Source organism: Oceanobacillus damuensis, from assembly GCF_001618145.1.
Classification (GTDB): domain Bacteria; phylum Bacillota; class Bacilli; order Bacillales; family Amphibacillaceae; genus Oceanobacillus; species Oceanobacillus damuensis.
Window position 1 is genome coordinate 115,344 of sequence record NZ_LQNF01000005.1, and the last position, 114,270, is coordinate 229,613.

Below are 114,270 nucleotides of genomic sequence, written 5' to 3' on the forward strand. Positions count from 1 at the left end.
TAATAAAAATCAACACCAAAATATAGGAGATGATGCCAGACTTTTGACTGGAATAGGTCGGAGGTTTCACTGTTTTCTTCGGTTCTTTTCGGATTGAAGCCAGCTCTTCAGCTGTGACAGGCAGCACAATATCCTGCCTCATCTTGATCAAAGCTTGAATAAAGCGATAAACATAATAGAGCAAAATTGCAACAAATATCCAAACGATGAAATCCACTATATCACCACACTAGATTAGTTTTGCTTACCTTTCATACGGAAAACAGGCAGGAAAAGTTTCATTGAATGAAGACTATTAGTAAAGAGCTTCGTAATCATTCGAGTGAAGTAAACAAAGGCATCTGAATTCTTTTCATCCAGTACTCAAAACAGGCAAATACATTTTACATTTCAGATATGACGTTTTTTCGTCTATTTGTTCTCCCCTTCTATTAACTCCCATTTTTTTGAATAAGGACAAATCCCAAAAAATAAGTTAAAATGAATATGGAAGGAGCTTCATATGAAAAAAATAATGACACTTTTAATAATCTCGATAGCACTTACCGGATGTTCTATTATAGAGGAAACGAATAATTCACTAAATTACGCAACAGAGGCAACGGAATACTTTAATGATTTAAGCAAGTTCGCGGAAGAAACTTCTGGACTTGTTAATCAATCAGCTGCTGACCCAGCAGTAAAAGAAGAGTTAGAAACGCAATTATTAGCTTTAGAAGAATCGATTAAAAATTTTAATGCAATCAAGGCTCCGGGGATTGCAGCTGATTTCCATCAAAATCTTAAAGAAAAAAATCAGCAGCTTCTCGAGATTACACAAAGTACGATTGAAAATGGTGAAGTAGCGGTAGACCAACTTCAGAAATCAGGTTTATACCAAACAATTGAGAATATAACTGAATTGAAAAATCAAATTGAAGAACTCGGATTTTAATGAAAACCACTTTTTTTGAAGTGGTTTTCTTCATTCCAGTGAGCTACTCTAAAGTAACACTTCAGGAAGAAAACAGTTTCCTAATTGAATTTCAAATAACTTCATCTTTCAACAGCATATTTTATCCTTAACTTTTAGAGGAATGACACTGCCTTTCTACCCTTTCTTTATGTTTTAAGATAAAATAGAAGAAAGGGGCTTCGTATTTTTATAGATTAATAAAAAATATATAGTCAGGTGATCTGCCATTACACATATAAAAAAGGTTTTATTTATGCTTTTAGGATTTATATTCCTCGGAATCGGCATTGCAGGAACTGTCTTGCCGGTTCTTCCGGGAGGGCCTTTTTATCTGTTGGCCTCCTATTGCTTTGCGAAAAGCTCTGAACGGATTGAAAATTGGTTTAAGCGCACAACATTCTATGAAAAATACGTGGTAGGATTCTGGCAGACAAAAGCTATGACACGCAAAGAGAAAATCCGCATCAATCTAATTGCAGATTTCTTCATCCTGTTTTCTGTATTTTACGTTGACATATTGTTTGTTCGAGTCATTTTGCTGGCACTTGGAATCTATAAACATTATTATTTTGTCAAAAAAATCAAGACGGTTAAAGCCGGGAAGAAGATTGTGAATGGAGATTCTGATTAGACAGGAGAATCACCGAGGAGTTTGCGGGTCACGTACTGCGGTATAAAATATAATTCGTGTAAAACGGAGGATATCAAATAGAATATATATCCCCTTGAAATTGAATCAACGATTTCAAGGGGATTTTTTAAGCTTCGATATCAATCAGTGAAAAGGAAGAAAATTGAAATAGTCCCTGATCTGTCAGCTTTAGTTCTGGTATAACTGGCAATGTTAAGAAAGAAAGTGTTAAAAACAGATTAAACGATTCCCGTGCACCTAATTGGCTTGTCGCTTCATTGATTTTCAGCGATTCTTTATAAACATTTTCATATTTGGAATCAGACATTAATCCACCAACCGGCAATGGCAAGGAAGCTAAGACATCCTCCCCTTCAACGACGACCAACCCGCCATTCGTCCTGATAATTTCCTCTACCGCCCGACGCATCTCTTGATCGGATACTCCGACTACAACAATATTATGGGAATCATGTGCAACCGAAGTAGCAATCGCTCCTTTTTGCAATTGAAACCCTTTAACAATTCCAACGCCGACATTTCCAGTCCCCTTATGCCTTTCAATCACAGCCATTTTCAGCTGATCCGTCTCGGTTGAGGCAGCAAATAATCCATCTTTCACTTGCACACGCTCTTTTACATGCTTCGTCACAATACTGTTCGGGATAATTTCGATAATGTTACACAAGTCCGAAGCTACTGGAAGTTCAAAAGAATTTAGGTTTAACTTTTTTGTGTGGAATGCCGGCAGTGAAGCAATCCGGTCTTGCATCGTGTGGGCTGGTGGATAAAGTGCTTCTATTATATCACCGTTATCCACGACACATTTCCCCTTCTTATATACTTGATGGATCGATACCGAATGCAAGTCATCGAGCAACAGGAAATCTGCCTGATAGCCTGGTGCCACAGCTCCCATATGACGAAGTCCGAAACATTCAGCAGCATTTAACGTAGCCATTTGAATGGCTATGGCAGGGTCTAATCCTTTCTCTATCGCAAGTCGAACAATATGATCAATACTTCCTTGTTCAATCAGATCATCTATTAAAATATCGTCCGTTACAAATAGGCATCTGCGTGAATTTTGGGTGGTTATAACTGGTAATAGTGCATCTAAATCTTTTGCAACGGTACCTTCGCGAACCATGAGATGCATTCCTAAGTCTAGCCGATCTTTTGCCTCTTTACTGCTTATGCTTTCATGATCCGTTCGAATTCCCGCAGCCATATAGACGTTCAAATCCTCTCTTTCCAGCCCTGCTGCGTGACCATCGATAACACCACCATTTGCTTGAACCATTGCGATTTTATCGATCATCCGCTCATCTCCATTTGCCACAGAGGAGAAATCCATCACCTCAGCAAGCCCGAGCACATTCGGGTTAGACAAAAACGGCCGCAACGCTTCCGCATCCAGTGTCGCACCATTATTTTCAAATGCCGTTGCAGGTACACTCGATGGAAGATTGATGAAAATATCCATCGGCACGCCTTTAGCGTCATCCAATAGAAATTGAATTCCTTCAGCCCCCGCTACATTGGCGATTTCATGTGGATCTGTAATTACAGTTGTAACACCATGCTGAAGGGAGATTTTTGAAAATTCCCGAGGGGTAAGCATCGTACTCTCAATGTGAACGTGTCCGTCAATAAATCCAGGTACGACAAACTTCCCTTTCGCATGAACGGTTTCTTTCCCTTCATAAGAGCCGATTCCGGCAATGAAACCATCAACGATTGCGATATCGCCTTCCATGAGCTCACTAGTAAATACATTGAGGATTTTCGCATGCTTGATTACGGTATCTGCTGGGATTTTTTTGCTTGCGACTGCTATTCTTTTATGTATTGTTTTCGAATTTGTCATCTAGTTCAACTCCTTTTACATAGAATACACTTCACAAACCAATGCTGTAAATACTATATTTTCCAGGGACACTTCAACTTGCAGGAGGGTTTTCCCCTGCTGCAACGCCATTGGATTAAATACACCGTACTACAGATAGTGTAATAACTTCTTGTTAATTTATGTATAGTGGTAAAATGTAGGTTACTTTGCTTAATCAAAACGATTTATAATGTTTTAATCCTTTCCAATCGGGAATTGAACAGTGAACCTGGTTAAACAGTTTAACCTGGTTTTACTACAGCATGTCACTATTTCAAACAAGGAGGGGTTCTTATGACAACACTTCAGGAAGTAATGACAGAAGATGTCGTAACAGCTAAGCCACATGATAATCTGTTGACATTGGCAAAGGAAATGGAAAAAAACGACGTAGGTTTTTTGCCGGTTTTGGATGAAAAATTTCTTGGTGTAGTTACTGACAGGGATATTGTAGTCAAAGGTTTAGCGAAAGATGAAGGTTACAGTAACGTGGAAGCGAAACAAATTATGACAGAAAAAGTTATTACAGGTTATCCGAATATGGATGTGGAAGAAGCATCCCGCCTTATGCAGGATCATCAGATTTCCCGTCTGATGGTAGTGGAAAAAGATAAATTAAAAGGTGTCGTCTCATTAGGGGACATGGCCGTAACCGAAAATGACCGAGCTGACCAGGCTGCGGAAGATGCATTGAGTGAAATTAAGAAACATTAATGAGATGGTAAAATAGTAGGGTTGAGTTAGAGAATGAGAAAAATCCGAACGTCGATTTAGAATTCTTTAGTTAGGATTCGAATTCGTTCGGGTTTTTCTTTTTGGTCCCCGGGGATGGTCCGCGGGGACAGGTTCCTCGGTCCATTGAGGAAATGGCAATTAAATCTAATATAGTAAATAGATTTACGGCATTGTAACAGCTTATATACACTGAGTAAGTACAAGACGTTAAACTAAATTTCTCTTTTTCACATTAATGTGGAGTCAAAATTCACAAACGTCATTATACACTTCCCATTTCTTGTTCCATGTTATAATTTAAACATCAAAAATCGTACCAGCCAGATTTGTAGAAAGGACCATTATGAATATTCTAGTCACATTAAATTCGAATTACATAAATCCGCTGAAAGTAATGCTGAAATCACTATTTATGAATCATGCAGACGAGGAGTTTTCCATATATCTCCTCCATTCAAGCCTAAAAGAGGAAGAGCTTTCTGCTTTAAAGGAGTACGTTGAAGAAAATGGCCATCAACTTAACGCAATCACCATAAAAAGTGACTATTTTGCTGATGCTCCCGTCGTAAAGCATTACTCTAAAGAAATGTATTACCGACTGTTGGCATTCAAGTTCTTACCTTCTGATTTAGATAGGATTTTATATCTTGATCCAGATATTATGATCATTAATGACATTCGGAAATTATATGATTTGGAATTAGGAAATAATCTTTTTGCTGCAGCCTATCATGATCGAGGGTCTGTGAAAGAGATAAATAAACTACGATTGAAGGCATATGAAATAGAAGCATATTACAATTCAGGGGTGCTTTTAATGAATTTAAAGCTTCAACGAGAGAAAATTGGCGCAAAGGAAATATTTGATTTCGTGGAGGTTAATAAGAAAAAGCTTATTTTACCTGATCAGGATATTTTGAATGGATTGTATTCGAAACATATCCTAAACATTGATGAACGTTTGTATAATTACGATGCCCGGTTTTACCACTACTATAAATTAACCAGCAAAAACAAAGTGGACATGAACTATGTCATTAAAAATACATCAATCATCCATTTTTGCGGTAAAAAGAAACCTTGGCATAAGAATTATTCCGGGAATTTTCATTCGTTGTATAAGCATTATGAGAAAGCAGCAATCGGATTGGATTGATTGGTGGTCCACGGGGGTCCGGGGAGGTCCGCGGGGACAGGTTCCTTGGTCCAATGAGGAAATGATCAATAAACTTAATGCAGTAAATAAATATTTAAGGCGTAAATAACTCTAACTTCTCCCAAATTTTAGATACTGTGTGAGCACAAGACGTTAAACTGTCTCTTTTAGACCGAGTGCAACCAACATACTCAGCCTATCATGCAAAAAATGGCCCAGGGTTCCTGTCCCCCTGGTCCCCCATTTGGATAATACATATGCACATGGTAAAATTAAACCCGCTTAAAATTTTCGAAAAGATAGGTGACAGGATGAGACAAGGGTATAAAAATCACTGGTTTCTCAGATTATTAGCATCCGATCCAGGGCAAATACGCCTCTACCAAGCTGGAAAGGCAACCATTAGTTTAATATTGTCTCTCTTTACTACGCTGCTAATTATCGGTTCTACTGGAAATGAGGCCCTCATGCCAGGGGTTGTTTCTGCTGTGGTCGGCATGATGGGTATTATGACTGTAATGGATGAAACAAAGCAAAAGAAAAAAATAACTACCATACTGCTCGGTATTGCAGCTATGTTCGGGATTACGCTTGGTTCCTTACTGCCGGAGAGTTTTTATTTAATAGATGCGCTTATGCTGCTCCTCATCTTTAGCAGTTTTTATCTTACTCGGTTTGGTGTAAGGTATTTTTCACTTTCGATGATGGGCTTCATGACGGTTTACATTTCCTCTGTATTTACCTTATCAAGCGGTCAGCTGCCTTGGTTTTACCTGGGAATTTCAATCGGTGCAGCCTATGCCTATCTGTTAAATTTCATCCTGTTTCAAAGTACAGCGAAACGTTTAAAAAGAAGTATTCATTCCTTCCATATTCAGAGCAATCTTACGTTCGAACTATTAATCGAGGGAATTCGGTATAAGGAGTTAACACCGAGTCAGCAGAGACAGCTTCAAAAACATGTTCTCAAACTAAGACAATATGCGATAATTGTTTCTGATTACATTAATAAACCTGATGTAAAGAAGCTATGGCCTGGTTTATCACCCGCCCAGCTGCGTTTGTACGTTTTTGACACTGGGATGCTGGTCGAAACGCTGACCAATTCGATTCGAAGCTTAAAAGAAGCGGAAGCACTGGAAATGGACGAACTAAGGCGCATCTTGCTATGGACGGTAGAGGCTCTTAAGGATACGAAGGTCCTTGCACGGGATTATGAAAAACAAAATTTAGAGGAAGCAGAGCTTGCCATACAGGCTCTTCGACTACTTATTGAAGATTTGTTTAACCGTGATCAGCAACCTGAAGAATGGCTATTTTTAATTCGCCGTATTGAATCCATTATGAATCATGTGATTAAGGGGGCAATTACCATTCAGCAATCCCTCTATACGGAAAGCCAGGTGGAGGATGCACCGGAAGAAGCAGCAGAGAAACCGGACAGTGAAGAAAAGGGATTGAAACCTTCCACTAAAAAAGCCTATCAGTCCTTAATTGCAGGAGCTCTGGCAATCATCGTCGGTCAAATAATTTCCCCTGCCCAGCCATATTGGGTTCTCTTAACAACGTTTATCGTCTTACTCGGAACCCAATCCATTGGACGGATTTACGCAAAAGGATACCAGCGCTCCCTTGGAACCATCATCGGAGCTGTCCTTGGTTTTACGACGGCGAAGCTGCTTTCAGGCCATTCCGCTATCGAAGTGATATTGATATTTATCGTTATCTTTTTAGCATTTTATTTGCTCAGTGTTTCCTATACGTTAATGAGTGTGTTCATCACGATGCTGATTGCATTTTTGTATGACATCTTAATGGGTGGAATCACTTTCTCACTAATTGGAGCCCGCGTCACTGATACGATTGTCGGTGCTGCTATTGCCTTTGGTGTATCATCCTTTATCTTTCCAACAAAAACCAAGGATAAAGTAGCTGAATCGATCAATGATTATTTGATCGAGCTTAAACCTTATATCACGGAGTATGTAAAAAGCTTTAAAGAGGATGTAAACGTGAAGGGGCTATCGGAAACCGCCTTTAAACTGGATCAAAAGCTTCAGACAATCAAGGATGAAGCAGAGCCCATCACGCAGCGTACGGAATCGCCTGCTAGTAACACTACGAACCGCTGGATTACAGTCATTGCAGCAATCAACTACTATGCAAGGCAGTTGGTTGCTTCAAGCTATCGCAAGGGATTTGATTATCCCGAGGAACTCACAGATGTCTTTTCACAAATAGAAGAAAAACTTGAGCACAATATTGATACACTAACCAGCATTCTTGAAGGAAAAAGCGAACCCCATAATGTTATTTTCCGGCTCGACGATGAACGGGAACAAATCGAGCGCCATTCTCCACAAAGACACGAGTCCAAACGCGACCTGATCCATCATCTATATTATATATGGAGGATTAATCAAGCAATTGTGGAATTGGGTATTGAAACAGGTGCAAAAGAAGATAGAGACAGTTGAAGAATGGTCCGGATGGTCGGTGATCCGCGGGGACAGGTTCCTTGGTCCATTAATAATATGACAACTAAACCTAATGTAGTAAGGGAAAATTAATTATAGTTTCAGCCAAATTCTGCTTGCAACATCTTATATACACTGAGTGAGCACAAGCCGTTAAACTAAATGTCTCTTTAAAATCAATTATAAGCAAAAAAATAGACCAAGTGGTGCCAACACACTTAGTCTATCATGCAAAATTGGCCCAGGGTTCCTGTCCCCCTGGTCCGCTCTATTCCAGATAGTTGGTATGAAACGGGCTTTCTCTTTCCTCGGTCTGAACTGAAATCCATTGTACGGTTGTAAACTCTTCAAGCGACCATTGGCCACCAAAACGTCCGAGACCTGAATCTTTTTCACCACCGAATGCAATCAATGGCTCATCATTCACGCTTTGGTCATTGACATGAACCATACCGGATGTAATCTGTTTAGCGACTTCCACACCTCTTTCCGGTGACCCTGCATGAACAGCTCCACTTAGACCAAATGGTGTGTCATTGGCAATTTTTATGGCATCCTCATCACTTTCAGCAGAAATAATCGTTGCTACCGGACCAAACATTTCATTCTGCGCAGTAGCGACATCATTCGTACCTGTCAGTACATACGGATGCATGACATTTCCCTCCACTTTTCCTTCAAGCACAACTTCTGCCCCTTGCTTCTGGGCTTCTTCGATTTGCCCAAGAATCCTGTCAATAGCCTTCCGATTGATTAGCGGACCAATAAGCGTATCCTCTTCGCGTGGATCTCCGACTTTTATCTTTTTCGCCTTCTCAACAAATTTGTCGACAAACGCATTATATTTATCTTTATGAACGATGATCCTGTTTAGCGCCATACAAATTTGTCCATTATGCATAAACTTGCCAAATAGTGCTGAATTTACAGCCTTATCCAAATCAGCATCTTCAAGAACAACCAATGGATTATTCCCGCCGAGTTCAAGAGCCACTTTTTTAATATTCCTTCCGCAGATTTCACCGATATGACGTCCTACCGGGGTTGAACCAGTAAAGGATATTAGCCTTGGAATAGGGTGTTCGACAAATGCATCTCCAATATCCTCTATATTTGGAATAACAACGTTAAAGACCCCTTTTGGCAAGCCTGCCTCTTCAAACACTTTAGCAAGCAACAGTCCCCCGGTAACAGCTGTCTGCTCATCCGGCTTCAGTACGACACCGTTTCCTACTGCCAGCGCTGGAGCCACGGAACGCATGGCAAGATACATCGGAAAATTAAACGGTCCGATTACTCCTACTACCCCCAAAGGACTGCGATAAATTCTATTTTCCTTGCCTGGAACGAGAGAAGGAACAATTTCCCCGGTCATTCTTAACGGAAAGGAGGCTGCTTCTCTGGTAATTGCAATTACAAAGTCAATTTCCACATTTGCCTTAAGGTGGGAAGAACCACCTTCCCGGATCAAATGTTCCACAAATTCCTCTCTTCTTCCTTCCATAATTTCTACTGCCTTTTCCATAATGGAGGAGCGTTCGAAAGGATTGTAGTTTTCCCATTCCTTTTGAGCCTGCTGTGCGGAATTGTAAGCTTCATCAATATCTTCTTTATTGGCCATTTTAATTTTTTGCAGAACCTCGTCATTATAAGGGTTTGTCACCTCATAAGTGGTTGTCCCATTGCCATTTCTCCATTCACCGGAAATGTAATTCTTCTCAAGATTTTCATAGGCCTTCACACAACTCATCTCCCTTTTTCAGATTTACCTAGGTTTACCTTTAGCGAATACGAGTCTAATTATTCCATCCATACTATTTATTTCCACTGAGTATTGTTAGTTAAACCATGGTCCGGAGATGGTCCAGGGGGACGGGTTTCTCGGTCCTGGTCCATGGGGACAGGTTTCTCGGTCCAGTGATGAAATGAACAATAACTAATGTAGTAAATAGTTTTATAAGGCGTAAATACTCTAACTTCACCCATATATTACTTGTACCAAATTATATATACTGAGTGAGTACAAGACATTAAACTAAACGTTTCTTTGAGCTTATTTTTATTATAAAAAAATCTTCCAATTAGCTACCAACATACTCAGTCTATCATGCAAAATTGGCCCGGGGTTCCTGTCCCCCTGGTCCGCTGTTTAGATACTGATTATCAAGCTAAATTAATCCTCCTGAGAAACCTAGGAGTTATACAACAAAAAAATGCTTGCAATAATTCGACTGCAAGCATTTTTTGTATCCTTCTAGTGGTTCGCACCACTACTCTTATATCCCGTATTTGCTTTCACCTTAACTTCTGCATAACGTTTCATATTCGATTCCTTCGATAAAATCGTACCTACATATCCCCCAAGGAAACCAAGTGGTACCGAAACGAGAGCTGGATTCGCAAGTGGGAAAATCGGTTCTCCTACGAATAATGCGGCCCCTTCAATCGGCGAGAAAACACTTGGACTAAGCGATACGAGGATTAATGCTGAAAACAACCCAGTTAGCATTGCTGTAACTGCTCCCGCTGTATTGAATCTTTTCCAATATACGGTGTAAAGAATAACCGGTAAGTTGGCACTTGCAGCTATGCAAAAGGCAAGTGAGACAAGGAACGCCACGTTTAAATATTGAGCAAATAACGCTAAAACAATCGACAGAACAGATACTGCTAGGGATGCGTAACGAGCCGCTTTTACCTGCTCCGATTCCGAAACCTTCCCTTTTTTTATAATTTGGCCGTATAAATCATGGGCAAATGCCGATGCACCCGCTAGTACAAGCCCCGCTACGACCGCTAATATCGTAGCGAAGGCAACAGCAGAGATAAAGGCAAACAGTAAATCGCCACCGATTGCCTGTGCAAGAAGTGGTGCTGCCATATTCCCACCTGGATTTGCAGCAATTATAGTCTCATACCCAACAAATGCCGCAGCGCCAAAGCCCAGAAATAATGTAAGAATATAGAATAAACCGATTACCCATGTTGCGGTAATAACAGAACTTCTTGCCGTTTTGGCATCTTTCACAGTAAAAAAACGCATGAGAATGTGTGGTAACCCGGCAGTTCCAAGTACTAAAGCCAACATGAGTGACAGTGTACCCAGTGGTTCTGTATATTGTAAGCCAGGCATTAAATAAGCTGCTCCATGAGTTGTAACTGACTTCACTTCTGTAAACATCTGTCCAATGTTAAAATTGAACTTTAACATTACGAGAAAAGCCATAATGACCATCCCAGCCATAAGAAGGACAGCTTTCACGATTTGCACCCAACTTGTTGCGATCATACCTCCAAATAATACGTAAGTTGTCATCATCACACCAACAATAAGCACAGCCAGCCAATATTCAATACCAAACAATAGTTGGATAAGTGCGCCAGCGCCAACAAGCTGTGCAATCATGTAGAAGGTACTAATCGTAATTGTGTTCAGAGCTGCTGCTCCCCTAACCTTTCTAGCATCAAAACGGGATTTGATCATGTCAGCAAGTGTATATTTACCAAGATTGCGTAATGGTTCAGCGACAAGAAATAGTACGACTAAGTAAGCAATCAAAAATCCGATACTATAGAAAAAACCATCAAATCCAAAAATTGCGATTGCTCCAGCAATTCCAAGGAAGGAAGCTGCTGACAAATAGTCTCCTGCTATTGCAAGACCATTTTGCGTTCCAGTAAGCCCTCCACCAGCAGTATAAAAGTCCCCTGCTGTTTGGGTCTTCCTAGCGGCAAAAAAAGTGATCACAAGGGTTAATGCAACAATGGCAAGAAAGAGTATAATGACAGTAGGACTCATCGACCGTCTCCCCCTTGCTCCATCTCTTTTATAATTTGATCCGCTTGCTTATCAAAGCTAGCTGCTTTCTTCACGTAAATCGTACATAAAACCCATGTCATCACAAATTGAGCTAAAGCGAATAGCCATACCCATGAAATATCTCCAATCGCCGGCGTGTTCAGAAAGGTCGTATAAGAAGTTAATATTGGTAGCATGAAGTAAAATACTAGGAAAAAAATCGTTAATGGTATAATGAATTTTTTTCGATCATGCATGAGCTTTTTAAAGGATTTACTCTCGATTACTTGCTCAAAGTCGATCTCTTCTGTAACATACTGCCCCTGCTTATAATTTTTTTCAGCACCCATATACATCCTCCTCGGATTGTTGAATGAAGGTTTTCTAGGCTTTTAACCCAAGAAAACCTATCATTTCAATTGAAATCGTTTAATAGATTCTATTCTTCCATTGTCGAAAGGTCACCCGTTGGCAAACCGAGATCCCATGCCTTTAATACACGGCGCATGATTTTTCCACTTCTTGTTTTTGGCAAAAATTCACGAATTTCAATTTCCCTTGGCGCAGCGTGTGCGGCAAGTCCTTGCTTAACAAATAAACGAAGCTCCTCTTGTAATTCATCTGTTTTCGTGTAGCCATCCCTTAAGGCAACAAATGCTTTAATGATTTCACCACGTTCAGGATCTGGCTTCCCGATTACTGCTGCTTCTGCAACGGCAGGATGCTCAACAAGCTTACTTTCTACTTCAAACGGACCTACCCGCTCACCCGAGGTTTGGATAACATCGTCATCCCTGCCCTCAAACCAGAAATAGCCATCTTTATCTTTTAACGCCAAGTCCCCTGATTCAAACCAGCCATCGACTGGAAAGTATTGATTGAAACGCGCTTCATTTTTCCAAACGGCTCGGAGCACCGATGGCCACCCAGCCTTCACGCATAGTTTGCCCATTTTCCCCGGTGGAAGCTCGTTGCCCTGCTCATCTAAAATCGCTGCTTCAATACCTGGAAATGGCTTCCCCATTGAACCAGGCTTCATTTCCATGGAACGATAATTGGCAATAATAATTCCACCTGTTTCTGTCATCCACCAATGATCATGAATCCGCAATTGGTAAACTTTCATACCCCAGTGAACGACCTCGGCATTTAACGGCTCTCCAACACTTAAAATATGTCTTAATGAACGTAAATCATATTCTTTCGTAACATTATCTCCTACAGCCATCAGTCTTCGAAATGCTGTTGGTGCACTTAACCACACGTTCACACCGTATTTTTCAATCGTTTTATACCAATCTTCCGGACTAAAACGACCACCCCGAATCAGATTTGATGCACCATTTAACCAGGGTCCAAAAATTCCATACGATGTACCTGTTACCCACCCGGGATCAGCTGTGCACCAATAGATATCTTCTTCCTGCAAATCCAAAACCCATTTAGCCGTTTGATAATGTTGGATCATCGCATTATGAACATGCAGTATTCCTTTTGGCTTTCCAGTTGAACCAGATGTATAATGTAAAATCATCCCATCCTCACGATCTACCCATTCAATCTCAAAATCACGAGATGCTTTTTTCATTTCTGTTTCGTAACTGTAAAACGTTACATCTTCTGTATTATCTGGTAGTTCCTCTTCACCGACCAAAATGATCTGATTTAAATGCGGAAGCTCTTTATATGGCACACGTGGCAAGAGTTCTTTAGTTGTAATTAGCGTAGTCGCATCACTATTTTCTAATCGATCACGAACGGCCTGTTCCATAAATGCTTCAAATAAAGGACCTACAATGGATCCATTTTTTAAAATCCCAAGCAAACTAATATAAAGCTCGGGTGATCGTGGCATGAATAAAAAGACTCGTTCTCCTTTTTCAATACCGATTGTTCGTAATACATTCCCAAATTGATTTGATAGTAACTTCAAATCCCGAAATGTATATTTTTCATCACGTTGTTGATCACTGTAATAAAGTGCAACTTTATTCTTTCTCCAACTATTCGCATGACGGTCAATTGCCTCATGGGCCATATTTACTTTCCCAGTTTCATGCCAGGAAAAGCTCTTCTCCACATCTTTCCAATTAAACTCCTTATATGCCTGCTCATAATCAGGCATATTTGCTTTCTCCTTTACCGCTGCAATTGTATCAGTCACTCCACATGTCCTCCCCTTATAATTTTTCCAGACCTTTTTGTAAGCGCTTACTTTGATTATAAAGGAAGACAGCATTGCAGGTAAGAGAATTTGCTTCAACCGTTTAAATTCGCGATTGAACTGCCAAAATCTTATCATTAATGGTTAATTTCCGAATAAATCAAAAAGATGCTTCCTTGCAGCCCGACTAACTGGAATTGTCGTCTGTTTTTTATCTTTTAACGTTACGTTGCTCGTCCCATTGAACCACGGGGTAATCTCCTGAACATGATTCAAATTGACAAGGTAACTACGATGCGTTCTGAAAAAAGCATGTCCCTGCAGCTTCTTTTCCAGCTCTTGTAATGTCAGTTTACTGTGAAACACCTTATCCTCCGTATGTATTTCTAACATCCGCTTAAATGGAACGGCATAATAAATTGCATCCGGAGATAAGACAACCGTCCGATCATTATCATCGATCAGTAATTTTGTCGTTTGCGGCATGCTTTGACTTGTTACCTGTTGCGAGGATTCTCTTTCCAATTGCTGCATTCGCTTACGAACACGATTCATTGCTGTTTGGAATCGTTCCGTCTCATAAGGCTTAAGCATATAATCGATGGCTTCCATTTCAAACGCTTCTACTGCATAGTCATCATACGCAGTTGTAAAAACAAATAATGGGGCTTTTATATATGCAAGCTCCGTTATTTTCTTCGCTGCATCTACTCCATGCATGCCTGGCATATGAACATCAAGAAAGATAACATCCGGCTCATGCTCTATATAGAGATCAACGAGTTGCTCCCCTGTCTGTGCACTTGGCAACAGTTTCACATCTTGTTCCTTTTCCAATAAATAGATTAATTCTTCACGTACCAATTGTTCATCTTCTGCAATCATTGTATGGATTTTCATAAAACCCCACCTTTCTATTGCTCCTTATAGGGAATGAAAAAATATACTTCACTTCCACTAGGTAAATTACGTACATGTAAGCGTGCTTCCTCACCAAGCAGATTAATTAAACGTTGATTCACATTATATAAGCCAGTCCCACCATGCGGGCTTTCCGTCAACACAACATTTCCGACCTGTGATAACCCCCCCTCAGAGAATCCTCGCCCGTTATCCCGAACGCTGATTTTCACTCGATGACCGATTCGCTCCATGTTTACATCAATTCTTCCCCCTTCTGTAACATGTTCCAGCCCATGACCGATACTATTTTCTACAATCGGCTGAATCGATGACGGTGGTATAAGCAGATGGGAAATTCCTTCTGGTTGTGAAAAATTAATTTGTAATCGGCTCGTAAATCGTGTCTGAATAATCGCAATATACGCTTTTACATGTTCCGATTCCTTTTCAAGTGACACGAGATGTGTGGAGACAAGCTTTAGATTAAATCGCATAAAGTGGGCTAATTGAACGGTTATATGTCTTGCTTTTTCAGGGTCTTTGCGAAATAATGCTGCAATCATATGAAGTGTATTAAAAAGAAAATGCGGGTTTATTTGTGCTTGTAAATTACTTAGCTCTGCGTCACGTGTATGTAGTTCAAGCCTTTCCGCTTTAATCGTTTTTAATTGATTTCCAATTAATTGCCCAAGCCCCTCTGCTAACATCAGCTCAACCGGACGGATATGCTGCGCTTTGCGAAAATATAATTTAATCAATCCAATTGTTTTACTTGCTTCCAAAATCGGGATAATAATAACAGCTTCTAATGGACAATTTTTCGTTGTACATTGAATTTCTTCTTGTGAATAAGCGACAAGCATTTGCTTCGTATCCATTGCTCTGTGCGATAGTTGTGTCGTCAGCTGGTTCCCAATTTGATGATGGTCACTTCCTAATCCTTTATGTGCCATCACTTCCTTTTCATTTGTCACAGTGACAGCCGCTAACTTCAATCGCGCATATAGAAGGCCCGCAATCCCCTCTGCCTTTTTCTGAAAAGAATCCTCCTTTAAAAAAGGCAGCGCTTCTTCAGCAATCGTCAATGCTTGTTTTGTTGCAAATGCTGCTTCATTTTCCTGCTCCCGTAACACAATGGCGATCATTGCTGTAAAAATAGCAATGGCAATACTGTTCGATAATACAACCGGTAATCCAATCATGTTAATCATTGCAATCATTTCCCTGTCCTGTGAATCAAAAATAAGCAATAAATGCATGAGTAAAATAGGAGGAAAAATCCCGATAAATAGTGCTTTTAATGGTGATATAACCCGCTCCTGCGAAAAAAACCGTGCCGTTAACCCCGCTAATAATCCCGTTAACGGATTCACGAGGCTATTAGCAAGAAAACCAACTCCACCGAGGAAAAATAAATGTGTACCAGTAATAATCCCCGCTCCAAGACCTACGATTGGTCCTCCCAATAACCCTGCTATGACAATTGCAACTAAACTTGAGCTTACAACCATTTGATCGTCTTGGACATTCCAGACAAACGCTTGAATCACAGTAAAGTCACTTCCGATAACTACCCCAGTTAATGTTCCTGCAATCCCGAACAGACCAAACACACACGCATGAATACCTGCCATTTTGAAATTAAATTCACGATATAGCAGCGATCTGAATCCCGGGCTTCGTGTAAGAACAAATGCGATAACTAGCAATAGGCCTAAACGTTCAAATAAAACGATTGTCAAATACATCACGGGCGATCTCTCCTTGCATCAATCCCTGTTTGTGCCTTTAAGTGAAACAAATGAAATGGAACCGCATTTTCTTGACCTTCCCGTGAAAGAATCGCCCCAAGATATGCCCCTAAAAAACCAATCGGTATGGCAATAATCCCTGGATTATAAAGCTGTATAAGCGGTTCTCTTGCAATCCACCCTCCATCTGGATTCATCACATGTGGTCCGACTAACAGTAACAGTAACGATGCTGTTAAACCACAGACCATTCCAGCAATTGCTCCCGTTTGGTTAAATCGACGCCAATAGATTGTTAATAATAGAACTGGTAGATTACTAGATGCTGCAACAATAAATGTTAGAGAAACAAGAAACGTTACATTCATATTTCTTAACCCAAGTGCAAATAATGTTGATAAAAGACCTATAAAAAATGCTGTCCAACGTGCAGCAAGTAAACGCTTCTTTTCCGTTGTATTTCCTTTTTTAATGATATGGTAATAAATATCGTGAGAGAAAGCAGTCGTAGCCGAGATGACTAAACCAGCTACAACTGCAACAATGGTTGTAAATGCAATCGCAGCAATAAATGCCATTAGAAAGTCGCCACCTAGGTTCTCCGCTAATAATGGTGCAGCTAAATTTCCAGATGGATCAAGCAAAACCAATTCCTCAAATCCAACTAATGCAACAGCCCCTAGGCCTAAAACAAGTGCAATCAAATAAAACACACCAATAATCCAGCTTGCAGTTAAGAGGGATTTGCGTACTTCTACCGTATTTCGAACGGTAAATAATCGAATTAAAATATGTGGTAAACCAGCTGTACCAAGGATTAATGCAAGATGGAGGGAAACCGTTTCCAAAGGATTGCTAAATAAATGACCCGGCAACGAAAAATGATCACCTAAAGGGGAGCCTAGTGTAACCTGTTCAAGGAGGTTTGAAATGCTCCAATTAAACCGGGAAAATACAATAAGTGCAAGTAGAAATGTGCCAGATAAAAGTAGTACCGTTTTGACGATTTGTACCCATGATGTTGCAAACATCCCACCAAATACAACATAAATTGTCATGAGTAACCCTATGATTAACACGGAAGTTGAATAATTAATATTTAACAATAATCTAATTAACAAACCTGCAGCCACTAATTGCGGAATCATATAGAAAACCGAGATAATGAGAGCTCCAGTTGCCATCATTCCTCGCATTTTATAGCTTGGGAAACGCGCGCAAATAACATCACCTAATGAATACTTGCCTAAACGATGCACTGGCTCAGCGATAAAGAACAAGACAATTAAATAGGAAACTAAAAATCCAATCGCATATAAAAAACCATCAAAGCCATTGATTGCAATCATACCAACGATTCCCAGAAAGGAAGCCGCACTAATATAATCCCCAGCAATGGCCATCCCATTTTGTGTACCTGTTAAACTGCCAGCAGCAATATAGAACTGATTGGTCGTTTTACTTTGCCTTGCCGCCCAATAAGTAATAATTAATGTACAAACGACAATACAGAGAAAAAATAGTAGATAGGTAATGTTCATGGACTCACCTTCATATTAGATTGTATATGGAATTTCCGTTAGTGATAAATCTGCATGTTGGAATTACTGGAGTATATTATAAATTATGTAATAATTCACTAAATTCTTCACTTTGCTTTTATTATAAATTGTATATGATGCGGAATGAGAAGTAAAGATTTCTGTGATTCTGGAAAGCTTCCTTTAACAAAGGATTGAAGCAATTAATACGTATGTGAAATTAACGGAAAAACTCTCCAACAATCATAAAGGGGGTCGATCCTGCTTCCAATTAAAGGAAGTGATCGACCCCGCTCTTTCATTTAAGCCATCCTAACCCTCTTTCCAACCTTTTCCATAAAATAATCAAGCTGCTTCTTCGTACGAGTCAGAATCTCTGTATCAATAATCGGATTATCTCACGTTTTATCTATTTGACTATCCAAAAAGTAAAGCCCTTTTAAATTTTGTCCCTTCAAAGTTGCCAATAACGGCTTTAATGCATATTCCAGGGCCAACAAATGTGACAGGCTTCCTCCTGTCATCAAAGGAAGTACCGGTGTATCTTTTAGAATATCCGGCGGGAGGATGTCAAATAATGCTTTTAACACTCCCGAATATGATGCTTTATAAACCGGCGTTCCAACAATAACACCTTTTGCATCTTCTATTTGGTTAGCAATCTGTTTAACTTCAGGACTATCAAAATTGCCAAACAGCAAATCCTCTGCGGGAACATCTTTCACAGAAATATGGGTCACAGTTAAATGTTCTTTTTCAAGGAAAGATCCTAAATATTGAAGGATTCGTTCGGATCTGGATGATTCAGAAGGACTGCCGGAAACAATCACAATATCACTCATAGGAATGATCCTCTCTATTATTTACTTTCATACATGGATTGCTGCCTGACTTAACAGGCAGCAAGAACAAGTTTTTTAGTACTTTTTCAGTGCTGCTTCCAGATGTTCAATTCCTACTTCTGTCACTGCTTCATAGGCATTTCCCTGACCGATTTCCACAACAGGAACATGACGGATTCCATATTTCTGATCCAAAATATCTCTTCTGTCATCGTGTTCAGTTACATCGATCGTTTGATACGAGATGTTTTTCTCGTCCAAATAATCTTTTACCTCTCCACAATAACTGCAACCTTGTTTTGCCCATACGACTACGGATAAATCTTTTGCCATTTTTACTTCTTCCTCTCTATTGGTTAATTGTTCTTCTATTTAAACGGAATAGCGGTTTTTCTTAAAAGGCAGACCAAGGTTTCCTCTTAGCGTGTCACTTTCATAATTGCGGTTATAGTAGCCCTTTTCTTCCAGGATTGGAATGACATGATTAATAAAATTCGTATAATCATTTCCAAGCACTTGCATATTGAGAACAAATCCATCCGCTGCTCCGTGATCAATCCATTCCATCATCTGTTCTGCCACCTGTTCATAGGAACCAAAGAAGTTGTCCTTGGGGGTGGCAACGCGTAATGCTACTTCGCGTAATGTCAGATTTTCTTTCTTCGCCGTTTGCTTGATTTCATCTGTCGTCGATTGGAAACTGTTTTTCCCCACATCGCCTATATCCGGAAAAGCTTCATCAAGCGCAAATTGACTGAAATCAAAATGATCGAAATAGCGCCCCATAAAGTTTAATGCTTCGTCAATCGATACCAGATTTTTGATTTCATGGTATCTTTCTTCAGCCTCCTCCATTGTTGTCCCCATGATTGGCGATAAAGCTGGCAGGATAACAATCTCTTCTTTCTTACGTCCTATTTGTGCAGCCTGCTCCTTTACATCATCATAAAATTTCTTTGCGCTTTCGAGTGATGTTGTATGGGTAAAAATTGCTTCCCCGTATTTGGCAGCAAAACTCCTCCCCGTTTTGGAAGCCCCAGCCTGAAAAATAACCGGTTGCCCCTGTTTGGAACGGTCGATATTCAATGGTCCTTTCGCTGTGAAAAAGCGTCCATTGTGATCTAATGTGTGCACCTTTTCTTTATCGAAAAATTGACCTGTTTCCCGATTTCTTACAAAAGCATCATCTTCCCAGGAATCCCATAAACCTTGGGTCACCTCCAAATACTCATCGGCCATTTCATAGCGAAGGGAATGATCTGGGTGATTTCCTTTATTAAAGTTACTTGCACTGCCTTCAAGAGGTGATGTCACAACGTTCCAGCCAGCACGTCCATCGCTGATTTTATCCAATGATGCAAATTGACGGGCAATGTTAAAAGGCTCACTATAGGTTGTCGATACTGTTCCAACCAACCCGATTTTGGATGTCACCATTGCTAGTGCCGATAGCAATGTTAATGGTTCAAACCGGTTTTGAAAATGAGGGATTGATTTCTCATTAATGTGTAAACCATCGGCAATAAAGGCAAAGGAAAACCCTGCTTCTTCTGCCTGCTTTGTTACGGAGACATAATGATCAAAATTAATGCTCCCATCAGCCGGCACATCTTTAGCTCTCCAGGAATTCATATGCGCACCCGGTCCATATAAGAGAACACCAAATTTTATATCTTTTTTCGCCATATTTAACACTTCTTTCTAGTGTATTGGTTTTATGAATTCACCTTTTTTAAAACGTGTAAATCCTACTCTTCAACACTTACTGTTACATCTTCTCCAAACCATTTTTCGGATAATTCCTTTATCGTTCCATCTGCTTTAAGTTCTTCATGTGATTGATTGAGTTCTTCAATGCGCTTCTTATTTTCCTCATTTTTCACAAAGGGCATTGCTACAGGCTTTTCACCAAACGCTTCCTCTGCTACCTTTAAAGGAATTTCTTTGTCTTTAACTTGTACCAGTAACATTTCTCTGCCAGTTACAAACGCATCGATCTTTCCTGAAGCAACATCCTGATACACGACTTCCGGACCTTCATAATTGATCACTTCTATCTCATTGTTTGAATCATTTTCTTTCAGAACTTCTCCATAGTTCGAACCAAGTATGTTTGCAGCTTGTTTGCCTTTTAAATCTTCTAATGTATTAATGGTGTCATTCTCTTTACTCACACCAATTCCTACTCTTGAATAGTAGTAAGGTTCCGTATAGTCATATTTTTCCGCTCTTTCAGGAGTAAGCGCAAAACCAGCAGCCGTATCTATTTTACCTGTTTCCAGGGAAGCAAGAACTCCTGACCAATCTGAAAGCACCCATTCTGTTTCATACCCTGCATTTTCGATTATGGTCTCCATCACTTCTACAACAAATCCTTTTATTTCACTATCTTCCATATAATAAAGGGGATATCCATCCGGTGTTGCACCTATTTTTATTACCTTGTCCTCACTTGATGACTCTGTCCCGCCTGCACTCTGACCGCAAGCTGTTAATAACAGAACAGCTACTAACATAAGCAAACTAACTATTTTTCTCATTTTGACTACCTCCCTGTTGTTTTATCTAAAGTATAGAAAGTTACCTTTGGTAGGCTTTACCCAACCGGTTTTCATACCATTCCTGCAGTTTGCTGTAGAGCATCGTCAGGACCCAGTAGATGAGACCAACTGCAAAATATGCCTCGAAAAACTTAAGGTTGGAAGTTGCCATTAATTTTCCCTGTGCTAATAATTCCGTAACACCGATAGTAAATGCTAACGATGAATTTTTAATTAATCCAATAAACATATTACCCGTTGCCGGTATGGCGTTCCGTACTGCCTGAGGCAAGATAATCCCTCTTAGCGCTTCGGGATAGGTCATCCCAACTGAAATGGCAGCTTCCGCCTGGCCTTTATCAACGGATTCCAATCCCGCCCGGAAAATCTCTGCAAGGTATGCGGATGTATTAATACTGAAAGCAATAATAGCCGCTGTTTCTGCAGATATGGAATTCAGTAATGGAAACAGCTGCGGCAAACCAAAATAAATCATTAATAATTGCACCAATGCCGGTGTTCCTCTAAAGAAAGATATATAGACTTTCGCAATCTGTAATAGAACTGGAATTTTATTTACTAGAATGAGAGCAAGAAAAACTCCGATAACGATAGCAATAATCATGGAAACGATTGCTAAGTACAATGTGATCGGAACATATTTCAACAGCTCCGGTATAATTTCTATCATATAACCAATATCAAAATTCATACAAACACCGCCATCGTATAATTTGAAGCTTCCAATAGCCGTTTCGCTATGTCGATAGAAGATCCCGCTTCTCAGATGAAGCATGTGAATCTACTTTTATATCTTCTGCAAATTGTTTGGTATACTCCTGTAAAAACTGTTTCGTCCGTTCATTTTTCGGGTGATCAAATATTTCCTCAGGTGTTCCTTGCTCAACGATGACACCGTCTGCCATAAATACAACTTTATCTGCCACCTGTCTGGCAAAGCCCATTTCATGTGTTACAATCAGCATCGTTTTCCGCTTATTGGCAATCCCCGAGATAACTCGGAGCACTTCGCCGACCCACTCTGGATCCAGTGAAGATGTTGGTTCATCAAAAAGGATAGCGTGTGGCTTAACAGCGAGCGCTCTTGCAATTCCTACTCGCTGTTGCTGTCCCCCTGATAGGGATACAGGATAGCTGTCAGCTTTTTGCACCATGCCAACCTGGTTGAGGAGATCCCGTCCTATTTGATCGGCCTCATTTTTATCCATCTTTTGCGTAACGATTAACGCATGTGTAACATTCTCCAATGCTGTTTTATTTTTGAAGAGGTTATAATGCTGGAAGACCATGGATGTCTGCGTACGCAAGCGATTTATTTCGGCTCTTTTCACTCGAGTTGCGTCCACTGTTACTTCTCCAACCTGGATTGTACCGAAATCCGGCTGCTCCAGAAAATTAAGGCAGCGCAGCAGTGTGGATTTTCCGGAACCCGAGGGACCTATAATAACAACCACTTCTCCATCATTGACCTCAAAATTAATATTTTTTAAGACCTCCGTCTGATCAAAACGCTTCTTTAGATTAGAAACCTTAATCATTTCATCCCTCTTTTACTCAATTGGATTTAAGTAATGTATTCCGAGCAAAATACTCAACTTTAGAAAGTGAATCTAGTATACCATGACCGATTCGTCACAACAATACTGCTCATTATAGATATTTTACAGGTTATATATAGAACATTTCTATATACAACACTAACTGCTGACAGTACTTGTTAATCTGCCTTCATCCTGGGAAATTTGCAACAAGTGATCAAATATCGCAGGCTTCTGATCTTTGTAATAGATAATATCTGTTTTCAAAGATACATTTGAAAGAACGGGTATGTCGATTGCCTTTAACCTGCCATCCGCCACTTCTTTCCGAACACATAGCTCAGGTAAAAATCCGATTCCTGTTCCATTTATGATTAGTCCTTTTGCTGCTTCCATATTGTCTACTTCATATTGGATATTTGGAAGCTCACTAAGATTATGAAAGAGATTATGGACCATGGACCAGTCCAAAGACCCGCATTCAAAAAATACAATCGGCTGTATGGCCAAATCCTCGGTATCCAATTGCTCTGCTTTTGCAAATCGATGATCTGGATGAACATACAATCGTATCGGGCTTTCGAGAACCTTCACCGATTCCGTGAGGGGATGCGGACCATTGGAGTTTTTTCGGACAAATCCAATATCCACTTCTGAATTCAATACTTTTTTCAGTATTACGTCACTCGAACCAGTGATCAGCTTGATGCGAACATTTGGATATTTCACATTAAACAGAGGAATAACTTGGGGAATCAAGTAATTGGAAACCAATCCAGTACATCCAATAATCAATTGATCTACTGCTTCTTTTTCCTTTAGCTGTTTCTTCCCTTTTTTGTACGTTTGAATAATTCCCTCTGCATATGGGATAAACTCCCTCGCCTGATCTGTAATGATAAGCTGCTTTCCAACACGGTCAAACAGCTTTGTATCCAGCTCCCGCTCTAGCGTCCTAATTCGCGATGTTACAGATGGCTGCGACAAAAACAATGCTTTTGCTGCCCTGTTAATACTGCCAAAGTGATTAACAAATACAAATGCCTCTAAATTCTCAATGTTCATCACCAATTCCCCTTTCTATTCTTAGTTGTTAGGCAAACAGGTTAACCATACGAAAATTCCGCCCCTAGCTGACGATGAATAACATGATCGCCATACAACGACCTCTTAATAAAAACTAATTATACCAATTTACTCGGAATTAACAAGCAAGGTGCCTGTCACTCCCCGGTTTTTGTCAGTTTTTGTCGACTTGTTCCTTGGTCCACACGTTATACCAAGGTCCGCGGGGACAGGTTCCTCGGTCCAATAATAAAATGATCAATAAACCTAATGTAGTATATAATTGTAAGGCTCAATTAATTTTAATTTCCCTCAAATTTCACTTGTACACTTTATAGATACTCAGTGAGCACAAGCCAATAAACGAAATGTCTCTTTAAGGTTTATTTTCACAAAAAAATAGACCAAGTTTTACCAACACTCAGTCTATCATGCAAAATTGGCCCAGGGTTCCTGTCCCCGTGGACCTTACTCCAACCCATAGTAACTGCAAACAACTTGGCCAACTGATTTGGCTGCAACAAGCAGACATGCTTCATCAATATCAAATTTGGGATGATGATTAAAATAGGCTTCCTCAACCCCTTTTGGTTTACAGCCGATGAAAAAGAAACAACCAGGGATTTTTTCAAGATAATAAGCAAAATCTTCCGACCCGGAGAGCATCGGATATTCCCCAACCTCTTTAATGTCTGGGTCATCCATGTTATTTAGACTTGCAACAACATTTGCTGTTACTTCCGGATCATTGTAAAGAGGCGGATAATCAGCCTTGTACTCCAGCTTGCACTGTACTCCAAATTCCTCTTCAATCCCCTTCACCATTCGTTTTACTTCTTTTTCGATGATCTGTTGGGTTTCACTCGTCATATAGCGAATATCCCCTTCAAGCTCTACATTTTCTTTAATCACATTGAATGTTCCTTTACCATCGAATGAGCCGATTGTTATCACACCCATCTCAAAAGGATTAATCCGGCGGCTGATTACAGTTTGTACCGCTGTTACAAAATGGGAAGCAGCGACAATGGCGTCATTGGCCAAATGCGGAGATGAACCATGTCCTCCTTTACCTTTGATGATTAATTTAAAAAATGACCTGCCCGCCAACGAATATTCACTGCGATAGCCGACAAAACCTGCTTGATGTGTAGGGAAAATGTGAATGCCATATATATTGTCTACATCCTCCAGCACACCAGATTCAACAATACCTTTTGCTCCACCAGGAGGAGCTTCCTCCGCATGCTGATGGATAATTTTAATCGTTCCTTCAATCGAATCCTTCAGCTGGATCAGACAATCGGCTAGAATTAGTAAATAGGCAGTATGGGCATCATGGCCGCAAGCATGCATCACACCTTCATTTTTCGATTTAAATGGGACATCTGTTTCTTCCAAAATTGGCAGTGCATCGAAATCAGCACGAAGAGCAATCGTTTTTCCAGGCTTTCCACCTTTTATCGTTACAATAATACCGTATCCGTCCCCTGCATTTCTAAGTATTTCAACATCTTTTCCTTTGTAAAAATCAGCAATATATTGAGCAGTTTTTTCCTCTTTAAAGGAAAGTTCCGGGTTCTCATGTAAATATCGGCGAATTTGAATCATTTCATCATTGCGGGCTTCTAACATTTCCATTAATTGTTTTCTCATTGAAATCCCTCCACATAAGTTTATATTCTAAGTGCCACAGTTCGTCTCTTTTCAATTATACCCATATTATGGAAAAATAAGCAGATATTTGGACCGTGGGGACAGGTTCCTTGGTCCATGAAGTTTTATCAATGTCTCTTTGAGTTAATTTCTGCAAAGAAATAGACCAGGTGCTACCAACACACTAAGTCCATTAGTAAAAGTTAGCCTAGGTGCCTGTGCCCCTGTTCCCTTTAGCAAAATTGGACCAGGGTTCCTGTCCCCATGGTCCCGCTGTCCCCATGGTCCCTTGACAAACAATCCCGTATTAGTGTAATATTTACCTAGTACACTAATACAAAATAAGGAGGATAATTAATGAATGCTTGGTTATATCTTACGAAAAAGGAGTTTCGTCTTGGTCTGCCTGCTTTTCTCATTGCACTTATTTTATTTTCGGGAGTTATTGCTGCTGGGATTATTGCAGGCAATCGATTGGGATTTGAAGATGAGATTATGTCAGTTACATTTATGATTGTCATTGCGCTGCACACATTTTTCCTGGCTTTTTATTTGTATTACAGTTTGAATACGGAAAGAAAACGGCTGCATTTATGGCTGCATACACCGATGTCCATCGCAGGATTATTGTCATCCAAACTTTTTACAGGTTTTGTGTTTATGCTTTCGACTTTAATCATATCCGTCATTTTAGCTATGGCGAACCTCAGTGCTACATTTAGCCTTTTTAGTCAAGAAAGCCTTTTTAACACGCTAGGAACCATTTCCATCGCAATATTGCTTGCGGCACTGTTTATTAGTGCGGTATTCCTGTTGTTATGGTCCATTTTCCTTACGTTCAGTCAAAAATGGAATGACTTTTTTAGCTTTTTGCTGACTGTTATTCTATTTTTTGTAAGTGTCTGGGCCTATGGCAGCTTCATTAGCTTGCCATTTGTACAAATGCTGACGAACTGGGGAGGCATTCAAGCGGGAGATATTATTACCGGGTTTGAAGTAACCTATAGGGAGGAAGCGGTTGATGTCCAGACGATGAAGGATGCAACGGTTTTCTATATTGGTAATTTTGTTAGGGATCTAATACTTGCGGTTATCATGTTCATTGCTGCATGCTGGATCATCGAGCGAAAAGTAGAGGTGTAATTGATGTCAGATATATTCCAATCCTCTCAGCCCATTTATCAACAATTGGCTGAACGGATGAAAAGACAGATCATACGTGGAGAGCTGTCACCTGGCGATAAGCTCCCATCTGTCCGGGAAACCGGCCTTGAGGTAAACGTGAATCCGAACACGGTGCAGCGGACATATCGCGAATTGGAAAGCATGGAAATTGTTGAAACAAAACGCGGGCAAGGAACATTTGTAACGGAAAATCAATCAACCCTAGATTCCTTACGTGAAGAGATGAAAACAAAAGCAATTACTGAATTTGTTCAGGGAATGCAGGAAATGGGATATTTGGACGAGGAAATACAGAGCGGATTAACGAAATATTTAAAGGAGAAGGGAGAGACGAATGCATGATTACGTTAACGGATGTAACAAAAAAATATGGAAGTAAAAAAGCATTGGACCACGTGAATCTGGAGTTGACTCCCGGAAAGTTGATTGGTCTTGTCGGGGAAAACGGCAGTGGAAAATCAACGACCCTCAAGCTGATTGCCGGGCTTAACTATCCTACAAAAGGAGAAATAAAGGTAGATGGGAATAAAGTAAATCGAAAAATTGCCAAGTCTGTTTCTTATTTATCCGAATTGGATGAGTATTATCGGTTTTTTACTGTCAAACAATCCATTGCATTTTACGCAAGTCAATTTGCGGATTTTAATGAGGAAAAAGCCTATGAAATTTTGAGATTTATGAAGCTCAATCCAAATGATAAACTGAAACATCTATCAAAAGGGAATCGTGGCCGGCTAAAAATTGTTTTATCATTGTCGCGGAATGTTCCGGTCATCCTCATGGACGAACCATTATCTGGTCTTGATCCGATGGTCCGTGATTCCATTGTTAAGGGACTGATCTCCTTCATTGACCTTGAAAAGCAGCTTGTACTGATTACAACACATGAAATCCGGGAAGTTGAAAACGTTTTGGATGAAGTGGTTGCCATTAAGGATGGCTCTATTATCGGTCACCATAATGTTGAACAGCTGCGGGAGGAAAAGCATACGGGCATTGTTGACTGGATGACAGAAATTTATGGATAGTGAATGAGGCTGGGACTGAAGCGGTTTATTTATAGAAAAATCCGAACTACGATTCAGAGTTCTTTAGTTAGAACTCGAAATAGTTCGGATTTTTTCTTATTTAAAACCTGCTTACCTTAGTTATGCCCCCCACTTCTTCTTGTCTCCATCTATCCTACTCGATATTAGGTAACAGCCTTGAATAATTCATGGGTAAAGTACCTTTACGCTTCTATTATTTGAGCATTATTTTCAAAAGAGTTAGAAAATACTATATTTAAATGATTCAATCTAGTATAATAGTCTTACAAAATGGATTAAAGGTGATGGAAAGAATGCGTGAAGTTCGAATCATGATAACGGGATTATGCTGCATGCTTTTCATTCTTTCATACAACCCCGAGAGATCATCTGCGGAAATCCTTCTGCAGGAAGGAAAAGAGAACTATCCAATCGGTTCCGTCATCGAACTGCTGGAGGATATGGAAGGAAAATGGGATATTGGTGATATCGCAAGCGGAAAGCTGGATGATCACTTTTTCCAATATCCGGGGGATGTTCCAAGCTATGGCTATACAGAGTCTACATTTTGGGCCCGCATTACTGTTACCAATGATTCCCCCAACGAGGATTGGCTGCTGGATATGGCATATCCGCCACATGACTGGATCGGTCTTTATATTCCAGCAGGAGGCAATGGATATGAACTTCGTGAGACAGGAGATCATCTACCCTTTTCAGCAAGAGACATTTATCATCGTAATTTTGTCTACAGGCTCACCATTCCCCAAGGCGAGACGGTGACATATTATCTGCAAGTTGATACGGCCGGATCGATGCAGTTACCGATGACACTTTGGTCGGAGGATGATTTTTACAGGCATAGTCTGGTAGAATATATTCTTCTTGGAATCTACTTTGGTTTTGGCCTGATAATGATTTTGTATAACTTATTTTTATTTATCTCGCTTCGTTTTACCAGTTATCTGTGGTATGTCCTCTTCATCCTGTCGATCATGCTTTGTCATTTCACCTTGAATGGACTCGCTTTCCAATACTTCTGGCCGGAGATGATGTGGTGGAACAATCGGGCCATCCTGTTTTTTATTGCAAGTGCAAATATCAGTGCCATGCTGTTTACGAAATCATTTCTTCATCTAAAAACAAATACACCCAGATTACATACACTCATTAACTTGTTTATTATCACACAACCGGTTTTCATCATAATTCTGGCGATCAGCTATGAGGATGCATTAAACCTAATCATGGGATCGACCATCAGTTTGGTGCTGATTGTCAATACCGCGGCCATCCTATCTTGGAAAAATGGCTATGATCCGGCCAAGTATTTCTTTTTCGGATGGGTTATTTTCCTCATGGGTGTAACCTGCAGTTCCCTGGCCGACATGGGCTTCATTCCAGTCACATTTATTACGAAATATGCTTCACAACTGGGTTCTGGTATTGAAATCGTTTTGTTCTCCCTTGCGCTGACTGAAAAGATCAAACGACTGCGCAGGGAGAAGGAAGCAGCAGAACAGCATGCTCTAAAGAGTCAGGAGCTTGCGGTCAAACATCTGCAAAAGGCAAATAAAATAAAGGATGAATTTCTGGCAAATACCTCCCATGAATTGCGAACACCATTACATGGCATGATCGGAATCGCTGAATCATTACAGGAGAATCCAGGTATCGATGAACGGATGAACAAGAATCTTTCTTTGATCGTGACGAGCGGAAAACGGCTTACCCATCTGATCAATGATTTGCTAGATGCATCGAAACTAAACCACCATGAATTGGACCTGGAAATTGAGCCTGTTTCCTTAAGGGAATTGGCTGAAGTGATCTGTACTGTCTCATCCACCATACATTCAGAAAAACCGGTTGCTATACGGAATCGGATACCATCTACCCTTCCTGCTGCCGCTGCAGATGAAAATCGACTGCAGCAGATTATGTACAATCTGGTAGGGAATGCCATCAAGTACACCGATTCGGGCGAGATTACCGTATCTGCCGTGGAGGAGGAAGAAGAAATAATCCTATCTGTAGAAGACACAGGTATCGGTATCTCCGAACAAAATTTGAGAATAATCTTTGACAGCTTTGAAAGAGGCACAACCCGTCAGAATAGATTCACCACTGGAACTGGTTTGGGACTCAGCATAACAAAACAACTCATCGAATTGCATGGCGGAGATATAACAATCCAATCCACTGTTGGAAAAGGCACGACAGTATCATTTTCGGTTCCGATTTACCGAGGGAAAAAACTGCTATCCAAGCCTATCATTTCGAACCCATCTTCCCATGACCAGCAGCAAGCAGCAATCCAAGAGGAAATGGCAGCAGAATCCATAGCTGAAAATCAAAAGCAACGAATTTTAATTGCAGATGATGAACCTGTAAATATTCAAGTCCTGCAGAATCATCTGTCCACGGCCGGATATCAGATCGTAGTTGCCTATAACGGAGAAAGTGTACTCAACCATTTAGCCGAAAATGCTGCCTTCGATCTGGTAATTCTTGATATCATGCTGCCAAAGCAGTCAGGATTTGAAATCGCAAAAAAATTAAGAGCGCAGTATTCATTAACCGAGCTTCCCATTTTAATGCTGACCGCTCGTTCCCAAACAGATGATATCGTAACAGCCTTTGAAATGGGAGCAAATGATTATTTGACCAAACCATGTTCCAAAGAAGAACTGCTATCCCGTGTAAAGACACTTCTATCCTTAAAACAGGTGATGGAGGAAGTGGTTTCCATTAATATGGAGCTTTCTCATCTAAATCATTCACTGGAAACGCAGGTGATCAAGCGAACACAGGAACTGGAAGTAAGTACAGAACAGCTCAGAAGAACGGAAAGCTCAAGAAAACAGCTAATGTCCAACATTTCGCACGAGCTTGGCACACCAATGACATCTGTCAAAGGGTATGTGAAAGCAATGATAGATGGTGTCGTCGATGCCAGAGACCATAACTACCTGAAAATTGTGTACCAGAAAATTTTATTTATCGATAGGCTCATTCAGGATCTGTATGAACTGTCGAGGCTGGAATCAGGACAGTTAAGCTTCCAGTGGAAACAACAGGCTGCTGGTGATTTGCCGGCGATACTCCTTCAAAAATATGAAATAGATGTAAAATCTCACGGATTAGTGTTTGAGATACAGGATGAATTAGAAGAATCCGATCGTATGGGATTGGTGACAATTGATTTCGACAGAATCGATCAGGTTATGCAAAACCTAATCTTTAATGCGATTCGCTTTACCAGTGAACCCGGATTGATTAAAATTACTCTAAAGAAAACAAATTCAATTCCGGTTCAACAGAATGAAGCTGGGGCATCTCTGGAGGATCCGTCAGATACTTCCTTTTTACAGGTAAGTGTCCGTGATACCGGGGAAGGAATGGACCCAGAAACGATTCCACTCATATTTGATCGCTTCTATCAGGCTGATAAAACGAGTAAGGAAAAAGGTACCAATACAGGGCTTGGACTCTCTATATCCAAACAGATCATGGAGTATCATCATGGTTGCTTATGGGCAGAAAGCAACCTTGGCAAAGGAAGCACATTTCATTTCATACTTCCTTTACTTTACACCCAATCGGTACAAAGAGGTGAACAGACTTGAAAAAGGAGACGATCTTAATTGTGGAGGATGACGCCGATATCCGTCATTTGATCCAACTTTATCTTGAAAGGGAATATCATGTCATCATGGCGGAAGATGGTAAAAAAGCTCTCGAACGATTCAATTCCAGTAAGCCTGACCTTATTCTGCTGGACATTCTCCTGCCCGAAATTAGTGGATTGGATGTCTGCAGGGAAATTCGAACCGTCAATGAAAAGATTCCGATTTTATTTTTGAGTTCCCGGAGTGAATATGAAGACCGTATTCTCGGTTTGGATTCTGGTGCTGATGACTATATTATCAAGCCTTTTGATCCTGGAGAAGTCCTTGCGCGCGTGAAGGCACATTTAAGAAGAAAAGAGATTGCTTTCAGACATTCAAATGAAAAAGCGTCCATTATGAATTTTGGGGAGCTTGTGTTAAATATGGATAATTATACGGTTCTTCGGAATGGTGAACACGTCCATTTGTATGCCAAAGAGATCCAGCTGCTTTTTTTCCTGGTTCAGCATCCCAATCAGGTATTCTCCATTGAACAGCTCTACGACAGAATTTGGGGAGAAGATAAATTGGGGGATTATAAAACCATCAAAGTTCATATCAGTAATATTCGAAAAAAGTTAGAGGAAAATCCAGCACAACCAGACTACATACTTACAGTTAGAGGATTTGGATATAAATTTTCACCAGAAAGATAAATATCACAATATTTTAAACCTTCTTTTAACCTTTCCCCATTACAATGAAACAAGACAGAAGTTAAGGTGAATTTTTTCGGGGGAAGGGTGAACGGAAATAGAGATGCATTCACAACGATCGTTTGACATATCAGAGTTGGACCAGGAATGGCTGCAATTAATACGGGAAGCTAGAAATATCGGTCTGTCCATTGAGGAAGTAAGTAATTTCCTGCAACAGAAAAGCAACTCAAAATTTATTTTACATAGGAATCCAGAAGTGAAACATTCCGGTTCCTAAACACAACGGGTGCCAACACGACGGGTGCCCACGACGGGTGCCTGTCACTCCCCGAATTTTGTCGAAAAAAGTTTATAAGGTACCGTAATTTGTTTCACACAAGAGGACCTCTATTAAGAGATCTTGGTCTATTTTCATGTTAAGATTGAAGCACCCCTTTAGTTCAATATTGATCTTCACTTATTTCTCACTCTTTTTCAAAGACCACAATTTAACAAGGGTGTCCTAGCGTATGTTAGTAATACTTATAAAACTTAGTGATATCCTTGGCTTATTAATAAAAGGCGTCTGCCCCCCACTACATTAAAAGCGGTGCGGGACAGGCATCTTGACATTCCATTGATTATATATTTATTCTTCATCTCCTGACCTATCTTCGTTCTCCCCTTCTCCATCCTCACTCTCCTCATCCCTTTCTTCTTTCAAGCCAAAATACGTATCAAGAATTCTTCTCCCGATATTATGGTGGGTTGGATGATCATTATTTAAGCCAGTATATGGGACAACAATCGCAAAGGCGATTTCCGGATCATTGTCAGGAGCATACCCAATGAGGTTATGATTCACGGTTTCTGCCTTTTTCTCACTATCTTCAAAATAATCAATTTCTGCTGTTCCCGTTTTTCCAGCAGGATCATAGTTTACATCATTAAAATATTTATATGCGGTACCACCAGATTCCTGGTAAACTTGACGAAATCCCTCCTGGACGCGATCGATATGGTCCTCACTCATTACGATTTTATTAAGAACTTCTGTATTTATTGATTTGTATACAGGACCAAGTTGATTTTGGGATGCAATTGGCTCATGGATCTGCTTTACAAAGTGTGGACGCACACGGTAGCCGCCATTGCCAATGGTTGAAGCATATTGTGCCAACTGCAACGTCGTATACTGATCAAACTGACCAATACCATGATTCATCATATCACCGGCTTTGTTGCCATCTCCTTGATAACCGGTTGATTCACTAGGAAAATCAATTCCAGTAGAAACTCCTAAGCCAAACTGGTTGAAATAATTTCGTAAATCTTGGAAAGCATTGGGGTTATCTCTTTGGACAGATTCACCATCTGGAAATGGATAGCGGTATTCTCCCATTAATCTTAAGGAAATATAGTACATATACACATTAGATGATCTTTTTAGTGCCGCAATATCGTCTACTGCTCCGATATTATTTGAATAAGACCGCATGATCGGTGTTGAAGCAATGTTGATTGGTCGGTCATAAATTACCTCCCGAGGCGATATTACACCCGAATCCAGCCCCGCAAGCACCGTTGCACCCTTTACGACAGAACCAGGTGTATGCGCATTTGACAGTGCTTTGAAGCCTGCATCCTCATATTCTTGTTTATCTTTGTTATAATGGCTTGCCGATACAGCGAGCAGTTCGCCAGTTTTCGGATCCATGACAACTGCAAGTGCATCGGTCAAATATTGATTATCATACGGATACTGACTTTTGGCTGCCTGCAGTTCCTCCAGGACAATTTTGTCAACTTCCTGCTGAAACTCCATATCAATCGTCAGGACAAGATCTTTTCCACGCTTTCCTTCAACTACCGTTTCAAAATCAATGACTGTCCCATCTTTTTTGGTTGTGTACTGGATTTGTTCCTTTCTTCCGCGAAGCAGATCTTCATATTGCGTCTCCAGACCACTTTTTCCAACTCGGTCATTTAAGCTGTATCCTTTACTTACAAACGTCTCTTTTGCTTCGGCAGGAATCCCTTCTTCTTGAGAAGTAATCGTACCGAGCATGCTGGATAGTGTAGAATCATATGGATACTCCCTATTCCAGTCTGTCGTTGCATTGATGCCTGATAGTTCATTAAGATTTTCTGCTATTCCCGCGTACTCTTCCATACTGACATTCTCGTTCTTTACGATTTGAGGGGTCAGCGAGTAGCCTTTATCCAGCTCTTTCTTTATCGCAATAACCTCCAGCTCTTGATTGCTGAAGCCGCTGATTTCCTGCTCTGTTATTTTATCCAGTGTTGCATTATAGATTTCGGCATTGCTCAATCCTTCCTTTTCCCTGGAAGTAAGTCGCTTATCTGCTTTCTCTCTATTCTTCAGATACCAGTATTCTTTTTTATTCCTTTCGGTGATACCCTCAAGAATTTCTTTATCATCCATAGAAATATAGACAGCTAGATTCTCTGCAGTTTCAAGTTTGTCATCTGCCTGGACTCCTTTTGGCGGTGTGTATGTGATTGAATACACCGGCCTATTAACTACAATTGGATTTCCATTCACATCGTAGATTTCTCCCCTCGGTACAGCAATCTTTGTTGTATCGAGGTTTGTCCGTTCAATCTCCTCTTGGAAGTCTTCCCCTTTAAGTATCTGAACAATGCCTAGTTGAAGAATCAGCATGGAAAACAATAAAAACACAATAAAAAATAATAGATTAACTCGAAAAGGAAGCTTTGCTCTCTTTTTTTTCTCTTTTTCTCTTTTCATTATTGCTTCTCCCCCTAATCTTCGCTCTACTAAAACACATAATAAGTGCCTATTATTACCTTTCGACAAAATTCATTAAAAACCCTTCAATTTTTTCCAGATATTCTCAATAAAAATGAACAGATCTACCAACTTCAAACAAACCATCTTTTATTTACAATAGATTCTCCCTATTACACGTGCTATACTAATTATTTGATATGAATTCTTATATGAAATGGATTAAGTTGAGGCCCTGGAACTAAAAGAACTGCTTTCTTATCCGCCTAAAAACAGCTGGGGCAATCATCCCCCCAAGGAAGTTTATCGAATTTCTTCTTTTGTTACCCTTCTAGTCAAGTAATGTTTCAGCAATTGAAAATGACTACTGATAAGTAATTACATTTTGGACCAAGATAGGCATAAGATTTAATGAAGAGTCTTTGCAGCTTTTCATAAAATTTCTGAATGAGCTGAGAGTTCATCCCAGATTTTCTTGCCGATAATTCTTTTTTTGAGTCCAAGCGTTCCCAAAGCGAGTGGATTGCGTGGAATGTGCAAAGGATAGTGGAGGTTTGCCTTGGAAACGATCGTAAACAAAATTAAAAAAATCACCTATAAACAATATATGTTATACAGCATATTAGCACTCTGTTGTGCTGTCTCTGTGTTCTTTGTTTATCACAATTATTCATTTTATGAACGTACTATAGCCAAAGTTACAGAATCGAACCTTGAACATTCAGAGGAAATCCTGGGTAGGAATAATAATCAAGATTATCTGTTTATCCAGCAGATTGTAGCAGAAATAAAAAATGGGAATGAAAAAGGACAAAATATCCATCTAACGAATGAATATTCTGCATCTGGAGCCTATGATCAAGAATACCATGCCGGAGATGAAATTTTTGTTTCAATAGATGAGAACACAGCTGGAAATACGGAATTGACTGGAGCTATTCTTGATGTAAAACGGGATAAATACATTGTAATAGTTGCATGGATTTTTATCTTTACTTTATTAATTGTCGGAAAGAAGCAAGGTCTGTATTCGATCATAAGTTTGGCAGTTAATATCGCTTTAATTTCCTATGCACTAGATGTCTATATTCATACCTCCAACATAAGCCTGTTATGGATATGCGGTATCAGCGCAATTTTATTTACGGGTATTACCTTATTGCTCGTAAATGGTGTTAACGAGAAAACCTATGCAGCCATAGTGGCGACTTTGCTAGGAACCTTTCTTTCCCTGTTCATAACCTACCTTGTTATTATGTTAACATCCGCAAACGGCCTGCGTTTTGAGGGAATGGGATTTCTCACTCGCCCCCCTTATGTCGTGTTTATAGCAGGTTTATTCATCGGATCTTTAGGGGCAGTAATGGATGTCGCCGTAACGATGTCTTCTTCCCTATTTAGCTTATATGAAAAAAATAACACTATATCTGTACAGGCTCTAAAAACTTCAGGTATAGAAATTGGGAAGGATATTATGGGAACTATGACGAATATTTTGTTTTTTGCCTATATCAGCGGCTCCATTCCGACGCTTATTTTGTATTTAAAGAATGGTTCACTGCTGACGTATACTTTTTCTATTAACCTTTCATTGGAATTGACCCGAGCACTGGCAGGTGGGATTGGTATTGTAATCACCATTCCAATAGGTTTATATACGGCTTTATTTTTCGTTAACCGAAAGAGGAAGAGATTATGAATACATTAGTTTTGCTTACGGGAATTCTATTTATATTAATGGTTCTTATTGGCGGCAGAAAAGGGATTAGGTCGTTTATCGCTTTATTCCTGAACTTCGTTGTTCTCCTTTTCACGATATTTATTATGTTAGATCCAACTGCTGATCCGATTATCTTAACTATTATTGCAAGTACTGCAATTAGCTTTATTACACTCTTTTATATTAGTGAAGTGAACAGCACGACAAAAACGGCATTCATTTCTACGGTCATAACCATTGTTATTTTAATCTTTTTTATTATGTACGTAACAGAAAAAGCGATGATTCAAGGGTTTGGTGAAGAAGAAATTGGAGAACTTTATATATTTGATTTATATATTGGGGTAGACTTTGTAAAAATTGGCACCGCAATGATTATTATGAGTGCAATAGGAGCTATAACGGATATCACCATCTCCATTGCATCTCCTATGCGTGAAATATTTCATCATCACCCGTCAATGAGCAGAAGAGATTTATTCCAATCAGGACTGAGTATCGGCAGAGATATCTTAGGTACCAATTCAAACACGCTATTTTTCGCCTTTTTCGGTGGCTATCTAGCATTGTTGATCTGGTTTAAAGATTTATCCTATTCACTTGGAGAGATTGTAAATTCAAAAGTATTTACCGCTGAAATACTGACCATACTGTGCGCCGGAATCGGTATAGCTTTGGCTATTCCGATCACTTCCTGGATTACTTCCTATTTTTTAGTAAAGAGGAGAGAAAAGAACTAGGAATGAACCCAGCAGAATTGGGTTCATACCATTTTGTTCATGATCATAACAGAGTGTATTTAGTGAGCTAGGATACAGGGGAGATGAATCCACACATTAACCCAAGTCTATTCAAATAAAAAACATCAGGTTCCCATTGCATTGCATGATGTTCCATGCAATGAGGGACTGATACGCTAAACCAGTGCGTGCATATCATTTATTTATTGTTCTTCTCTCTGTTATTTCCTCATTAACCATGCTATACAATTTTTCCACACCCTCCTCGGATGCCTCAAATTCATAGGCACTTTCCTCACTAATTCCGATACGATCCGCTTCCTTGACTGCATCGATGTTTGCTCCTAAAAATATAAACTCCCAATGATAGGTTTCCTGCTGCTGCTTGATCATTGAATTAAATCCACCTATTGTGTCCTTTTCCAGTCCAGCCATCGACCCACTGCGGTCCAGTAAAAATATAATTTCTGTCAGTTCTCTATTCATTCGAATCATCCTTTCAGATTAGTTACTATGCTATAATCATATTGGATGATTTCCATTAATTGGTCGCCCACAAAGCGACATTTCGGGGAGGCAGTGTCATGCTAAATCAAGAATTCTTACTGGATTTGGAGGCATTTTTACAAGAGCATTTGGATGATTATCCAATCCTTTACAATGAAAGTAGCATGCATCAATTTGATCTCAAAGAGATGGAACTGGATGTTTACATCGAAAATAACCGTCAGCCGACCTTTCAGCAGGTCTTATTTGACTATATTAATCAATCAGGGCTCACTGACCCGCAAGTCTATAAAAAGGCAGGTATGGATCGCAGACATTTTTCAAAGATTCGCAGCAATACCGACTACCTTCCGAAGAAAAACAGCCTGATTGCCCTTGCTTTTGCGCTTGAGCTGACACTAGAAGAAACCGATTCTCTCCTTCAATCTGCCGGCTACTCCCTGTCCAGAAGTGATAAGAAAGATTTGATGGTGGAGTTCTTTCTGAAAAAGAAGCAATATAATTTATTTGATTTGAACGAAACACTGGACCTTTACGGATTGGAGCCATTACTGAAATAGAGAATTATTTAGAAGGGATGCAAGCCCCAAACTGCTTTAGATAAAGAGTTAGGGGCATCTGGAATGATTGGGTAAACAATTGAGATACATTAAAAAACCTGTACCCAGCATTTCCACGAACCTACTGTCTAATGCTATTGATCCGAACAAACGACAAACCGGCCCATCCTTTATGAGCCGGTTGCGATTTTCATATACAAGAATGTCCAATTCGGTATTCGCTCTATGTCCGATTTTCCTTTTCTATGTCTTATGTTTCGGTTGCGGTGTACCCAGTAGATCAGTAACCGCCCTGTTCTTTCGTTGGTCCCATTACCCCTGGAACATGCAAGCCTGCCTGGCGCAATAAAACCGTCATCTGTCCGCGGTGATGTGTTTGATGGTGGATTACATCTCTTAGAACTGCGCCCCGGGGGGTTTGTCTGCCGAATTGATCTACTTCCTCCATCATTTTTTCGTCCGAAAGCTTCTGCTTTATCTCTTGAATGAGTTTTTCTGAAACCTCTTTATAGGTTTGAGCAATGACCGCTGCTTCCTTTGGTACAGAATCTTGTGTAGGGACGGTTACATCCAGTCCGACCAATTCAGCAAAAAAAGCCGTGCTTGTCGTAATATGCCAGCCTAGCCAACCCAATGTACTATGCCCCTCAACAATAGCCTGGTCCAGCTTATCGTCTGTCAATGATTCCAAAACCTGGATGGTGCCATTTGCAGAATGTGTCCAATCCCCTAGAAAGTCTTATACTGTACGATACATTCTTATCACTCCCAGTTATTGTTTTCTAATTATAGACTACCCGTTTTGCTGGATTTCTACAATTGGAAAGGCTAAAAAACTGTCAAGTTTATCTATTTTTATAGTTTTTTTCTTACTTATATTTGGACGAATTTTGTATTCAATAGTACAAGCAATTTAATAGACTAAATATTATATATTATATATAATATATTTATACAAAATAATATAATAATTTTATTTTGTTTACGACATTATATTGATCAAGGGGGATTTAGAATGAGTAGATTGACAGGGAAAGTAGCTATTATCACGGGTGCAGGTAGTGGTATGGGTGCAGAACAAGCTCGTTTATTTGGAAGAGAAGGGGCAAAAGTGGTTGGAGCCGACATGAACGTAGAAGCCCTTCAAAAAGTAGTTGATGAAATTAAAGCGGATGGCGGAGATGCGATTGCAATTAAACTAAATATTTCCTCTCCGGAAGAATGGGAAAATGCTATTAATACTGCTGTAGAAACGTATGGTAAAGTTAATGTTTTAGTAAACACTGCAGGAGTCGCTGGTCCATTTGTAGCAAAAGCGCATGAACACGATCCAGACGAATGGGATAAACTTCTGGCAATTAACTTAAAAGGTGCCTTCCTCGGAAGCAAATATGCTATTCCTGAAATGATTAAAGATGGAGGAGGTTCCATTGTAACCATTTCTTCTATCGCTGCTACACTTGGTGGACAAGGTGGTACTGGGTACGGGGCTGCTAAGGCAGGTTTAATCGGTTTAACTAAAAATATAGCTGTGGATTATGGGAAAGAAAATGTCAGAGCGAACGTTATTTTACCAGGTCAAATCAGCACACCGATGTCTGCAGCACTTGAAACAGAAGAAGCAAAGGAAGTAAAACAATACTACTTAAATAAAACTCCATTAGGTCAATTTGGAGATCCTAGTGATATTGCTAATGCTGCATTATTCCTTGCATCGGAAGAATCTAAATTCATTACTGGCATAGAACTTTACGTTGATGGCGGCGTAATGGCCAACTAATAAGATGAGAGACAGATTCAATAACGCTGTCTCTCTTTCTTAACCAACCAAATTCAGTTTTTGTTTATAACATTTCAAAACTTAAGGATTGTCTCGTCAATATTTCAAACGCTTCTTTTGCCTGCTCGAAATTGGAATGGACAAGGGAATCTACCAATGCTTCTAAATGCATATAACGTTCTTTTGTTTTTTCAACATCGCCCCACATCATTTGGGAATATGCATTTGTAATAAATGTTATGTTAGAATAAAATTTGATAAATGCCCTATTTTCTGCAACGTCAAATATATAGCCGCATAATCGATGTACCTTTACCACATATTGCAGTATATTATTTTCCAGTAGCATTTCGTTTGCTTCTTTTAAATACTGTTTCAAATGATTACGTTTTTCATCATCCCACTTAGAGGCCGAATAATCGACTCCTAGCCGAAACAATTCAATTAATGCATCCGTATAGTCCCTCATTTCTTGTTGCGTTATCGCTTTTACCCGTACACCTTTTCTTGGTAACCTTTCGATAATGCCAGTATTTTGTAAAATATAGAACGCTTCCCGGACAGGAATATTACTAACATTTAGTTCTTTAGCAATTTCAGATTCAATCAGTCGTCTACCTTGTGAGAGTTCACCTATAAATATCTTTGTTAATATATAATTTGCAACCTGTTCAGGTAACGAGTAGTTTTTACCTTCCATTAACGAAGAGAAATTAAAACTTTCCATTATTTACCCCTTCTATATATAATATACAGTTAATATTATACTAATAATCGGCAAAATTGAAGCTTTTTTAGCAACCGATTGAAGGGTTTTACCGGACTTCTCGTCTCGCTGCCCCTTAGTCGCTACAGTAAACCAACCATTTTAAGCCCATGATATATACCATCTTCATCTACCGATTTGGTTACATATCTGGCGACTGATTTGATTTCGTCTCTTGCATTTCCCATCGCTACACTATGATGGATGTTCGTAAGCATTTCCCGGTCATTGAGGCCATCTCCGAAAGCATATTGTCTTTCCTTAGGAAAACCTAGCTTTTGGACAATTTTTCCGATTCCTTCAGCTTTCGATCCCCCGGCAGGCAGAACATCAACAGCAACCGGATGCCATCTGACAATGTCAAAGTCTTTATATTTTTGTTCATATTGCTTTTCTTCCCCTTCCGCACAGAAAAGGAGTGTCTGATAGATGGGGCGATCTTTATAATAATTGGGATCATGTGTCGGAAAACGGCCAATTTTTAACGTGCTGATACTTTCCGTTATATAGTCATGATCCGGGACATTCGTTGTCATGTCTTCGTGATCCATAAAGACAACTGGATGATCATTTCCGAGCGCCTCTTCGGTTAATTGTCCAAGGGAGGCAAGATCTAATGCATTTGTATGGATAACCTCGCCATTCAGTACAACATACTGTCCGTTATAGCTGACATATGTATGAATATCCAGCTCTTTCCGCAAATCCTCAAACATAAATGGGGCACGTCCAGTTGCAATTGCCACTTCATGTCCAGCTTCCTTTAAAGTTAAAATAGCCTTTTTAGTCAAGACAGGCAATTTTTTATCATGATTCAATAATGTACCGTCTATATCAAAAAAAATAATACTTTTCTCTGTCATGCTAACGCCAACTTTCCTTGTAATTAATATTTTACCTCCATTCTAGCGCAAAATGAGACAGATGGACAGGAAAGCTGTCATTTATGGGACGTGGGGATATGGGACGTGGGGACAGGAAAGGTGGTCCATTTTTCAAATATTCGGAAATCAGTTCAAAGAATGTCTCTCCGGGCCACATGTCCCACCTTTGTCTTACTCTTTACGATGCACGCGATGCTTCTGCAAGCTTAGTCAAGTAATATTGTTCTTCCCTTGCCATATGATCTGCCATTGAGGCCGTGAATGTCCCAAGCACTTCTGCACTTAATTCCATTTCTTCCAGTTCATTTAGAAATGTTTTGAACAATTCCATTTCAATTTCCACATTGTCATTAAACCGGTTTAAAGCAGGGAATTTTGCAATGTTCGCCCTCAAGTAACCAGTCAGCTCCACCGCTTTCAAATAAAATTGTTCAAAGTGCTTTGTAAACATTTCGCTTTTTTCCTTGAGCCTTTTTTCCACAGCATCCATCCGATCATTGATCGCGCCCGCGTGACCGGAGGCATCCAGCAGCCAAACCAAGTGATGGTGCAATTCATGGAATACTGGAGGTACTTCCCCTTTTTCCAGATAGCTCAGCACCAATTGATACTCTTCCAATTCATTGACCATATGGTTAACAAAGGTTGGTGACAGGTGAATGTCGATTTCATTCACTAAATTCCGTCTGATGATTGATAGTTTAAAATCCTTCAATTGCTCGGTAACTTGCTGGACGGCCTCAGCGAAAGCAATTGCATTTGTTTCGTTGAGAGAACGAACCTGAGACAAAAGCCGATCGTATTGCTCAATAAAATAAGCAGCCCTTGCAATATCTTCCTTTTCAGAGGGATAAAGTGAATCATGGATAAAACGGGAATGATCTCCAAGTACCTGAAGCCAAAACTTGTGTTCAAAAGCAGCACTGTTTAAATAGTTTGCCACGCCGCATGCAACTCCTTTTTTATACTTCGTAGCAACTTATTCAACGATAGACCAGTTTATGTGCATTTTTTGGGTGGGTCAGGGGGACAGGAAAGGCGGTCCATTTTTATATTATTCAAAAATTGGACCGAGAAACCTGTCCCCGCGGACCACGTACCGCCTAGGCCGAGGATGGAGTTGGCCCCGCATACCGGGGAAAAGTACCATAGCTAATTGTTGCATTAAACGCTTAAATGAAGTAAAACTAAAGAAAAAGGATGTTGGAAACAGGGTGGGGTAATTCGAGAGAACTGTTCCAGCGTTCTGATGGAGGTTAATTGTATGGATAAAATTGAAGTTGGTGAAGTTTTTACGATTAGCGATGAACTGGATGAAGATCAGGAAGTTGAAGTGCTTGCAAAGGTTACATTGGAAGGCACAGATTATGTGGCTGTCAGCTTTTTAGAGGATGTACAGGCTGAAAGTGAAGAAGATATCGATGTATTTTTCCTTAAAATTGATGAAGATGGGGAACTCTCGGCGATTGAGACGGATGAGGAATTTGATAAGGTATCCGAAGCTTTTGATGAGATTTTCGAAGAGGAATAAACAACAAGGCGATGGTCTCCTGAACTAAAGGAGATCATCGCCTTGTTTGTATATCTTTCAACCTTAAAGTGCTGTTTTAAAAAAGTTTTAGAAAACTTGGAATGCGCCAAGCCTTTTCGGCGAATGCCTTAGTTACCCTTATGCAAGTAAGAAAGTTTATATTCCTTACTTGCCAAAAAAATGGTCCAACAAACCTGTCCCCGCGGTCCACCCGCGGGCCACGCGTCATCCTGCCAGTTCTTTTGCCTCATCCTGGGCTTTTCTTTTTTTCTTCTTAGATAACCTTCCAAATCCATTTCCAGCTGCATTGAACATTCGATAGACAGCAGGAATCAAGACTAATGTGATCATTGTTGCGAACAGAAGTCCGGAGATGATCACGGTTGCCATCGGTGCCTGATAATTGCCTGTTGTGCCTGATGCTAACGCAAGTGGGAGCATGCCGCCGATTGTCGTAAATGTCGTCATGAATATCGGCCGCAGACGATCCTTGCCAGCCCTGCTGATTGCTTCATTTGCAGTAGCTCCCCCTCTTCTTAACTGATTAGCACGGTCAATTAATAATATTACATTGTTTAACACAATACCAATGAGCATAATGATTCCCATTCCCGACATCACGCTAAGTTCCCGCTGCGTAATAAACAATCCAAGGATGACGCCAACAATTGTCATTGGGATTACGGACATAACAATTATCGGATGTGCCAAATGATTAAATTGCACGGACATCACCAAGTACACGAGGAAAATCGATATGACGAGAATCAGAACCATATCATATAGAAGCTCCTGCTGCGTTTCAAGATCGCCCCCAGCAGAAATCGTGTAGCCAGCTGGCGTTTCGAAATCATCGATCAGATTCTGTACTTCTCTGTTTACTGTCCCTAAATCGGTATTTTCAATATCCGCAGAAACTGTTATATAACGCTCTCCATCGATATGCGAAATTTCATTCGGCATATCGACACTACGTAATTGTACAAAATCGGATAGGCTCCTTTCCCCTTCAGGAGTTGGAACTTCCAGATCAAGCAGGCTTTCCTCATTTACTATTTCTTCATTCCACTTCGCTACTATAGGAACACTTTTTTCATCGATTGCTACTTCACCAATTGGCATATGGAGAAATGCTTCCTGTATGTATTGGCGAATCTGAATTTCCGATAAACCGGCATCTTCCAACGCTTCTTCGTCCACTTCCACGACCTTTTCAACGGAAGTGCGCTCAATCGAATTCGTGACCCCAGTAAGTCCCTCGATACCTTCCAGCTCTTGTGTAAAATCATTTACGAGCACTTGCAGTTCTTCATAATTTTCACCTTTCATCTGTATTTGAACCGGCTGTCCGGAACTTACAGACATTGCACTCTGAACACTTTTAATCGGGAAATCTTCCTCTAAGTCACGCAAGGAGCTTAATATCTCCTCATTGACTTCTTTCTGTTCTCTTGTAATTTCATTGCCTTTGGTCATATTAATCAGCATGTAGAACATGGATCCATCATCAATAATGTAACTTGTTTCCACATCATCAATTGACGCCAGTGTTTCATTCATTTTCTGCACGACTTCTTCCTGTTCTGCTGCAGAAACTCCTGTCTCAAGGTCAATCATTAACTCCGCATAGCGATTTAGCACATCCGGCATAATCGTCATTGGAATTTTAAATACGAGAAACATCGATCCTGCGAACATAAGGAAAAAGATAAAGATCATTGCTATGCTGTTGCGTTTTTTCTTTACGATCCAGGAAACGAATTCTCCATACCTTTTAACAATGCTTCCTTCTTTCCCCTTATTCTTGATGCGGATTTTAAGGAATTTCTCGGACAAGGATGGAATTAAAGTAAAGGATACAATAACCGAGCTGATTAGTGTAACGGCAACCACCGCAGACAGGATGACCATAAACTGTCCGACATCTCCGCCCATCAAGCCGATTGGCAAAAATACGACTATTGTGGTCAGCATCGAAGCGATCACTGCCGAAGCAACTTCTCTTGTTCCTTCCAGCACCGATTCCAATGGTTTTAATCCTTGTTCTTTTTTCTTGTAAATCGACTCTAAAATAACAATTGATGAATCTACCATCATTCCAATACCCAGACCAAGGGCAATAAGTGATAGCATATTGAAGCTGTAATCTAAAACCCACATTGTAATAAAGGTTAATAGAATCGAAGTTGGAATGGAGATCCCGATAATGACCGTTGCCCGAACATTGCGCAGGAACAACAGTAAGATGACAATTGCCAAAATCCCTCCAATAAGGATATTACTGGAGACCCCATCAATGGATTCTTTTACATAATCAGCTTGTGCAACGAGCTCATTTAACTCAAATCCCTTTACCAGTCCTTCATCTCTGATTTGTTGAACTTCTTCCCGGATTGCCTCGGCCATTTCGATTTGTGTCACATCGGACGTCCGGCCGATTTGAACAAATATAAAATCCTTCGTTCCATCTTTCCAGACATAGGAAGCATTCTCCATTGGCTGTATAGAAATATCAGCAATCTCATCCAATTCTATAAAACCTGCCTGTGTTGGAATTTTTATGTTTTCCACATCTTCCATCGAATTTAAATTGGTTTCCCAGCGAATAGATGGCTGTGCACCTTGCTCCTCGATTTCCCCTAATGTGGCTTCTGTATTCGTCTGCTGGATAGTGGAAATAACTTGTGAACTATCCAGTGCGTGTTCTGCCAGCTTATCCCGGTCGAATTCGATGCTCATTTCATTTTCCTGTATTCCCATAAGAGAAACATCTCTTACCTCGGAAAGCTCCTCCAAACGAGGTTCCAGAACATCCTCCGCAAAAGCTGTCAGTTCTTCCATTTCCCCATTTGAAACATCCATGTAAAATTCGTAGTTTGCACTTAAACTCATCTGTTCCGCGATTACTTCTGTAACACCTGCAACATTGGAGGTAACAGTACTTGCAGCAGTCTGGATATCTTTTGAAACTTCCTCACCGAGACCTTTCTCAATCATAATCTGTAAACTGCTTTGTCCGATTGTGCTCGTGGAATAGATCTCTTCTACACCATCAATTCCGAGAATACTCTGTTCGAGCTGTGTCGTAATTTTTCTTTCCACTTCAATAGCAGCCATGTCCCCTGCACTGACAGAAATATATGCTCCATCGAACTCTACAGGTGGAAATAGCTCTTCATCAAGATTTGTTAATGAATAACCCCCTAAAATAAGTACTAAAACTGTAGTCAACCCTACCAAAATTTTGCGATTAACAATAAATTTCAGCAATTCTTCCCCGTCCCTCGCTTTTATTTATAAACCCTAAACAGTATACTAAAAAAACAGTGCAATTTGTTATAGATCATTCATAATTTACAAAAATTTTAAGTATATAGACCCTGGTCCTTAAGCACCTTTTTTATTTCGGTTTTAAATGAAACATTCTATAATCACCTGCCATTTCTGATTCTAACTGCCTTTATATTAAACTGTTTTTATTTTTCAGACATTACCCCTCGGCCTGATTTCATCTAGAACTTTAGACTTAGACGGACATGGGGACGAGAAGATGCCAGATTTCAATATCGGTTGACGCAATACGGCCGTCTTGAAGAAAACCTTCAAGACGACCAGTATTTTCATCACAACTTTGACTAGTTTGTATTAACCCAACTAATCAAAGCTTTCATCGCTTTTCATCACAACATACGGAAATAGCGAGCCTGTTGTATCTTTCCCGATCTTGTTTACCTTACATTGCATTTCCGGTTCTGCCAGGTTTACTGCCTCTTCTTGATTAGGTGCAGAAACAACATAAGCAGAACCTTTTGCCCTTATATGATAAATGAATAGGTATTGTTCTACATAATGTTTTGTTCCGATTATTCGCTCCACCCGCTTTTCAAATTTTTCGAGACTCGTAAGTGAATGTTTGAGATGATTTTCCCTCTGATCGATATCTCCCAAATAGTGATCGACCTCTTTAACAAAACCATCTTCATATTCAACCCTTGTGATGCAATGTGGCATATCTGTAGCGAACAGGTCCCCCTCTTTATAAGTGAATACACGATAATCAAAGCTTTCCAGAAGTGACGCCAGCTGTTGTACTTTTTTTTCAGAAATCTGAAAGGTTGTCTGCCCCATAAAAGAAACATGACCTTCCCCGTTCCAGTAAACCATTCCATCAGGTGTGACCTCCACTTGATATATCGGACATGTTCCATAGCATTCAGTACGTTCCAGAGACAATTTTTTAAACATCGAATCATAACCTCCTGGAAAATTTTAATTTTTACGTTGCCGGAATTCCAAGACCTTTCCTTTTTTTTCATCAAAAATACCTTTTAGCCGTGCAATTACCCAGACTCCATCCGTACCAAGGATGCTCATCACATAGTCCATACCGGCAGGAGTGCCAAATATCAAGCGGTCCAGTTCCTTATCATCATATTTCGGATGGCTCAGCTGATAATAAATCCCGAGTCTTACCGTTTCACTTATAATGTTGTCTGACGCTGTGTCGTATAAGTACCAATCATCGAAATGAATATTCTTCACGACGCCAAGACCTAAAATATTTATTAGTGCGTAATCAATGCGAAGATTTCCCACCCCATACAGCCTTTCCACCGCTCCTTCTGTAAATGTCGTATCTGTAACCACTTCAAAATCCACTCCGTTAACCAGTTCCGTTGCATCGAGAAAGAACATTTCTTTTTGCTTCACGTTCACTTGAATCCCTCCTGAGAATAAATAGTTACGCTGCTACGCGATTTTTATTTCGGTTGTATACTCTTTTTCAGCGCTGCTGTTTGTCTTTACCCAAGTTTAACAGGGTGGTTATACAATTTAGCGCTCAGGACAGGTGTTTGGGTATTTGAAAGGGTGTTCCGGAAATATTTCCTAAATTTATCTGCTGAAAAGAAATAAGGCAGGAAATACAGCAATATATTTCTATTTTAACGGTATCACACTATTCTTGTGCCGTTTGACAACTCTTAAGTTATGAAGCTGTTTCTTTTAATGAAATAAAAAAAGCCGCCATATTGACAGCATAAATTCCCAATTACATCTCATTTTTTAAAATTCCATAATACACCAAGTCCTCATATCGATTTTCCTTCATGACATGTTCTCTTAAAACACCTTCCTTTCTCATGCCTATTTTGTGTAAAACTCTGCCAGAAGCCGGATTTGAGTTAAAGTGACGAGCATATACTTTATGCAATTGCTTTTCAATAAAGGCAAATTTGAGTATAGAATGGGACGCCTCGGTAGCATAACCGCTCCCCCAGAATTCCTCCCCAATCCAAAAGGCAATTTCACCATGATTAAATTTTTGATTGTTAGATAATGCTATTGCTCCATATAATTTACCTGTTATTTTATCTGTAACGGCAAATTCATAGGATCTGTTATCATTAAAGTTAGAAACATGATTTTCTATCCAGGATAGAGCATCCGTTATCACATATGGATATGGCAAATACAAAGTATTTTTATAAATATTATAATTGTTACAAAGCTTGGTAACCTCTGTCGCATCAGAGGTTTCAAACAGCCTTAACATTAATCTTTCAGCAGAAATGGTTTTATTTTGGCGATCGTAAATCAATTGGATTCCCCCAGTATATGCTTATTTCTTTACCTGTTGGAAACTTTCATCATAGACTCGTAATCCACCAGACATCCCAAAAGGAATTTCTCTATTTTTTTCTTTAACATAACCTTTTAGCTCAATACTTGGATTTTCAATATCAAGTAAATCTGTGCTGGTAAAAACCTCACTTATGGGGGCCGAGACAGTGAACTGCATTGTTTTATCTGCATTGAGGTTTGCTGGTCTCCCTATGTTATCTGGTATTCCTTCAATCACAAATGGATTGCTCTTAGTCCCATTTGGTGTTTTTATAGGGTAACTCAAATGAAACGTCAGATGGGTTAAGTCAAAACCAGATTCATTAGATATTTCAATTGTATATGTTAAACCCTTCCGTTGATTCAGTTTTGACTACATTAAAAATGATATTTTCATCACTAAATTGTTCCTGCTTTGCTGAACATCCAAATATTGCAGCAAGTAAAATAGGAAAACTGATTAAAATCAAATACTCTTTCTTCACTTTATCCCCACCAATCTGAAATACAATCCTACTATCACTTTCTCCCCTTTTATACTACCATAATATTCAAAAAATTCTTACTGAAGAAAAAGACAACCATTTTTGCTGATTTAAAATACTAAAATGCCTGATTTCTATCTTTATCCATTATCTCCAAGTATAATTTTTTATCCCTCGCCCAATCAACAAATTTTTCTTGTTCAAGACTGCACTAATACGGAGCAAAATGAAGGAAATTATCGGCTTCCCTACTAAAAGCGGGCATTTTCAGACTCTATGTTCTATATGCACAAAAATAACAGAATACACTGGTTGATTTATATAAAGAAAAAATATAAAATTTTAAGTTAGTTGTTGCTTAATTTACGTTATAGGAAAAGCAGCAAATAAGTAATAAAGGAGTTTTATACATCATGTTTAATTTCAGACTGAAGAGATTGGGAATCATTGCTGGTTTATCTTTATCACTTGCAGCTGCTGGTTGTGGCCAAGAAGATACAGATGATACCGCGAGTGCGAGCGATGGTGCAGATGAGGCTAGCACAAATGTTAGTGAAGAAATGGAATATACCATTACTGGTGTTGAACCTGGTGCAGGGCAAACGGAAACTACTGACAATGCTATAGCTGCGTATGAAAGTCTTGCTGGCTGGGAACAGGAATCAGCATCGACAGCTGCAATGTTAACTGAATTGGGTGAAGCCATCGAAAATGAAGAACCAATAATTGTCACAGGATGGTCACCTCACTATAAATTTGCCAAATATGATCTTAAGTACTTAGAAGATCCTAAAGGTATGTTTGGAGAAGAAGAACATATTACAACAATCGTACGAAAAGGCTTAAAAGATGATATGCCTAACGCCCATACGATTCTTGATAGAATCCATTTGGAACTATCCGCAATGGAATCAGCCATGCTTAAAGCTCAAGAAATGAATTTTGAATATGAAAAAGTAGCCCAGCAATGGGTGGATGATAATACCGAAACAGTTGCAGAATGGACAGAAGGTGTTGAGCCTGTAGACGGCACTTCTATAGAACTGGCGACAACTCAATGGGATGACGCACTTTTCACAGCTAATGTAGCTAAAATAGTATTAGAACAACAAGGGTTTAATGTTACGCTTACACCAGTTGACCCGGCTATTTTATTTGAAGCAATTGCAACAGGCGATGCGGATGCTTCTCTGTCTCCATGGATGCCTGCAACTCACGGTGCTTTCTATGCAAAGTATGAAGACGATTTTGAGGACTTAGGAGCAAACCTTGAAGGTGCCAAAATAGGAGTGGTCGTACCTTCTTATATGGACATCGACTCCATTGAAGATCTGGAACCAAAAGAGTAAGTACACTTAATTGAGAAAAACAAGGGTTATATAAATAGACACCCCATCAGGTATCCCGGATACTTTGATAGGGTGTCTTCATATGACTACAGGGAATATTAACGTAACTCTTCATACGCGAGAAGGAATTGCCGGTAACTTTCTTTTCCTAATGTCTTTGTATCATTTCTGAACAATCGTTGAAAAGTCACTTCCTTCGCTTGTTCAACAGGGCATTGCATTGTGTTCATGACTAATGTTAAATACGAAATAAAATATTCTTTCCTTAGAGCACCACCATGATTAATAACCACTTTATTACCTACCTTCTTTGTAAATGAAAAAGCTATCATAATTTTTTCTCGAGCAGTATAACATCTCTCCATACACCATCAAGTTGAGCAATCTTTTCCCTTCTGCCCACTTCACTGAATCCGAATTTCTTATGCATTGCCAAGCTCGCCCGATTTTCAGGAAAAATACTCGATTGAAGGGTCCACATTCGCTGTTCTTTGCCATAGTTAATGATGGATTTCATGAGAAGTGACCCAATTCCCTTATTTTTAAAGGTAGAATCAATATATATGCTAAGTTCAGCAACCCCACGATATACATACCTGGAAGAATAGGGAGACAAGGCAACCCACCCCACTATTTTTTCATCTATACAAGCCACGAATCGCCCATTATCCAGATGGTTCCTGTCCCAATTCTCCCAAGATGGAGCTTCCGTTTCAAAGGTCGCATTTCTTGTTTCCATCCCTTGTATATAAATATTTTTTACTGATTCCCAGTCTTCCTTCTTTATTGTTCGAAGTCCTATTATTTCCTGCATCTGATTCATCCTAACAAATGATTTGGAGAAAGGCATACATTTTCGCTTCTTCTGCTTGTATTATATTCCTAGCCTTCTGACTTTTTAATCATCACTTGTCGAATCAACATCACAACTGCTGCTAACAACAAAACTAATATCGGTCTTTCACTTCTTTCAGTAAAGAAATAAATAAATAGACTTCCTATACATACAAGAATCAAACAAAATATTGTTACTATTATTTTTGGACTTTTCACATCCATCCCCCGTTTTCAAATATAAGTTGTACTAATGTCTATTTTTACCTTTCTTGCACTTAAATACTGCCAGAAAGTTTAACAACACTTCTTACAATCTTCATATATTTTATCATAACTTTCTAATTATTCATCAGACTGATTGCAAAAAACAAACCATGCCAATGGGCTTAACCCATTGGCATGATTTTATTTTGCGGGATATTTTCTATTTCAACATATCATACACCTGGTTAACATCCTTATCTCCTCTACCGGAAAGATTAACGATAATCACATCATCTTCAGCTAGTTCTGTTGCCAGCTTCATGGCATGTGCGACGGCGTGAGAGCTTTCTAAAGCCGGTATGATTCCTTCTATTTTTGATAAGTCCTGAAATGCTTGCAGTGCTTCCTGGCCTGTTGCGGTTACATATTCCCCTCTGCCAGTCGAGTTCAAATAGCTGTGTTCCGGGCCAACTCCTTGATAATCAAGTCCTGCAGCGATGGAATTCGTCGGTTTGGGATCTCCATTTTCATCCAGCAAGGTCAATGATCGATATCCTTGGAAAACTGCTGGAATACCTTGTGAGATGGATGGTGCTTCTGCAGGCTCCACTCCGATTAATCGAACTTCTTTATCATCGATATAGTTGGCGAAAGCACCAATTGCATTACTTCCTCCACCCGCACAGGCAACTATGGCAGTCGGCAATTTCCCTTCTTTCTCAAGAATCTGCTTTTTCGATTCTTCACTGATAACCGATTGGAAATACTTTACCATCTCCGGATACGGATACGGCCCAACAGCAGAACCGATTAAGTAGAAGGTGTCTTCCTGATTTGCGACAAGGTCGGCAAACGCTTCATCGACAGCTTCCTTCAGTCTCCCGCGTCCTTTATTGACCGCAACCACTTCAGCACCGAGCAATTCCATCCGAAATACATTCAATGCTTGTCTTTCCGTATCCACTTTTCCCATGTAAATCGTACATGGCAGTCCTACCATCGCACTCGCTGTCGCTGTTGCAACACCATGCTGGCCTGCACCTGTTTCCGCAATGATCCGTTTCTTGCCCATTCGTTTTGCGAGAAGAATTTGTCCAAGCGCATTATTGATTTTATGTGCCCCTGTATGGTTCAGGTCCTCCCGTTTCAGATAAATTTTTGCTCCGCCAATTTTATCCGTAAGATTTTTTGCCAACGTCAGTGGATTTTCACGCCCCACATATTCTTTTAGATAATAGCGATACTCCTCCAGAAATTTTGGATCGTCTTTATATTTATGAAATTCACTTCCGATTTTATCCAATGGACGTTTCAGTTCATCCGGCACAAAACTGCCACCAAACTCACCAAAATACCCTTGCTCAACTACACTCTCTCTACTCATAATTACCTCAGCTCCTATTTGTAAATATGAGTTCTATTATATATGAAAAGTTAAAAAATTTAAAAGAAACTGCACTAGGTCTTTAAAACGGCTCTTCTTTTCTTGGTAAATGGGTAAATTTATGCAAAAGAAAAAAGTGTCTGCCCTTACTGTTTAAGCTTTAACACAATAGGGAACAGCCACTTTGAATGAAAACATACTGGGGAATGCCGCTTGCATCCCTGCTTATATAGTTAGAAGATTTTTTCCAATGTCCTATGATTGAGGTGCAGATGGTGTTGAAATACTTGAAAGTGCCTGTTCAGCCTCATTCGCATATTGATTTTGTACAGCGAGGTCTCCCAATGCGACCATTCCTACGATCTGGCCGTTTTCGACAACCGGCAGCCGGCGGATTTGCTGTTGTGCCATTAACTGTGCAGCCTGGTGCACATCCATATCAGGTGTACCCTGAACCACTTGCTGTGCTGTCATTACTTGGGAAACTTGTGTTTGCGCGTTTTGCCCTTGTGCTGTTGTACGTAAAGTAATGTCCCGGTCGGTTATAATACCAACCATCTGTCCACTATTATTTACGACCGGGATTGCCCCAACATTGTACTGGCTCATAAGAGCAGCCGCTTCTTGAACAGATTGCGTTTCGTTAACTGTCATAACATGAGACGTCATAATATCTCTTAATGATTGTGACATACATTTTACCTCCCTATTTTTGATACATTATAGGTTGGTTTATTTTTGGAAAGTTATGCATAACAGGTTTTTTACACTAATATCTCGAGGCTGTCGGAGGTTTTGGAGCGTTCGAGCTATGTGATAAAGGATGCTGCGCTTATTTTCATTTTTCAGCATTGAGGAAGTGCGGGAGGCTCATAACCTTGTTATCAGAGAGGCTTCTTTATTGATAACAATTACTGCCAGGTATATGATATATCTTATGAATACTTCGCATTTCGTCAATTCTAATTGGGGGTAAAAAGATGAGTGAATCTCTAGACAGCGCCAGTCGTCCGAAGTATGGTATCCTTGCCATTTTGATGATTGGTGCCTTTATTTCGTTTTTAAATAATACATTATTGAACGTTGCACTGCCTTCAATTATGGTAGATTTAAACGTTACGACGGCTACTGCCCAATGGTTGAGTACAGGCTATATGTTAGTTAACGGTATCTTGATCCCGGCTACCGCCTTTCTCATACAAAAGTTTTCCGTGCGCCATTTATTTTTGGCGGCAATGCTCCTATTTTCCTTAGGGACGGTGCTGGCCGGATTTGCTCCAGTATTCGAGGTCCTGCTTGCAGGCCGCATGATTCAGGCATCCGGTTCAGCGATCATGATGCCGCTTTTAATGAATGTTATCCTTGTTAGTTTCCCTGTGGCAAAACGTGGTTCTGCCATGGGGGTGCTTGGACTGATTCTCATGTTCGCACCAGCCATCGGCCCGACGCTTTCCGGTTGGATTGTGGAGCATTATAATTGGAGAATGCTGTTCCACTTTATTGCACCAATCGCGATTGCTATTCTTCTGCTCGGCTTTTTCTTATTAAAGGATAAGAAAGATAAAGTGAACATTGATTTTGATGGTTTCTCCCTCATCTTATCCAGCATTGGCTTTGGTGGTTTGCTTTACGGATTCAGCTCCGCGGGGTCCCTTGGGTGGAGCAATCCTCAAGTTTATATTTCACTTGTTGCCGGTATTATTTCGCTGGTCTTGTTTATTCTGCGTCAGAGCAAATTAAAACAGCCGATGCTGCATTTTGGTGTGTTCCGCTTTCCCATGTTTTCATTGGCCGCAATTCTTATGATTGTAATTAACATGGCGATGTTTTCGGGATTTATGCTATTGCCGATCTACGTACAGACAATTCTTGGAGTTTCCCCGATGGAAGCCGGATTAATGCTATTACCGGGAGCGATTGTCAGTGCATTAATGTCTCCGGTGACCGGAAGACTGTTTGATAAGTATGGCGGGAAAATCCTGGCAATTACAGGGTTGACCCTGATGATGGGAACGACTTATGCGCTTAGCAATTTAACGTTCGAAACGGGCTATTACTACTTAATGCTCGTCCATGTTATCCGGATGTTTGGGATGTCCATGGTGATGATGCCTGTGCAGACCAATGGTTTGAATCAATTGCCGGTCGAATTTTATCCGCATGGTACAGCAATGAACAATACATTGAACCAAATATCAGGCGCAATCGGTACTGCCCTGATCATTACCGTTATGGCCACTCGTGAAAAGGGCTACGCTGACAAGTTAACGGAAGCAGTAGTTGGACAGCCAACTGCTGAGGTACAACAGCAAATCGCACTGGAAGCAATGCTTGGCGGAATCAATGATGCGTTCTTCGTGTCCACCCTTGTCATTATTGTGGCACTAATTCTAGCATTCTTTATGAAACGCGCCACCCCAGCAGACGATAAGATCCAACTTAAATAATAGGTGCCTGTCACTTCTCGGTTTTTGTCGAATAATATTTATAGTTGTGCAGCCCGAAGAGTGCAGGCTTGTTCCGGTACCAAGTATTTCTGTTGAAAAATAAAAACAAAAAAAACCTTCCATTTTCTCTTTGATGAAAATTAAAAGACTATTTATTTACATCGGATCCGGCCTTGCTGCACTCCAGCAGAAAGTGGTTTCACACAGCAAGCCGGACTAGCCTTGTTGGTTTCGTGAAGCTGCATATGGGTAATATTACTAATGGATTCTTAATAAGCTCAAATGTATGGATTCAGACAGGAGGTTATCAAATGGCAAGTGGAAAACACACTGTTCCAGTGGAACGTCCAATTGAAACGGTATGGGATTTTGTCAGCAATATCAATAATTGGGCGCCATTGGTTCCTGGCTATATAGAGCATAAGATTATAGATGACAAACAGTCCACATGGAAATTTGTCAGTGATATTGGCGTCATCAAAAGGACACTGCATATGAAGGTAACTATCACAAACTGGCAGGAGCCGACCAAAGTAACCTTTGACCTGAAAGGAATCAATGAAAAATTTACAGGCTCTGGTTATTTTGAAGCGGAACAAATAACGGATACCAGTACGAGCATTACGGGTTATCTTGAAATAAAACCAGGTGGCCTACTTGCACCTGCAATCAAACCGGCACTCAAATCAGTGATACCGAAAACGACAAAAGGGCTTACCGAAGCAATCGCCACCGAAGTCTAGATGCGGTGCCTGTCACTTCCCGAATTTTGTCGAAAACCGAACAGTGCCAGGCACCACCCGAATTTTGTCGAAAGAGAAAGGCTGTCCAAGGGGAAGGAATTCTCCAGACAGCCTTACTTCTTATTAGTATGGATGGATGGGTAATTACTATTGCGCTCTAAACTCCAGCACTTTACCTTTCTTGCTTTTAAAAATATCGTTCAACAGACTTAAAATGCATGCTCCATCTTTCGGAAAAAGATTCAGTATGTAGTCTACTCCCTCTTCATTTCCGAATATCCAACGATCCAATTCCTTATCATCATAGTCCGGATGGGTGATCTGGTAATAGATTCCGACCTTAATTGTCTCATTAAAGAAATTGCCCCCTGTTGGATCGTAAATAAAGCATTCATCATTGTATTGATTTTTGACAACGCCAAGTCTGAGCTTTCTTATCAAATTATAATTAAGAATATGATCCTCCACTCCATACAACCTTTCGACTGCCCCCTCCTCGAAAGGTGTATTTGTAACCACATCAAACCTGTTCCACTGGTTCAGTTCTGATAAATCCACATAAAACATATTCTTTTTCTTCAAATGCATTTTAGACCCCTCCTTTAGAATCTGTCTGTATATTTTAGACTATACTCAACCATAAAAAGCAGTATAGATCAACCAAATCCTCTTTTTTAATTTTGACAAACTGATAGTTCAATATCCTACTCAGGCCTCTGCAACATGTTTGACTCGTTCGACAAATTCAACAACCACTTTATCAGATGCAAACATTAATGGGAATCTGGCAAACCATCTCAAGGGATGGTTGGTAGTCGTATATTTGAAGTAAGTTTTGTTTTCATTTAACTTTTTCATTTCATATCGGGCCGTAATTTCAAACATATCGGCAAGTGTAAAACTAATTTTAAGATTTTTATACTCTGGTTTGTTTAAATATTCCACTGTCTCCACATCATACTCCTCGATGCGTTTTCCTTCCTTATATTTTTCCCGATACACACTTCCAACCACTTTCTTTGTTATTTTCACAGGTTTACGGACAACAACTTGAGGCATAATTTGCTGCGTATTTTCCAGAGGCCCATCAAAAAAAAGCCAGACTAGTTCGATGGGTGCGTTTATTTCTAACGCTTTTGACCATTCCTTCACTCGAATACCTCCATCAGGATTAGGTCTATGATAAACATATCACTATCTTTTCCCAGCCATCGTATCATTCCTTATTAATGTCATTCATTCAATCAAGATTGTATACTAGGATTATATCAAATAAGGGAGGATTTCAATATGTTTATTGTTACGAATAGAATCAAGACTAAAAAGGGAATGGCGGCAAAAATGGCTCCAATGTTCACCAAACCAGGCCCACTTCAGAAAATGGAAGGTTTTCATAAAGTAGAAGTATTAGTAACCCAAAATATCGAAGAATACGATGAAATGAATGTCAATATGTATTGGGAAAATCTCGAAAACTTCACGGTCTGGAGAAACAGTGATCATTTCAGAGAGGCCCACAGTGGCAGTAAACCTGATCCGGAAAAAGAATCACCGATTATCGGAAGTGAAATCGTTATTTCAGAAATTGCATCAACTATTAATGCTCTTCCCGAAGCTGAACAGGAATAGGGTTAGTTGTTCCATAACCAGTATTTCCATATCAGAAACTTTGGCAGGTGGTTTGCTGCACTGGTGAAAACAGGAAATCTTATGCCTTCCTATTCGCAAATAACCAAACCCCTTTCTCTTCTTGGAAGGGGTTTTAAATTGCATTAAAAGATTTCTGGCGCGTAACTAGAGATGGAGAGCACCGTTTCTAAAAAAGAAAATTTCTCAGTGAAAGTATCCCGTACAGCAAAACAGCACCGACAACAAGAAATAATCCAATGATTGTAAATCCATATAAAAATCCTTTTCCTGCCGAAAATAAATCCATAAATAAATTCCTGAAAGAATCAAGTACCTTGTTCATCTATCGACACTCCCTGCGACACACTATTGTTAAAGACATCCATTACGATTGATTGATCTTTTCTCTTAACCCAAAGTAAAAGATTTTATACGATCTAAAGGATTTTTGTACCATTTTCAACAAATTCATCAGGCTTTAAAAGAACAACATCCCCTTCTTCCGGAACACCACCAATTACCAATACTTCTGATTTAAAACCTGCAATGCGTCTTGGGGGAAAATTTACTACTGCAGTAACTTGGCGGCCGATAAGTTTTTTTGGTTCATACCTTTTGGTGATTTGTGCAGAAGAATTTTTCACACCTATTTCCCCGAAATCAATCTCTAATTTTATTGCTGGTTTTCTCGCTTCCGGAAATGGTTCTGCCTTCGTCACCGTACCAATCCGAATGTCCAGCTTCATAAAATCTTCAATCGTTACCAAAACAACACCCCTTTTTTTGTAATTTTAGCATTTCATCTCAAAATTTGATATATTATTCCGTAATTTAATTTTATCACAAGTATACAAACTATTGGAATAAAACAAATTTCTTATAAAATAATATGGAATTTAAAATTACTCCCTTCACTTAAGTTGCTGTCACTTCCCGAAATTAGCGTTTCCTGCCAATTCAATAACTATATCAAAATTATATTTAAGACAAGATCCCTCTCCTGAACAATTCAGCTACTGCGTGAACGCGATTGGATGCATCCAATTTCTTTATTGCCAATTTGACATACTGTTTGACTGTTAGTTCACTGATACCCAGGGAGTGAGCAATTTCTTTTGTAGTCTCCCCAGAGGATATTTTTTTCATTACTTCAAATTCTCTATTGCTTAATAGTTTATCATTCTCATTATAGGAGGGGGCTTGCAGGATTAACCCAACCTGCTTGCTGAATTCAGTCAGGCAACTTAGCATTTCCTCGCCAAATTCTGCGTCATTTTCAATTCTTTCACTATAAATAAAACCTATGACCGATGTTCCGCTTAGAATCGGTGTTATTAAAAAAGAAGTTATATTCGAATCGATGACATAGTTGCTGCTCGTTTTCTCAAAAAGTTCACGGTCCCCATAAAACTTTGCTTGCTTTTGATTGATAGCTGCCATGATCGTGGGTAGAGTTCTGATATCATATCTCAAATCATGAATATACTTAATCTCATTTTGTTGCATCGAGATGATCCCTTCTCCCAGGTACCCAATTGGAGAGTAGCGGCAAAGGAATGCATCCAAGACTGGAAATATATCTATATATGTCTCAAGTACTGCAATTATTTGTTTTTCGTGTGAAGCTACGTTCTCTATTTCATATAATTTCTCTAAAAAGGTAGACGTTTTTATCATGATACTAACTCCTTTTAGGGTAGATGAACTATACAATTTTGGTAATATACTAATTTCCATGAATATTATACCATTAAATCATGAAAGCGTTATCTAAAAATATTGAGAACGAAATATTATTAAAGATGCTTTTCAAATAAAAAATAGACAGGGAGAGATTCTAATGAAAGCTCTAGTATTGGAAGATATTCAAAAAGCAGTAGTAAAGGACGTTCCTGCACCTGAAATCGATCACGATGGCATTTTAATCAAAACAATGGCAAATGGCGTTTGCAGAAGTGATTGGCATGTGTGGGTAGGAGATCATGGTATTGTACAGCCAATCATCGGTCATGAATTCTGTGGGATTGTTGAGGAAGTTGGTAATAACGTGAAGAATTTCAAGCGTGGCGATCGAGTCATTATTCCTTTTTCGGGTAGTGATGGAACATGCCCACATTGTATTGCCGGTGACACCCACCTTTGTGATTCCTTCATTGTACCTGGGACTGCATACCAAGGAGGGTATGGTGAATATGTTGCAGTGCCTAAGGGAGATAGAAATGCGATTCCTTTGCCGGAGAATCTTAGTTTCTCAGATGCTGCAGCATTAGGATGTCGGTTCATGACTGCCTATCACGGAGTTGTAGATCGTGTACATGTACTGCCTGGAGAAAATGTTGTCGTTTATGGTTGTGGCGGAATTGGTCTATCTGCTATTCATATTGCTTCTTCCATGGGGGCAAATGTAATTGGCGTAGATATAAATGACTCAAATCTTGAACTCGCAAAAAAGCTTGGGGCAGATTACACCATCAACAGCAAAAACAATGACCCGGTAGAAGCAGTAAAAGAGCTGACAAAAGGCGGAGCGGATGTTTCCGTTGATGCATTGGGAATTACAGAAACATGCCTGAACGGAATCAACAGTTTGAAAAAAGGCGGCCGTCATCTACAGGTTGGAGTTACATCAAAAAAAGAAGCTGGCTTTATATCAATCCCAGTAGATGACATGGTTCTCAATGAAAAATCATTTATCACCACTCTTGGAATTCCCGCATATCGATTTGGTTCCCTTTTGGAACAAGTGGCACAGGATAAATTGCAGCCCGGTAAAATGGTAACACGAAACATTAAACTGTCCGAGGTAGAAGGAATTTTTGAAGATATGAGTAATTTCAAAACTACAGGGACGTTTGTAGTTACGGATTACAGCTAAGTTTCCCAAAGGGCTGTTTCTGTTAAAGGCAGCCCTTTATCACGTCTGTCCTTTACTGGTAACCAGAGATGTGCAAAAGATAAGATGTGCAACTTACTTACAAATCCATTTTTATTCTCTTTATTTCATCTACTGATAACCCGGTTACTTCTGATATTAATTCCATTGATAGGTCCTTGTTCAACATACCACGTGCTGCCTGTTCTATACCTTTTTCGATTCCCTGTTCAATTCCCTTTTTAATACCATGTTCGATTCCCTGTTTCATTCCTTTTCTTTTTCCCCGTTCTTCCCACGAATTGGATAGCTTAAAAATTTCCTCTGCATTTTCCATTTCTGAAATCTCTTTCATCAGATTTTCCTCCTCTTTTTTATCAAGTTTTAAATAAGTTTCAAAAAAGTCATTTACAAACCGGGAGTCTGCTGGGTTTAACCGCATACGTACAAGCATATTCAGAAATTCCTTTTTGACCTGGACTTTCTCATTTTCCTTGTAGCCCATCTTACTCAGCAGCGCGGCAGCTACAGGGTTATCTGATTTGAGGTAATCCCGCCAATTTTTCTTTTTCAATTCCAAAATAAAAAAATTGAACGTCAAGACGTGAAAAAAAGGAAATCTAAGCTCGATTCTGTCGCTCTCATTGCGATTTTCACTGTAGCTGAATACGGCTATCGGTAAGATTGGTTTTCTATACCTATTATACAACAAAGTGAAATATTGAAACATTCTCTCTGGAAAGTTTGGATCTGGATAGCTCTGCGGCTCAATATGGATAATGATAAAAGTTTCCTCACCACTCAATTTCGTTTCGATAACGATATCCGCCTTCCGATTTGTTCCTTTTAAAAGATCTGTAAACACTTCTTCCGATAAAGGCTTAACTGAAGTAAAATCGATATTTGCCTGAACCTCAGGAAAAAAAGCTTCCAGAAATTCTTCAAAATAGCTGTGAATCAGTTGTTTAAATAATTGGTCGTGACTTGTGTATTCATGGGAGGGTTGTTCAAGTTCTGCAGGTTGGGGCTTTTCATTGTACACTTCATGGTCTTCCAGTACGTGGGTTTTTGCAGGCATATTTACACATCCTTTATTACTTAGTTAGCAGTCTTACTAGGATGTATTTCTAACTAAATTATATCATAATCAATAAATGGAAACAAGCGTTCTGTCTAGCCATCAGAAGTGCCTGTCACTTCCCGAATTTTGTCGAAGAATTTAATCTCCTGTCAGCCATTAGAACCCGATTGTCACCAAGCCCTTTAGTGAGGTGACAGACTTATTCGAATGATGCAGGTAGATAGGCTTTTACCTTTTATCTGTTAGAAAACTTGGCATGTGTCAAGCCTTTTCGGCGAATGACGTACTTAAGAAAAAAAGCCATAGCATTGCTGCCATGGCTTCACTGTTAAGCTCGGGATATTCCAAAGACGCATTAACTCATATCTATTTTATCTATACTTCCTATCGTCTCCATCAAATAACTCACAAATATATTGTCTCTGACAAGCCAGGCCTCATAATTGCGTTTCAGAAAGGTTTCCGCCTCTTCAAAGCTTGCAAAGTGTTGATCTATTTTTGTTTTGTTTTCCTCGATTACCCAATGGTCATTTTCAGGATAGAGCAGGAAAATGACATCTGAACGATTTTTATACATGGAACCAAAAGAAGATTGCTTCATATTATATCGGTTTCTTTTTGCATCTTCTGTCAGCGGATCTAGTGGGAACGTATTTTCCACGAATAACTTATATGCTTCATCGGTTAACGAGCAGCCGGATGCTTTTGCGTGCCCGCCTCCAGCGAATCTGCCTGCAACTTCAGAGACATCGACATGATTATGGATTGTTCGGAACCCTGCACGCTTTCCGCCCATATTTAAAATAACAATATAATCAAGATGGGGATACTCTTTGCCAAGTTCATTTCCGAGCTCCGAGTGATATGATTCCGCATGCACAACTCCCGCATAATAATCGCCTATTTTTGTTTGTACGAGCTGTCGTCTTTTCCGGCGGATATAGCGATCAATCTTATCGTCTTCCATATCGAGGATTCTCTTCTCGAAGTCATCAAAATGGAAAAACTCGCTTTTTTGCAAGCGTTCGAGCATGACTTCTTCAAATTCTTCAATCGAAACGAGAAAAAACAGGGCATTAAGCTGTCTTGCTCTTTGGTTATCATTTTTCTCCCATTCCCAAGTGTCATATTGTCTGATGAGCTCCACAAATTCCGCGATTGTATCTGAAGCCTGAAGCAGACCATGTTCCAGCAGGTATTCATAAAATAAGGACGTAGCGGAAGTTAATTTTCCATCTTTATCTTCAACTGTAACAGAACCCCACTCATATTCATTCAAATGAAGTGCTGTTTTATGATGATCAAGAAATTGTACTTTCCCCCCGCCCTGGTAAAATGTTTCCAGCCTTTTCTCATTCTCTTCATTTACGGACAAATCAGTAATGAATAAAAGTGTATCCTTATCCTCATTGTCCAAAAACCACTCCACTTCCCGATTCAGGCTGGCAATGGAATTGTAGCGAACCCTAACTTCTTTGCCAAAAGCAAGCTTGGCCAATATACCGCAGCCAACCCCATCCAAATCATTATGAGTCAACAACTTATACATATTCTTCACCTCACCTCCTAGTATGTATTAAATCGGTGCCTGTCACTCCCCGAATTTTGTCGAATAGATTGGACCTGGCAGTTAACCCAACATCAACGAAAGCATTGTATCTTATCCGCGTTAATTCTTCCAAAGCTTATTTGTCAGTTCACTCTCCGCCGCATGCTTCAAAAAAACACCCTTGTCCCTCGACAAAGGTGTTCCGCTGTCCATTTACAGACCGACTGTTTTAAACCATTCCCGCAAGTCTTTATAGTTCTCCTGGGAAACAGTGTGGCCACTTGCATATTGCTTAAAAGTCACACTTGCTCCCTGCTCTTTATAAAATTTTTCATTTGCAGGAGCCCATTCAAATGGCAATACCTGATCCAATTGACCATGGGAAATAAAAATGGATAAATTGCTTACATCCTTTTTGTCATATTCATTTTTTACAAAGTCCGGAATGTATCCGCTCAGTGCTGCAATTCCTTTAACTCGACTGCCAAGCACTACGCCAAGTGTCATGGAAAGAATCGCTCCCTGGCTGAATCCCGAAAGATATAGCTTATCCTGATCGATTGGATAGCTGTCACAAGTATAATCGATAAAATCAGTCAATTTGGTAACAGCCTCATCAAATACTTCACGGTGTGGTTTGCCGAACCCTTCAATTGTAAAAAAGGCATATCCCGGTGGCTGACTGATTGGTCCTCTCACACTGAATATGTAGCAGGATTCTTCCAGTCCCTGAACCAACCCCAAAAGGTCCTGTTCATTGCTTCCCATGCCATGGATCAGATACAGTGCCGGATAAGACCTTCCCTCTTCCACTATAGCAGGCTTTCGCATTTCATAAATCAATGGTGCAGTCATTTTCATTCCTCCTCTTTTCCACTATCATAACCGCTTTTGTCTGGCGAAGGAAATAATTGTTCCTTCATTAACAGCACCACGATTCGCTGTTAATTTTGTTCCATTTGAGTAAACTAGGAGAAAAAATTCAAACGGTGTTGGTTTCCCCTCATTCTCCAACAATTGTCAGCATCCAAGGGGTTAACCGGAAGTATCTGAAACAGATCGGGCATTTATAAAGGGAATTTTCCATCCCTTAAACCCCTTCTTGCATGGTAGCTTTTTAAGGCGAATATCCAACCGTCCGTTACGGTATGGGCTAAAATGAACTATATTTTAACTTTGAAATTAAGGGATCAGCGCTCTTTTGCCACATAATTTACACAAATTTTACACAAAAAACATTTTGACTTAACATATTATCTTGTTATATAATTGCAACTTGCAGCTAAATAAAAAATCATAGATACATTGTTCTTTTAAAAGCAGGAGTCGAGGTGAAGAAAATGACTAAATTATTTTCAACGAAGATGGGATTCTTCGCAATCGCAGTAGTTCTTTTCTGGATAAAAACATATGCTATATATAAAATAGAATTTAAACTTGGTGTCAGTGGTTCGATGCAGGAATTTCTGCTATTCTTTAACCCATTAAGTACCGGACTGCTTTTCCTTGGACTGGCATTATTCGCCAAAGGGAAAAGAGCAGGGCGCAGGATTATTATTCTTGACATTATTTTAGCATTTATTCTGTATTCAAATGTTGTTTATTATCGCTTTAACAGTGACTTTATTACAGTGGCAACACTAAAGTCAACCGATAATTTTGGCAGTTTGGGTGGCAGTATTGCGGGCTTGATGGCATCGCATGACATCCTTTATCTACTGGACATTATTATCTTGATCGTTTTATATAACATGTTCAAATCAAACTGGTCCACAGAACGTTTGCAGCTTCGTAAGCCGTTCATCGTATTGGCTGCAGGCCTGATTGCTTTCGGGGTCAACCTGGGTCTGGCTGAACAGGATAGACCACAGTTATTGGAACGGACATTTGACCGGAATTATCTGGTGAAATATCTTGGTGCCTATAATTTCATCATTTATGACGCCATCCAGAACTTTCAGACGTCATCACAGCGGGTGTTGGCCGACAGCAGTGATATCACGGAAGTTGAGAACTATACAAAATATAAATATGCCGAGCCAAACCCGGAGCTATTTGGGACAGGAGAAGGCAAAAATATCATCAAGATTCACCTGGAGTCATTCCAGTCTTTCCTGATTGACTATGAATTGCATGGCGAGGAAGTAACACCGTTCCTGAACTCACTCGTTCATGATCAGACTCAGGATTACACGTATTTCGATAACTTTTTCCATCAAACAGAACAGGGAAAAACAGCCGATGCCGAATTGACGACAGACACGTCGCTATATGGTCTGCCGCAAGGTGCTGCATTTGTGACCAAAGGAGATAACACGTATCAGGCATTGCCGGCAATATTGGATCAGCGTCAAGGTTATACGAGCGCCGTGTTCCATGGAGACGGGAAATCATTCTGGAATCGGGATGAAGTCTATAAACATCTTGGCGTCAACGAATACTATTATGATCGTTTTTATGATATGAGCGAAGAGAATGTTATTAACTACGGCTTGAAGGATAAACCATTCTTTGAAGAATCCATTGAATTGCTTGAAGAAATGGACCAGCCCTTTTATGCGCATATGATGACACTGACACATCATCATCCATTTATTCTAGATGAAGAAGATGCAAGCCTTGCACCGGCGGAGACTGGAAACGGAACGGTTGACCGCTACTTCCAGACAGCGCGATATCTTGATGAAGCGCTGGAACAATTCTTTACCGATTTGAAAGAGGCTGGCTTGTATGAAGATTCCATTATCATGATTTATGGTGATCATTATGGCATCTCCCAAAACCATAATCGTGCAATGGAAGAAATAATTGGTGAAGAAATTACACCTTTAAAAAATGCGGAATTGCAGCGTGTGCCATTTATGATCCGAATACCGGGAGTGGAAGGCCAAGGGATTAATCACGAATTCTCCAGTCTTGTTGATGTAATGCCTACCCTCTTGCATATCCTTGGCATAGATGCACAAGATTATATTTTATTTGGTACCGACATGTTTTCTGAAGACCATAAAGAGTTCGTACCGTTCCGTAATGGTGATTTTGTAACGGATCAATACAGCTTCGTTAATGGCATATATTATGATAATGCAACGAAAGAAGTTATTGAAGAACCGACGGAAGAAATGCTTGAAATGAAAGAGACCGTTCTTCACGAATTGGAGCTTTCCGATAAAGTTTTGAATGGAGACCTTTTACGATTCTACACACCTAATGAGCATTGGGAACCTGTAGATGTGAACGATTATTTTTACGGGGAAGTCAACTCCTTAGATAAACTGAACAAATAACCATAAAAAACCATCAGCATTCAAACCCTGATGGTTTTTTTGGTGCCTGTCACTCCCCGGTTTTTGTCGGATTTTGTCGGCATGAAATTTGAAGACACAGTTCACAGTTCCCTGTTCTCTGTTCACCACCAAAATGAGTATTATTCACAATTAAGCCAGACAGCAAAAAACCTGTACTATATTTAAACTATAATTGCAGTACAGGTCTTTTAATATTCTTTGTAAGCACACTCCAATGAATAATTCAGGCTATTCCGTATCCCTCGGTGACTTTCTTTCAGTTTCAGAAGGATGTAATGGAAATTCTGAACGATTATATAATTCTGCTTCTGTTTCTGTTTCTTCACCAAACTCTGTTCCATAATTCAAATTTCCAGTTTCTCTACGCTCACCGGTTTCCTCATTATTAGTCACATCCATTGGGTTAAACAGAGATACTATATAGTAAAGAGCACTCAACCCAACAAGACCATATACAAGTCTTGATAAGAAAGCATCCTGCCCACCAAAAATTGCTGCTACTAAATCAAATTGAAAAAAAGCAATCAGACCCCAGTTAAGAGCGCCAATAATGATTAACGTTAAAGCTATCGTCTTTAAAGTTCGCATTTATTTCACACCTCCTTGACTATTTACTCCAATTCTCTTCCATAGCTTTTGTTTTTTTTCAAATTTAATACATAGCGCTTTTCCCTGTTCGTTTTTCCTAACATCATTCATTCCCATATTGTTTATGGTTGCATATGCTAATGAAAAAGCGGAGGAATGCAAATGTATTACTATTACCCTTATTATTTACCAGCCTATTATGCTCCGGTAAGTTATTATGATTCATCTCCTTTGGATATGCGGCAACAGCCGAATGTACAGCAGGTCATGCAGATTCTGAGAGCCCAGCACAGCAATTTATATACACAATTGGTGCAGGCGGGGATGAGCAGACAGATCGTTGATTATGTATTTTTCTTTGTTGTGAGCTATACGCTCAATCAAGCAACTACCAACTTGTCGGCTAACCAGCTGTATCAACGATTTCAGCGGCAAGTGCCTTGGTTCAATCTTTTGTTCAGACAATTTAATGTTCCGCAAAGCTTAGTAAATCGTGTTTTGATTAGAGTGATTGAAATTACGTTAGATGCACTGGGAGATGTTGATGGACCACCGTCACCAGGCTGGTCTGGCTGGGAAAACTTAGGTGGCACGTTGACATCTGCACCAGCAGTGGCGTCATGGCAGCCAAATCGTCTGGATGTCTTTGCTCGTGGAACAGATCAAAGTCTTTACCATATATGGTGGGACGGACGAAGCTGGAGCAATTGGGAAAGCCTTGGCGGCATATTGACATCCCCACCGGCAGCTGTCTCTTGGGGACCTAACCGCATCGATGTCTTTGTACGCGGTACAGATCAGGCGCTTTATCATAAATGGTGGGATGGACAAAGATGGAGTGATTGGGAGAGTCTTGGAGGCACATTAACGAGCGGCCCGGCAGTATCTTCTCGTCGCACAAATCAACTTGATGTCTTTGTACGTGGCACAGGTAATCGGCTTTATAAAAAAACATGGAATGGTTCACGCTGGGAGGATTGGGAAGATCTTGGGGGAACATTAACATCCGAACCGGCAGCTGTCTCCTGGGGACCTAACCGAATCGATGTCTTTGCCAGAGGACAAAATCAAGATTTAATTCATAAGTGGTGGGATGGCCGAAGCTGGAGTGACTGGGAAAGCCTTGGTGGTACATTAACGAGTGCCCCAACCGTATCTTCCCTTCGTCCAAACCGACTCGACGTATTTGCTCGAGGAACAAATAACCGCCTTTATAAGCGAACATGGAATGGTACACGCTGGCTGGATTGGGAAAACCTTGGAGGCACATTAACATCCGCCCCTGCTGCAGTTTCATGGGGACCGAATCGAACCGATGTTTTTGCAAGAGGCCAGAATAATAATCTTATTCACATTTATCGTGGAAACTAAAAATAATTACGAAACTTGGATTGCGCCAAACCTATGGGTGAATGGCTTCGTAGTAATTAGCAAAAAACCGAACAGTGACTGGCACTGTTCGGTTTTTTTACTCTAAAATATTTTACCTGGATTCAAAATGCCGTTTGGATCATACATGTGCTTCGTTCTTTTCATTATCTCCAATGCAGCGCCGTGTTCAGCCTCCTGGAATTTCATCTTACCGAGTCCGACTCCGTGTTCTCCAGTGCATGTGCCACCAGCTTGAATGGCATACATAACGATGTCGTCATTCGTCTTATCCGCTATTTCAAACTCTCCATCAACACTTGGGTCATACATTATGCTCGTATGGAAATTTCCATCACCGACATGACCCCAAATCGCTCCATTCAGTCCACTTTTGTCCATTAGGTTTCGTGCATAGGTTACCATCTCCGGCATGCGTGAAATCGGCACACAGACATCACCACCGATTTCCTCGATTCCTTCCTGACAAGCAATGGCGTAGTTCAAATCTTTTCTTGCTTTCCAGATTTCATCTTTCTTTTTCTCATCATTTGCTGCTGTCCAATTTTCGCAACCAAGCTTATGCATCAATTCAGATGCAAGTGTAACTTCTTCTTCCACCGATTTCCTTGGACCGGCAAATTCAAAGAACAACGAGTGATTCACCGGAAAGTTTTCCCCACTATGTCGGTTGATCATCGAAATACTGGATGCATCAATCAGCTCCATCCGCAGAACAGGAATGCCAGCCTGCAATATAGTTTGTGCTGCTCTGGCGCAAAGTTCAATTGAATCAAACGTGCATCTGGCCATCATCGAATATTCCGGAATGCTATGCAATTTCAATGTAATTTCAGTAATAACCCCAAGCGTGCCCTCCGAACCGGTAAACAGTCCGGTTAAATTGTAGCCGGAAGAGGATTTTTTCGCCAGTGTACCGGTATGCATGATTGTTCCATCAGCCAATACTACTTCCAAATCAAGCAATTGGTCGCGCATCGCCCCATAACGTACAGCGGTTGTTCCGCTTGCGTTTGTCGCCACCATGCCACCGATCATTGCATCTGCTCCAGGATCAACCGAAAACATCAGCCCGTGATCATTTACCAGTTTGTTTAACTGCAGTCTTGTTACCCCTGCCTGAACCGTTATCCTCATATCTTCCGGAGAAAAATTCAATATTTTATTCATTCGTTCAAAATTTATTACGATTCCTTTTTGAACTGGAATTGCCTGTCCTTCCAGTCCTGATCCTGCACCAAATGGCGTGACAGGCACTTGGTAGTCCGAAGCAATTTTAAGAACCTCCACTACATCTTCCCTTGATTCAATAAAACACACCACATCAGGCAAAACTGCTGCATGGATCGATTCATCCCTGCTATGCCGAATTAAATCTGCTTCTTTTTGACTTATTTTTTCCTTGCCAAGTTTGTCAATGAGTTGTTGTAAATACAATGATAGCACCGCCTGCAAGTAAAATTAGTATATAATATGTGCGATTAAAGCAATGATTGGTAATGAAATGATCGTACGTTCCATAAATATGATCAATAAATGGCTGAATTTGATCGGAATTTTAGAGATAAGCAAAAGGGTCCCCATTTCCGTCAGATAGATGATCTGTACCAATGATAGGGCACCGATGACAAATCGAGTTATTTCTGCCTCAATTCCGGATGCCAGTACAGCCGGCAGGAACATATCAATAAATCCGATAATCGTTGCCGGTGCTGCTGCAGCTGCTTCCGGGATTTGCAGAAGGTTCAATACAGGAACCATCGGCTGTGAAATCCATTGGAAAACAGGTGTGAATTCGGCAATGATCAGTGCAATCGTACCAATTGCCATCACTTGTGGAAGCAAAACAAACACGATACTCAAGAAAATTTCCGAACCTTGTTTTAATTGGTCCATAAATGTACCGGCACGTTTTGCGCGCTTAACGGCCTGATTTACACCCCATTTGAACGCAGAGGTATTCTCAGGAATTTCCTCCTGGATCTGGCTTTTCTTGTAATACGTATCCGGTATTCTGGAAATCGGCGGGATTCTCGGAATGATAACCGCACTAATCACACCTGCAATAACGATCGTCAAATAAAAGATCGGAAACATATGGCCGACGTCAAGCATATTTGCGATTACAAGACAGAAAGGAAGCGATACGGTAGAGAAGCATGTCGCAATCGCTGCTGCTTCCCGTCCGGTATAAGACCCATCCTGATATTGCTCTCTCGTGATAACAACCCCGACATTAACATTACCAACCCATGATGCGAGCAAGTCAATGGCTGACCGGCCTGGCAATGTAAAAAGTGGCTTGATAACGCCACGAAGCAATGTTCCAACGAATTCCATTGCTCCAAAATTAATTAAATATGGCAGAAGGTAGGATGCAACGAAAAACCATATAATCAGGCTTGTCAGCAATCCGAACATTACTTGCCCAGTAATTTCCGAGTTAATGAATGTAAAACCGGTCTCGTGATAGGTCATTATCGCAAAAATGGTACCTAGCACACGCACAACCGTCCAAAATATAGAAACAAAAAAGAGAGATTTAAGGAATTCAGATTTCATCATAAAATTCGGCTTAACAATAATTGCAAAAAGCGTAAGAACGGTCGATATAACCATCGTGTATGTGATGATGGCAGGCAGCCAACCTGCTAACAGGTCAATAATATATTCGGTAATGATTCCAAGCGGAATGTTGAATGAATTTCCATCCATAATCGGGAAAAGAAAAATCATCACACCGAATAAGGAAGGAATAATAAACTTCATCAGATCTTTTGTCGTATAATTTTCATCAACAGCGTTCGCTTGTTTTTGGTTACTCTTACTAGCCACTTGGGGACCTCCTCGGGTTGTTAGATGGAGCAAGAGACATCCCTTGCTCCTTATTGTGTTAAATTGATGCCAGCACTTCTTCTAATACTTTTATGCCATCATCAATTTGTTCTTTTGTCACTGTGAGTGGTGGAATCATCCGAATTACTTCCCCTGCATTTCCGCATAAATAGAAAAGTACACCTTTTTCCAGACAGCCATCCAGCACTTTCATTACTGCTTCTCCGTCCGGCTCGCCTGTTTCCGTGTTTTGCAAGGCAAATCCAATCATCAATCCGACGCCACGCACATCGCGGATTACCGGGAACTTACTTTTCAGCTCCTCCAGACGGCTAACCGCATATTCCCCAACGTCACGGGAGTTCTCAAGCAGTTTTTCCTCTTTAATCACTTCGATTGATGCTCTTGCAGCTGCACAGGCGACAGGATTGCCACCAAATGTTGTTGCATGGGTTCCCATCGGCCACTGCTCCATTAACTCTTTGGAAGCGATCGTCACACCAAGCGGCATACCGGCTGCAATCCCTTTGGCAACTGCCATGATATCCGGAGTCACATCAAAGGTTTGAGCTGCGAACCAGTTTCCTGTACGGCCAAATCCTGTCTGTACTTCATCAAAAATAAGTAAAATACCGTGACGATCACAAATTTCACGAATTTTTTTCAGCCAGGACTTCGGTGGAATGATATATCCACCTTCCCCGAGTACCGGTTCGACAATCATGCAGGCCACTTCTTCCGGATCTACCTGGTGACGGAAAAGTTTTGCTGCTTCTTTTTCCAGTTTTTCCGCGAAAAATTCCTCCGGATCCGCACCTGCTGGACAATCTTCAGGATTTGTATATGGCAGCTGGTACGTTAACCATGATGGCTGCAGATGTTTACGGTATTTACTTTTTGATGTGGAAACACTTAAGGAACCTACTGTACGGCCGTGAAAGCCGCCAGTAAATGAAATGACATATGGACGCTTTGAAACATATTTTGCCAGTTTCAAAGCTCCTTCAATTGCCTCGGTTCCACTGTTACCGAAAAAGAAATTATCCAATTTTGGCGGAAGTATTTCCTGAAGCTCCTGGGCAAGTTTTAAGATGGATTCATAAATAATCACTCCGGATGGTCCGTGGATTAAATGATCTGTACTGTTTTTTATCGCCTCAACGACTTTTGGATGACGGTGTCCGACATTCTCCACCGCAATTCCGGATGTGAAGTCAAGATATTTTTTTCCGTCAGCACCGTAGTAATAGCATCCTTCCGCTTTTACTACCGGTAAATTTGGATGATCTTTTGCCATGCTTGGTGCAAGGTAATTCCCAATGGAGTCTACTAATTTTAGCCAATCCTGCTCTTTGTTGTTCATCGTGAATGCTCCTTTATTTACATTGAATATTTTTTCAGCTTGCGTACGACTGATGGCTGGCTGATTCCCAGTATTTTTGCCATCTCTGTTGTCGTCTTGCACTGTTTTTTTGCATGAATTAAAACTTTTTCTTCCACACTTTCTAAAATTGCAGTTAATGTCTTCCCTTCCATTTCTAACGGAACAAGCTCTGTTTCATCTTTTGATCGGTAATTCATCGGAAGGTCATCTATTGTTATGATGTCTGACTCGCTTTCGGCAACGAGCCTTTCCATTACATTTTTCACTTCATGGTGATTGCCTTTCCATTCAAGCGTCAGCAATTCCTGGAAAAGTTCGTTGGATAATGTGCGCTCCAGCTGAAACTCACCACAGTACTTTTCAACATAATTTAAAATAATGACGCTCAAATCTTCCGGTCTTTCCCTTAACGGTTTAATCGATATCGGAATTACATGGAGGTGGAAAAATAAGTCCTCCATAAATTGATTTGCAGCTACAAGCTTTTCCATGTTATTTTCCGTTGAGCTGATGATCCGGAAGTTATTTTTATTTTGACGAAGTGCTTTTAACAGGATATTTTGTGATGTCCTGGATAGTTCGTCGACACCTTGCAAGTATAATGTCCCTGATTGTGCGAGCTGAAAATAGCCTGCTTTTTCCAGGCCCTTCACATTGCTCCCAAGTAATTCACGCTCGAGAAGTGTTTCTGGAATCGCAGCACAATTCACTTCAATAAACGGACCTGTCTTCCAGGGTCCCTGCTTATGGACCAGTTTTGCCAATGTCGACTTTCCGACACCATTTTCGCCCTGCAGATGAACGGGAACTTTAAGGGGGGCAACTTTGTTAACCGATTTTAAAACATCCTTCATTGACTTACTCTCTGCGACGATTCCATCGAAGGTTAAACTTTTCTCGCGGAGTGTTTCCAGTTCTTCCTTCACCCGGAAAACTTCCCCTTCCAGTTCATTCAAATATTCCTGGAGCACGAGCAGTTCCGAGACATCGTAGGAATAACTGACAACAAATTCGACTTCGTGATGCTCATTAAAAAGTGGTACCCCAGTAATTAGGACTTTGCCACCATCCTGTTTTGTTTGAACGATGACAACTTTTTTCTTTTGGGCTTGGACCAGTGGTGTGATCGCTGGAGAGAATATTCCTTTTGCTTCCAAATCATATACGGACTTACCCAGTAGATCAGCTGCAGATAAGCCGTATTGCTTGCCACTTATATGTGTTGATTTAATGATTTTACCATCTCGATTTGTAACGATGATATCCTCGTCATATGAATCGATTATCTCTTCCTCCGCATTTGGAAGAAGGTAAAGATTATTCATCAAACCGCCCCTTTACCAACCGAAGTTATTCATATTTGAATAATTATACATTAATTAATAATAATTATACATACATGGATACAATCATGCAATAATTTTTTTAGGTGCCTGTCACTTCCCGAGTTTTGTCGAAAATTATACGGTGCATGTCCAAGCTCACTTGTCTATAATCCCCTCTAGCAACCTTCCACATTTTCCTCTATAATTAATACGGATGAAATTTAAAGTAGAAGTTACAAATTATATGATACGTATTGGATTCAGGCTGGATTCCCCCACCTTAACTCCTCAAAAATATAATGATAGATTTTCTTCACTTTCGCGGAGGTTTTAATCAAATGAGTTTACTTACAATCGATTCACTAAGCCACAGCTTTGGTGATCGGACGTTATTTAAAGATGTTTCTTTTCGCCTTGTAGCTGGAGAGCATGTTGGTCTGGTTGGCGCAAACGGGGTTGGAAAGTCGACCTTGATGAATATTTTGACGAAACAATTGATTCATGACGAGGGCAGAGTCGAATGGACACCTGGAACGGACTACGGCTACCTGGATCAGCACACCGTTCTTACAAAAGGCAAAACGATTCGTGATGTATTGCGAGATGCATTTTTGCCACTGTTTGAACAGGAGAGAAAACTGAATGAAGTAACAGAAAAGATGGGTACAGCAACTCCTGAAGAATTGGAGGAACTGCTTCATCAAATGGGAGTCATTCAGGATAAATTGGAAGCTGGCGGTTTTTATAACCTGGATATCAAAATCGAAGAGGCGGCACATGGCCTTGGGATTGACGCTATCGGCCTTGATAAGGATGTTTCCGCGCTGAGCGGTGGGCAACGTACAAAGGTTTTGCTTGCGAAGCTTTTGCTTGAGCAGCCGGAAGTTCTGTTACTTGATGAACCGACAAACTATTTGGATGTGGAGCACATCGCATGGCTTAGCAACTATCTGAAGGAGTACCCACATGCTTTCCTGCTGATTTCGCATGATACGGAATTTATGAATGGTGTTGTCGATGTCATTTTCCATCTTGAATTTTCCAAGCTCACTCGCTATACGGCATCCTATGAGAAATTTCTGGAGCTTGCCGAAATCAACAAAAATCAACACCTTCATGCATATGAGAAACAACAGGAATATATTAAAAAGCAGGAAGAGTTTATAGCTAAGAATAAAGCACGCTATTCAACCACTGGCCGTGCAAAAAGTCGTCAGAAGCAGCTTCAGCGGATGGAACGAATCGACCGCCCTGAAACGGCAATGAAACCGACATTTAATTTCAAAGAGTCCCGAGCCAGCAGCCGCTATGTTTTTGAAGCGGAAGAGCTTGAAATCGGCTATGACCGTCCCTTATTTCCTAAGCTGACTACTGAAATTGAACGTGGTGACCGAATTGCGGTCGTTGGAAGCAATGGAGTCGGAAAGTCGACATTATTGAAAACAATCCTTGGCAAAATCGATCCGCTAGGCGGGAAGCGCATGCTCGGTGATTTCCTCTTCCCTTCTTATTATGAACAGGAAGTACAGGCACCGAGTACAACGCCGATTGATGAGGTCTGGAATGCTTTTCCTCATTTGGATCAGGCGAAAGTCCGTGGCATTTTAGCGAAGGTCGGTTTGAAAAATGAGCATATTACTCGTCCGATGAAGCAATTAAGCGGTGGCGAGCAGGCTAAGGTCCGCTTATGCAAATTAATGCTGACTGAAAGCAACTGGCTTGTATTTGATGAACCTACGAACCATTTGGATGTTGTGGCAAAAGAGGAACTAAAGAGAGCTTTGAAGGAATACAAAGGTACGATCATTCTCGTCTGCCATGAACCGGAATTTTATGAAGACTGGGTAACGAAAATATGGAACGTAGAAGAATGGGCAACTTAATTCGGTGCCTGTCACTCCCCGGTTTTTGGTGAATTATGTCGAACGGGCGTATTGTTTCTTAATTGGATTTTTTGTGCTAATGAAAAAAGCAAATCTATCATTCATTGCATACATGATAGCGCAGTACCGTCCGGATCTGTGAGGCGCCCAAGTGTACAGATAACTCCCGGAAGCAGCTTAATTGCTAATCGTTCCCTAGAATTTAAAGGCTCTTCATTTCTATGAACACGTTAAAACTCTCATAGATTTTTCAATACTAGTTTTAGTGGGAGTGAAAAGGTATACGCTCGGCATTTCAGCCTGTTTCTATCTGCCACTCCCACATGAACCCTATACTTTAGCACCACGACAAATCTCGCTGTTTTTCTTACAGCTTCTTAATAGTCTATTCATTCCTGCTTCACATCTACTCCTTATACTAGAATTGACAATACGAAAAGGAGTGGTTGGAATTATGAAACGTTTTTTGTCCATTTTATGCACAGTAGGTATTGCAATGTCGGCACTCACTGTTCCGGCATTTGCCTCCGAAGGGGAAGTATCGATCCAGGAGCAGCAGCAGATGATCAATGTCGCCCACCGCGGTGCTTCAGGACATGCTCCTGAGAATACGATGTCTGCCTTCGAGAAGGGCTTCGAAATGAAGGCAGATTATATCGAGATTGATGTTCAGATGTCAAAGGACGGCGAACTAGTTCTCATCCATGATACAACGTTGGACCGTACGACGAACGGCACAGGATTTGTCAGTGACTATACATTGGAGGAAATCCGGGAATTGGATGCCGGCAGCTGGTTCAGTGAGGAATATACAGGAGAAAAGGTTCCTACCTTTGAAGAGGTATTGGATGCCTTTCGCGGAAAAACTGGTATATTGATTGAGCTAAAAGCACCTGAACTTTATCCTGGAATCGAAGAAAAAGTCGCTGTAGCATTAAAAGAACGCAATATGCATGGTGCGCAGAATAATAAAATTGTGATCCAATCCTTCAATCATGAATCGGTTAAAAAATCAAGAGAACTTTTACCAGAACTTCCGCATGCCGTGCTCGCCGGAATGAGCTGGGAAAATGTTACCGATGAACAGCTGGTGGAATTTGCGACTTACTCCGACTATTTCAATCCTAATATGAACATGGTAACAACCGAGCTTGTTGACCGTGTACATGATGCAGGAATGAAGATCTATCCATATACATCGAGATCGCCAGAGGAGGCTTACCACTTATTTTCGTTGAACGTTGATGGAATTATCAGTGACTTTCCGGAACATGTCTATTATCATCCCGTGAAAAATAACTAGTTTTATAGAATCAGCGATTGCTGGTGTCACAAGATTCGAGCTGATGAACCGAGGAGCAGTAACTTGCTCCTCTTTTTTTCAGGTCTTAATGGAAAATAAATCATGAACCTCTTATTTCCTACATAGAATGAAGATACGGAGGTGATCAAGAGTGATTCATACAGTAAAACCTGGTGAAACACTTACTCAAATTTCCAGAGATTACCGTACACCCCTCCCCGCAATCATAGGTGCGAATCCAGGGATTGATCCAAATATCATTTATCCCGGACAATCTATTATCATACCGGGGCTTCCATCGCCAGCTACTATTCCTTATCTGATTGATGTTTCCATAAACAATCGAACTCTAAGATTACTACGAGATGGTGTACTGCAAAAACAGTATCCAATTGCTGTTGGAAGAATACTGCACGGGACACCTGTTGGAGATTTTATCATTATCAATAAAGCACCCAATCCCGGTGGTCCATTTGGTACAATGTGGATGAGTTTATCAAAACAGCACTATGGCATTCATGGAACCAATGATCCTAGTTCGATTGGAAAAGCTGTATCAAGAGGCTGTATCCGCATGTATAATCAGGATGTAGAAGAATTGGCAGCCATTGTTCCGATTGGTACGAGGGTCACTATACATCCGTAATGATTGCGCCCTCCTTCAGCTAATTTGCAAAATTACCAATAGCCCCCAAAAATTACTTTCTGAGAGCTATTGACTATTCTTTTGCTTTAAAAAGTGGGTAACTGATCCAGGTTATTTTCTTTTACCCCATCCGGTTCGCTTCGGATAATATCTCTTCCATATTTATGAAAGACATCCACATGTGCAATGTTACCCGATTTTGCTTCGTCGAGAGCTGTCAAATAATCCAGCTCTCGCCCTGTGTTTGTTTTAAATGCAATCAGATCACCAGATTCATTTTTTCGGACTGCAACAATTTCTTCTTTTCCTTCTGCATGTTCCTGATCCGATTCCATAGCTGCCTTCTGTTCACTCTGTTGCCTGTATTCCTCATAAACTTCTTCAAAATCTTTTCGCTCCATTATTCTTCCCTCCAACTCTAGAATCCCTACCGCTCCTGATTCTGCTCGTTTTTCCTTCTGACATCTTCCACATTGGTATCACTGTAAATGGATGTACCATGCCCCCCAGTAGTTTTCGCGAGAAATTCTTTTGCTTCATTATAGGACATGCCTGAATTTTCATTTCGTTTTTTAACCTCGTCGATCTCCGTTCCTGCCGCTGAAAAATTACCGCCATTTTTTCCGCCCATCACGGCACCTCCTTTTAAGTAAAATACTCTATCTTCGCCTCCGGAAAATAGTCATGAATATAGCCGCCCAGTGTATCTTTTATATCTTCCTGCTCTTCATTTTGATAGACATATTTCCCGATTCCATACCTGCCCCATTTCCACTTACGCTTTGATTCGTCCAGTTCGAGTTTGGTCATTGGGTAGTTTTCCTGAATCACACGCTTTGCCGGCTTCGTAAAACGGTGCTGGATCATTTCAAAAGTAAGGTTATGCGTTGCAAAGTCAGGAAGTGCCGCCTCCAGCTTTTCGAACATTTCCTTATAACCCTCTTTCCAACCGTCGTGGATGTAAATCGGAGCGACGATAAATCCAAGTGGATACCCTGCTTCCGCTACTTTCACAGCTGCTTCGATACGCTCGTGAAGTCGAGATGTGCCAGGCTCGAAATATTTTATGATGTAATCATCATTAATGCTGAAGCGAAAGCGTGTCCGTCCGTTATGCTTTGCATCCAGCAGATGATCAATATGGGCAAACTTTGTTACAAAGCGCAACTGACCGAATTCAGATTCACCGAAGTATTCGATTGCTTTTTTCAACGTATGTGTCAAATGATCAACACCAACGATGTCAGATGTACAGGAAGCTTCAAATCGGGTCGGTTCAGGCGCTCGTTCCTGCATATACGCATCCGCCGCATCAAAAATCTCATCCACGTTTACATACGTACGAATATACGGTTTACTTCCCATTGTCGTCTGCAGATAACAATAATGGCAATGTCCCATACAGCCTGTTGCAAAGGGAATCGCATACTCTGCCGATGGTTTGGATGTATCGAATTTCAATGTTTTTCTTACTCCAACAACGAGCGTTGATTTGGCAGTGCGATATTTTTGGAAATGATTCTCTCCGGGAAGATTGCGAATTTGATTATGGGAGGTTGTTTCACGAATTTCTACACCCATACCTTCAAATTTTGTAACGAGCTCTTTACCTAGCTCATACTCCATTGCCCGTGGTTCCACGTATACGAGTTGCGGGACAAAAGGTCTAACCATAATAATTCCCGTCGCTAAAATGGATAATATTCGGAGTGCCAAAAGCTTCCTTATAGGCTTGCTCAGCCTCGGCTTCCGATTTAAAAATCGCATATTCGTCTGTCAGCGGATAGTAATTTTCATGTGCAAACAATGCCAGTTCATTCGGTTTATCCGGATTTTGCACTACTGCTGCCTGCTGTACCTGGGCCACATCCTGTGCATGTGGATTGCGTATGATCATATAGACTACTTCACCTGGTTGAAAAGTTTCATTTAACTCCAAAAGGCATACCTACTTTCAGTCATAGTTAGTTTATTTATCTCCTGTGGGAGGGAATTTTATGTATTCATTTATCGTTAATGCTAAGTCAGAAAGCTTGGATGTCACCAAGTCTTGAAGTGTCAGTCTTAGATGCACTGAGCAGGTTGTTAAGTTAATATTATCCTGCCTGCGTCAAGAAAAGGCCTATCCTAAATTCTTTAGGACAGGCCCTTCTCATGTCATTTCCGCTTCCTTTTATTTTGCTTATTATCCAAATTGAGAAACTCGCTCTCTTCTGCAAGCTCCGTGTCACCTTTTTTGTGTTTTGGTGTTGTATCGTATTTCAATACATTTCTTTGTCTGCCCTTATCTTTATTTCTATTCTTGTTTTCCTCAGACATATTACCAACCTCCTAAAGAAAATTCTTAGTCCTATTATGTCCCGGATTTTTATTCCTACTTATCCCGAATCGAAATAGCTGAAACGGTAAAACTATATATAAAAACAGGAGGTATTTTGGATGAGCAAAGGCAAAAAGAAAAAGAACAAGAATAAACAGGAACTGAATGACATGAAAGACGACAAAAAATACCCACGTAACCGCCCAAAATAACGAAGCAACAAATGCTGTTTCAACGAACCGATACAACATAAACAACCGCACCACCAAAACCGAACAGTGCCAGGCACTGTTCGGTTTTCGACATATTATGACATTATTCGGGGAGTGACAGCCACCTGCGTAGTTTTCCGTTTGTATTGCGAGATGAATACGATGGCGATGATGACCAGTCCGATTCCGCTTGTCAGCAGGCTGGCATACATGGATAGGGCCCCACTCGTAATTAGTAAAAATCGTTCCAGAAGCGTCGTCCTCGTTTTCAGCCAGCCAATTGCGCCAGCACCTAGAGCAATGACACCAATGACTGCAGTCAGAAACGCAAGGATGATCTTTACTGCTGAACCATTCATTAGCAATGCCGGCTCCAGAACAAACATAAACGGAACGACAAAACCGACAATACCTAGTTTAACAGCTTCCAACCCCACTCTATTCGGGTTGGTATCCGCGATCCCAGCAGCAGCATAGGAAGCAACAGCAACAGGCGGTGTGATTGCCGAAAAGATAGAAAAGTAAACAATAAATAAATGGGCAGCCATTACCGTCACACCCAATTCAATCAAAGCGGGTGCTGCGAGCATCGCAGTCAATATATACGCTGCCGCTACAGGCATGCCCATTCCGAGAATAATACAGATAAGCATAACCAGAATCAGTGTCGGAAAGATCATTCCATCTGTCAATCCAAGTACGATACTCGTCAGCTTGCCACCAAGACCAGTAGTCATGATCCCGGCTATAATCAGTCCTGCTGCAGCACTGGCTGCTGTTACAGGAATCGATGATTTTGCTCCATCAATCATGGAAGCTATAACTTTGCGCACTCCCATACGGGTTTCTTTACGGAACCAGCTAACAGCGACAACAGCAAGTATTCCGTAAAAACCCGTTCTGGAAGCACTTGATCCATGCATTAAGAAAAAGACTAGAACAATCATCGGGATAAAATAGAACCATCCTTCTCTCAGAACATCGGTTAATTTCGGTACATCCTCTTTCGAAGGGCGGGGTAAATTTAAGCGCATTGCCTCTAAGTGGACCATAGCAAGTAATGATACATAATAAAGAATACCCGGAATAAGGGCCGCAATGACGATGGAGCTGTAGGACATCTGGGTGACGGCAGCCATAAGAAAAGCGGATGACCCCATAATCGGCGGTAAGATACTTCCGCCTGTCGAGGCAGCTGCTTCTACTGCTGCAGCGATTGCCGGCGGATATCCCGACCTTTTGCTTACTGGGATCGTAAAGTTTCCAGTTGTAACGACATTTGCAGTCGGACTTCCTGAGATAGAGCCAAAGAAGGCACTTGTTAAAACTGCTACCTTGGCAGAACCTCCCCGCGTTCTCTCAGCAATTGCGGCAGACATTTTATAGAAAAATTCTCCTGCACCAGATTTTTGCAGGAAAGCACCGAATAACATAAACATAAATACAAATGTTGCAGCAACCGAGATCGGCGAACCCCACAATCCATTAAAACTGAATGCGAGCTCATCAATAAATTCAATTGTGGAAAACTCTCGATGACCTAACATTCCGTTAATATGATGTCCACCAAGTGTATAGCCCGCACCTATAAATACGATGATAATAATTGGAAAGCCAATTGTCCTACGTGCTGCCTCAATGGTTAAGAGCACAAATACGAGACCGATTAAAATATCAACTGTACTTAATGGATTCATAATCGGAATTCTCGTGGCGATTCGTTCTGCATGTATTGTAAAATAGATTCCTGCACAGATTGACAATCCAGCAAACACATAATCCACTGCACTTGGTGCATTGCTTTTGATGACATCTTTTTTGGAATAGCCATATAAGAGAAAAGTAAGTGCCAGAATAATCGAAAGATGGATCGCCATTTGATTAAGCGGATCCAATTTTCCCCATATCACAGACCAAATTTGGTATGCGGATAAAAGAAATGCAGTAGTGCCAACTATTTTTATATGATAACTTGATAGATTGCGTTTATACCCTTGGGCAAACCAGCTAGATAGAATTGTTCTGATGTCCACAATGCTATGACTCCTTTAGGGAAAAACCTTACTTCATCAATCCTTTTTCCCGGAAAAATTTTTCAGCGCCTGGATGCAGTGGAACATTGCCTACATCCATCATATTTTCTTCAGTCAGGTTTTCAAACTCCTGGTGTACGTTTCTGAGATAGTCGAAATTATCAAAGATTGATCTCGTAATCTCATAAACTTCATCCTCAGGGACATCTTTATGTGTAATGAGAATGGCCGGAGTACTGATCGTATCAATATCCTTTTCCATAAATGAATATGTTCCTGCTTTTATCATTCCAGATTCAACGCCCAGTTCCTCTCCCACTGACTGTATCGTTTGCTGATCAAGCGAAAGCATTTTCATGTCTGTTGCCGTTGCAGCCTCAATTATATCGCCGGAAGGAGCGGAGACCGCATCGCCAGTAACATCTAATCGGTTATCAGCCATCATTTCGAATGTTTTCGACCCCGATAGATAATCAACAGATCCACCCCACGAAATGATATCTTCATAGGTCACACCATATTCCTGAAAAATATTACGGGTTATTATTTCACCTGCAGAACCCTTTTGATCGACCGCCAATCGAATTGGTACCTGATGTTCAACGATTTCAGCAATGGAATCATACGGTTCACTTGCCCGAACGAGAAACTGATAGTAGTTGGACGGAATGATAACACTGACAGCCCGCAAATCCTCATAGGACTCTGTATAAGGCTCTTGCCCGGTGTATGCGGCATAAGTTGTCATTGCATACGATAACCCGTATGGGACTACGCCAGTACCGACAGTAGGTGGGTTTTCTACAATTCCACCTGGTTCCACTGTTATAGCGGCCCCATCATTTTCTCTTCGGATTGATTCTGCCACCCCTTCTGCAAATACCGACCATGCCCCACCGGTACGTCCACCGATGATTGTTGTGGTCAGTGCGTCTTGTGAATCAGTTGATGCATCGGATATAAAGTCACCACTTCCACATGCAGCCAACAATAAGAGTCCAATCGGAATAAAGAATATCAAATAACGTTTTTTCATCGAATTGCCCCCTGATCGATTGTCAGATAAATAGGTTTATTTTTTCTCTCCCTCTTTTACTTGCAGACTAATATCCAATGCCTTTACGGAATGTGTTAATGCCCCTAATGAAATATAATGGACCCCGGTATTTGCATAGGCTGCCAGATTGTCCAGTGTGATGCCACCTGAAGCTTCGGTAATAATGGATTCCGGAACCAGCGCGACAAACGCTTTTATTTCTTCAGGTGTTCGATTATCGAACATAATGACGTCTGCACCCGCTTGAACTGCCTCGAGAACTTCCTCTTTGTTTTCCGTTTCCACTTCGATTTTCACCATATGTCCGATTGCCGCACGTGCTTTTTCAACGGCTTTCGAGATTGATCCACAATAGGAAATATGGTTGTCCTTAATCATCACGCCATCATAAAGTCCATGCCGATGATTTTTTCCGCCACCAGTAGTGACAGCATATTTTTCCAGCATACGGAGCCCAGGAGTTGTTTTTCTCGTATCACAAATAGTTATATTAGGATCATTCAGTGTTTCAACGGCCTTACTTGTCATTGTCGCAATACCGCTCATTCGCTGCAGCAAATTCAGGATGACCCGTTCTCCAGTCAGCAGATGTCTGACTGGACCATACACTTCGGCAATTGTTTCTTGTTGATTTACCTTCTCTCCATCACTAAAGTGAAGTTTGACTTCCATTCGCGAGTCGAGCAGGTGATATGCCTCTTTGATGATGTCCAGACCGGAAAGCGTTCCAGCTTGTTTTGCAATGAACACACCTTTCCCGGTTTGATTCTCGGGGAAAATTCCTTCACTTGATATATCGTGATCACCGATGTCTTCCAATAGGAACGACTCGAGCATTTTTCGTAATTTTAATTTGTTCATAGTAGTGCTCCTTATAATTTAATAGATTTTTATATCTTTATTGTGAAATATTTCACAATAAAGATATAAAAATACGTAACGATTATGTAAACTAGGTAAGAATGTTTGATTTCCTACCATATTTCTATAAATCTATACTTGGCAGATCTGTTTAGTAATGTCATCTGTCTTGACATCTATATTTACATAGAATTAATATAATATCAAGTGATTAATTTTGAAATGTAAAGATTATGTAAATATGGAATTAGTTAATTTGATAGAAGACATTATGCTATGTTAAAAGGAGAATACATACATTCCAACTATTTCTACAAGGAGGTGGGTTACGTATGAAAACCGGGAAAAAAATGTCTTCTTCTAACAGACAGCAACTTATTATAGAAATGCTGAAAGGAGCAAAGAGGCCAATCAGTGGCAGTGATTTTGCCAGTAAAGCCAATGTATCAAGACAGGTAATCGTCCAGGATGTTTCCATTTTGAAAGCAAAAAATGAACCGATTATTGCAACCAGCCAAGGGTATCTCTATCTGAAGGATGAAAAGGATGATGTACTTGAGCGTACTGTAATCGCTTGTAAACATGAAGCTGAACAAACACTGAAAGAACTATACCTCATCGTCGATCACGGTGTCACCATTAAGGATGTGAAGGTGGAGCACGCTGTATACGGTGACTTGACCGCTTCCATCTGCGTCGGCAACCGAAAAGAAGCAGACCAATTTCTTGAAAAAATAAACGCTTCCGATACCTCCTACCTATCTTCTTTAACAGATGGCGTACATCTTCACACACTTGAAGCCGACTCCATGGACAAAATCGAAGCCGCCTGCCAAGACCTGAAAAAAGCAGGGATAATGATATAGGAGTGCCTGTCACTCCCCGAGTTTTGTCGAAATTTGTTGAATATAGGTGAGAAGCTGTCCAGATTGAAATTTTCTAATTTTAATGAAATAATAGATATATTATCTTTATTGGATTAATCAGGTTAATGAATGAAGCGTACTGTACACGAATCCATGGACTGGAGGTTGGCAATGAAATTATCAGATCTAAATACAATGCCAGAGAGAAAGGAATTGTTATCTCAAACAGTAGAGGCTTTTTCCCAACGCGCCATGCAGCATGATGAAAACGGCACGTTCCCTTTCGAAAATTTTGAGGACTTAAAAACAATCGGCTATCCGTCATTAACAGTCCCAAAAGAATATGGTGGTGGGGGAATCTCTTTATCCGAAATGCTTCACTATCAGGAAATTATCGGGAAAGCGGACGGTTCAACCGCACTTTCCATCGGTTGGCATATGGGACTCATGAAACACCTTGGAGAAAATAACACTTGGCAGAAGGAAATCTATGCAGAAGTAGCCCAAAATGTAGTCCATACAGGTGCATTATTGAACGCTGCTGCCTCTGAGCCTGCTACTGGAAGCCCGACCCGTGGGGGTAAGCCCGAAACTTACGCGAGGGAAGTTAGTGACGGCTGGATTATCAATGGAAGGAAAACCTTTACAACCCTCTCCCCTATTCTCGATTATTTTATTGTCAGTGCATCGATTGATGGAGAGGATCAGGTTGGAAATTTTCTGATCAAGCGTGAGCGTGCTGGCGTCAAAGTGGATGAAACATGGGATTCGATTGCAATGCGTGGCACTGGCAGTCATGATCTTGTGCTGGAAAATGTTCATCTGGACAAAGAGGACCTCGTCGAGCGTTTAACTTCCGGTAAAAAGAAACCTGCCGGCTGGCTGTTGCATATACCAGCATGCTATCTTGGAATTGCCAGCGCTGCCCAGGAGTATGCCAAACAGTTCGCAACAAGCTATTCACCAAACAGTATTCAGGGAACGATATCTGATTTGCCGAACGTAAAGCAAAAGCTTGGAGAAATCGAATTGAAGATGATAGAGTCAAGGTATTTTCTCTATGGAGTAGCTGAAAAATGGGACCAAATCGATGAGCAGACAAAGGATGCAATGGGACCCGAACTTGGAGCGGCAAAATTATCTGCAGTCAATAAGGCTGTCGAAGTGGTCGACTTAGCAATGCGTATCGTTGGGGCAAGAAGCCTTTCCGCCAAAAACCCGCTTCAGCGCTATTATCGTGATGTTCGGGCAGGCCTTCACAATCCCCCGATGGATGACATGACGATTATGCAGCTGGCAGGAAAATAATGGTGCCTGTCACTCCCCGAAATTTGTCGAATAGTGTTCTTTCATTTATCTCGAGGAAAGTGAGCAGCACTTTCACAATTGCATGCGTAAAACCAGGCTAGCGTTAGCCTGGTTTTTTTTATAGTTCCCTTCAATTAGAAGCGTGTATACTGTTAAGTAAGCAAAATAAATAGGAAGGGAAATGAAGCTCCCCGATCGACTGACTTTTTCTAATATCCGCCGTATCCATAACCAGGAGAAAAAGGATATATTGGATAATAAGGGTACGAATAGTAAGGATACGGGTAAAAATAAGGTGGGAAGAACGGAAAAAACGGTCTTGGTCTCGGCCGAGGTCTAGGATAAAAGGATGGAGCATAAGACGGCTGGAATAGCCTTTCCTCTTCTGGGCCTGCTTGATTAACTTCGGCAAACCCGTTTTGCAATGCGATAGGTTCTTCAGGATTAATCTCTTGATGGTTCAAAATACTAACCTCCATTATAAAAATATTTACTCTGTATCCTATTCAAAATTCAGCATATGGAGTAAGTCCAACCCTGTTTTATCGTTTTTTCAATTATCCTTCAAATCCAGCATTTTGTGTAGCCTAGCTTTGCGCGTAGTTTATTTTTGCACTTCCCCACATGGCTTCCATTATAATAACCTACAGGCATTTCGTCCCTGACATTTTTTTGGATATTCTTCAATAATTGCTAATTCACTGCATTCCATCTAGTTCACAAGATTCTTCAATTCCTTGCCAGCAGCAAACCTCTTAAGATTTTCAAAAGCCCCGTCTCCAATCCGCTCGATTGCTTCATACGTAGCGGCGCCGATATGTGGAGTGGCTATAACATTAGGCAATGTTGCCAGTTCGCTTGTCGTTGGTTCATCAATGAATACGTCAAGTCCTGCACCACTTATTTGGTTATTTTTTAACGCTTCTGTCAGCGCATCTTCATCAACTAACCCACCGCGGGAAATATTGATTAGAATTGCAGTGGATTTCATGAATCCCAATGTTTCCTTGTTAATCAATTTCCGGGTTTTTTCGTTGAGATTTGTACTGACAATAATGATATCTGATGTTGATAGAAGTTCTTCCAGCTCAACGAATCTTACATTTAATTTTTTTGCTGACTCATAATCTTTATGATTTCCAAAGGCATTTATTTCCATATTGAATCCATTGGCACGCCTTGCGATCGCTTTGCCAATATTTCCGAAACCGATGATTCCGATTCTCTTCTGAAAAATTTCATGGCCCATCGATAATTCCCAATGACCTGATTTTATTTCCTGATTTTTTTGTGTGATTTGACGTGCAGCACTGAGCATCAAACCGAATGCATGATCAGCGACTGCCTCCGAATTCTGACCTGGTACATTTGTAACTGGAATTCCTTTTTGCCGTGCATAGATATGGTCGATATTGTCGTAGCCTGAGCCAAATTTCATAATATATTTCAGATTCACAGCTGCATCAATAATTTCTTTATCGATTTTTACAACCGCTACGACAATGACATTAATATCTGCCACTTCTTTCTTTAATGCATCTTTTTCAATTCCCTGATCAGTTAAAAGAACTTTGACTTCCCCCAATGATCTTGCATCATCGAGAAATTTAGGATTTGCCTCAATAAAAGCATCACGCAGCATAAATAACATTTTCATATGGTTCTCCCCCAAACAATAAATTACCACTAATTAACGAAATTTTTTTATATGTATCGGTAATAGTTTACATGAAAATTTATAAACCGAACAGTGCCAGGCACTGTTCGGTTTTCGACAAATTTCGGGGAGTGACAGGCACTTTATTTAGAAAGGACTTTGGTAATTTTTTCGATTGCCCAGTCAAGTTCTTTTTCGGTAATAACCAGTGGCGGTGCAAAGCGGATTGTGTTTTCATGCGTTTCTTTGCACAGTACGCCTTCTTTTTTCAATTGCTCACAGTACGCACGAACGGGTCTGTCGAACTCAACGCCAATAAACAGGCCACGTGCACGGATTTCTATTAATCCCGGGTTATCAATGGAACGTAATGCTTTTGCAAAGTATTCACCCATATCGAGTGATTTTTGCACTAATTTTTCTTCTTCAATCACTTCAATCGCTGCAAGGGATACGGCACATGCTAAAGGATTTCCTCCAAAAGTGGAACCGTGTGAACCTGGGGTGAATACATCCATGATATCTTTATTGGCTGCAATGGCAGATACCGGAAAAACACCGCCGCCTAATGCTTTACCCATTACATAGATGTCAGGTACAACGTTTTCCCATTCACAGGCAAACATTTTTCCAGTACGTGCAAAACCTGTTTGCACCTCATCTGCGATAAACAGTACATTATTTTCCGAACAGATTTCACGGACAGCTTTTAAGTAGCCTTCAGGTGGGATGATAATACCTGCTTCCCCTTGAATTGGCTCCACTATAACAGCAGCCGTGTTAGGTGTAATTGCCTCACGGATTGCATCTGCATTGCCGAACGCAACCTTTTTGATGCCTGGCACGAATGGTCCGTAATGTTTGGTTGCCCCAGGGTCATCAGATAGGGAAATCGAATTGATGGAACGACCGTGGAAATTTCCTTTTGCAGCAATAATTTCCGCTTTATTGTCTGCAACACCCTTTACTTCATATGCCCAGCGTCGAGCTGCTTTAATCGCTGTTTCAACAGCCTCCACGCCCGTATTCATTGGCAGAACTTTATCTTTTGCGGTAAGTTCGGCCACTCGCTTCGTCCAAGGTCCAAGCAATTCATTATGGAAGGCACGTGATGTCAATGTTACTTTGTCTGCCTGATCTTTCAACGCTCCGATAATTTTCGGATGACGATGTCCCTGATTCAAGGCAGAATAGGCACTTAACATATCCATATATTGATTACCTTCAGGGTCTTTCACCCATACACCTTCCGCTTCAGCAATTACGATTGGAAGCGGATGGTAGTTATGTGCTCCATAATAATCGGTTTGTTCGATAATTTCGTTTGAGCTTGTAGTTGTCATACAGCATTCCTCCTTGAAATGTCATTAATGAATCAATATGAACGATATATATATCCAGTATACTACATTTCAAATGACGTTTGGTGCCCGTTCGGTGCCTGTCACTCCCCGGTTTTTGGCGGAATTTGTCGAAAGTTTTGTTGTGAACAAAAAAACCTTCTCCAGTTTCATTTGAAACCATTAGAAAAGGTTAATTTATTTCACTCTTTTTCAAGTGAAATTATTCTTCCAATATTATTTTCAAAGCCTCTCTATATACCTCATAATCCCTTTCGGAAAACAGTGTCAGAACAACATCTCCGAATTCATTGCTTTCCAGATAGTTTACGATAGTCTGCAGAGCTGTCTCCGAGGCCTGATCAATCGGGTAGCGATATACTCCTGTTGAAATGGAAGGAAAGGAAATGCTGTTGATTTTCTTTACTTTGGCAAGTTCTAACGCATTTCGATAACAATTGGCAAGCAGTTCTTCTTCGGTATCAGGATTCTCCTGCCACACAGGTCCGACTGTATGAATGACATATTCAGCCGGGAGATTGTAGCCAGAAGTGATGACTACCTCACCTGTTGGCAGTTCTTCCCCTTTCAATTCTTCCTGGCGAATTTTTTTACATTCCTCAACCAATTCTTCTCCAGCAGCACGATGGATTGCACCATCAACTCCGCCACCACCAAGGAGAGTTCCATTTGCAGCGTTGACAATAGCCTTTGTCTTTTGTTTTGTTATATCACCGATCATCAATTCGAGCGAGTTGCCATTTATATCGACTTTCATTTGATTTGCCTCCTTTCAAGAAATTTAACCGCCTAAAACAGAAAATGTCTCTATTGAATACATATAACCGATATTAAACCAGAATAAACCGAACAGCACTCACCACTGTTCGGTTTTCGACATTTTTCGAGCTATTTCGGGAAGTGACAGGCACCCAACAAATCGCGGATGTCTTCTTCTGTGAGGGTGGTGGCTGTTTTGTCCTCCGGGTCGATGATTTCTTCGATCAGATGGCGTTTCTTTTCCTGCAGCTCATTCATCTTTTCCTCGATGGTCCCCTTGGAAAGAAGTTTAATGACCTGGACGGTATTTTGTTGCCCAATTCGGTGTGCCCGGTCTGCTGCCTGCTCCTCGACAGCAGGATTCCACCATAAGTCATATAAAATTACCGTATCGGCTCCCGTCAGATTAAGCCCGGTCCCTCCTGCTTTCAATGAAATCAGAAAGATATCCCTTTCTCCCTCATTAAATCGGTTGCACGTCTCAACTCGCTGTGCTGAGGGAGTTTGCCCGTCCAGATAAAAGAATGACCTTCCCTGAGCCGTCAGTTCCCTGCCTATGATTCCAAGCATCTTTGTAAACTGCGAAAACACAAGTACCCTCCGTCCCGAAAGTCTGGCTTCTTCCAATATTCGCAGCAGCTGATCAAATTTAGCGGATTTCCCTTCATAACCATCCACAAACAATGCGGGATGACAGCAGATCTGCCGTAGTCTGGTGAGCCCTGCGAGAATTCTGATCCGGTTTTTTCGAATGGTGTTTTTATCCAGATGCTTAAGCGTTTTATGACGCAGCTTGGCCAGGTACGCAGCATATAATGTCTTCTGCTCCGGCAGCAGATCTGCATATTCCGTATACTCTATTTTTTCAAGAAGCTCCCCTATGACATCTTCCTTCACACGACGCAGCAGGAACGGACGAATCCGTCGAGCTATTTTTCCCCTCGTTAAGTTACTGTATTCTTTCAGTCCGCCGAATAGTTCCGGAAAAACAATATGGAAAATCGACCATAATTCTTCCGGCGTATTTTCCACCGGTGTACCAGTCATGGCAAAACGATGGTCTGCCTGTACTTTTTTAACGGCTCTTGCCGTTTGTGTTGCAGGATTTTTGAATGCCTGTGCCTCATCGAAAAATACCGTATGGAAATTTTGTTTCGCAAACCAGTCGATATCACTGCGCAACAATGGATACGAAGTGATCAGTACATCTGTCTCCGATAGATCCTGCTGCAGTTTTTTCCTTGCCGTACGATTACCATCGATCACAATGGCCTGAACCTCAGGTGCAAACTTCATGAGTTCATTCAGCCAGTTGTATGTAACCGATGAAGGACATACAATCAGCACAGGCAGGCTATTCGACCGGATCTCCTGAAGCTCGGAAACAATATACGTTATACTTTGCAACGTTTTTCCAAGCCCCATATCGTCCGCTAAAATACCGCCAAACCCATAGTTTGCCAGAGTTTTCATCCAGCGGTACCCCTGTTTCTGATAATCCCTTAGCACAGTATCCAAATTTGGAGGTACGTGAAACGCCAACTGATCAGGATTAAGAAGCCCTTCCAAAAACTCCCGGAAAGACTCTTCCAAAGAAAACGTCTCCTTTTCAGCTGACATATCTATCAGCTGCAGCCCCTTCGTCAATGGAACATTCAACCCTTGTGCCAAATCATCCTCCTGTACCGGTACAGCAAGGAGAAAGCGCTGTATTTCCTCCATTTCTCTTGTTTCCAATGACATCAGAGAACCATTCTTCAAACGGTAATACTTACGTTTTTCCTCCATCGCCTCGAGTAAATTACGGATTTCCTTTTCCGGAAAGCCTTCCATTTCAAATTTAAATTCCAGCCAGTTTGTACGCTCCCGCTGATGCTTCACCCTGATTTTTGGGCGTGACGGGGGTTTAAGAATCCTGTTTCTCACGGCCGTTGTTGCGTAGATCTGTACAAGATGTTGAAGTTTGGGCAGTATATGATATAAAAAGTTATACTCAAGTTCTTCATTTTGAAAAAAGTAACCATTATCCGTCTTGGCAAATGAACTTTCTTCCATTAACCCGAGAATTTCATGTTCTTTTTCTTCGTCACGAATAATCATCCTGCCTGTTCGTAACCCTCTATCTTCCAAAGGGTTAATCACAATCGTTTCATATTGGAACTCCAGTCCGGCGAGCAAGCGATTTTTTATTCTGTCAAGATAAAGCTTTGCCGTGAGCGGTGTCGTTTCAAATTGCTTCCTGACCGCACCGGAATATTGAACCTTCCCCATCTTTCTTAACCCAGGCACGATTTTTTCCAGAAAGAAATTCATTTGTTCTGCCGGAATGGGGATTTGATTGGCCCCTGATTTGGACAACATCTGCTTTAATTCAAAAAGACGCTGATTTTCCTCCTCTTTCAAAACCCATAATTTACCGTTAAATAAAGCGGATCGGTAATTATGCAGTAAAACAAGTGAATCCATGCCTGCAACTTGCAGCAAATAGCCTTTCTTTTCTCCCTTGAAAAAATGAAATTCTAATGGAAGGCTCTCATCGACTACCTGCAGGCCTTCATATGTATTGCCATCATACTGCAATTTTACATTTGGCGCTTTGGTGAGCAATGGCTCAAGTCTCGTCCATGCAGAGGGAGGTATCAGTAATAACGCTCCGCCAGGGTCGTCTCCATACCTGTCCTCGGTCAAAAATCGACTCGTTTTTTCATCATGTACCACTTGAATCAGCTGCCGGATTATCGCATCTGCTTCGTTCGTAAAGCAATGAAATAGTGGGTTGTAGCTGAACGAAGCAAATACCTTACTCTGCAACCCATGCTCCACATCATGTAAAAATTCCCGGATATGCGGAACTTCCGACGACCCAATGCTTATTTCCATACCAAGTAAATAATCATCAGTTACCTTTACAGTCTTGCATAAAAACTGTATGTCCAGTATGCTTCTTTGTTCAAAATGCTGTTGATGCCCGCTCCTGCTTACATGCTTATCGGTAAACAGCTCAAACAGTCCTTGTGTCAGTTTATCACCTGGTACTGACTCAGTTGAAGCATCGAGTGTCTTTCCATGCCGCTGCTTGGCCTGTATCGCAAGTAAAACCGCCCCAATGTGCTGACAGTCTTTGGAAAAGGAGGCAAGTGATGGACAGCTGCAGGCAGCGCGAAAAGAACCATCGATATCCTTTTCAATCGTAACCTTAAAATCCTCAGCAGCAGATACGGTTGCCTTGACTTGATTTGTGTCATATATTTCAAAGGATACTTTATCATTGCGAAAAAAAGCCTCCCCTCTTTTGAAGGAGACCGCCCCACATCTGTCCATGATGATTTTCTGATTGAGTTTGATATTCAATGGAGTTGCTCCTTTCTTAGGGGAATTTATTTACAGAAACCATTTAATTTTTATCGAAAAATATATTCCACTATAGTATAGTATTAGTGGTGCAGTTATATTATAGCAAAGGATATGCATGAATTGCTAAAGGAGCGTCAATCAAATGTAAGATGAAAATCCCAAATTTATTGAAGCACACTTGTTATAGAAACTACAGGATAGAAGGGATTTTTTATGACGATACAAGAAGAAGTACAGAAACGAAAAACATTTGCGATCATTTCGCATCCGGATGCCGGGAAAACGACAATGACAGAGAAGCTGTTACTGTACGGAAATCTGATCCGCTCGGCAGGAACGGTAAAGGGAAAAAAATCAGGCAAGTTTGCGACATCGGATTGGATGGAAATCGAAAAACAACGTGGAATTTCCGTTACATCCAGTGTGATGAATTTCCCTTATGATGGACACTATGTCAATATCCTTGATACGCCAGGGCATGAAGACTTCAGTGAAGATACGTACCGCACGCTTACTGCAGTGGACAGTGTGGTTATGATCATTGATTCCACCAAAGGGATTGAAGCACAGACATTGAAGCTTTTCAAAGTGTGCCGCATGCGGGGGATTCCGATTTTTACATTCATCAACAAATTGGACCGTGAAGGTAAGGAGCCGCTTGAGTTGCTTGAGGAAATTGAACAGGTGCTTGACATTGAAACCTATCCAATGAACTGGCCTGCCGGTATGGGTAAAGGATTCCTTGGAATTTTCGACCGTTACGGAAACCAATTTGTCAAACATAATGCAGGCGAAGCAGAAACGTATATTCCGAATGATGAACTGGAACGTCCTGAGCATCAGGATCTTGTTACACACCCAACTTATGAAGCTGCAAAAGATGAGCTTGAACTGGTTGAAGAAGCTGGCGATCAATTTTCACTGCAATCTGTTTTGGATGGTGAGCAAACACCGGTATTTTTCGGCAGTGCCCTTGCGCCATTCGGTGTTCAGCTGTTTTTTGACACATTTATCAATATGGCACCAACACCGACACCAAGAAAATCCACAGAAGGACTTATTCAGCCGGACAATCCCGATTTCTCTGGATTTATCTTTAAAATCCAGGCGAATATGAATCCTGCTCACCGGGACCGTGTTGCCTTTTTACGTGTCTGTTCCGGAAAATTCGAACGTGGCATGAGCGTAAAATTGCCCCGCACCGGTAAAGTATTCAAGCTTTCCCAGTCACAGCAAATGGTTGCATCTACAAGAGAAACAATTGATGAAGCATATGCCGGTGACATTATCGGAGTTTATGATCCGAATGCATATCAGATTGGTGATACGCTGATGGAAGGCAAGGAGAAGTTCGAGTATGATGAACTTCCACAATTCCCGCCGGAAGTGTTCAAAAAAGTAACGGCGAAAAACGTTCTGAAATCGAAGCAGTTCCGTAAAGGGATTGAGCAGCTTGTACAGGAAGGTGCCATCCAATTATTCCGTGACAAACTGACAGATTCATTTATTTTGGGTGCGGTTGGTGAGCTTCAATATGATGTTTTTAAATACCGCATGCAAAATGAGTACAATGCAGAAGTAATGTTCGAACCAATTGGTGAACGTATTCCGCGCTGGTTAAAAGATGATCAGGTTGATGAATCTCTATTTGATGGCGGAAATCTTCTATGCACAGACCGGGATGGCAATCCTCTCGTCCTGTTCCGAAATGAATTTGCCCTGAACTGGTTCAAAGACAAAAATCCGAAAATAGAACTGATTGACCTATTTGAAGTGAACGAATACCGCTAGCAAAAGCGAGTACCGGTCTACTCCCTTCCGGTAAAATAAATCATATTAAATCGTGTAACCCACTCTGGTTGCACGATTTTTTTAAACGCTTCTTTTGTAATCTCTTTGCTTTATAAATTTCTTAATTGATATATAGTGCTGCATCAGAACATTTCCAATTTATCTAACCTCGAAATCTTCTTATTTTCTGTCTAGAAAACATTTTTCAGTGCAGTGGAACGAGTAATCGCATTTCACATATTAGAAAACTTGGCATGCGCCAAGCCTTTCCGGCGTATGCCCTAGTTGCACTTATGCAAGTAAGAAAGTTTATACTTTCTTACTTGCTAAAAAAACCACAGCTAAAAACGCTGTGGCAGAACCAAAATTTTACCCTTTCTTATCTATTAAAAAAACCGGATATCATTATCCGGCCACAACTGCAGAGTGGTCTAATTCTGCTGGTTTTTCTTCTGTTTTTTCCTCTATAGCAAGCTCCAGATTATGAAATGTGATTTCCGGAAGACTTCCTAAACGAATATTCAATCCTGTTTGACCAAGTCCTTCACTAATATAAAACGTGCGATTCTTATAGTTTTGCAATCCCTTTACCATACTCATTCTGGCGAGTTTCCCCATCTTTATGAGATGATAAGGCTTTGGCCAATGGATCTGTCCGCCATGAAAATGACCGGATAATAAATAATCAAACGAATGGTCTTTCATTTCCAGTACGACATTTGGATCATGCGTAAATACAAGATTATAGCCATTTTCCAGGCCTTCATAAGATTTGGCCAAATCACTGTGGCTTGTCCCAAAATCATCGATGCCAATAATGTTAATCTTCTTTCCGTCAATTTCCATGGATCTGTTTTCATTTTGAAGTGTTTCAATTCCGTAATCTTGCAGCAAATCTTTCAGTTGATGGAAATACGGATAACGCAACACGTAATCATGGTTCCCAAATACCGCGAACGTTCCGTAGGCAGGATCGAGCTCACGAAATGCCTGTAGATATGGAACAAGCTTTGGTAAGCTTCGTTTGCGATCGAGAAAATCTCCAGTCAATGCGATCATGTCGATATGCTGACCTTTCAGCTCCTTTAATAGACGTTCAGGTGTTATCGATATATTTTCAATATGCATATCTGAAATTTGCAGAATACGCAGCTGGTTGGCTTCGATTCTTGGAGACGGTGATTTTTCTTTTTTTATATGAATGTCATTGACTATAACTTTATGGGTATTTTTATTTCCTTTATAGAAAACGTAGGTTAATAGAATTAAAATAACGGTGATCATTGCGTATAACATTTTATCCCCTCCCTGGACTATTATAAAGGATATGGGAGGCAATAATCATTTGTAATATATGGATGGGCTTCCAGTCAAATGTGCTTGTATTTCTGCATCAGCCGACTTTTTGGCATAACGCGTACATTTATCATAAATAGGACAATCAAATCCCAAACAGATATAAAATAATTTCGCAATGGTATGTTCATTCCAGTTCTCCTTGTCCGTAATACACCATATATTGCACACGATAGCATTTACTATTACTGGAAGTTTTAGGTTGGAGCGAATGAAATTACTATTCCATCACAAACTAAAACAGAAGGAGACGAATGCTATGCACCGTATTTTATTTATGCCATTATTACAAATACCTTCTGGACATCATCATGTTGCTGACTGCATCCAGGAACAACTTAAACAATCAGCAGATGATTTTCTATGTGAAAAAGTTGAGTTGTTGTCCTATCGCTCCGTCAGTCTGGAAAAATTCATATCATTTGTCTATTTACAGTGGATTCAAAAGTTCCCAAGCATCTATAGTAAAACGTATAAACAGCTGGCAGTTAAAAAAGAAATGCATAATAAACATTACTACCTGTATGAAGCCCTGTTTTTGAAACAGGTTCAGCAAATTATTGATGATGCGAAACCTGATCTCGTCATTTGTACGCACGCCCTTCCTTCCTATCTTCTTAACCGTATGAAAAAGAGAAACCTATGGTCGGGCAGGATAGTCAATATATACACCGACTATTTCATTAATGATTTGTGGGGAATGGACGGGGTAGATTACCATTTTATACCGTGTATGGAAGTGAAAAATAAATTGCTCGGAAAAGGAGTGGACCCGACGCAAGCTATTGTTACTGGAATTCCAATCCACCCAGTGTTCACTAAGAAACGTGATTCCAAAGAGGTTAAAGCCAAATACAATGTATTAATCAGCGGCGGCAATATGGGGACTGGTTCCATTGAAAGGCTGATCCGTCAACTCCACCCATCTGGGGTGGTTACTTACGATGTTCTGTGCGGTAAAAACGAAAGGTTATTTCAGACAATTAAACAGATGAACCATCCTTCTATAAAAGCTCTTGGATATATCCGTACAAAAGAAGAAATGAATCACCTATATAATCTTGCTGACGCGATTATTACAAAACCTGGCGGGGTCACCATTACCGAATGCCTATGGAAAAAAATTCCGATCTTTGTGTATGATGCGCTACCAGGACAGGAAGAAATCAATTTAAATTATTTAAAAAGCAAAGGGTTAATCCACCATCTGGATAATTGGGATACAGCAACAGATTTGGAATTTATTCTTATCGAACAATTAAAAAATGATTCTCTACATTTCCAGAAAAGCTCACAAGCATTTATTGACAGCATCGAAAACCATAACATCCCCCAACTCATCCGCAATATCTTATAGGGGTGCCTGTCACTCCCCGGTTTTTGTCAAATATTGTCGACAGCTTTATATCGCAAATGATGCTGGTTATCCTGTTTTTTCCACTCATTATTGGGGTTAGATTCGCCATACTAAGAAAACCTTGAATGGATAAGGAGTGATTCATATGGGTGAAGGTTCACAGTTTCGTGCTGGTCAAAAAGCTCCTAATAACGGGGTATATATAGAAGTTGGTGAAACTGGAAGCAATGTAAACGACCCACAGCAAATTCAGCTCAGTGCCGGAGACAAATTTCCGGAGAATACCAATCAAAACCGCATCTGGGTAAACAAACGCAAACTATTCAGTCCTGGAGTCCAAGGAAGACAATAAACCGGCAAGCCCGGGTGGTGCCTGTCACTTCCCGGTTTTTGTCGAAAAAATGGTGTGACCACTTTCACTCACTGAATTCTATTGGAATTCCTTTCTGGTTTCATTCTCTAAGTACCCAAACAGCCCCAAACTTCTTATTGTCCCTCCTCCTTCAGATTGAAGTCGGAATCGCCAAGAATTTCTACCCCCATAAACCAAAAAGCCCTGCAGCAACAAGCTGCAGGGCTCTTCAAAATTAATTCTATTCATTCGATAATTTCAATACATCAAGCAATTTAAAGAACAGGCTGACAATGATTGCTACAATTGTAGCGAGCCCCATTCCAGCAAGTGCAACATCACCGATCTGGATGGATGCTCCACTGATGCCGATTGCAAGCACGACACATGTCAAGATAAGGTTTTGGGAATTGTTGTAGTTCACTTGCTGTTCCACAAGCATCCGCAGACCACTGACCGCTATAATACCAAACAGCAGTAGGGAAATCCCGCCCATTACAGGTCCGGGAATAGAAGAAATCAAGGCAGCCAATTTACCGAAGAAGGATAGTACGATGGCTACAACTGCCGCTCCACCGATAATCCAAGTGGAATACACACGTGTGATTGCCAATACACCGATATTCTCACCGTAAGTTGTATTCGGTGTCGAACCGAAGAAGCTGGAAATCATTGTTGAAATACCATTCCCAAACAACGAACGATCAAGTCCTGGATCTTTTACAAGGTCCTTTTTTACAATATTGCCTGTTACGACCAGGTGGCCGATATGCTCAGGCACAAGCACAAGTGCCGCCGGTAAAATGATCAGGATATCTGACAAGTTAAACTCAATCTGATAGAATGTCGGCATCTGAAACCATGCCGCTTCCCTAACTTCCGTATAATCAACAATACCAAACATGGTTGCGATAACATACCCTGTCACAATTCCAAGCAAAATCGGAATGATTTTTAAGAAACCACGCATTGTCACCCAGTAAACGATTGTCGCTCCAAGGGTAAGCAATGATACAGTGATTGCTGTGGTGTCACGGGGTACATCCGGTTGTGCAACCAGGCCAGCCATATCAGCCGCAACGGGTACGAGTTCAAGCCCGATCACTGCCACGATTGCCCCCATTGCAGCTGGAGGAAAAATAACATCGATCCATGATGTTCCGACGAATTTTACTATAATTCCTACCAAAACAAGCACGAGACCTACAACAAAGAATCCACCCAATGCCGCTCCATATCCGCCACCGGTTGTCAGAACCGCCATTACCGGTGATATAAAAGCAAAACTGGATCCAAGATATGCCGGAATTTTCCCTTTCGTAATAAAAATATAAAGTAACGTTCCCAGACCGTTCATAAGCAGGATTGTGGCTGGATCAACACCAAACAGAATTGGTACTAAAACGGTCGAACCGAACATCGCAAATAAGTGCTGTATACTTAAAGGTAAACTCTGTAATAATGGTAACCGTTCATCGACCTGAATTTCACGTTGTTTCATCATGTTCTCTCCTCTGCCTCCATATAAAAAACACCCTGCCCGGGCGACCTGGCAAGGTGAATGTAAGCAGCAAAGGAAACAGGCAATGCCCGTTTTCTACGATTGAACATGGAACATGAACAATCAATCCGCTTCAACCTTACCAGTCTCACAGGACTGATTTAAAGGTGAATTCATGAAGTTGTTGATGTTATTATCACAAACATCCATATATAATGTCAAGCTTTTTTTAAACTTATTCCTCTATCTTCATTTCGAAAATTTCCTTATCTCCATCCCATTCCACCACAACTTCAATCACATCATTACCTCTTACGACAATGCTATCATGCATCCCGCCGGCCTTAAACACCTTGCTGGTTAATGGCTCCTCAAAACTCTCGGATGTACTTCTCTTTCTCCTGGGAGATTCAAAGCTGTAATAAAAATCCTTTATTTCCGCTAATTCACGGTCTGTACCCTTAAATGTCAGTGTAAAATCATCTTTTGAGTTTGCATCATACTGTCCTTTTCCTCCACGGTCAAAAAACTTCTCTTCCCCATCCATTCGATAAACTGCCTTCCAATTCTCGCTCTCTCCAATAAAAGTATAGTTATGTCTGATTTTTTCCCCACCTGCATCTATCACAAAATAACTTATAGTAAGTAACAGCATTGCACCCACAACAACAAAAAGAACCTTTTTCAGATTCAAACCATAGCCTCCCTTAATTAACGAAATTTTCTTACTATTAGTATAACAGAAAAGACCACCATTATAAACCTATGATGGTCTTTACCGCTTTATTAAAAACTTGCCCGACTCCTATATATTACCTGCCCCTTGGCTGCAAATTTCTCTTCATATTCTGTCATTACATTCAACGGATCATTAACCGCATGCAAATCCAGATTCACTTCTTCAAGCTTCATGCCAAATTGGTTAAAACTGACAAGCGAATACTCGAATAACCCTCGATTATCCGTTTTAAATATAACTTTCCCCGTCGGATCCAGAACCTCTTTATATTGCTCCAAGAATGTATGGTATGTCAGCCTTCTTTTCTCATGGCGGTTTTTTGGCCATGGATCGGAAAAGTTCAGGTAGATGGTGGCAACTTCATTTTCGGCAAAAATCTCCCTCAGATCTGCTGCATTTTCGTTTAAGAGGAGTAAATTTTCAACTTCTGCATCAACCACTTTCTGTGCGGCTGAAACGATAATGCTTTTTGCCATTTCGATTCCGATAAAATTTATATCGGGATGTTGTTTGGCCATTCCAACGAGAAACTGCCCTTTCCCTGTACCAACTTCAATATGGATTGGTCGATCATTTTCAAATACGGATTGCCATTTTCCTTTATGTTCGGCTGCATTCGGAATAACTATATGATCGTTTTCCTTTAAAAAATCATCAGCCCATGGTTTATGTCTTTGACGCATTGTGTTCCCTCGCTTTACTTGCTTTTTGAATAGAAAAATAAAAACAGACTAAACTAATCCCTGAGGTGATTATCATGACGCTTGACGTCAACAATCAATTAACACTGCTTCTCGATATTTTGGATGAACAACAAATTGACTGCTGTGCCAGTGTCAGTGAATACCAGCAGATAAAGCGTTTAGTCAAATCGATGCTGGCAAACGACAGCATTGCTGATGAACAATTGCTTCGTCTGCTTCCCGATATATATAATTATGGCAGACAAGGCGAATCAGCGCAAAGTCAGCCGGATCATATCACATTAAATAAAAATAATCTGGATAATTGGATAAGTGCTATACAGCAAAACACTACTTTAGAATAGATGTGCGTATCTGTTCATTTAATTCTTTAAGATCATTGAGGCGTTCCATAGCTTTAACTGGTTCTTTCCGTTTCGAGTGCCAGTTCAAAAACTGGAGCGCATCATGAAGCAAGTACCAGTACATCCGCTCAAACAGGTTGCTATCAGGAGTAACACCATATTTTATCAGCCAGTCATCCCAGTTCTCCATTGGAATGTACCATTTCAGCAGCATGCCAAAATCCGTAACAGGATCTGCAATCATCGCATTGTCCCAATCAACAAGGAAAGTATTCCCATCCTCAGTCAGGATAAGGTTGTTATGATTAATATCACAATGGCATACCACAAGATTTTGATTACGCGTCTTCGGCAATAGTTGTTCAAGATGCTCGATAGCCTTCTGAACTTCCTTATAGTTATCAATCAGACCTCTTGAATTTAGCATGTTTTTAATATTTATAAGGCTATCGTCCGATGTGGCAGGTTTTCTCCCCATACGGAGGAGCATATGCAATAGTTCAGAAGAATGATGTATCTTATGAAGGATATCAGCTACACGCTGGTGCTGCATTTCATGTGCTTTCAGCGATCTTCCTTCAAGCCATTCCTGTGCGGTTATCACATCTCCATTTTCCATCCGCTTTGTCCAAATCAGCTTAGGGACGATTCCTTCAGCAGATAATACAGCGAGAAATGGAGAAGAATTACGTTTCAGAAAAAGTCGTCTATTATCTTTTTCCGCAACAAATGCATCACCTGTAAGCCCGCCAGCAGGTGTTATTTTCCAACCAATACCTAATACTTGTTCAAGCCATTCGATCATAACTTTTTCACATCTTTCAAAATTAGCATTCAATAATACATTTTATAGTGATTTTCATTAAAACACAAATACGATTTTTCATTCATGAAAAATACTTAATTCTTATAATTGGCTATTCCCAGTATTTTTATCGGGGCAGTCTGCTTAATTATTTCATTTGATCGGCATAGGTCGGTTTGACCATCTACCTGATACAGTATAGGTTGCTCGGAAACTATTTTCAATGTTTTCGCCTGGAGTGCTTCCACCTCATTGTATGCAGCATGCTTGCCAAAGAAAACCGTTATAAACAGAGCGAGAACCTTCCATTTGGAAATCGAATGAATAATGAGGATTGGAAGAATCTCAGGCTGTATCACTGCATGCGGAATAATCTTCATTCCACCGCCATAATAAGGATGATTTCCAATTGAAACCATCCAGCACTTGTGAAGTGTCTTCACTTTGCCGTCGGCTTCCACAGTAATGGACATTGGCTTAAATTTCACTAAAACTTGTAAAAGTGCGATAACATAACTTACTGTACCAAGTCCGATCGAATTAAAAAGGTTTTTGTAGTTCGATTCATTTACTGTCTTTGCGACCTCAGCATCGAAGCCAAAACCGATACTGTTTGCAAATTTCCGCGGTTGTTTACCTGGCTGACTGTATTTCCCGACCCAATAATCCAACATATGGTCAGCTTTTGTAATCTTCTTTAAAATCTGCTGTGGACTGCCTTTTATGCCACTGCCTCTGGCAAAGTCATTTCCGGAACCACCCGGAATAAAGCCTATCGGAATTTCTACCGTTGATAATCCGTTTATAACTTCATGGATCGTGCCATCACCGCCAATAACGATGATTGTCTTGCCTGCTGGATTACCAGAGATATGTTTTGCCATCTCTTCTGCGTGCCCCTCGTATTCCGTAAAATAATGTTTGCTTTCCATTTGACGGTAGATGGAACTTTGCTGAATATCCGAAAATATTCGCTTTGCCCGCCCAAAGCCAGCTTTCGGATTAATGATAAAAATATACATGACTTATTCCCTTACAATGCCAAATGAATTCGAATCACTGCCGCTATCCCATTCCGGACGTTTCATGGAGGTTGTCTGACATGTTTTCAGTAATGCCTCTGCCGTTTTTAATTGGGTGCTTTTCAGTGGTGAGGACAGCTGACGCTTTTCCTGAAACCAATCTGCATAGTTTTTCTGACCAATCAGCTTTGTATTGTAAGGCTCTGTTGCATATACAATCGAGTTTGTTCGGGACAATACAGTTTTCTTTATTGGAAAATCAATAGAATAGCTTGATAATATACTGTTAATCAGTTTTTCAGAACGTTTTAAAGCGATCAGCGGACTTAGTATCTTAGTATACTCATTACCTTTTTCAAGCGTCCATGAACGCTCATCACCTGCCATGATAACCGTATCAGGACTTTTCTCAAGAAAATGAATAATTTCAATGCCAATGGGACTGATCAGTAAAATCTCCGTTTCAATCGGTGCCTTTTTTATCGCAAATATTGGAAAATACATGATTAAGTATGTATCCGGAAATCGTTGCATCATATATTTCAGGAGCGGATCATCATAATAATCACCATTTACAAAAGAAGTTTCCGTTACTGTTGTCGTTGCCCATTTCATTTGGAAGCGAAAAAGTTTATCTAAAAAATATTGCTTTAACTCTGCTTCCGTATCCGGAAGATCTGCATATTCACTCGGTTCCTGCTTTGTCTCCTCCACTGGTTCAGGCTCTTGTGATCGTTTCAATTTATTCTTAAGTTTGGAAAATCTGCTCATGGCAGGTTGTTCTGTTTCTGGCTCTGCCTCAGGTTCCTCGGCAGCAAGCAATTGAGGATTTTTCCATATACTGTAAAGTTTATTCCAGTTATCCTTCTTTAAACGGATATATTGTGTTGGATAACGATATGTATCCCACTCGTATCGTGATACATAATCCTGAAGTTTAATTAACTGTGCGATAGGTTACACCTCCTAATAATAGTGGAGCGTGCTGCAGTTACGTATACAGCACGCTATAATTGACACGGGAAATATCCTAAAACCCCTGAACGAGGCAGGCAACGTTTCTTGATGTTACACTTGATTCCGCTCATTTCGGGAATTTCCCGGCGGCTATGAATATTTTTGCAATTGGTCATTTGAGCATATATCGCTCCACCACTTCATATTTTGGTGACTTTGATGGATGAATGCGGAACAGTATTACATCTGCTACATGCATCGTCTGCTTATCTGTAAACTGCTTGTGCAGGCCAGGTAATGTCTCTTCAGATAAAGAACGCTTTCCTGCCCATTTTTTCGCCAGTGTAATATGTGGTCGGTATGCACGGTTTTCTTTTTCAAAGCCGATTTTCCGGGCACAATTCTCTACGGTTTGCTGGAGTTCGAATAATCTCTCCGTACGTTCCACCCCTGCCCATAAAACACGAGGTTTACTCGGATTGCCAAATGTACCTATACCTCCGACACTCAGATTAAAAGTCTGCAGTTCCTGCACTGCCTGCAATTCCTGCTTCAATTGTACGACTTTATTATCGGCAGCTTCACCGATAAACTTTAGAGTGATGTGCAGCTCCTCTTTGTTCGGCCATTGCTTGTACGGCAATTGTTCCTTCAATTTGTGCTGCCATACGGAAAAAAATGCTTGAAGCTCCTCTGGCAGTTGGATGGCTATAAAATAATGTGACATAATCGATCCCTCATTTTTTCCAGGCTAAACACTTCATGCACTGTCAATCCGATCCGATGTCATGCTTCCGATGGTGACTTTAAAGAAATACAATACTCCAGTTCGCCTTTAGTCAGTTCACGGTATTTACCAAGCCTGAGGCCGTTATCCAGCTTCAATTCTCCCATGCTCAGACGTTTCAGGTAAATCACTTTCTTCCCTACCGCTTCGAACATCCGCTTCACCTGATGGAACTTCCCTTCAGTAATCGTAACTTCAACCTCTGAAATTTCACCATTTCTCAAAATGACAAGTTCTCCCGGTTTCGCTTGATAACCGTCCTCCAACACGACACCTCCCCGAAAGGTTGTGATATCTGCTTCCGTTACGTTGCCATCAATCCTTGCAAAATACGTTTTTCCGACATTCTTTTTTGGAGAAACGAGCTGATGTGCCAAGTCACCATCATTGGTAAGAAGCAGAAGCCCTTCTGTATCTTTATCAAGACGTCCAACCGGAAACGGATTGAAATGCCGGACGTCTTCACCAAGCAGGTCGATTACCGTTTTCTCGCGAGCGTCTGTTGTTGCCGATACATAGCCTGGTGCCTTGTTCATCATTAAATAAATATATTTCTGATAACGGACAATTTCCCCATTTACGGCAATCTCATCTGCAAACGGTTCGACTTTCATACCACTATCTTTTACAACAGTTCCATTAACGGTAACCTGTTTCTTCTTTAATAAAGTTTTTACATCTTTTCTGCTTCCAATTCCCATGTTCGAAAGCAATTTATCAAGACGCATCATCATTCTCCTTTTACCTTCTTAAAAATCTGCCCACTAAAGGAATTCTTCCCCCGAAGATTCGTTCCAGCAATGTGGATGAATAGGCAAGTCCCAAATAGACGACTGCCCCGCCAGATGCGCCGATTGCAAGCATAACAATCGCGGCCCAGCGTTCTTCTTCGTAAGGAATGAATAACCCCATAATTCCTTTGAGAATCCAGACGACAATACACATTACCAATGTAAAAATGATGATGAGGATCGTCCGTTTAATCGTTTGTTTAAACCTGAAATCAATGGCAGTTTTAATCCTCCAGAAGTTTAGTATAACAGCAATGCCTGCAGCAATTGCAGTACCGAAGATTGCCCCTTTTGCACCAAACATATGGATCAGCTGACTGTTCAATAGGACCTTTGCAAAAAGACCCGCCAATAGACTGATTACCGCATAATTTTGCTGATCGATCCCCTGAAGAATCCCCGATGTTACAGTGAACAGGGCAAACAGGAGTGCAACAGGTGCATACCATGTGAGCAATGTACCGGTTACAGCTATATCCTCCATCCCATATAAAGAACCATATACTTCGTCAGAAAGAATGGCTATTCCTACAGAAGCCGGAATGACAAGGACTAGTATAATCTGTAATGCCTGATTAATCTGCGTTGTAAACAGTTGATCGTCTTTTTTCGTAAACGATTCGGTCAAGCTCGGCAGCATCGCCAGTGAAAGACCAGTGGCAATTGTCATCGGAATAATAACCACTTTATGTCCGTACGTTAGGATAGCAGCAGCTGCCGGCACCCAAACGTCGCTCCGACCGCTGGCAACCATCGCCGGTTCAAAAGTAAACTGATCGATTATTTGATATAAAGGAATTGCCAGTCCAACAAGCACAAACGGCCCTGCATAACGGAATAGCTCTTTAAACAAATCTCCAATCTGAAAATCATACGTATAACGTTGCTGGGCAATCTGCCGCTGGAGAAATGGCTTGCGTTTTTTCCAGTAAACAGCCAATACGACACAGGAAGCAATCGCCCCAATAAAAGCAGCAAAAGTGGAAAAACCGACAGCGGTCGTGACAGAACCACCCAGCAATTGGATGATAATGTACGACCCAACCAAGATAAACACAATCCTGACAATCTGTTCGACGACCTGGGAAACCGCTGTAGGCCCCATTGATTGGTGTCCCTGGAAAAACCCGCGGACAATACTCATGGAAGGGATAATGATTAGTGCAAAACTGACCATTCGTGTAACAAAAGCTACGTCTTCAGCGGTCACTTCCGCTTCATCCCCGGTAATTTGCATTTGTGCAAGCCAGTCAGCACTGAAGAACAAAATCAGGAATGCAACGAAGCCTGTGCCAAGCATCAGGGTACTTCCTGCTTTAAACATTCGCATTCCGGTCTCATAGTCGCCGAGTGAATTATATTTGGAAACAAATTTGGATACCGCTACCGGAATCCCAACTGTAGAAATACTGATGAAAATACTATATGGTGTGTATGCATATCCGTACATCGCACCGCCCTCTGCACCCACTAGCGCATTAAACGGAATCAGATAGATCATACCAAGAAATTTCGACAAAAACGATGCACCCGTTAAAAGCATCGTACCTCTTACTATTTTTGACATCACTTCACCCGCATCTTAGCAATCTTGTTTGATCACTGCGACTTCCCCGCCTGCAGTGTACTCTTTTTAAATCCAACATTCATTTTACCATACTTAAACTACACTTTCTTCAAATAACATTCGTCACAAAACTCATTTTTTGTCGATTATAGAACTTTGCATAATGTAAATTTGAGTGGAACAGCAGATAAGTGGTAATATACTTACGAAAGGAATGAATCGAATTGACATATGATGTAATCGTAATTGGCGGTGGTCCGTCCGGTCTGATGGCAGCGATATCCGCAGCAGAGCACGGCGCAAAAACAATACTGCTTGAAAAAGGGAAAAAACTCGGGAAAAAGCTTGCCATTTCAGGTGGTGGAAGATGTAATGTGACAAACCGGCTCCCACAGGAGGAAGTAATCAAACATATCCCTGGAAATGGTAAGTTTCTATATAGCGCTTTTTCCGTTTTTAATAACTATGATATTATCGATTTCTTTGAAGATATGGGGGTAGCATTGAAGGAAGAGGATCACGGCCGTATGTTTCCTGTCTCCAATTCGGCTCAAAGTGTTGTAACCGCACTTATCGATAAACTGAGTGAGTTAAATGTAACCGTAAAAATGAATACAAAAGTGGAGGCAGTCCATTACGACGAGACAATTCATTCTGTCATTCTGACGGATGGGCAAAAGCTCCATACGAAGGCCATTGTGATAGCTGCCGGGGGAAAAGCGGTACCACACACCGGGTCAACCGGTGATGGCTATGCATGGGCAAAAAAAGCCGGACATACGATAACCGAGCTTTATCCGACAGAAGTTGCGCTCACGTCGAAAGAGCCATTCATCAAAAATAAAAGCCTGCAAGGACTCTCCCTGCGCAGCGTGGACTTGTCCGTATTAAATAAAAAAGGCAAACCAATCATCACACATAGAATGGATATGATTTTTACGCATTTCGGTATATCTGGCCCAGCAGTATTGCGATGTTCCCAATTCGTCGTAAAAGAGCTTATGAAGGGGCAGAAAGAGGTTCCAATGGTACTCGACGCCCTGCCAGAGGAAAAGGAAGAGAAGCTGCTTCAGGATATTCTGAACTCTATGGAGGAAAATCCGAAAAAAGCATTCAAAAACATTGTCAAAGGAATCGTACCGGAACGACTTCTGACGTTTATACTTGAACAGAATCAAGTCAGCGATGAGCAGAAATGTGCAAATGTATCCAAGGAAACAGTGCGTTCCATCGTCCATTCGATTAAAAATTTTTCATTTTATGTCCATGGCTCCCTCCCGCTGGAGAAAGCCTTTGTAACTGGAGGGGGCATTTCCATTAAAGAGATCGTACCAAATACGATGCAGTCAAAAATCATGCACGGACTTTACTTTTGTGGGGAAATATTGGATATCCATGGCTATACAGGTGGCTATAATATTACTTCTGCTCTTGTCACGGGGAGACTGGCCGGCATGAATGCAGCTGAAGAAGCTTCCTATATGGTATATGATTCCTAGCATGTTTTTGCCGTGTTGAGTCATCCTAAACCTGTCTGAAACTTTAACTGAAGGGATTGATGATGAATGCAAAAGAACGGTAACTGGTTGCCAATACTTGCTTCAGTCGGTGTAGGAGCTGCAGCGTACTATACGATGACAAGAAATAATCAAAACCTCGGTCAAACCGTGCAGAAAATGATGCCTTTTCTAACTGGGGGCGGCGGTTCCAATTCCGGTTCAATGGGTCCTTACGGCATGAGTTAATCAGATAAAAAGGGAAGTTCCTGACATTATTTGGTGCTTCCCTTTTTTTATTTTTTTAAAAATAGACTGGTATCGTTGCATTTCCCAGTGTATAATGAAAAAATTAGAGAAATATTTACTATGGGGGGAGAGTAATATATGAAACGATATGGTTTACTCGCACGAATTATTACAGCAATCATTCTTGGTATTGCCATTGGCTCATTTGCAAATGAATGGTTCATCCGACTGTTTGCTACTTTCAATGGACTATTTGGCAACTTTTTAGGTTTTATTATCCCACTGATTATCATTGGTTTCATCATTCCTGGTATCGGGTTTATGGGTAGAGGAGCAGGAAAACTGTTAGGATTGACTGCTTTCCTTGCCTATGCTTCCACAATCATTGCAGGAACGATAGCATTTTTCACAGCAAAAAGCCTGTATCCAACAATTCTTAGCGGCCAGTCCATGGAAATTTTTACAGACCCGACGGAAGGATTAAGTGAAGCATTTTTTAATGTGGAAATGACACCACCAATGGAAGTTATTACCGCGCTTCTAATTTCCTTTGTAATTGGTATCGGAATAGCAGCCATTAAAAGCGATGCACTGCTTAAACTTTCCAATGATTTCCGTGACATTATTCAGCTTGTCATCGAAAGGTTCATCATTCCTTTGCTGCCGTTCCATATATTTGGTATTTTCGCCAATATGACACATGCCGGTCAGGTTGCAACAATCTTAAGTGTCTTTGCAAAAGTTTTTATTATGATCGTCATTTTGCATGTACTCTACTTAATTATCCAATATTCAGTTGCAGGCTCATTAAGCAAACAAAATCCTTTAATAATGCTTAAAAAAATGTCTCCAGCTTATTTTACGGCACTTGGTACACAATCATCGGCAGCAACCATTCCGGTAACTCTGCAACACTCCAAAACATTGAAGGTACGTGAAAACACTGCTGACTTTACCGTTCCGCTGCTGGCAAACATTCACTTGTCTGGAAGTACCATAACAATTCTTAGCTGTGCAATGGCAGTATTGTTCCTGCAAGGTGATTCCATCGAATTCACAACCGTCCTGCCATTTCTGTTAATGCTAGGCGTAACTATGGTTGCAGCTCCAGGTGTTCCCGGTGGTGCTGTTATGGCGGCAATCGGATTATTGGACACCATGCTCGGATTCGGGCCAACAATGGTATCTCTTATGATTGCCCTATACCTGTCACAGGACAGCTTCGGCACTGCATGTAATGTAACCGGTGATGGAGCAATCACATCAATAACAGATAGCCTAAGTAAAAAATGGAACGTTACAGAAACAGATAAAGCATAAATCAAAAGAGATGAAACCATGAAATGTGGTTTCATCTTTTTTGGTTTGTGTAGGGGCTGGTTGGTTTGGCTTTCAGGCTGATATATACACGCTACGGCAAATTTAATCTTAGAATTATTCATAATACAACAGCATGGAAGAAAGTTATACCGCCCCGTTGACACTAGCCATGTCTCATGGACTCCAGCTCGGTTACCGTTTCCAGGAGATACTTGTAAAATACAGAGTACCAATAGAGCCTTTCGTGATAATAAGTAATTCAAATATAATAATAACAGTAATCAAGCATTCCCTTACTTTGCGTCTTTTTCGCGGAAGCTTAATGGGAATAATATAGGGAAAAACATCATTACCCCTCCCAGCGGAACACAAATACAACAGATGCTTATGATTCGTAAAATTCGATAATGCTTATCGTCCTTCAATAGATGGTATCTGTTATTTGCAACGTGAAACCCCACGTGTATCGAAAAAGTTATGGTCAAATAGAGGAGATAGTATGCAGATAGCAGCAATAAAAATGTAAAAGCATTAGAATTATCAGCCTCATAAAGCCCCAGAACCATAGCAATCGCTATGTGAAAGGCAAATAGCGGCAATATAATTTTACATGTTATCTTTATTGTGTAAAATGCCTTTTTAAAGGAGCGAGAATCAAGCAATTTTTGGAACTTTTCTCTATACTTCCACACAACCTGCCACCCCATTTTTTAATCCTGTTACCGGATTTCCCAGTAGGCCTGTGTTCCGCTTTTTTAAACTTCACACAGTCCTCCTATTCCGGGAGCAGGCAGCCAACCCAAATAAGTCCTTCCATTTTTATGGATAACATATGAAAGAGATATTCTAGAATACATCCTGCTTATTAAATTGAAAATTACTAACGAGAAATGCATAGATTATCTGTAAATTCAATCCCCAATAACAAAATATAGAATGTATACAAATTTAAATAAATGTACCATTACAAAAAACAATTGCTATCAGGATAAGTAAAATTTAAAAAGAAAAAATCCGATCTAATTCGAATTGTAACGAAAGAATCTTGAATCATAGTTCGGATTTTCCTATAATTAAATACACTTTTGTCCAAGCCTCATTTTATCCTTCTTACGCAAAAACTTTATATTCCTCTTCAACAAGTACTGATTCACATTCTGCAACAAGATTACTGAAGATAGAATCCCATGTTTGGGTCATGGCATAATTACGTCCCTGTATTCCCATCGCTTTCCTTTTGCTGCCATCAGATAACAGCTTCGTTATTGCTTCGACAAACTCTACAGTATTTTTTTCATTACAGAGCAATCCAGTTTTATCCTGTTGAATGATCGTACGCACTCCCCCTGAATTTACGCCAATAACAGGAGTTCCACAAGCTAATGACTCCAGTACAACATTTCCGAATGTCTCTGTGGCAGAGGGGAAAACAAATAAATCGGACGATGCATAAACTTGAGCCAGATTGTTTCCAGATAAAAATCCCGTGAATGTCATATTGGGTATCTCTCTCTCCTCCAACTCGGCTTTTAGAGGACCATCCCCAACAACAAGCCAATGTATATCCTTTCTCTGTGCATCAGGAAGCATTTGATTAATTTCCGGTAACAGCATCACATCTTTTTCAGGCGAAATTCTTCCAACATAAAGTAATATGTATTTTTCTTTAATATTATATTTTTCTCTGATCCCATCCAGATTATAATTCAGATTAAATACGGAATGGTCAACTGCACGCGGCCAAATCGCCAAATTGGTAAACCCCTGCTTTTGTAATTGTTCCTTTGTTACAACAGAGGGGACAAATATTTTTCTGAGAGGACGATGGAACCAATGCATATATTTCCAAAGCAGCTTTGACAGCAACTGCATATCATAATATTGCAGATACTTATCAAAATCGGTATGGTATGATCCAACAATCGGGATATTCATTTTCTTAGCAAAATGCAATCCGCATAATCCAATATTAAACGGAGTAGCTACATGAATAATGTCAGGCTTGAAACTTAGCAATTCTTCCTTTACAAAAGGAATATTAGGCAGTGCCAGCCTGCATTCACGGTACATAAATAAAGGTAAGCTCTTGAAACGCAAGACGTGCTTGGAAAATAAATCTTCACCGGCACTTTTTGGTGCGAAAACACGATATTCTATATTGTTTTCCTCCAAATATTCCGTATACCGTTTTAGTGTTTTGGCCACTCCGTTAACCTCAGGAGCAAAAGTATCCGTAAAAATTGCAATTCTCATTAAATAATTCCCCCCTAAATATATAATTAAAATTTTCTAGCTTATTTATATGAATACACTTGGAAAATAAGTTTCTATGATTGCAAAAGAAAGCATTCCTGTTGATGAACCAAGCATACACCCAACAATTACATCTGAAGGATAATGCAGTCCTAAGTAAATGCGGGACAATCCTACAACAAAGGCAATAGGAAGTAAAATAACAGTTAATGTAGGGTAAATAAGAACAAATGGAGTGATTATCGAAAAAATTGCTGTCGTATGACCGGAAGGAAATGAATGATCTTTTAAAGGATTTTTAGAAACATATATGTGCGGAAGGGAAATATATGGTCTTTTGCGCGGAAAAAGTTTTTTTGAGAAAATGACTGGAATGTGGCTTAATGTTAAGGAAACGGCACTTGCAATTGCAGTCAATTGCAAAGAACCCGAAGTGAACAGTATTAAGAGCATTAGAGAACTTATGGTTACTATAGATCCACCCAAGTGTGTAATTGCACTGAAAAATAAATTTAAATGTCTCTGACTGAAATATTGGTTTATAAACCTGCATAATTGGCTTTCCAAAGTATAAAAATGAGCAAATAACTTATCCATCAACATCCACCCTCAATTTATATATGTTTTATATCTACTATCCATTGTAATGAAATAGTATTTAGTAAATTTTAAATTATTGTAAAAATAATTACACATTTCGGTCAAGACGTTATCAGGATTAAAAAAGATATACATAAAACACTTTTTTCCAAACTTCTTTTAGCAAAACGCAAAAAAAAA

At 40.5% G+C, this 114,270-nt stretch carries 106 protein-coding genes (1 of these 106 cut by a window edge); 35 read left to right on the plus strand and 71 right to left on the minus strand.

From position 1 onward, the window contains the following. Nucleotides 1–217, minus strand: partial view of a hypothetical protein gene (locus tag A4245_RS06715; RefSeq protein WP_067726947.1) — the 5' end (the start) only. The gene continues 338 nt to the left of window position 1, outside the view; 217 of the gene's 555 nt are visible here — the first part of the coding sequence; its start codon is at nucleotides 215–217; the stop codon falls past the left edge of the window. Nucleotides 218–502: 285 nt separating this feature from the next. Between A4245_RS06715 and A4245_RS06720 the strand changes: the two genes are divergently transcribed. Further along, the gene (locus tag A4245_RS06720; RefSeq protein WP_067726948.1) at nucleotides 503–934 is read left to right on the plus strand and encodes a DUF6376 family protein; all 432 of its coding nucleotides are present in this window, start codon (nucleotides 503–505) and stop codon (nucleotides 932–934) included. Between the two features lie 274 nt (nucleotides 935–1,208). Continuing rightward, nucleotides 1,209–1,586: a YbaN family protein gene (locus A4245_RS06725; RefSeq protein ID WP_234402367.1), complete on the plus strand. Its 378-nt coding sequence runs from the start codon at nucleotides 1,209–1,211 to the stop codon at nucleotides 1,584–1,586. 127 nt (nucleotides 1,587–1,713) lie between these two features. Here the strand turns inward: A4245_RS06725 and ade are convergent, their stop codons facing one another. Further along, the gene (gene ade, locus A4245_RS06730; protein WP_067726950.1) at nucleotides 1,714–3,456 is read right to left on the minus strand and encodes an adenine deaminase; all 1,743 of its coding nucleotides are present in this window, start codon (nucleotides 3,454–3,456) and stop codon (nucleotides 1,714–1,716) included. A gap of 315 nt (nucleotides 3,457–3,771) precedes the next feature. Here ade and A4245_RS06735 point away from each other — a divergent pair, with 315 nt between their 5' ends. From A4245_RS06735 to A4245_RS06745, 3 genes are all read left to right on the plus strand, one after another. Beyond that, complete coding sequence (locus tag A4245_RS06735) at nucleotides 3,772–4,191, plus strand: CBS domain-containing protein (RefSeq protein WP_067726951.1); 420 nt, start codon at nucleotides 3,772–3,774, stop codon at nucleotides 4,189–4,191. A gap of 364 nt (nucleotides 4,192–4,555) precedes the next feature. After that, nucleotides 4,556–5,368 (plus strand): glycosyltransferase family 8 protein, encoded by an 813-nt coding sequence (locus tag A4245_RS06740; RefSeq protein ID WP_067726952.1) that lies wholly within the window; start codon nucleotides 4,556–4,558, stop codon nucleotides 5,366–5,368. 257 nt (nucleotides 5,369–5,625) lie between these two features. Beyond that, complete coding sequence (locus A4245_RS06745; RefSeq protein WP_234402368.1) at nucleotides 5,626–7,845, plus strand: FUSC family protein; 2,220 nt, start codon at nucleotides 5,626–5,628, stop codon at nucleotides 7,843–7,845. A 268-nt stretch (nucleotides 7,846–8,113) separates the two neighbouring features. Here the strand turns inward: A4245_RS06745 and A4245_RS06750 are convergent, their stop codons facing one another. From A4245_RS06750 to A4245_RS06820, 15 genes are all read right to left on the minus strand, one after another. Continuing rightward, nucleotides 8,114–9,586 carry an aldehyde dehydrogenase family protein gene (locus A4245_RS06750; protein WP_084268710.1) on the minus strand — a complete coding sequence of 491 codons (1,473 nt, stop codon included), beginning with the start codon at nucleotides 9,584–9,586 and terminating at the stop codon, nucleotides 8,114–8,116. 513 nt (nucleotides 9,587–10,099) lie between these two features. Further along, nucleotides 10,100–11,644: a solute symporter family protein gene (locus A4245_RS06755; protein WP_067726954.1), complete on the minus strand. Its 1,545-nt coding sequence runs from the start codon at nucleotides 11,642–11,644 to the stop codon at nucleotides 10,100–10,102. Next, nucleotides 11,641–11,994 carry a DUF485 domain-containing protein gene (locus A4245_RS06760; RefSeq protein WP_157087671.1) on the minus strand — a complete coding sequence of 118 codons (354 nt, stop codon included), beginning with the start codon at nucleotides 11,992–11,994 and terminating at the stop codon, nucleotides 11,641–11,643. The genes A4245_RS06755 and A4245_RS06760 overlap by 4 nt, the downstream gene beginning before the upstream one ends. 89 nt (nucleotides 11,995–12,083) lie before the next feature. After that, nucleotides 12,084–13,769, minus strand: coding sequence for an acetate--CoA ligase (acsA, locus tag A4245_RS06765; RefSeq protein ID WP_067727045.1), 1,686 nt, complete (start codon nucleotides 13,767–13,769; stop codon nucleotides 12,084–12,086). A 183-nt stretch (nucleotides 13,770–13,952) separates the two neighbouring features. After that, nucleotides 13,953–14,708, minus strand: coding sequence for a LytR/AlgR family response regulator transcription factor (locus tag A4245_RS06770; protein ID WP_067726956.1), 756 nt, complete (start codon nucleotides 14,706–14,708; stop codon nucleotides 13,953–13,955). Between the two features lie 14 nt (nucleotides 14,709–14,722). Next, nucleotides 14,723–16,459 (minus strand): LytS/YhcK type 5TM receptor domain-containing protein, encoded by a 1,737-nt coding sequence (locus tag A4245_RS06775; RefSeq protein WP_067726957.1) that lies wholly within the window; start codon nucleotides 16,457–16,459, stop codon nucleotides 14,723–14,725. Beyond that, entirely contained in the window at nucleotides 16,459–18,003 is a 1,545-nt protein-coding gene (locus A4245_RS06780) for a solute symporter family protein (RefSeq protein WP_067726958.1), read from the minus strand. Before A4245_RS06780 ends, A4245_RS06775 begins: the two co-directional genes overlap by 1 nt. Before the next feature lie 398 nt (nucleotides 18,004–18,401). Further along, the gene (ssuE, locus tag A4245_RS06785) at nucleotides 18,402–18,845 is read right to left on the minus strand and encodes an NADPH-dependent FMN reductase (RefSeq protein WP_324609842.1); all 444 of its coding nucleotides are present in this window, start codon (nucleotides 18,843–18,845) and stop codon (nucleotides 18,402–18,404) included. A 75-nt stretch (nucleotides 18,846–18,920) separates the two neighbouring features. Next, entirely contained in the window at nucleotides 18,921–19,178 is a 258-nt protein-coding gene (locus A4245_RS06790; protein WP_067726959.1) for a glutaredoxin family protein, read from the minus strand. A gap of 39 nt (nucleotides 19,179–19,217) precedes the next feature. Next, entirely contained in the window at nucleotides 19,218–20,531 is a 1,314-nt protein-coding gene (locus tag A4245_RS06795) for an LLM class flavin-dependent oxidoreductase (RefSeq protein WP_067726960.1), read from the minus strand. A gap of 62 nt (nucleotides 20,532–20,593) precedes the next feature. Further along, entirely contained in the window at nucleotides 20,594–21,385 is a 792-nt protein-coding gene (locus tag A4245_RS06800) for a transporter substrate-binding domain-containing protein (RefSeq protein ID WP_067726961.1), read from the minus strand. A 40-nt stretch (nucleotides 21,386–21,425) separates the two neighbouring features. After that, entirely contained in the window at nucleotides 21,426–22,097 is a 672-nt protein-coding gene (locus A4245_RS06805) for an amino acid ABC transporter permease (RefSeq protein WP_067726962.1), read from the minus strand. Nucleotides 22,098–22,143: 46 nt separating this feature from the next. Continuing rightward, the gene (locus A4245_RS06810) at nucleotides 22,144–22,944 is read right to left on the minus strand and encodes an amino acid ABC transporter ATP-binding protein (RefSeq protein WP_067726963.1); all 801 of its coding nucleotides are present in this window, start codon (nucleotides 22,942–22,944) and stop codon (nucleotides 22,144–22,146) included. 159 nt (nucleotides 22,945–23,103) lie between these two features. Continuing rightward, nucleotides 23,104–24,009: a LysR family transcriptional regulator gene (locus A4245_RS06815; protein WP_067726964.1), complete on the minus strand. Its 906-nt coding sequence runs from the start codon at nucleotides 24,007–24,009 to the stop codon at nucleotides 23,104–23,106. Nucleotides 24,010–24,477: 468 nt separating this feature from the next. Then, the gene (locus A4245_RS06820) at nucleotides 24,478–25,665 is read right to left on the minus strand and encodes a M20 family metallopeptidase (RefSeq protein ID WP_067726965.1); all 1,188 of its coding nucleotides are present in this window, start codon (nucleotides 25,663–25,665) and stop codon (nucleotides 24,478–24,480) included. Nucleotides 25,666–26,022: 357 nt separating this feature from the next. Here A4245_RS06820 and A4245_RS06825 point away from each other — a divergent pair, with 357 nt between their 5' ends. The 6 genes from A4245_RS06825 to A4245_RS19645 all read left to right on the plus strand — a co-directional run bounded on the left by A4245_RS06825 (nucleotide 26,023) and on the right by A4245_RS19645 (nucleotide 32,485). Next, entirely contained in the window at nucleotides 26,023–26,808 is a 786-nt protein-coding gene (locus A4245_RS06825) for a hypothetical protein (protein ID WP_067726966.1), read from the plus strand. A 3-nt stretch (nucleotides 26,809–26,811) separates the two neighbouring features. Continuing rightward, entirely contained in the window at nucleotides 26,812–27,192 is a 381-nt protein-coding gene (locus A4245_RS06830) for a GntR family transcriptional regulator (RefSeq protein ID WP_067726967.1), read from the plus strand. Continuing rightward, nucleotides 27,189–27,878: an ABC transporter ATP-binding protein gene (locus A4245_RS06835; protein WP_067726968.1), complete on the plus strand. Its 690-nt coding sequence runs from the start codon at nucleotides 27,189–27,191 to the stop codon at nucleotides 27,876–27,878. Before A4245_RS06830 ends, A4245_RS06835 begins: the two co-directional genes overlap by 4 nt. Before the next feature lie 314 nt (nucleotides 27,879–28,192). Next, the gene (locus A4245_RS06840) at nucleotides 28,193–31,507 is read left to right on the plus strand and encodes an ATP-binding protein (RefSeq protein WP_067726969.1); all 3,315 of its coding nucleotides are present in this window, start codon (nucleotides 28,193–28,195) and stop codon (nucleotides 31,505–31,507) included. Then, complete coding sequence (locus A4245_RS06845) at nucleotides 31,504–32,205, plus strand: response regulator transcription factor (RefSeq protein ID WP_067726970.1); 702 nt, start codon at nucleotides 31,504–31,506, stop codon at nucleotides 32,203–32,205. The genes A4245_RS06840 and A4245_RS06845 overlap by 4 nt, the downstream gene beginning before the upstream one ends. A gap of 103 nt (nucleotides 32,206–32,308) precedes the next feature. Then, the gene (locus A4245_RS19645) at nucleotides 32,309–32,485 is read left to right on the plus strand and encodes an anti-repressor SinI family protein (protein WP_084268712.1); all 177 of its coding nucleotides are present in this window, start codon (nucleotides 32,309–32,311) and stop codon (nucleotides 32,483–32,485) included. A 351-nt stretch (nucleotides 32,486–32,836) separates the two neighbouring features. Here the strand turns inward: A4245_RS19645 and A4245_RS06850 are convergent, their stop codons facing one another. Then, nucleotides 32,837–34,960 (minus strand): peptidoglycan D,D-transpeptidase FtsI family protein, encoded by a 2,124-nt coding sequence (locus A4245_RS06850; protein ID WP_067726971.1) that lies wholly within the window; start codon nucleotides 34,958–34,960, stop codon nucleotides 32,837–32,839. 607 nt (nucleotides 34,961–35,567) lie between these two features. On the opposite strand from A4245_RS06850, the gene A4245_RS06855 reads away from it, so the two are divergent. Both A4245_RS06855 and A4245_RS06860 read left to right on the plus strand, forming a co-directional pair. Then, on the plus strand, nucleotides 35,568–36,659 hold the full coding sequence (locus tag A4245_RS06855; protein WP_157087674.1) for a YibE/F family protein: 1,092 nt from the start codon (nucleotides 35,568–35,570) through the stop codon (nucleotides 36,657–36,659). Next, complete coding sequence (locus A4245_RS06860) at nucleotides 36,656–37,420, plus strand: YibE/F family protein (RefSeq protein WP_067726973.1); 765 nt, start codon at nucleotides 36,656–36,658, stop codon at nucleotides 37,418–37,420. Before A4245_RS06855 ends, A4245_RS06860 begins: the two co-directional genes overlap by 4 nt. Nucleotides 37,421–37,615: 195 nt before the next feature. Here A4245_RS06860 and A4245_RS06865 read toward each other — a convergent pair whose 3' ends face one another. Then, the gene (locus A4245_RS06865) at nucleotides 37,616–37,906 is read right to left on the minus strand and encodes a hypothetical protein (RefSeq protein WP_067726974.1); all 291 of its coding nucleotides are present in this window, start codon (nucleotides 37,904–37,906) and stop codon (nucleotides 37,616–37,618) included. 98 nt (nucleotides 37,907–38,004) lie between these two features. On the opposite strand from A4245_RS06865, the gene A4245_RS06870 reads away from it, so the two are divergent. Further along, on the plus strand, nucleotides 38,005–38,487 hold the full coding sequence (locus A4245_RS06870) for a hypothetical protein (RefSeq protein ID WP_067726975.1): 483 nt from the start codon (nucleotides 38,005–38,007) through the stop codon (nucleotides 38,485–38,487). A gap of 280 nt (nucleotides 38,488–38,767) precedes the next feature. Here the strand turns inward: A4245_RS06870 and A4245_RS06875 are convergent, their stop codons facing one another. After that, the gene (locus A4245_RS06875) at nucleotides 38,768–39,187 is read right to left on the minus strand and encodes a DinB family protein (protein WP_234402373.1); all 420 of its coding nucleotides are present in this window, start codon (nucleotides 39,185–39,187) and stop codon (nucleotides 38,768–38,770) included. A gap of 315 nt (nucleotides 39,188–39,502) precedes the next feature. Here A4245_RS06875 and A4245_RS06880 point away from each other — a divergent pair, with 315 nt between their 5' ends. Next, on the plus strand, nucleotides 39,503–40,267 hold the full coding sequence (locus A4245_RS06880; protein WP_067726976.1) for an SDR family NAD(P)-dependent oxidoreductase: 765 nt from the start codon (nucleotides 39,503–39,505) through the stop codon (nucleotides 40,265–40,267). Nucleotides 40,268–40,331: 64 nt separating this feature from the next. Here A4245_RS06880 and A4245_RS06885 read toward each other — a convergent pair whose 3' ends face one another. The 3 genes from A4245_RS06885 to A4245_RS06895 form a co-directional block, all read right to left on the minus strand. Next, entirely contained in the window at nucleotides 40,332–40,994 is a 663-nt protein-coding gene (locus A4245_RS06885) for a GntR family transcriptional regulator (RefSeq protein ID WP_067726977.1), read from the minus strand. Nucleotides 40,995–41,116: 122 nt separating this feature from the next. Continuing rightward, the gene (locus A4245_RS06890; protein WP_067726978.1) at nucleotides 41,117–41,896 is read right to left on the minus strand and encodes a Cof-type HAD-IIB family hydrolase; all 780 of its coding nucleotides are present in this window, start codon (nucleotides 41,894–41,896) and stop codon (nucleotides 41,117–41,119) included. A gap of 199 nt (nucleotides 41,897–42,095) precedes the next feature. Then, a complete protein-coding gene (locus A4245_RS06895) occupies nucleotides 42,096–42,860 on the minus strand; it encodes a DUF2935 domain-containing protein (RefSeq protein ID WP_067726979.1) in 765 nt (254 codons plus the stop codon). A gap of 321 nt (nucleotides 42,861–43,181) precedes the next feature. Between A4245_RS06895 and A4245_RS06900 the strand changes: the two genes are divergently transcribed. Next, a complete protein-coding gene (locus A4245_RS06900) occupies nucleotides 43,182–43,448 on the plus strand; it encodes a DUF1292 domain-containing protein (RefSeq protein WP_067726980.1) in 267 nt (88 codons plus the stop codon). A gap of 225 nt (nucleotides 43,449–43,673) precedes the next feature. Here the strand turns inward: A4245_RS06900 and A4245_RS06905 are convergent, their stop codons facing one another. The 6 genes from A4245_RS06905 to A4245_RS20045 all read right to left on the minus strand — a co-directional run bounded on the left by A4245_RS06905 (nucleotide 43,674) and on the right by A4245_RS20045 (nucleotide 49,555). After that, on the minus strand, nucleotides 43,674–46,718 hold the full coding sequence (locus A4245_RS06905) for an efflux RND transporter permease subunit (protein WP_234402369.1): 3,045 nt from the start codon (nucleotides 46,716–46,718) through the stop codon (nucleotides 43,674–43,676). Nucleotides 46,719–47,102: 384 nt separating this feature from the next. Further along, nucleotides 47,103–47,693: a DUF6438 domain-containing protein gene (locus A4245_RS06910; protein WP_067726982.1), complete on the minus strand. Its 591-nt coding sequence runs from the start codon at nucleotides 47,691–47,693 to the stop codon at nucleotides 47,103–47,105. A gap of 24 nt (nucleotides 47,694–47,717) precedes the next feature. Further along, on the minus strand, nucleotides 47,718–48,164 hold the full coding sequence (locus A4245_RS06915) for a hypothetical protein (protein ID WP_067726983.1): 447 nt from the start codon (nucleotides 48,162–48,164) through the stop codon (nucleotides 47,718–47,720). Nucleotides 48,165–48,498: 334 nt separating this feature from the next. Next, complete coding sequence (locus tag A4245_RS06920) at nucleotides 48,499–49,047, minus strand: GNAT family N-acetyltransferase (RefSeq protein WP_067726984.1); 549 nt, start codon at nucleotides 49,045–49,047, stop codon at nucleotides 48,499–48,501. A 21-nt stretch (nucleotides 49,048–49,068) separates the two neighbouring features. Then, nucleotides 49,069–49,308, minus strand: a complete 240-nt coding sequence (locus tag A4245_RS06925; protein ID WP_067726985.1) for a hypothetical protein — start codon at nucleotides 49,306–49,308, stop codon at nucleotides 49,069–49,071. Between the two features lie 94 nt (nucleotides 49,309–49,402). Next, complete coding sequence (locus A4245_RS20045) at nucleotides 49,403–49,555, minus strand: hypothetical protein (protein WP_157087673.1); 153 nt, start codon at nucleotides 49,553–49,555, stop codon at nucleotides 49,403–49,405. Between the two features lie 413 nt (nucleotides 49,556–49,968). Between A4245_RS20045 and A4245_RS06930 the strand changes: the two genes are divergently transcribed. Beyond that, on the plus strand, nucleotides 49,969–50,904 hold the full coding sequence (locus A4245_RS06930; protein WP_067726986.1) for a glycine betaine ABC transporter substrate-binding protein: 936 nt from the start codon (nucleotides 49,969–49,971) through the stop codon (nucleotides 50,902–50,904). Between the two features lie 98 nt (nucleotides 50,905–51,002). Here the strand turns inward: A4245_RS06930 and A4245_RS06935 are convergent, their stop codons facing one another. The 4 genes from A4245_RS06935 to A4245_RS06950 form a co-directional block, all read right to left on the minus strand. Further along, nucleotides 51,003–51,236, minus strand: a complete 234-nt coding sequence (locus tag A4245_RS06935; RefSeq protein ID WP_324609843.1) for a hypothetical protein — start codon at nucleotides 51,234–51,236, stop codon at nucleotides 51,003–51,005. Continuing rightward, the gene (locus tag A4245_RS06940; RefSeq protein WP_067726987.1) at nucleotides 51,233–51,718 is read right to left on the minus strand and encodes a GNAT family N-acetyltransferase; all 486 of its coding nucleotides are present in this window, start codon (nucleotides 51,716–51,718) and stop codon (nucleotides 51,233–51,235) included. The genes A4245_RS06935 and A4245_RS06940 overlap by 4 nt, the downstream gene beginning before the upstream one ends. A 447-nt stretch (nucleotides 51,719–52,165) precedes the next feature. Continuing rightward, nucleotides 52,166–53,329 carry a tryptophan synthase subunit beta gene (gene trpB, locus A4245_RS06945; protein WP_067726988.1) on the minus strand — a complete coding sequence of 388 codons (1,164 nt, stop codon included), beginning with the start codon at nucleotides 53,327–53,329 and terminating at the stop codon, nucleotides 52,166–52,168. A 255-nt stretch (nucleotides 53,330–53,584) separates the two neighbouring features. Further along, a complete protein-coding gene (locus A4245_RS06950) occupies nucleotides 53,585–54,022 on the minus strand; it encodes a CBS domain-containing protein (protein ID WP_067726989.1) in 438 nt (145 codons plus the stop codon). A 287-nt stretch (nucleotides 54,023–54,309) separates the two neighbouring features. Between A4245_RS06950 and A4245_RS06955 the strand changes: the two genes are divergently transcribed. Both A4245_RS06955 and A4245_RS06960 read left to right on the plus strand, forming a co-directional pair. Next, a complete protein-coding gene (locus A4245_RS06955) occupies nucleotides 54,310–55,776 on the plus strand; it encodes a DHA2 family efflux MFS transporter permease subunit (protein WP_067726990.1) in 1,467 nt (488 codons plus the stop codon). A gap of 311 nt (nucleotides 55,777–56,087) precedes the next feature. Further along, a complete protein-coding gene (locus A4245_RS06960; protein WP_067726991.1) occupies nucleotides 56,088–56,519 on the plus strand; it encodes an SRPBCC family protein in 432 nt (143 codons plus the stop codon). Between the two features lie 147 nt (nucleotides 56,520–56,666). Here the strand turns inward: A4245_RS06960 and A4245_RS06965 are convergent, their stop codons facing one another. Both A4245_RS06965 and A4245_RS06970 read right to left on the minus strand, forming a co-directional pair. Then, complete coding sequence (locus A4245_RS06965) at nucleotides 56,667–57,107, minus strand: hypothetical protein (RefSeq protein WP_067726992.1); 441 nt, start codon at nucleotides 57,105–57,107, stop codon at nucleotides 56,667–56,669. 120 nt (nucleotides 57,108–57,227) lie between these two features. Further along, entirely contained in the window at nucleotides 57,228–57,671 is a 444-nt protein-coding gene (locus tag A4245_RS06970; RefSeq protein WP_067726993.1) for a hypothetical protein, read from the minus strand. Nucleotides 57,672–57,809: 138 nt separating this feature from the next. On the opposite strand from A4245_RS06970, the gene A4245_RS06975 reads away from it, so the two are divergent. Next, nucleotides 57,810–58,148: a heme oxygenase gene (locus A4245_RS06975; protein WP_067726994.1), complete on the plus strand. Its 339-nt coding sequence runs from the start codon at nucleotides 57,810–57,812 to the stop codon at nucleotides 58,146–58,148. A 187-nt stretch (nucleotides 58,149–58,335) separates the two neighbouring features. Here the strand turns inward: A4245_RS06975 and A4245_RS20330 are convergent, their stop codons facing one another. The 3 genes from A4245_RS20330 to A4245_RS06985 form a co-directional block, all read right to left on the minus strand. Beyond that, nucleotides 58,336–58,491: a hypothetical protein gene (locus tag A4245_RS20330; protein WP_199860654.1), complete on the minus strand. Its 156-nt coding sequence runs from the start codon at nucleotides 58,489–58,491 to the stop codon at nucleotides 58,336–58,338. A 94-nt stretch (nucleotides 58,492–58,585) separates the two neighbouring features. Beyond that, nucleotides 58,586–58,915, minus strand: a complete 330-nt coding sequence (csaA, locus tag A4245_RS06980) for a chaperone CsaA (RefSeq protein WP_067726995.1) — start codon at nucleotides 58,913–58,915, stop codon at nucleotides 58,586–58,588. 214 nt (nucleotides 58,916–59,129) lie between these two features. Beyond that, on the minus strand, nucleotides 59,130–59,825 hold the full coding sequence (locus tag A4245_RS06985) for a LuxR C-terminal-related transcriptional regulator (protein ID WP_067726996.1): 696 nt from the start codon (nucleotides 59,823–59,825) through the stop codon (nucleotides 59,130–59,132). 163 nt (nucleotides 59,826–59,988) lie between these two features. Here A4245_RS06985 and A4245_RS06990 point away from each other — a divergent pair, with 163 nt between their 5' ends. After that, the gene (locus tag A4245_RS06990; protein ID WP_067726997.1) at nucleotides 59,989–61,023 is read left to right on the plus strand and encodes a zinc-binding dehydrogenase; all 1,035 of its coding nucleotides are present in this window, start codon (nucleotides 59,989–59,991) and stop codon (nucleotides 61,021–61,023) included. A 97-nt stretch (nucleotides 61,024–61,120) separates the two neighbouring features. Here the strand turns inward: A4245_RS06990 and A4245_RS06995 are convergent, their stop codons facing one another. The 3 genes from A4245_RS06995 to A4245_RS07005 form a co-directional block, all read right to left on the minus strand. Beyond that, nucleotides 61,121–62,098, minus strand: a complete 978-nt coding sequence (locus A4245_RS06995) for an Rpn family recombination-promoting nuclease/putative transposase (protein WP_234402370.1) — start codon at nucleotides 62,096–62,098, stop codon at nucleotides 61,121–61,123. 358 nt (nucleotides 62,099–62,456) lie between these two features. Beyond that, complete coding sequence (locus A4245_RS07000) at nucleotides 62,457–63,650, minus strand: DHH family phosphoesterase (RefSeq protein WP_067726998.1); 1,194 nt, start codon at nucleotides 63,648–63,650, stop codon at nucleotides 62,457–62,459. A 213-nt stretch (nucleotides 63,651–63,863) separates the two neighbouring features. Further along, on the minus strand, nucleotides 63,864–64,505 hold the full coding sequence (locus A4245_RS07005; RefSeq protein WP_067726999.1) for an alpha/beta hydrolase: 642 nt from the start codon (nucleotides 64,503–64,505) through the stop codon (nucleotides 63,864–63,866). A 485-nt stretch (nucleotides 64,506–64,990) separates the two neighbouring features. Here A4245_RS07005 and A4245_RS07010 point away from each other — a divergent pair, with 485 nt between their 5' ends. Continuing rightward, complete coding sequence (locus tag A4245_RS07010; RefSeq protein ID WP_067727000.1) at nucleotides 64,991–66,937, plus strand: lipoteichoic acid synthase; 1,947 nt, start codon at nucleotides 64,991–64,993, stop codon at nucleotides 66,935–66,937. A gap of 249 nt (nucleotides 66,938–67,186) precedes the next feature. Here A4245_RS07010 and A4245_RS07015 read toward each other — a convergent pair whose 3' ends face one another. Continuing rightward, nucleotides 67,187–67,546: a DUF378 domain-containing protein gene (locus A4245_RS07015; RefSeq protein WP_067727001.1), complete on the minus strand. Its 360-nt coding sequence runs from the start codon at nucleotides 67,544–67,546 to the stop codon at nucleotides 67,187–67,189. 162 nt (nucleotides 67,547–67,708) lie between these two features. On the opposite strand from A4245_RS07015, the gene A4245_RS07020 reads away from it, so the two are divergent. Then, nucleotides 67,709–68,917 carry a PLL family lectin gene (locus A4245_RS07020; RefSeq protein ID WP_234402371.1) on the plus strand — a complete coding sequence of 403 codons (1,209 nt, stop codon included), beginning with the start codon at nucleotides 67,709–67,711 and terminating at the stop codon, nucleotides 68,915–68,917. A 102-nt stretch (nucleotides 68,918–69,019) separates the two neighbouring features. Here the strand turns inward: A4245_RS07020 and A4245_RS07025 are convergent, their stop codons facing one another. Genes A4245_RS07025 through A4245_RS07040 form a run of 4 tightly spaced genes read right to left on the minus strand, consistent with a single transcriptional unit; the run spans nucleotide 69,020 to nucleotide 74,479 of the window. Further along, a complete protein-coding gene (locus A4245_RS07025) occupies nucleotides 69,020–70,372 on the minus strand; it encodes an FAD-binding oxidoreductase (RefSeq protein WP_084268714.1) in 1,353 nt (450 codons plus the stop codon). A gap of 24 nt (nucleotides 70,373–70,396) precedes the next feature. Beyond that, nucleotides 70,397–71,770, minus strand: a complete 1,374-nt coding sequence (locus A4245_RS07030) for a YjiH family protein (protein WP_084268715.1) — start codon at nucleotides 71,768–71,770, stop codon at nucleotides 70,397–70,399. A gap of 58 nt (nucleotides 71,771–71,828) precedes the next feature. Continuing rightward, nucleotides 71,829–73,133: an aspartate aminotransferase family protein gene (locus A4245_RS07035; protein ID WP_067727004.1), complete on the minus strand. Its 1,305-nt coding sequence runs from the start codon at nucleotides 73,131–73,133 to the stop codon at nucleotides 71,829–71,831. A 17-nt stretch (nucleotides 73,134–73,150) separates the two neighbouring features. Next, entirely contained in the window at nucleotides 73,151–74,479 is a 1,329-nt protein-coding gene (locus tag A4245_RS07040) for a sigma 54-interacting transcriptional regulator (RefSeq protein ID WP_067727005.1), read from the minus strand. Nucleotides 74,480–74,817: 338 nt separating this feature from the next. Between A4245_RS07040 and A4245_RS07045 the strand changes: the two genes are divergently transcribed. The 3 genes from A4245_RS07045 (at nucleotide 74,818) to A4245_RS07055 (ending at nucleotide 78,311) form a co-directional block, all read left to right on the plus strand. Continuing rightward, the gene (locus A4245_RS07045; protein WP_067727006.1) at nucleotides 74,818–76,362 is read left to right on the plus strand and encodes an ABC-F family ATP-binding cassette domain-containing protein; all 1,545 of its coding nucleotides are present in this window, start codon (nucleotides 74,818–74,820) and stop codon (nucleotides 76,360–76,362) included. 454 nt (nucleotides 76,363–76,816) lie between these two features. Continuing rightward, nucleotides 76,817–77,665, plus strand: coding sequence for a glycerophosphodiester phosphodiesterase (locus A4245_RS07050; protein WP_067727007.1), 849 nt, complete (start codon nucleotides 76,817–76,819; stop codon nucleotides 77,663–77,665). Nucleotides 77,666–77,816: 151 nt separating this feature from the next. Next, a complete protein-coding gene (locus A4245_RS07055; protein WP_067727008.1) occupies nucleotides 77,817–78,311 on the plus strand; it encodes a L,D-transpeptidase family protein in 495 nt (164 codons plus the stop codon). A gap of 86 nt (nucleotides 78,312–78,397) precedes the next feature. Here the strand turns inward: A4245_RS07055 and A4245_RS07060 are convergent, their stop codons facing one another. From A4245_RS07060 to nadC, 8 genes are all read right to left on the minus strand, one after another. Further along, nucleotides 78,398–78,712: a DUF3892 domain-containing protein gene (locus tag A4245_RS07060; protein WP_067727009.1), complete on the minus strand. Its 315-nt coding sequence runs from the start codon at nucleotides 78,710–78,712 to the stop codon at nucleotides 78,398–78,400. 26 nt (nucleotides 78,713–78,738) lie between these two features. Continuing rightward, entirely contained in the window at nucleotides 78,739–78,942 is a 204-nt protein-coding gene (locus A4245_RS07065; RefSeq protein WP_067727010.1) for a hypothetical protein, read from the minus strand. 14 nt (nucleotides 78,943–78,956) lie between these two features. After that, nucleotides 78,957–79,985: a spore photoproduct lyase gene (gene splB / locus A4245_RS07070; protein ID WP_067727011.1), complete on the minus strand. Its 1,029-nt coding sequence runs from the start codon at nucleotides 79,983–79,985 to the stop codon at nucleotides 78,957–78,959. Further along, entirely contained in the window at nucleotides 79,978–80,250 is a 273-nt protein-coding gene (locus A4245_RS07075; protein WP_084268716.1) for a transcriptional regulator SplA domain-containing protein, read from the minus strand. Before A4245_RS07075 ends, splB begins: the two co-directional genes overlap by 8 nt. Nucleotides 80,251–80,468: 218 nt before the next feature. Next, on the minus strand, nucleotides 80,469–80,630 hold the full coding sequence (locus tag A4245_RS20335) for a hypothetical protein (protein WP_199860655.1): 162 nt from the start codon (nucleotides 80,628–80,630) through the stop codon (nucleotides 80,469–80,471). 308 nt (nucleotides 80,631–80,938) lie between these two features. Continuing rightward, nucleotides 80,939–82,876 carry a TRAP transporter permease gene (locus A4245_RS07080; protein WP_067727012.1) on the minus strand — a complete coding sequence of 646 codons (1,938 nt, stop codon included), beginning with the start codon at nucleotides 82,874–82,876 and terminating at the stop codon, nucleotides 80,939–80,941. Between the two features lie 28 nt (nucleotides 82,877–82,904). Then, nucleotides 82,905–83,912 (minus strand): TAXI family TRAP transporter solute-binding subunit, encoded by a 1,008-nt coding sequence (locus A4245_RS07085; protein ID WP_067727013.1) that lies wholly within the window; start codon nucleotides 83,910–83,912, stop codon nucleotides 82,905–82,907. Nucleotides 83,913–83,948: 36 nt separating this feature from the next. Next, nucleotides 83,949–84,794 (minus strand): carboxylating nicotinate-nucleotide diphosphorylase, encoded by an 846-nt coding sequence (gene nadC, locus A4245_RS07090; protein WP_067727014.1) that lies wholly within the window; start codon nucleotides 84,792–84,794, stop codon nucleotides 83,949–83,951. Nucleotides 84,795–85,126: 332 nt separating this feature from the next. Here nadC and A4245_RS07095 point away from each other — a divergent pair, with 332 nt between their 5' ends. Next, nucleotides 85,127–85,660, plus strand: coding sequence for a transcription repressor NadR (locus A4245_RS07095; protein ID WP_067727015.1), 534 nt, complete (start codon nucleotides 85,127–85,129; stop codon nucleotides 85,658–85,660). A 171-nt stretch (nucleotides 85,661–85,831) separates the two neighbouring features. Continuing rightward, a complete protein-coding gene (locus A4245_RS07100) occupies nucleotides 85,832–86,968 on the plus strand; it encodes an acyl-CoA dehydrogenase family protein (protein WP_067727016.1) in 1,137 nt (378 codons plus the stop codon). Between the two features lie 209 nt (nucleotides 86,969–87,177). On the opposite strand, the gene A4245_RS07105 is transcribed toward A4245_RS07100, so the two are convergent. From A4245_RS07105 to A4245_RS07125, 5 genes are all read right to left on the minus strand, one after another. After that, nucleotides 87,178–87,432 (minus strand): hypothetical protein, encoded by a 255-nt coding sequence (locus A4245_RS07105; RefSeq protein WP_199860656.1) that lies wholly within the window; start codon nucleotides 87,430–87,432, stop codon nucleotides 87,178–87,180. Between the two features lie 248 nt (nucleotides 87,433–87,680). Then, nucleotides 87,681–88,625, minus strand: a complete 945-nt coding sequence (locus tag A4245_RS07110) for a 2-hydroxyacid dehydrogenase (protein ID WP_067727017.1) — start codon at nucleotides 88,623–88,625, stop codon at nucleotides 87,681–87,683. Between the two features lie 143 nt (nucleotides 88,626–88,768). After that, a complete protein-coding gene (locus tag A4245_RS07115; RefSeq protein ID WP_067727018.1) occupies nucleotides 88,769–89,968 on the minus strand; it encodes an ornithine--oxo-acid transaminase in 1,200 nt (399 codons plus the stop codon). A gap of 220 nt (nucleotides 89,969–90,188) precedes the next feature. Next, nucleotides 90,189–90,743: an O-acetyl-ADP-ribose deacetylase gene (locus A4245_RS07120; RefSeq protein WP_067727019.1), complete on the minus strand. Its 555-nt coding sequence runs from the start codon at nucleotides 90,741–90,743 to the stop codon at nucleotides 90,189–90,191. Nucleotides 90,744–90,874: 131 nt separating this feature from the next. Next, nucleotides 90,875–94,096 carry a DEAD/DEAH box helicase gene (locus A4245_RS07125; RefSeq protein WP_067727020.1) on the minus strand — a complete coding sequence of 1,074 codons (3,222 nt, stop codon included), beginning with the start codon at nucleotides 94,094–94,096 and terminating at the stop codon, nucleotides 90,875–90,877. Nucleotides 94,097–94,312: 216 nt separating this feature from the next. On the opposite strand from A4245_RS07125, the gene A4245_RS07130 reads away from it, so the two are divergent. After that, nucleotides 94,313–95,890, plus strand: a complete 1,578-nt coding sequence (locus A4245_RS07130; RefSeq protein WP_067727021.1) for a peptide chain release factor 3 — start codon at nucleotides 94,313–94,315, stop codon at nucleotides 95,888–95,890. A gap of 405 nt (nucleotides 95,891–96,295) precedes the next feature. Here A4245_RS07130 and A4245_RS07135 read toward each other — a convergent pair whose 3' ends face one another. Then, nucleotides 96,296–97,186 carry a metallophosphoesterase gene (locus tag A4245_RS07135; protein ID WP_067727022.1) on the minus strand — a complete coding sequence of 297 codons (891 nt, stop codon included), beginning with the start codon at nucleotides 97,184–97,186 and terminating at the stop codon, nucleotides 96,296–96,298. Nucleotides 97,187–97,457: 271 nt separating this feature from the next. Between A4245_RS07135 and A4245_RS07140 the strand changes: the two genes are divergently transcribed. Further along, nucleotides 97,458–98,603, plus strand: coding sequence for an MGDG synthase family glycosyltransferase (locus A4245_RS07140; protein ID WP_199860657.1), 1,146 nt, complete (start codon nucleotides 97,458–97,460; stop codon nucleotides 98,601–98,603). Nucleotides 98,604–98,748: 145 nt separating this feature from the next. Then, nucleotides 98,749–98,955, plus strand: coding sequence for a YjzC family protein (locus A4245_RS07145; protein ID WP_067727024.1), 207 nt, complete (start codon nucleotides 98,749–98,751; stop codon nucleotides 98,953–98,955). A gap of 241 nt (nucleotides 98,956–99,196) precedes the next feature. On the opposite strand, the gene uraA is transcribed toward A4245_RS07145, so the two are convergent. The 3 genes from uraA to trmB all read right to left on the minus strand — a co-directional run bounded on the left by uraA (nucleotide 99,197) and on the right by trmB (nucleotide 101,878). After that, the gene (gene uraA / locus A4245_RS07150; RefSeq protein WP_067727025.1) at nucleotides 99,197–100,456 is read right to left on the minus strand and encodes a uracil permease; all 1,260 of its coding nucleotides are present in this window, start codon (nucleotides 100,454–100,456) and stop codon (nucleotides 99,197–99,199) included. A gap of 235 nt (nucleotides 100,457–100,691) precedes the next feature. Next, nucleotides 100,692–101,150, minus strand: a complete 459-nt coding sequence (locus tag A4245_RS07155) for a hypothetical protein (protein ID WP_067727026.1) — start codon at nucleotides 101,148–101,150, stop codon at nucleotides 100,692–100,694. 92 nt (nucleotides 101,151–101,242) lie between these two features. After that, nucleotides 101,243–101,878, minus strand: coding sequence for a tRNA (guanosine(46)-N7)-methyltransferase TrmB (gene trmB / locus A4245_RS07160; RefSeq protein ID WP_067727027.1), 636 nt, complete (start codon nucleotides 101,876–101,878; stop codon nucleotides 101,243–101,245). A 74-nt stretch (nucleotides 101,879–101,952) separates the two neighbouring features. Here trmB and A4245_RS07165 point away from each other — a divergent pair, with 74 nt between their 5' ends. After that, nucleotides 101,953–102,243: a YtzH-like family protein gene (locus tag A4245_RS07165; RefSeq protein WP_067727028.1), complete on the plus strand. Its 291-nt coding sequence runs from the start codon at nucleotides 101,953–101,955 to the stop codon at nucleotides 102,241–102,243. Here A4245_RS07165 and A4245_RS07170 read toward each other — a convergent pair. From A4245_RS07170 to A4245_RS07195, 6 genes are all read right to left on the minus strand, one after another. Further along, the gene (locus A4245_RS07170; protein ID WP_067727029.1) at nucleotides 102,230–103,048 is read right to left on the minus strand and encodes a phosphotransferase family protein; all 819 of its coding nucleotides are present in this window, start codon (nucleotides 103,046–103,048) and stop codon (nucleotides 102,230–102,232) included. The genes A4245_RS07165 and A4245_RS07170 overlap by 14 nt on opposite strands. Nucleotides 103,049–103,143: 95 nt before the next feature. Continuing rightward, complete coding sequence (locus A4245_RS07175; protein ID WP_067727030.1) at nucleotides 103,144–104,070, minus strand: diacylglycerol/lipid kinase family protein; 927 nt, start codon at nucleotides 104,068–104,070, stop codon at nucleotides 103,144–103,146. Nucleotides 104,071–104,073: 3 nt separating this feature from the next. Further along, complete coding sequence (locus A4245_RS07180; protein WP_234402372.1) at nucleotides 104,074–104,892, minus strand: NERD domain-containing protein; 819 nt, start codon at nucleotides 104,890–104,892, stop codon at nucleotides 104,074–104,076. Nucleotides 104,893–105,199: 307 nt separating this feature from the next. After that, nucleotides 105,200–105,754 (minus strand): RNA 2',3'-cyclic phosphodiesterase, encoded by a 555-nt coding sequence (thpR, locus tag A4245_RS07185; protein ID WP_067727032.1) that lies wholly within the window; start codon nucleotides 105,752–105,754, stop codon nucleotides 105,200–105,202. 59 nt (nucleotides 105,755–105,813) lie between these two features. Beyond that, nucleotides 105,814–106,542 (minus strand): pseudouridine synthase, encoded by a 729-nt coding sequence (locus A4245_RS07190; RefSeq protein WP_067727033.1) that lies wholly within the window; start codon nucleotides 106,540–106,542, stop codon nucleotides 105,814–105,816. A gap of 13 nt (nucleotides 106,543–106,555) precedes the next feature. Continuing rightward, nucleotides 106,556–108,172, minus strand: a complete 1,617-nt coding sequence (locus A4245_RS07195) for a putative polysaccharide biosynthesis protein (protein ID WP_067727034.1) — start codon at nucleotides 108,170–108,172, stop codon at nucleotides 106,556–106,558. 224 nt (nucleotides 108,173–108,396) lie between these two features. Between A4245_RS07195 and A4245_RS07200 the strand changes: the two genes are divergently transcribed. From A4245_RS07200 to A4245_RS07210, 3 genes are all read left to right on the plus strand, one after another. Next, a complete protein-coding gene (locus A4245_RS07200; protein ID WP_067727035.1) occupies nucleotides 108,397–109,671 on the plus strand; it encodes a BaiN/RdsA family NAD(P)/FAD-dependent oxidoreductase in 1,275 nt (424 codons plus the stop codon). 66 nt (nucleotides 109,672–109,737) lie between these two features. Beyond that, nucleotides 109,738–109,917, plus strand: coding sequence for a hypothetical protein (locus A4245_RS07205; protein ID WP_067727036.1), 180 nt, complete (start codon nucleotides 109,738–109,740; stop codon nucleotides 109,915–109,917). A gap of 138 nt (nucleotides 109,918–110,055) precedes the next feature. Next, nucleotides 110,056–111,237, plus strand: a complete 1,182-nt coding sequence (locus A4245_RS07210; RefSeq protein WP_067727037.1) for a dicarboxylate/amino acid:cation symporter — start codon at nucleotides 110,056–110,058, stop codon at nucleotides 111,235–111,237. Between the two features lie 1,110 nt (nucleotides 111,238–112,347). Here the strand turns inward: A4245_RS07210 and A4245_RS07220 are convergent. Both A4245_RS07220 and A4245_RS07225 read right to left on the minus strand, forming a co-directional pair. Further along, nucleotides 112,348–113,490: a glycosyltransferase family 4 protein gene (locus tag A4245_RS07220; RefSeq protein WP_067727039.1), complete on the minus strand. Its 1,143-nt coding sequence runs from the start codon at nucleotides 113,488–113,490 to the stop codon at nucleotides 112,348–112,350. 45 nt (nucleotides 113,491–113,535) lie between these two features. After that, nucleotides 113,536–114,087: a phosphatase PAP2 family protein gene (locus A4245_RS07225; protein WP_067727040.1), complete on the minus strand. Its 552-nt coding sequence runs from the start codon at nucleotides 114,085–114,087 to the stop codon at nucleotides 113,536–113,538. Between the last annotated feature and the right edge of the window lie 183 nt (nucleotides 114,088–114,270).

Bases quoted from the DNA above. Each gene is read 5' to 3' on its own strand.
- A4245_RS06995 (WP_234402370.1), bottom strand. From the start codon at position 62,098: ATGCCTGCAAAAACCCACGTACTGGAAGACCATGAAGTGTACAATGAA.
- A4245_RS06795 (WP_067726960.1), bottom strand. From the start codon at position 20,531: ATGGCGAAAAAAGATATAAAATTTGGTGTTCTCTTATATGGACCGGGT.
- A4245_RS06900 (WP_067726980.1), top strand. From the start codon at position 43,182: ATGGATAAAATTGAAGTTGGTGAAGTTTTTACGATTAGCGATGAACTG.
- A4245_RS06870 (WP_067726975.1), top strand. From the start codon at position 38,005: ATGCTAAATCAAGAATTCTTACTGGATTTGGAGGCATTTTTACAAGAG.
- A4245_RS06770 (WP_067726956.1), bottom strand. From the start codon at position 14,708: ATGAAAATCCATACAATGATTGCAGAAGATGAACAATTGGTACGTGAA.
- ssuE (WP_324609842.1), bottom strand. From the start codon at position 18,845: ATGAGTGATATTGTGATTGTTTCCGGCAGTCCTTCTGAATCATCCAGA.
- A4245_RS06930 (WP_067726986.1), top strand. From the start codon at position 49,969: ATGTTTAATTTCAGACTGAAGAGATTGGGAATCATTGCTGGTTTATCT.
- A4245_RS07140 (WP_199860657.1), top strand. From the start codon at position 97,458: ATGAAATTACTATTCCATCACAAACTAAAACAGAAGGAGACGAATGCT.
- A4245_RS06745 (WP_234402368.1), top strand. From the start codon at position 5,626: ATGCACATGGTAAAATTAAACCCGCTTAAAATTTTCGAAAAGATAGGT.
- A4245_RS07065 (WP_067727010.1), bottom strand. From the start codon at position 78,942: ATGGGCGGAAAAAATGGCGGTAATTTTTCAGCGGCAGGAACGGAGATC.
- A4245_RS19645 (WP_084268712.1), top strand. From the start codon at position 32,309: ATGCATTCACAACGATCGTTTGACATATCAGAGTTGGACCAGGAATGG.
- A4245_RS06990 (WP_067726997.1), top strand. From the start codon at position 59,989: ATGAAAGCTCTAGTATTGGAAGATATTCAAAAAGCAGTAGTAAAGGAC.
- A4245_RS07085 (WP_067727013.1), bottom strand. From the start codon at position 83,912: ATGAAAAAACGTTATTTGATATTCTTTATTCCGATTGGACTCTTATTG.
- A4245_RS06815 (WP_067726964.1), bottom strand. From the start codon at position 24,009: ATGAACATTGAGAATTTAGAGGCATTTGTATTTGTTAATCACTTTGGC.
- A4245_RS06885 (WP_067726977.1), bottom strand. From the start codon at position 40,994: ATGGAAAGTTTTAATTTCTCTTCGTTAATGGAAGGTAAAAACTACTCG.
- A4245_RS06830 (WP_067726967.1), top strand. From the start codon at position 26,812: ATGTCAGATATATTCCAATCCTCTCAGCCCATTTATCAACAATTGGCT.
- A4245_RS07225 (WP_067727040.1), bottom strand. From the start codon at position 114,087: ATGGATAAGTTATTTGCTCATTTTTATACTTTGGAAAGCCAATTATGC.
- ade (WP_067726950.1), bottom strand. From the start codon at position 3,456: ATGACAAATTCGAAAACAATACATAAAAGAATAGCAGTCGCAAGCAAA.
- A4245_RS20335 (WP_199860655.1), bottom strand. From the start codon at position 80,630: ATGTCTGAGGAAAACAAGAATAGAAATAAAGATAAGGGCAGACAAAGA.
- A4245_RS07190 (WP_067727033.1), bottom strand. From the start codon at position 106,542: ATGCGTCTTGATAAATTGCTTTCGAACATGGGAATTGGAAGCAGAAAA.
- nadC (WP_067727014.1), bottom strand. From the start codon at position 84,794: ATGAACAAATTAAAATTACGAAAAATGCTCGAGTCGTTCCTATTGGAA.
- A4245_RS07040 (WP_067727005.1), bottom strand. From the start codon at position 74,479: ATGAATAATCTTTACCTTCTTCCAAATGCGGAGGAAGAGATAATCGAT.
- A4245_RS07110 (WP_067727017.1), bottom strand. From the start codon at position 88,625: ATGAAAATGTTATTTATGCTGCGTGATGCTTTTATTGAGGCAAATCCT.
- A4245_RS07135 (WP_067727022.1), bottom strand. From the start codon at position 97,186: ATGTTATACGCAATGATCACCGTTATTTTAATTCTATTAACCTACGTT.
- A4245_RS06910 (WP_067726982.1), bottom strand. From the start codon at position 47,693: ATGTTTAAAAAATTGTCTCTGGAACGTACTGAATGCTATGGAACATGT.
- A4245_RS06855 (WP_157087674.1), top strand. From the start codon at position 35,568: ATGTTATACAGCATATTAGCACTCTGTTGTGCTGTCTCTGTGTTCTTT.
- A4245_RS07060 (WP_067727009.1), bottom strand. From the start codon at position 78,712: ATGGAGCGAAAAGATTTTGAAGAAGTTTATGAGGAATACAGGCAACAG.
- thpR (WP_067727032.1), bottom strand. From the start codon at position 105,754: ATGTCACATTATTTTATAGCCATCCAACTGCCAGAGGAGCTTCAAGCA.
- A4245_RS06935 (WP_324609843.1), bottom strand. From the start codon at position 51,236: ATGATAGCTTTTTCATTTACAAAGAAGGTAGGTAATAAAGTGGTTATT.
- A4245_RS06890 (WP_067726978.1), bottom strand. From the start codon at position 41,896: ATGACAGAGAAAAGTATTATTTTTTTTGATATAGACGGTACATTATTG.
- A4245_RS06850 (WP_067726971.1), bottom strand. From the start codon at position 34,960: ATGAAAAGAGAAAAAGAGAAAAAAAAGAGAGCAAAGCTTCCTTTTCGA.
- A4245_RS06790 (WP_067726959.1), bottom strand. From the start codon at position 19,178: ATGGCAAAAGATTTATCCGTAGTCGTATGGGCAAAACAAGGTTGCAGT.
- trmB (WP_067727027.1), bottom strand. From the start codon at position 101,878: ATGCGTCAAAGACATAAACCATGGGCTGATGATTTTTTAAAGGAAAAC.
- uraA (WP_067727025.1), bottom strand. From the start codon at position 100,456: ATGAAACAACGTGAAATTCAGGTCGATGAACGGTTACCATTATTACAG.
- A4245_RS06820 (WP_067726965.1), bottom strand. From the start codon at position 25,665: ATGAGAAAACAATTAATGGAAATGTTAGAAGCCCGCAATGATGAAATG.
- A4245_RS07120 (WP_067727019.1), bottom strand. From the start codon at position 90,743: ATGAAAGTCGATATAAATGGCAACTCGCTCGAATTGATGATCGGTGAT.
- A4245_RS20330 (WP_199860654.1), bottom strand. From the start codon at position 58,491: ATGAACAAGGTACTTGATTCTTTCAGGAATTTATTTATGGATTTATTT.
- A4245_RS07100 (WP_067727016.1), top strand. From the start codon at position 85,832: ATGAAATTATCAGATCTAAATACAATGCCAGAGAGAAAGGAATTGTTA.
- A4245_RS07045 (WP_067727006.1), top strand. From the start codon at position 74,818: ATGAGTTTACTTACAATCGATTCACTAAGCCACAGCTTTGGTGATCGG.
- A4245_RS07170 (WP_067727029.1), bottom strand. From the start codon at position 103,048: ATGATCGAATGGCTTGAACAAGTATTAGGTATTGGTTGGAAAATAACA.
- A4245_RS07130 (WP_067727021.1), top strand. From the start codon at position 94,313: ATGACGATACAAGAAGAAGTACAGAAACGAAAAACATTTGCGATCATT.
- A4245_RS07210 (WP_067727037.1), top strand. From the start codon at position 110,056: ATGAAACGATATGGTTTACTCGCACGAATTATTACAGCAATCATTCTT.
- A4245_RS06950 (WP_067726989.1), bottom strand. From the start codon at position 54,022: ATGTCACAATCATTAAGAGATATTATGACGTCTCATGTTATGACAGTT.
- A4245_RS06775 (WP_067726957.1), bottom strand. From the start codon at position 16,459: ATGTATTTGACAATCGTTTTATTTGAACGTTTAGGCCTATTGCTAGTT.
- A4245_RS06965 (WP_067726992.1), bottom strand. From the start codon at position 57,107: ATGCATTTGAAGAAAAAGAATATGTTTTATGTGGATTTATCAGAACTG.
- A4245_RS06960 (WP_067726991.1), top strand. From the start codon at position 56,088: ATGGCAAGTGGAAAACACACTGTTCCAGTGGAACGTCCAATTGAAACG.
- A4245_RS06975 (WP_067726994.1), top strand. From the start codon at position 57,810: ATGTTTATTGTTACGAATAGAATCAAGACTAAAAAGGGAATGGCGGCA.
- A4245_RS06805 (WP_067726962.1), bottom strand. From the start codon at position 22,097: ATGAATTTTGATATTGGTTATATGATAGAAATTATACCGGAGCTGTTG.
- A4245_RS06940 (WP_067726987.1), bottom strand. From the start codon at position 51,718: ATGCAGGAAATAATAGGACTTCGAACAATAAAGAAGGAAGACTGGGAA.
- A4245_RS06840 (WP_067726969.1), top strand. From the start codon at position 28,193: ATGCGTGAAGTTCGAATCATGATAACGGGATTATGCTGCATGCTTTTC.
- A4245_RS06955 (WP_067726990.1), top strand. From the start codon at position 54,310: ATGAGTGAATCTCTAGACAGCGCCAGTCGTCCGAAGTATGGTATCCTT.
- A4245_RS06835 (WP_067726968.1), top strand. From the start codon at position 27,189: ATGATTACGTTAACGGATGTAACAAAAAAATATGGAAGTAAAAAAGCA.
- A4245_RS07205 (WP_067727036.1), top strand. From the start codon at position 109,738: ATGCAAAAGAACGGTAACTGGTTGCCAATACTTGCTTCAGTCGGTGTA.
- A4245_RS07195 (WP_067727034.1), bottom strand. From the start codon at position 108,172: ATGTCAAAAATAGTAAGAGGTACGATGCTTTTAACGGGTGCATCGTTT.
- A4245_RS07050 (WP_067727007.1), top strand. From the start codon at position 76,817: ATGAAACGTTTTTTGTCCATTTTATGCACAGTAGGTATTGCAATGTCG.
- trpB (WP_067726988.1), bottom strand. From the start codon at position 53,329: ATGAGTAGAGAGAGTGTAGTTGAGCAAGGGTATTTTGGTGAGTTTGGT.
- A4245_RS07165 (WP_067727028.1), top strand. From the start codon at position 101,953: ATGACGCTTGACGTCAACAATCAATTAACACTGCTTCTCGATATTTTG.
- A4245_RS07010 (WP_067727000.1), top strand. From the start codon at position 64,991: ATGACTAAATTATTTTCAACGAAGATGGGATTCTTCGCAATCGCAGTA.
- A4245_RS06825 (WP_067726966.1), top strand. From the start codon at position 26,023: ATGAATGCTTGGTTATATCTTACGAAAAAGGAGTTTCGTCTTGGTCTG.
- A4245_RS07015 (WP_067727001.1), bottom strand. From the start codon at position 67,546: ATGCGAACTTTAAAGACGATAGCTTTAACGTTAATCATTATTGGCGCT.
- A4245_RS07095 (WP_067727015.1), top strand. From the start codon at position 85,127: ATGAAAACCGGGAAAAAAATGTCTTCTTCTAACAGACAGCAACTTATT.
- A4245_RS06760 (WP_157087671.1), bottom strand. From the start codon at position 11,994: ATGGGTGCTGAAAAAAATTATAAGCAGGGGCAGTATGTTACAGAAGAG.
- A4245_RS07005 (WP_067726999.1), bottom strand. From the start codon at position 64,505: ATGACTGCACCATTGATTTATGAAATGCGAAAGCCTGCTATAGTGGAA.
- A4245_RS06725 (WP_234402367.1), top strand. From the start codon at position 1,209: ATGCTTTTAGGATTTATATTCCTCGGAATCGGCATTGCAGGAACTGTC.
- A4245_RS07000 (WP_067726998.1), bottom strand. From the start codon at position 63,650: ATGTATAAGTTGTTGACTCATAATGATTTGGATGGGGTTGGCTGCGGT.
- A4245_RS06865 (WP_067726974.1), bottom strand. From the start codon at position 37,906: ATGAATAGAGAACTGACAGAAATTATATTTTTACTGGACCGCAGTGGG.
- A4245_RS06780 (WP_067726958.1), bottom strand. From the start codon at position 18,003: ATGAACATTACCTATCTACTATTTTTTCTCTGTATTGTCGTTTGTACA.
- A4245_RS07145 (WP_067727024.1), top strand. From the start codon at position 98,749: ATGGGTGAAGGTTCACAGTTTCGTGCTGGTCAAAAAGCTCCTAATAAC.
- A4245_RS06880 (WP_067726976.1), top strand. From the start codon at position 39,503: ATGAGTAGATTGACAGGGAAAGTAGCTATTATCACGGGTGCAGGTAGT.
- splB (WP_067727011.1), bottom strand. From the start codon at position 79,985: ATGGTTAGACCTTTTGTCCCGCAACTCGTATACGTGGAACCACGGGCA.
- A4245_RS06800 (WP_067726961.1), bottom strand. From the start codon at position 21,385: ATGAGAAAAATAGTTAGTTTGCTTATGTTAGTAGCTGTTCTGTTATTA.
- A4245_RS07175 (WP_067727030.1), bottom strand. From the start codon at position 104,070: ATGTATATTTTTATCATTAATCCGAAAGCTGGCTTTGGGCGGGCAAAG.
- A4245_RS06740 (WP_067726952.1), top strand. From the start codon at position 4,556: ATGAATATTCTAGTCACATTAAATTCGAATTACATAAATCCGCTGAAA.
- A4245_RS07115 (WP_067727018.1), bottom strand. From the start codon at position 89,968: ATGACAACTACAAGCTCAAACGAAATTATCGAACAAACCGATTATTAT.
- acsA (WP_067727045.1), bottom strand. From the start codon at position 13,769: ATGCCTGATTATGAGCAGGCATATAAGGAGTTTAATTGGAAAGATGTG.
- A4245_RS06810 (WP_067726963.1), bottom strand. From the start codon at position 22,944: ATGATTAAGGTTTCTAATCTAAAGAAGCGTTTTGATCAGACGGAGGTC.
- A4245_RS07220 (WP_067727039.1), bottom strand. From the start codon at position 113,490: ATGAGAATTGCAATTTTTACGGATACTTTTGCTCCTGAGGTTAACGGA.
- A4245_RS06755 (WP_067726954.1), bottom strand. From the start codon at position 11,644: ATGAGTCCTACTGTCATTATACTCTTTCTTGCCATTGTTGCATTAACC.
- A4245_RS06985 (WP_067726996.1), bottom strand. From the start codon at position 59,825: ATGATAAAAACGTCTACCTTTTTAGAGAAATTATATGAAATAGAGAAC.
- A4245_RS07020 (WP_234402371.1), top strand. From the start codon at position 67,709: ATGTATTACTATTACCCTTATTATTTACCAGCCTATTATGCTCCGGTA.
- A4245_RS06735 (WP_067726951.1), top strand. From the start codon at position 3,772: ATGACAACACTTCAGGAAGTAATGACAGAAGATGTCGTAACAGCTAAG.
- A4245_RS06720 (WP_067726948.1), top strand. From the start codon at position 503: ATGAAAAAAATAATGACACTTTTAATAATCTCGATAGCACTTACCGGA.
- A4245_RS07035 (WP_067727004.1), bottom strand. From the start codon at position 73,133: ATGAACAACAAAGAGCAGGATTGGCTAAAATTAGTAGACTCCATTGGG.
- A4245_RS06860 (WP_067726973.1), top strand. From the start codon at position 36,656: ATGAATACATTAGTTTTGCTTACGGGAATTCTATTTATATTAATGGTT.